Origin of the sequence: Streptomyces sp. R-74717 (genome assembly GCF_047305335.1) — a bacterium.
Classification (GTDB): domain Bacteria; phylum Actinomycetota; class Actinomycetes; order Streptomycetales; family Streptomycetaceae; genus Streptomyces; species Streptomyces atratus.
Genome location: NZ_CP102361.1, coordinates 397146 through 512488, shown reverse-complemented (window position 1 = coordinate 512488; position 115343 = coordinate 397146). Strand labels below are relative to the sequence as shown.

Sequence of the window (115343 nt, the reverse complement as noted above, 5' to 3'; positions counted from 1 at the left end):
CGGGGGAGAGAGAAATGGGCCAGTACACCGAGTGCAGGGGTTCCGGCACAGGCAGGAAAAAACCAACTTGCCGCTCCGCTCAGACGGAGATCGCTCCGTTCTGACGAAGTTCGAGGCATGACATCAGCGCCTCTTGGCGCCGCAGTCCGGCGCGCACTGAGGTACTCCCGCGCGCGAGATCGGGCCGCTGCCGGCCCAGGGCCCCGGGGAGAGTCGGCGGTTTCCAGGGGCCCGTGGCGCCGAGTCGGGCGGCGCCACCCTTGAGCCGGTGGTGGGTACGGATCACGGGCGGGCATCTCCTGTTCGGCGCGCGGTACGACGCCATGGTGTCTTCCGCCGCGGCCGCGCGGACGGGAACGGCCCCTAGTACTCCAGCCGGACCTCTAGATTTGTCCTGGTCGGTGGCCTGGCGGCGAGGAGTGTGGCGGTCGCGGGGTGGTCTTGCCGGGGTTGTCCCGCGAACGTGTGGCCCCGCCGCATGTAATGACAGCGCTGCGAGCAGTCCGTTGTCGTGATCTACGACATGCCGACGGATGCCTGGGACCAAGAACTCGAAGAACTCTTCCTGCTGACCGGAGCCGCTTCGTCCGGGTGGAGGCCCGGCGTCGGATGCGGGACTACGTGCGCGGGCTGCTCGGCCCGGTGGGCCGCAAGAACGGCTGGCAACTCGCTGAGTACGCCGGTCACCGGACGGACTCCAGCACCTGTTGTCCGCCGGTCGCTGGGACGCCGACGAGCTACGCGACGACGTGCAGGCATACATCGCCGAACAACTCGGCGAGGAGAAGGGCGTGTTGATCGTTGATGACACGGGCTTCGTGAAGAAGGGCACCACCTCCGCCGGGGTGCAGCGCCAGTACCCAGGCACCGCACGGGCCTCTAATTGAATAACTGTCAGAACTGATCTTCGGGATGCTCTTCGGGGGACGTCAAGCGTGCTTGTATCCGCTCCAAGGTGCGGGCGGGCGATCCGGGTAACGGGGTGACGACGCTCTGGTGCAGATCCAGGAGTCGGTGACCGTCCTGGAACTGATTGGACAAGTTGGTGCGGCCGACGCCCAGCAATTGGGCCAGGAACGTGCTGATCACTGCCCTGCGGCGACGCAACAGGGCTGCCAGGAGTCGGTGGAAGAGGTCCAGGCTGCTGGTTTGCGGGTGGAGGTAGCTGCGCGGGCGGTGGAAGCGCCGCTGGAAGGCCGCCTCGGCCAGGGCGTCCCAGTACGGTTCCGAGACCGCCACTACTGACTTCGGCTCGTCAGGGTGATCTTTGTCGATGTGCCTGATGGGCCCGGGGTGCGGGCTGTATCTCGTGCTGTGTGAGATATGCGGATGGGGGCTGGCTGACCGCTGCAGGGCGGCAGCGTCGGGAGGCCGTACGGCGGCAGGCGGCCGAGTTGGTCGAGCAGAAGATCAAGCCGCTGGAGGTCGCCCAGCGCCTTCGGGTGAGCCGGAAGTCGGCCTACCGGTGGCACCAGTTGTGGCGGGACGGCGGGATCGAGGCCCTGGTCTCGCGCGGGCCGAGCGGATCACGGTGCCGTCTGTCGCCGCGCTGCCCGGAGAAGCTCGCCGCGTATCTGGAGGAGGGGCCGAATGCGCACGGCTGGGTGGAGGAGAGCGTCAGCGGGCCTCCGGCAGATCCGCGGAGAGGTGTACGGCCCCGGTGCAGGCCAGTCGGTCCGCCATCTCGACGCACGCCTCGGCCCCCTTCGGGCTGGTCGCGGGTAGCATTGGGCTGCTTTTGCCGTGCGTCACCCTGTCCCGCTGCGAGGCGAGCAGCTCGTCCGCTCCGGATCGGATCGAGACCTCTAGGGCGCCATCGCGCGCGTCCGTCTCCACCTCGGACCAGACGGTGGCGCAGGACGGGCTGAACCGGAGCCGTACGGCGTAGGCATCCTCGGTGACGGTGCTCTCAGTGCGGGCATCCCGGTTGCAGCGGGAGGAGCCCGGATACTGCCCCCGGCAGCTTTCCTTGCGGCAGGACGCCGCTTGCCGCTCCGGGCTGCCGCCCGACAGGGCCGGGGCACCCACGGCGCAGGCCACGGCGCCCAGCGTGGCGGAGACAGCCAGCACGACGGCCGTCCGCAGCCGTCGCACCCGGGCAGCCGCCGCGAGCGGCAGCCGCGGCGCAGGGGGCTGGGGCGCCGCGCTCAGCGGTCTGGTCTCGGCCCGGCAGGCGTTCTCCCACAGGGCGACCAGCGGCGCCATCTCCGTGCCCCCGAGTCGCCCCAGCGCCTCGACAGCGGTACGCGGCGGGAGCTTGACGCCGTTGAGATAACGGTGCCATGAGGACTTGCTGTGGGCGGTGCGTGTGGCCAGCGCGGCCAGGCTCAGCCCGGTCTGCTGTTTGAGGTCGCGCAGCCGCTCCACCAGCAGCAGCCCGTCGGGGCCGAGCGAGTCGGGCAGTTGCTGCCAGCGAGCCGTCGCTTGCTCCTTCATGCCGTTCCCAGTCCTTCTATCAGGCATCCGGTTCATTCCGGATCGCGTGATGTGTGCCCTGGGGGCAGGGCGGCCACACGCACGGCCGGAGTCATCGGGCGATCGGCTTGTAGTACAGAGAGAAGGTGCGGTCCGAGGGCGGGCCCTGGGTGAAGCCAAGGCACAGCCAGGGCCCGCCTCGGCGCAGCACAGCCAGGCCCTCCGGCTCGCGCGGGTAGAGCCCCCTCGCAGTGTGGTCCAGCACCTGCTGCACCACGCGGCCGGTACGCACGTCGATACGGAACAGACGGACGTCGCCGGCCGAGCCGGCGGGGTTGTCAGCGCCGTATCCGTGGCCGAGCAACTGGTAGGCGTACGGGCCGTACAGCGCCATGCCCTGGAAGGGGAGACCCAGTTCGGTGCCGGGCTGAGCGAAGCCGGTGACCGGCCGGAAGCTCCCGGCCGCGAACTGTTTGAGCCCGTACACCCCGTAGCGCGGTATGCCGCCCACCTTGTACCGCAGCAGCAGCCGGTTGTGCGCCGGGTCGAGGGCCACCTGGTTATTCGTGGAGCCGCGGAGCGGGCGATGCGTGGCAATCCTGCGGCTGGCGCGGGTCAGCACCCGGCCCGCGGTGAAGGTGAAGCGGCAGATGCCGCGGCCGTAGCCGGAGGCCGGCTGTGCGTCCCACTCCGTCCACAGAGCGCCGGCGCGGCGGGCGGTGTCCTCCACGCCGAGGGCGCTGCCGTGGCCGAAGCCCAGCAGGTACATATCGCCGGTGAGTGCGCCGCCCATGGTGAGCCGGTTCAGGCACATGTCGCCGCGGGCCGCGCGCTCGGCATGGGTGTACGCGCGCGGCTCGCCCGGCAGCCGGACGCCGCCCTCCATGACCTGGAGCGCGTACATGTGGCCGTGCCGCTCGTCGAAGGCGAAGGACTGCAGCACCGTGGAGTGGTGCAGCCGTACACCCTGGATCCACGGCTTGCCCGCCGGCGCCAGGCTGGCCGGCCGAGCCTTCGGCTGGGCTTCTGCCCTGCCGGCGGGGAATGTGGCGGCCAGTGCGACCGCAGCTCCAAAGCCGAGGACGGCTCTGCGGCCCGGACTGGATGGAAGGGAAAGGGACATGGGGGTCTCCTCGCTTGCTCGTGAGCTTCGTGGAACGGGCCCGCCCGCCCCGTGAGCGGGACGGGCGGGCACAGCGGCTCAGCACCAGGGGACGGCGCTCACGACGCGGACGTAGCGGGCGGAGACGTAGCCCTTGCTGTGGGAGAGCTTGTACCAGCGGTGGTTGCCGCGGACGTTGCGCCCGTACTTCTTGCAGGGGATGTGGACCGTGCTGGCGGGACGCAGCGAGCCGATGACCCGGTAGCCCGTGCCCGGGCCGGAGCGGATCCTGAGCGGCATGTGGCGGGTTACCACACGGCCTTGGACGTAGCCGGTGCAGGTAACGGGCCGGGTCGTGGAGTGGCTGGGCGCCCACAGCTGGGGCGGGGCTGCGCGTCGGTGGGGCATCTGCTGGTGAGGCGCCGTGTGCCGCTGCTGCGCGGCGGCGGTGTCGGCGGAAACGACTGCAGCGGGCAACACCGCGATCGCCGCAATCGCGGCCACTAGGCTGCGCTGGATCGTGCGATTCATGGACTCTCCTATGAGGGCGTCTTCAGGATCGGCTGAGTGAGACCCTGTGTCGCTCAGCGTTTCCTAGCCGTCGGACAAAGATTCCGTCCCATGCGTTTCCGGGAGAAAGTGGGACGTCCCACCCGAGGGGACGGTTGAGCCTCAGCCGCCGTCGCCCGGGAGACCAGCCCCCTTCCCGCCAGGCTGCGGATGAGGGCCCCGTCAGGGTGGGCGGTGACCAGCTGTTCGATCTCGTCTTCCAGTGCCTTGAGGCGGGCCTTGCCAGCCGCCGGCTCGTCGGCGAGTTCGCGGATGAGTTCGGCGGTGCGCCGTTCGCCGGGAGGCGCGACGCGGTGGGCCTGTGCGGAGTTCACGGCGGCGTCCGCCAGGGCCTGCGCCACGGACTGCTTGCTGACACCGTGCCTGCCCAGGTAGCCAGCGATGCGGGTGGTTCCGGCGCGCCGGATCTCGCTCGCGGTGACGTAGCGGCCCGGCAGGATGAGTCCGGACTTCGTCGTGGGATCCACGGCGCGTTCCAGGCCGGGGTGGATGCCCGTGAGCAGATCCCTCAGACACGAGGTCCGCGCTGTGGCCCCCTGCGGACGCGGTGGACTGTGCCGCTTGGGATTCGTAAGGAGGTAACGGAGCTGCTGCTGCCTGCAAGCTAGCCGCGGCGGTGTGGGAGCGGGGGCGGCCGGCCGTCAGCGTTGCTCTGGCCGTCGTCGACATCGTCGTCGTGGTGTACGTGATGCGCGGAGCGCTTCCCTCCGGGACGGCTGTTCGCCGCGGATCGAAGAGCCTGAACTGCGGGTAGCGGGGCGAGACCGGCATAGGCGACGAGATGGTCGGCGGTGGGGGAGTGCGCCGGCGTCGGTCCGGGTTACGCGAAGCGTTCGTGGTCGGCCAGGACCGTGTCGATCACATCGAGATGGATGGCGACTCGCCCGTCCCTGGGATCGGAGCACTGGGTCAACGTCAGCAGGGACTTCCACAGCGCCCAGCCCCTGGCCCAGGTGCCGTCATCCTGGCCCACTGTGTGCCGGAATGCCTCGCGGCTTTCCTCGCGGAGCATCGTCCACGCGATCACGAGATCGCAGGCGGGGTCGCCGATGCCCGAGGTGCCGAAGTCGATGACGGCCGACAGCTTGCCGCCGGTGACAAGCAGATTGTTGCCGCCCATGTCGCCGTGGAACCACAACGGCGTTGCACGCCATTGGGCCTCGAGTGCCGCTTGCCAGGTCTCGGTGGCCCTCGCGGTGTCGATCCGGCCGCTCAGGGCGGTGATGCAGCGACGCGTCTCGTCGTCGTAGTGGGCGGGTGACGTGCCGCGATACCCGCTATGCGCCCCGGCGAGAGGACCACCCTTGGAGTCACAGCGCTGAAGGGCGAGGATGAATCCGGCGACACTGGTGGCGAACTGGGTCATGCCGTCGATGCGTTCGGGAGAAGCCGTCTCGCCGGGCAGCCAGCCACGCACGGACCAGGGGTAGGGGTATCCCGCGCCGGGGGCTCCCTTGGCCAGGACGGTGGGGACAGCCACCGGCAGCGCGGGGGCCAGGCGAGGCAGCCAGTCGCATTCCTTGCTGACCGCAGGGGCGTAGCCGACTGCGGTGGGCAGGCGGACCGTCATCTCGTCACCGAGGCGGTAGGTGCGGTTGTCCCAGCCGTCCACCGGCACCGGGACCACGGGCAGACGGCTCCACTGAGGGAACTGGGCGGTGATCAACCGCTTCACCAGGGCGGCGTTGATTCCCGCGCGCCCGTCTGGCACAGCTGTAAGCACCTGCTGATCCTCACCAGTGAGGTGGTACCAGGCAAGTGATCAACGGCGCGAGACACATCTGAATGTCTGGAGAACCATCAAACTTCGGTTATGCGCTGTTGAGCTGTCCGCGGGATACGCCATGTCGATCACGGGATGGCAAGTGAACTTCACTCGCCGGGAGCAGGCGTGGCCACGCGAAGCGACCTCGTTCATACGGGAGTTCAGTGACCTGTTCCCCGGACTCGATCGGTGGCGGACGAGTGGGCTGTGCCAAAGGGCCAGCCGTTTCGGGCCGATCGGATCGTTGAGCTTGTTGGTCCCGCCCCCGGCCAGGTGCCGTGGAGAGACGAGGACCAGGTCGTTCGGGGCGAATTCGTTCACCGGCGCCTCCCGCCCGCGTTGCCGGGCGCGAGCACCTTGCCCGGTGACGCTGCCTGGGTACGGGAAGGCTTCTGGATGTCCAGCATCAGCTTCCCGGCGGCGGTGACCTTGACCTCTTGGCCCGCGACCGCAGAGGTGCGGGTGTCGATGCGGATCAGGCGGTGCTCCTGCAGCGCGCCGAAGGGCTTCGCGTGGATGGGTTTGCCGTCGCCGGCCTGGACGCTCCTGCTTCCGCCGCGGCTCCCACTGTCCTGACCACGCCTCAAGCCGCCTATATCTCGGACCTGTTCGCTCGGATCGACTTCCCAGCGGTCCTTGCCAGCTTGCCGGAGGACGAGACGGAAGCCGCGGGCGCGATCGGGCACGGCGCCCAGGAGATCGTCTGCGGCCCGAGAAGGTACCTGGCCCAGCACTTCGAGGCCTTGCGAGCCTTCTATTCGGAGAGCAGCGGAGTGGCGTGTGCTTGTCGTGCTCTGGTGGGGCTGACGGAGACCATGCTCGGTTGTTCCTCGCCCCTCGGACGCCGATTTGCCGGACCGGCAACAGGAGTGGCGTGGCCAGGAGGTGAAGGGCGAAGGTGGGCCCGTGACCGACAACATCGCAGCAGGATCGCCCGCGTCCGACACCCCCTCGCCCGCCGACGGATACGTCGGAGACCCCGCAGTGCGGGCGGAGTGGGACAACCGGTACGCCGACCGACAACAGCTGTGGAGCGGACAGCCCAACGGTGCGCTCGTGATTGAGGTTGCCGGGCTCACACCCGGGCGGGTGCTCGACGTCGGCTGCGGCGAGGGCGCAGACGCCGTCTGGCTCGCACGCGGCGGCTGGGACGTGACCGCGCTCGAGGTCTCGGGCGTCGCGCTGGAGCGGGCGGTCGGTCACGCGCGGGACGCTGGCGTCGCCGTTCGCTGGGTACACGCCGCGCTGACGGAGGCGGCGCTCCCGTCGGCCTCCTTCGACCTGGTCAACGCGCAGTACCCGGCACTGCTGCGCACCCCCGACGCCGCGGCGGAGCGAGCGCTGCTCGCGGCCGTCGCGCCCGGCGGCGTGCTGCTGCTCGTACACCACGCGGGGATGGACACCCGGCAGGCGCACGACAGCGGCTGCGACCCGGCCGACTACGTCTGGCCCCCGATGGTCGCCGCTTTGCTCAACGACGACTGGGAGGTGGAGGTGGACGAGCAGCGGTCACGCGTGGCACCCGACGGCGGTGCCGGCGCGCACCACACCGACGACCTGGTGCTGCGCGCGCGCCGGCTGCGCTGAGACCCCTCCGCTCCCAGCAAGGACAGGTAGTCCGCTGGGGCCTCGCGACCGCCGCATGCAGGCCCGGACACGATCTTGGACACGCCGTTCGCATTCCCCAACGCACCGTCAGGCGACACCGCTACTCGGACGATGTACAGCTTCTCCCTGGGTCAGCGGACGTGCAGGGCCTTGAGCAGGCCCGGGAACTCCCGCCACCGCTTGCGCTGCCGGATGCGGTAGTACATCTTCCCCGTGCCCAGGTCGAGCGCGGCGAGCATGTGCATCACGCCGTCGTACCGGTTGTAGGTGGCCCTCGGACGGCGGGGTGAACGCCGGGGCCGCCAGGCCTTGCCCTTGCGCGGCATCAGGTTGAGCGGGGCGAACTCGTCGACGCATATCACCCGGCCGTCGGCGGGAGGGGCGTCGTACAGCTCCAGCACCCTCTCGCTATCCGTGACCGGATGCAGATGCCGTCGGAAGCATGGGCCCCTCCAGGGCGGCATGGCCGGAGTTCGATCGCGGAGACGTAGGTCTTGTCGTAGCCGATGAGGGCGCCGGGGCCGCGCGGGGTGGTGACCGCTGTCCTTGAGCTTTGACGGTCCCACCCGGCACAGGTCGTAACGACCGTTCAGGGGCGTCCAGCCGATCCAGGACAGGCGCGTAATGCCAGTTCAGGGCCTCCCAGTCCGGGGGAGTCCGCACAGTTGGTGAGACCTGTGTGAGAGCGCGTGAGACGACGACGCCCTGCCGGATTGCTCCGGCGGGGCTCTGCGGCATTTAACGGAACAACGGACTCATGTGCGCGTCCGCGGCCTTCATCTCTTCCACAGAGGTCCACTTGCTCCTGAAGCGGTCCCGTTGCTCAGCGTGACTTCTACGCAGTACGCCTGGGGGTTGCCGAACTCGCCGTCGCTGTGAGCTTCAAGCTCCCATCGGACACCACCGAACCCAGGAAGCTCCATGTCTGGCTCCATGGGCTCAGTCTCGAGGTGAAGTTCCCCCACGATCACGGACAGCGAATGTTTACGCTGCGTGGGTGAGATCTTGGGCCGCCAGGGCCCTGGTCTCGATCGGGGTGACGTAGCCGTAGATTGGATGCTTGCGCAGACGGGTTCGGTTGTACTCGACCTCGATAAAGCGGAAGACGTCCGCGCGAGCAGCCTCGTGGGACTCCCAGACGGTGGTCCCGATCTCCGCTTTCAGTAAACCGAAAAAGCTTTCGGCTGCGGCGATATCGTAACATGACCCGGTTCGTCCCATGCTCTGGCTCAGCTTCAACTCCCTTATCAGCTTGCGGTATTCACTCGACGTGTACTCCGATCCGCGATCCGAGTGTGCGATGCAGTCCTTCCTCAGGGCGCTGCGGCCGGCGGCCATCTTCAGGGCGTCGACAACAAGTTCGGCGCGATGGTGGTCGGCCATCGCGTACCCGATGACTTCGCGGGTCGCCAGGTCGATGACCGTCGCCAGATGCCACCAACCGGCGAGTGTGGGCAGATATGTGATGTCCGAGACCAGCTTCGTGCCGGGCTCGGCGGCGGTGAAGTCCCTCCCGACCAGGTCCGGCGACGGGGCCGCCTTGGTGTCGGCCTTGGTCAGGCTGCGGCGCTTGCGGCGGGTGATCCCGCGGATGTCGCGCTCCCGCATGATCCGCTCGACCTTCTTCCGATTGATCCGCCTGCCCCCGCGTCGCAGTTTCGCGGTCACCCGCGGGGCCCCGTAAGCCCCACGGGAATCGGCGTGGATCTGCCGGATCTCCCCGGCGAGCTCGTCCTCGGCCGCCTGGCGCACCTCGGCGGCGGGCCGCGCGGCAAGCCAGACGTAATACGCCGATCGCGCCACCTTCAACGCCCGGCACAGCAGACTCACGCCGTAGCCGCCGGGATTGTCCTCGGATGCCTTCTCCGCGTCGATGAACCGGTAGCGCGCGGCTACTTCGTCTTCTGCTGCGCGAAGAAGGCGGTCGCTTTTCCCAGCACCTCGATCGTCTGTTCCTGCTCGCGGACCTTGCGTCGCAGCCGGACCAGTTCCTCCCGCTCAGCGGTGGTCAACACCCCGGCCGGCCCCTCGCCCCGATCGATCCCGGCCTGCCTGACCCAGCCCCGCAGGCCCTCGGAACTCACCCCGAGCTCTCGCGCGACCTCCGTCACCGTCCGCCCGGAGGAACGGACGAGATCGACGGCGTCCTTCTTGAACTCCGCCGTGTACCGCTTGCTCGTGTTGCTCTTCTTACTCACTACCTGGACTGCTTCCTCCGGGACCCATACGTCCCAGTATCAAGCTGTCCTGACATCGGGGGGAACTTCACACGCACGTAGCGCCGAAGGCCACGTTGAGCCGCTGCAGCGCGGTTTCGGCTGTTGCGTCGGCGACGGGCGGGATGAGGAGCACCATTTGTTGGAGTAGCGCATGGGTTTGGTCCCCCGGCTGATGATGCGCAGTTCGCTGTGGCTGATGTCGGCCGACTCGTTGTAACGCACCAGGTGCGGTGCCCCGTGGTCGGTCGGGGTGGCGCTCCGCTGCCCTTCGTTCCGGCATGTTATTTGGGCTACTTGGGAGTCGAGATGAACCAGCGCTGGGAGCTGCCTCCGGTGCACGTCGCGGTGGAGACGAGGTCGTTCACCGTCGCCGTTCGTGCGAGACATTTGTGGCTGACGGCGTTCTTGATCAGGGCACCGGACGGGCTATTGGTGACGTTCCAGAATGCTGCCTGGTCCGCGGCGGCACAGGGCTTCATGGTCAGTTGGCCGTTGCGCAGCGTGAGGCACAGCCCGGTCGCCTTCTGGCGGAGCGCTGTGTACTCATAGTCGTCGTTCCAGTACCACGTCTGGTAGTCACCGTAGTTGCAGCCGAAGGTGTACGGACCGTAGTCGGCGCGGAAGTCCAGGCACTTCACTGGCTGGGCTTGATTCACGAAGACGCTGGATCGCGGGACCGCGCTTGCCGGCGTGTTGCTCAGGCCCACCGCAAGCCCGATGACCGCCCCTGTGGTGGCCAGCCTTCTCAGAAGCATGAGTCCCCCTCTGCCCGGCGCATCCGGCCGGGATGGTCTGGAGATCTGTTCTCAATGGGCCCGGAGACTACCAGCCAGCTGCTGACCAAACCGGGCGAATGGCGACTCGAACTTCCTTGCGGTGGTTGCTACTTGCGGCGAAAGCGTCACCTCTGGGTGAAGTACACCTGCGTCCGGGGGTGCTGGGTCCGGCCGGCACGTGCACCCGCGCTGACAGGCCGGCGCCGACCCCGGCCACTCGACCCTTTGCTTACCCGGGCTCTAGCTTCCGTCATACCCGAGCAGGCCACCCCCGCCCAACTGGCTCAACTCGTGCAGGAGCACTGGTCGATGGAAGCCCTGGACCACGTCCGAGACGTGACCTACGCAGAGGACGCCTCACGCGTGTGCACCGGGACCGCGCCGCAGATCACGCTGCCAGTGCGTAGAGCCGCCGTGAGACACCTGGGCGCTTCGACAGGTTGGCAGACCGCATAACGGCCTGTTCGGCAGCGAGGAACCCACCTGTCAGCAGGACGGCCGGACTGCGGACTCGAGTGCGAGGACCATGGTGGCTGTGACGCCGTCAGCGACGGCGGACCGGGCGGGACCCAGTCCACATGGATCGGGCCGGCCGCGAGGCTGCCAGTGTGGGCTCTCATACCGGCCGGGTGGAGACCTGTTCGGGGAATCAGCGCTGATCGAGCCCACCGGAGACGTGAACTGATGTACGTATCCATGTTGTTGGGACGTAGGTTGTGCGTTGACAGTTCACGCCTCGGTTGAAAGACGGACGGTACCCATGACCGACCACGCCACGTCGCCCGGACCGGCGGTGCATCAGAAGATCGATACGTCGGTGCCGCACTCGGCCCGGATCTGGAACTACTGGCTGGGTGGGAAAGACAACTACCCCGTTGACGAGGAAGCCGGCGACGCATACAGCGCCGTCTTCCCCGGCATCGTCACCATCGCCCGCAGCAGCCGCGCCTTCCTGCGCCGCACCCTCACCTACCTGGTCACCGAGAAGGGCATCCGGCAGTTCCTGGACGTCGGGACCGGCCTGCCGACCGTGAACAACACCCATGAGGTCGCCCAGCGGCTCGCCCCCGAGACCAGGATCGTCTACGTCGACCACGACCCGTTGGTCCTCGCGCACGCCCGCGCCTTGCTCACCTCCACCCCCGAGGGGGCGACCGCCTACGTCGACGCCAACCTGTCCGACCCTGATCGCATCCTGGCGGCCGCCGCCGAGACGCTGGACCTCACCCGCCCCACAGCCCTGATTCTCAGCAACATCCTGGGCCACGTCGCCGACTACGACCACGCGCACGACACTGTCACCCGCCTGATGGACGGACTGCCGTCCGGCAGCTACCTCTCCATCAACGACGGCTCACGGGGCACCGACGCCGACTACGAACACGCCCAGGACGCGTACAACGAAACCGGCGCCGTACCGTACTTCCTGCGCCCCGTCGACGAAATCGCGGCGTTCTTCGACGGCCTGGAACTTTTGGACCCCGGGGTCGTGTCGGTTCCCTTCTGGCGCCCGGACCCCACTTCCCCCACCCCGGAACCCATCGGCGAGCACGGCGGCCTCGCCCGCAAGCCGTGACACCCTGACGGACCGGGGCACGTACGGGGGCGGGCCCGCGCGTCTCCGGTTCGGTGCCGACCGCGAGCCACCGCCAAGCCGTCCGCTCGGTGACGTCCGGGCCCCGCGCGGCCAAGCGGACATGGGCGGCCGACACTCCTGGTCACGGCTGCGAGCGTCCAGGACTCCGTCGTCGGCACCAGCCTGATCGATACGGTGGCTGCCGAACACCCCACGATCCGAAAGGTCTGGGTCGACGGCGGGTACCGCCAGCACCTGGTCGAGCACGCCGCGGCCCTGGGTATCGACATGGAAATCACCCAATGCAAGCCCGGAACCAGGGGCTTCACCCCCATCCCGAAGCGGTGGGCCGTCGAGCGAACCTACGGATGGCTGATGTTTCACCGCCGCCTGGCCCGCGACTACGAAGCCCTGCCCACCCGCTCCGAAGCCGTGATCCACCTCGCCATGACCGACCTCATGACCCGCCGCCTCACCGAGGAAACCACCGTGAGTCAAGGAGTCCCGCAGGGCCCGGTGTAGCCCGAATCGAATGTCCTCCATCACTGCGGCGTTCCTCACCCTGGAGTGGCAACGCTCAAAGGGCTCGATGTCTCTTGCCACAGGGCTGAATGAGGGTGAACCGATGGTTTCACGCGGCTGAACCTTCGCGGCTGAGGCGAAGTTGGGGCGACAACAGCGGAACCCCGTGCGGTGGCCGGACCGATCTTCTTAGCCGAAGCATGTCAGTCACCCCGAGGAGTCACCTCATGTCGAGTATCACGTCCGCCGAGATATGTACCGTCCCGGCGAGCGGCAGATCCGCACCACCCAAAGGCCACGCCCTGCGGCTCGACATCCAGGGGCTGCGCGCGGTGGCCGTTGGGCTGGTGGTGCTCTCCCACGCCGGCGTGTCTCAGGTCAGCGGCGGTTACATCGGTGTCGACGTCTTCTTCGTGATTTCCGGCTTCCTCATCTCGTCGCTGCTGCTGCGCGAACTCGCCACCACCGGACGGGTGTCGGTCCGTTCCTTCTACGCCCGCCGGGCACTGCGGCTGCTTCCCGCGTCGTCCCTGGTCATCACCGTCACGCTGGGCGGGGCGTGGCTGTTCCTGTCGAAGGCGCGGCTCGCCGAGTACGCGGGCGACGCCCTCGCCAGCGCGCTGTACGCGGTCAACTTCCGGCTGGCGGCGGCCGGTACGGACTATCTCGCCCAGAACAGCCCGCCGTCGCCGTTCCAGCACTTCTGGTCGCTCGCCGTGGAGGAGCAGTTCTACCTGGTGTGGCCGCTGCTCCTGCTGCTTACCTGGCGGGTCGCCCGCGGTCGGCGCCGACTGGTCGCGGTGCCGCTCGGGGTACTGTGCCTGGGGTCGTTCGCGGCGGGCGTCCTCGTGACGGACTCCTCGACTCCCTGGGCGTACTTCGGCTCCCTTACCCGGGCCTGGGAACTGGGTGTCGGCGCGCTCCTGGCGCTGGGCACCGGCCGGCTGGAAAGGCTGCCCGCCGCCCTCGCGGCCCCGCTGACCTGGCTCGGCCTGGCCTGCGTCACGCTGGCAGCGGTCTGGTACGACGACGAGACGCCCTTCCCCGGCTACCACGCCCTCCTGCCGGTCGCCGGTACCGCGCTCGTCCTGACCGGCAGCTGCGCGCCCACCCCGCACGGCGCGGGGTGGCTGCTGCGGCGGCGACCGCTGGTGTGGCTCGGCGGACTCTCGTACGGCTGGTACCTGTGGCACTGGCCGCTGCTGGTCATAGCCCCGGCGGCGCTGGGCCGCGCAGACGGCACGGCCGACGTGCCGCTCGCGCTCGGGCTGTCCGCGGCGGCGCTGGGCCTGGCGTGGCTGACCCTGCGCCTCGTCGAGAACCCGGTCCGCTTCCACCGGGCCTTCCGCAGGCGCCCCTGCCGCGCCCTGGTTCTCGGGGCCGCGCTGTCGGCTGGCGCCTCGGCGCTGTCCCTGACGGCGACGGCGGTCCCGCCGACGATCGAGGTGGGCGACCCTGCGCCCGCGCTGGCGCAGGCTCTCTCCGACGCACCGGCCCCGCAGGCGCGTCTCACCGAACTCCTGGCGTCGTCCCCCACCGCCCTGCCGAGCAACCTCGCCCCGCCCCTGCCGAAGGTGAAGTCTTCCCGCTCCGCGGTCTACCGGGACGGCTGCCACGTCGACTACGCCGCCACCGGTACCCGGCCCTGCGTCTACGGCGACCGGACTTCCTCCCGTACGGTCGTCCTTTTCGGCGACTCCCACGCGGCCCAGTGGTTCCCGGCCCTGCAACGGCTCGCAACCACACGCGGCTGGAAGCTGGTCTCGCTGACGAAGGCCTCCTGCAAGGTCGCCGACTTGACCATCGTCAGCGGCCACAAGCCGTACACCGCCTGCGACACCTGGCGCTCCAACGCCATGGCAAGGATCAAGACCCTGCGCCCCGACCTGGTCGTCGTCTCCTCCTCGGACGCCGGAGACCCGGCCCGCCCCGCCGCCGACCCCCTCCACCAGTGGACCACCGGCTTCGAGAGCACCTTCCGCAACCTGGGTACCTCCGGCGTCCGGGTCGCCGCCCTGCTCGACACCCCATGGCCCAAGGGCGACCCGATCGACTGCGCCGCCAGGAACTCCCTGCAACTACGCGCCTGCGCGAACCACTTGCCGGACACGACCCGCAACGCGGCCCGCGGTATCGCCCTCCGCACCGCCGCATCCACAACGGCCACCACAGTCATCGACCCCACCCCCTGGCTCTGCGCCCCCCGCACCGGCATTTGCCCCGTAGTCGTCGCCGACACCGCCGTCTACCGCGACGACAGCCACCTCTCGGAGGCGTACGCCGATGCGCTTGCCCCGGTTCTGGCGCCATCGCTGGACCGCCTCGTGGGTGCGCCCTGAACTGAAGTTTCCCCGTGATCTCGGACACTCGATCTTTATGCCGCCAAGGCGTGTTCATGTAGTTGTCGGGTTTCGGCTGGGGTGAGGTAGCCGTGGACCTCGTGTTTGCGTAGACGACGGCAGTTGTAGAAGGTCTCGATGACCCTGTTGCCCAATTGATTTCATGCTGCAAGGTCGAGGGCGGCCAGTCGGGACGTACGGGTGCGGGCGAGTGGGATTTCGTTCCACCAGGCATCGAGGCGGATCAGGTTGACAGCGGTTGCTGTGAGCACATGCGCGAGGTGAGTCTTGGCCAATCCGACGTAGCGGGTCCGGCGGACTCCGGCAGTCGCGACAGCCTGGTGGATGGTGCCTTCCACCCCTGCTCGGGCCGCGTAGCGTTGCTTCCATTCGTCCGTGGACTGCTCGGCGCGGACGCGTTCGAGCACCGCGTCCCGGTCCTGTGGGCGGACGGTCAACTGCCGTCCGTACTGGGTGGAGCGAGTGCACTGATCGCGGACGGGGCAAGGTGCGCAGGTGGCGGTCGCGAAGCGGATGCGGATCGCGTCCCGGCCGTTGTTGTCCACGCCTTCTGTCCAGTACCTGCTCGTGGCACCTGTCGGGCAGACGGCCTGTTTGGCCTGCCAGTCGATGGCGAAGGCGGTCTTGCCGAAGCCGCCGCCCCGGGCCCTTGCGGATCCGGTCGGACCGTTCCGGGATGGTGTGGCCGATACCCCGCCGCTTGAGCCAAGCCCGGATCGCTCGCGAGCTGTAGCCCGTGTCGCCGATGACGTGGTCGGGCCGGACACGGGGCCGTCCCGGACCGGGGCGGGGTACCCGTATCGCGTCCATCACGGCGGTGAACTGGGTGCAGTCGTTGGTGTTCCCGCCTGTGACAGTGAAGGCGAGCGGGCGCCCCAGGGCATCGCAGGCCAGGTGAATCTTGCTGGTCAGGCCACCTCGGGACCGACCGAGCCCCCGGTTACGGAGCCCCCTTTTCGGGCCCCGGCAGCGTGCTGGTGGGCACGGACCACGGTTGAGTCGATCGACACAAGCCAGTCAATGCCGCCGGTCGAGTCCGCCCTTGCCTGGGCGGCCTGGAGCATCCGCTCGAACGTGCCGTCCAGGGCCCACCGGCGAAACCGGGTGTGCAGCGTGGCCCACGCACCGTACCGCTCAGGGACGTCCCGCCAAGCCGTCCCGGTACGGAACTTCCACACGATCCCGTTGAGCACGGTGCGGTCGTCCAGACGCTTCCTGCCCCGCAACGACTTGGGCAGCAGCGGCCGGACGAACTCTCACTCGGCATGCGACAGTTCATGTCGACGTATCACCCGACCATGATCCACTGCTCGAGATCATTTGAAGGCACCACCTAGCCGGGGCTAGGTTGGACCGATCGGCATGCAATCCCCCTGGAAAGGGACGTGAATCGGTATGACCGTCGCCTCACGAGCCCCGGCCCAAGTCCCGACTCAAGTCCCGGCCCAAGGCCGTGCCGCCCGGTTGGTGGGGCGGACCCCCGCCGGGGTGCGGCCGTATCTGGAGTTGCTGCGGCTGGACCGGCCGGTGGGGGCCTGGCTGCTGGTGGTGCCCGGATGGATCGCCCTGGGAGCGATCGCCGGGCCCCGGGACGGGGGCCTGCTCGGGCTGCTGCTCCTGGTGTACGGGGTGCTGTCGAGAGGGGCCGCCTGCGGGCTCAACGATGTGTTGGACGCGCGGTTCGACGCACAGGTGCCGCGTACGGCGGGGCGGCCCGTTGCCTCCGGGCGGCTGGCGGCCGGGCGGGCACTGGTGCTGTGTGTCGTGGTGGGGGCCGTCGCTCCGCTGGTGATGGGGTTCTGGAGTGTGGAGGCCGTGGTGTGGGCGGCGGTCGGGGCGCCCCTCGCGGCGGTGTATCCGTATATGAAGCGGGTCACCCACTGGCCGCATGTGTGGCTGGGGATCACCATCAACTGGACGGTGCCGCTGGTGTACGGCCTGCTCACCGGAGGGCTCGGGCTCGGGGGCGCGGTGCTGTACGGGGCGCTGATCTGCTGGGCCGTGGGGACGGACGTGATCTACGCCTGCCAGGACCGGGAGGCCGATGTGCGGGCCGGGGTGCGGTCGGCCGCCGTGCTGCTGGGGCGGCGTAGCCGGGTGGTGGTGGGCGTCGTGTACGCGGGGTGTGTGGTGCTGCTCGCCTGGTTCGGGATCGTGGCCGGGCTCGGGCCGCTGTACTGGCCCGGACTGTGCGTGGTCGCGGGGCAGTTGGGATGGCAGGTATGGCGGGCCGACCCTGCGGATGTCGGAGCCTGCGGGCGGGCGTTCGGTACCAATCCTCTGTGCGGACTGCTCATCCTCGTGGCCGTGCTCGCCGGGCGGGTCGGTACCCTCGGCTGAGGAACACGGATCCTGGAGGTGCTGGTGGGACTGCGGGAACGGATCGCGGCGGAACTCACGGCGACCATGCACGGCGGGGATCTCAAGCTGGAGCGGTACGCGGGGCCGCCCGGTGATCCCGGGCTGTTCGGGATCGCGCCGGGGGATCCGGTGTGGCGGGTGCACGGGCAGGCCACCGGGATGCTCACCGGCGGGTTCGCCGCGCTCATGCTCCAGTCGCTGCATCCGCTGGCCATGGCGGGGGTCGACCAGCACTCCGACTTCCGCGCCGATCCGGTCGGGCGGCTGAACGGAACCGTACGGTTCATCACCACGACCACCTTCGGCTCCTCGGCCGCCGCCCGCGAGGTGATCGACCTGGTCCGGCGGATCCACACCCGGGTGCACGGCACCGCCCCCGACGGCCGGCCGTACCGCGCGGACGACCCCGACCTGCTCACCTGGGTGCACACCGCCGAGGTACGCAGCTTCCTCGCCGGCCACCAGACCTACGCACCCCGACCGCTCCGACTGACCCCCGCCGAGTGCGACGCCTACTACCGCCAAGCCGCCCCCGTGGCCGAAGCGTTGGGCGCACGGAACGTACCACGCACGTCCCTCGAAGCCGAGCGGTACCTGGCTCGCCTCCGCCCCCAACTCCACGCCACTCCGGCCGCGTTGGACTCGGTACTGTTCCTCCGCCGCTTCGGACGCACACGACGGGAGCGGCTGGTCGTAAGCCTGCTCACGAACGCCTCGCTCGGACTCCTCCCCGACTGGGCCCGCACCGAACTCGGCATCCACCGCCCGGCCCCCGTCCGCACCGGCTGGGACCGGCCCCTGGCGACGGCCGTCGGACGCACCCTCCAGTGGGGGCTCGGGCCCTCCCGGATCCAGGCCGCCGCACGGGGGCGGCTGGCGGGGGCGCGGCAGGGATGACGTCGAGATCTTCGAGGCGTCCGGCAGCAGCATGCTTCGGCGGAGGGGAACCGGCGGCTCACCGGGTTTCGCTCTGGCAGACCGCCGCCACCGGCTACTCACTGGTGGCGACGACGGCCAGCGCCCAGGCGATCACCGCGGAGTCGGCCACCAATGGCGCCAAGGTCATCTCCCTGGGCATCATGGCCGCGCCCCTCCAGTCCTGGACCTTCACCAAGGTTTAGGACCGATCGGAATGGCGAGCCCTGCCGGTGGCATCTCTTGTCACCACAGGCAGGGACTCCCTCTTTCAGCCCTGGAAACTGTGACGGGTGCGATGGACGTGCGCGGCCGCCCGGCACGGGCCGCGGCGGCTTCACCCCGGCGGACGGCGGCGCAGACGGCGGTGTGCTCCTCGAGCGCCAGCTCGACCGGGCCGCCGCTGTAACCGCCGAACGCGATCGCGACGACCTCGCGCTGCAGGATCATCGCCGAGTCGGCGCCTCGACGTGGCCTCTGTCAGCGGCCGGGCACCGGTCGCCCGACGGGTGCCCGGCAGACGGGCACGCCGGGGGTTCTTTCCCTCGGCGCGTTTGCGCTTGTAGAAGACCCGCGAGTTTGGCTCGCAGAGGACGCTGGTCAGGGCGGACATGTAGAAGACGCACTGGAGGCCGCGGTGGTAGTGGCGGGGGCGGTGGAGGTTGCCGCTCTTCTTCCCTGAGTCGTGCGGTGCCGGCGCGAGTCCAGCGAAGGCGGCGTGCCGGTCCGGGGCCGCGAAGGAGGCGAGGTCGCCTGACCCACTACGCTCTCCGCCGCTGACCCTACGGGATCACGGAGCCGTGGCCAGAATTATGGCGGCGGTAGGGGAACGCCGGTCTCCACTCCGCCTGTCTAACTTGTCCGCATGGCAACCAACCCGATTTCTCAGCGTGCCGTGATCTTCCACGAGGACGGCTACGCCCGCATGGGAGAACTGCTTTCGCCGGCAGAGGTCGATCTGTACCGGGCGATCTACGATCGGTTTCTGAATGGCGAGATCGACTGCGGTGACAAGCGCTCCGACCTCGGCGCCGGCAGCGCCCGCAGCAACGGTGCCGCCGAGAACATCACACAGATCATGTGGCCGTCCGAGCTCTACCCCCGCTTGCTGGGGCTGCCCTTGCACGAACGGGGTCTCGCGTTGGCCCGGGAGTTGATCGGTGACGACGCCGTTCTCGACTTCGACATGTTGATCGACAAGGCACCCCGCACCGCGGTGCCGACTCCGTGGCACCAGGACGCCGCCTACTGGGTCGGTCTCCCTGACACCCGGGCTGTTTCGATCTGGGTCGCGTTGGACGAGTCGACGTTGGACAACGGCTGCATGTGGTACGTCCGAGGCTCGCACGAGACCCCGATCCGGGCGCACCGGTCGGCCGGCGCCGGTGGTGGCGCGATCGAGTGCGAATGCTCGGAGGACGAGCCCGGTGCCATGCCTGTACCGCTGGCTCCCGGCCATGCGGCGGCCCACGCCGGCGGAACACTTCACTACTCCCGCGGCAACACGACCGATGGGCACCGGCGCGCGTACATCCTCAACTACCGCCCGGCGGACATGGTCCGGCTGGAGCGGGAGAAGGGGATGGACCACGGTCTGCAGGACAACGCTCGGACCGTGCGGAACGCGGCCGCGAGGTGATGATGGAGGAGAAGACCAGGCAAGTCCCTTGGGCGCACCACGGAGTCGCGGCCTTCGCCGCGCCGGCCGGCCGGGACGGTGCCTTCCGCTGTCCGCACGCGATGGTTCAGGACAGCGGCCGGGTCATTCTGGCGGATCGGGAGAACGACCGTCTGGTGACCCTGGATCCAGCGGGGCAGCTCGTTGGGACGTTTGCGGACCGTCTGCGCAGGCCGAGCTGCCTGGCCTTCCGTTACGAGACGCTCGTGGTCGGCGAGTTGTCGGCGTCGGTGGCCCTGCTGGACCGACCCGGACGGCCGGTTAATGGGGTGCTACGGGTCCGACGACGCGGCTGTCGAGCGGCCGGGATGGCCCAACGCCCTGAGTCCCGGCGGTGCGACGATCGCCCCGCAGGTGCCGGCGGAGCAGTTCAAAGTCCGCACGCGGTCGCTGTCGACACGGCAGGACGGATCCACGTCGTTGAATAGGTGGTGGGAGGCCGTCATGTCCGCTTCGATCTCGACGAGTCGGGGCCCGCGACGGTGTTGTGGCCAGCCCCGGTGGATGTCTGCACGTCACCGCCGGGACGCCGCGGCGCCTGACAGCTGATGCGAGCTCCAGGCTGTGCAGGCTCGGCCGGTCATGGCACCATCGGCCTTTCCGATCCACAGCCGGAGAGCGAACCATGACGCTGCCCTTCAACGACGAGGTCAACCTCGATCAGAGCGCTGAACGCACCGTCGTGGACCTGGCCGGGCTCGGCCTCGCGCCGCTGCTGGCCCTGGGCCGCTACCGGTACCTGCACGCCCGTGTTCCCCGTCCGCCGGACCGGCATCGCACCCTGTTGGTGGTCGCGCTACCGGTCCGCGGCGCGTTCTCCTTCGACATCGGCGGCACGGTCCACCCGGCACGCCCTGGCCAGGCCATTCGTGTACCGCCGGGCGCGGCCTACAGCACGGGCCTGGCCACTGAACCCCGCGGCTCACTGATCTGGCTCATCGCCCGCGTCACCGAACAACCAGGCCCGGACGCTCTCCACCGGGCGCTGAACCTGCTCGCCACCCCGACCGGGCAACTGACCACCGATGGGACGGACCAGGCCCGCGACAGCCTGGAGCGGGCCCTGACCCTCGCCGACCACGCCGGCGACTGGATCAACGACGCGTTGCTGCAGCACACACTCGCCTCGGCGCTGTTGGAACTGACCCGTGGTTTCACCAGCGCAGGATCGTCACCTGCGGCATGGCCGGACCACCGCATCACCCGGGTACTGACGTGGATCGAAGAACATCTCGCCGACCCGGTCACTCCCGCAGAACTCGCCGCCATGGCCGAGCTGTCCACGAGCCAGTTCTACGAGGCATTCCGTGCCGCCACCGGCACCAGCCCCAAGGATTATCTCCTGCGCCGGAAGACCGAGTACGCGCGCGAGTGGCTGCAGCGAGACCCGGCAGTGTCGGTCACGGCGGTGGCCCACGCGCTGGGGTTCTCCTCCTCACAGCGGTTCGCCACCATCTTCCGCCGCTACCACGGCATCTCGCCCACGGCTGCCAGAACCACACCCCACCGCCATAGCACTGCACCATGAATTTACGGCGGAGGAACGGGAACGCGGAGCCCCGCGCCCGTACCTAGCCTCGGCCCATGACGCAGAGCCCCGTTGACACACCCACCATGGCATTTCGCATGGATGGCGTCGCCCGCATCGGGCCTCTGCTCTCCGAAACCGCGTTCGAGGCTGCCGCTCGCAATGGCCGCACTCTCGAAGCGTAGCGAGCCGTAAACGGTTCGCGTGCGTGGGCGCGCACCTCGCAAACCATCGGCATTCGCCACCACCGCCGGCTCCTCATGCCCGGACCGCAGCCGAAAAGCTCACCGCCGACGAAGCCACCGGACATCAGCACCATGGCCAGTCCCTGCACGCCCCTCTGATAGGAGAAGGCAGTGACCCTGCTCGCCAGCAGACGCCTCGCAGCGATCCTCGCTCCGGCCGTCCTCATCACCGCCCTGCAGACAGCGGCCGTGCTGCCCGCCGGGCCAGCCACCGCGGCGGCCACGGCCGAGGTCGTCGTCCCGGCACCCCGAACCATCACCAGTACCGGCACCCCTGCTTCGATCACGGCGGCCAGCCGGATCGTCTACCCGAGCGGCCTCGGCCTGGAGGACTACGCCACCGCCCTGGCACAGGAAGTCGCTGCGGTCACCGGCACGGAAACGACCATGGCGGCCGCGGGCACACCTGCCCCCGGCGACATCTCCATCACCAAGGCCAGCACCTCGCACGACGGCTCCTACACCTTGACCGTAGACGGCATCGTCACTCTCTCCGCCGCCGATCAGAACGGCCTGGCCAACGCCTCGGCCAGCCTGCTCCAGATGCTCCAGGCCGACCGGACCATCCCCGGTACGGTAATCACCGACGCACCCGACACCGCCTACCGGTCGCTGATGGTCGACACCGCCCGCGGGCACTGGTCGATCCGGGACCTGCGGAACCAGATCGAGCTCTGCCACCTCTACAAGATCAACTACCTGCACCTGCACCTGACCGACGACCAGAACTTCATGTTCCCCTCGACCGCCTACCCGAACCTGTCGGCACACAACGCCAGCGGCCATCCGGCCTACACCTTGGGCGAGTTGAAGGCCCTGGACCGGTTCGCGGCGGCGCGCGGGGTGTCGCTCATCCCCGAACTCGACGTCCCGGGCCATTCGATGAAGATGGTCACGCAGTACCCCGCAGTGTTCGGCGGCACCGGGGCCACCATCGACGTCACGTTGCCCGGGGCCCGGGCCGCCGTGAAGACGATCACCGGCGAGATGCTCGACGTGTTCACACACACGCCCTACTTCCACTTCGGCGCGGACGAGAGCAGCGCCTCGGGCTCGGACTTCGCCTCGTTCATCAACAACCTGGACGGCTACATCAACGGCCGCGGCAAGACCTCCATCGTCTGGGAAGGCTTCAGCCGCGACATCCAGAGCCAGATCAACCACGACGTGGTCATCGAGAACTGGGACAACTCCTTCTACCGCTTCGACCAGCAAGTCGCCGACGGGTTCACCGTCATCAACGCCGGCTGGGTCCCCCTGTACCTGGTCGCGCCGGTCTGGGACAACTACGCGGCCCCGCAGTCCAGCCTCTACGATTTCAGCAAGTACACCTCGAACGGCGTCACCGTCGCCCCCACCAGCCGAGTCGCCGGCGCCTCGATCGCTTCCTGGGGCTACAACGGCGCCAACGGCCAGACCGCCACCCGGACCGCGGTCCCCCCGATCGCGGCCCGGCTGTGGAACCCGACCGCCGAGACCGACTTCGCCGGCTTCACCGCACGGCTCGCCACCGCGGACGCCGCCCTGTCGAAGCTGATGACCACCACGGCGCAATGGGGCGTCCACGAAGTACGCGGCGGGGTTGGAGTCGTTAGGGAATGACCAGGTAGAACGGCTGGTCTGCCGGTGCGCCGTTGGTGCCGGTGGTGACGCGGATCGAGTTGGCCGGGCAGGCGCTGTGGTTGCGCGAGACGCGGACTTCGCTGCCCCAGTCGGCGGAGTTGGAGAGGGTGGCGACGGGGGCGGCCTTGGAGGCGTCGACGGCCGAGGTCAGCTCGACGCAGTACCGGCCGGTGTCGGTCCTGCTCGTCGAGGCGACGGTGTTGGTCCGCTGGACATTGGCGCCGTTCGGGCCGACCGCGGCCGCGGCCTGGGCGTAGGGGGCCTTCGGCCGGAGACCGCGGCCACGGTTCGTCGGCCAGCGCGGACACCGCAGCCACACCTGCCGCACGGTGGCAGGCGGGGGATCGGGCCGGACAGGACCGTGGGCGCGACATCGCGGCGGCTGAGTCCGGCTCCGCCCGGGGTCGGTCCCAGGAGTCGCTGTCCTGTCACGGCAGCTTCCATAGGGCCACGTCGCTGGAGAGTCCGGCGGTGACCATGGTTCCGTCCGGGCTGATCCGCATCGGATGCGCGATGTCATAGTCCGCGCCGTCCTGGTAGGTGCGCTTTTCCTCGATGTCGACGACCTTTCGGGTGGCGACGTCCCACAGCACGATCAGGGGGTCGCCGTTGACCGAACCGATAATGGTCTCGCCGTCGGGACTGAATTGCACGGAATTCACATACTGGGCGATGCGCTCCTTACGGGGGATCGCCTCTCCGGGGGTGGTGACGTAGGGCACCGTGAGGGTCGCGACCTCCTCCTGACTGTCCGCCGACCACAGCTTGACCTGCCCGTCCCTGCTGCTCAAGCTCGCGGTGCCACCGGCCAACAAGGATCCGTCGGGGCTGTAAGCGAGATCGAGTACCGGCAGTTCGAGGCCGTCGATCGTGCTGATGATTTCGCCGGTGGAGACGTCCCAGAAGCGTACGTTGCACGCCTCGTGACTGGTAGCGATCGCACTCCCGTCGCGGCTGAAGGCGACCGACTCGACCGACTTCTGCTGGCTATTCGTGTAGCCGATCGGGTCGATCAGCGTCGCGAGTTTCTCATGGGTGCCGGTGTCCCACAGATTGACCGTCGCGTGCATGTTGGCGCAGGCCAGGACGTCGGCGTGCGGATGGAACGCCAGTGACTGCACCTTGACGGGATCGATCTCGGTGTCGGTGAGCGTCGCGATCTCCTCGCGTGCGGCGACGTTCCATAGAGTCGTGCTCACGCCGTCGCAGCCGGCGAGCAGCGTCCCGTCCCTGCTGAAGGCCAGGTCGTGGACCCCGTCGTACCGTTCGCTGGGCTTTCTGAGCTTGACGGTGGGGGTCAGGGTCCTCGGGTCCCAGAATTCGATCCCTCCGTCGAGCAGTCCGACAGCGAGGATCTTACTGTCCGGGCTGAACGCCAGAGCGTACACGCCTCTGAAGTTCGTTTTTGCGATCAAGGGGCGAGGCAGTCGCTGTTGGCTGCGCGGTCCTGGGGGCCGGGAGGGCGGGGCCGGATCCGACCGCCCGGAGGACGACATGGTCAGCGCGGTGGGTACGGCGACGGCCGCAGCGGCCACGGTCCCGAGCGCGCCCAGGAGGAGGGTGCGTCGGTTCGGCCGTCGCGCCGGACGGCCGATTCGGGGCCGGGATGCACCGGCGTCCGCGCCGGGCTGGTCCACGTCGGGCTGGTCCGCGTCGGGTGTCATGGCCCTTCCTCCGCTGTGTGGCCCTTGCAGGTGTCCGTGGCGGACGGGCATCCCTGATCTGTCGTGTGCCCGCCCTGAGGGGCGGGCAGAACTAACTCATATGACATGACGGCACGATATGTTGGGGGGTGGCAGGCGCGTGTCCGCGAGGAGGACCTTCAGCTTTCCCACACTCGGCACCGGGCAGGCGACGCGGATTCAGTACGCCTTGTGAGCAGGGGCTGGGGACACGGTAGAGGGTACGGAGCAGTACCTGGAAACGGTACGCGCGAATGCCGGACCGGCCGCTACGCTGGATCTCGCCCGGGGCTCGTGGAGCAGGAGTACGCGTACGGGGCGCCGGGCCGGGGCCCGGGAGCGGTGCCGGTCGGCCTGACCGTGGCAACAAGGGATGCGTGAGCCACCGGGGGTGGGGGACGGGTGAGGAATCGGACCACGTTGCGGCTGGGGTCGCGCGGTTCGCGTACGTCACGGCCCGGTACGTCAAGCGGGACACCGGAGACGGCCGCCGAGCCGTGGTGGAGGAAGCACGGGCGGCTGTTCTGGCTCGGGGCCGGCATACCTGTGCTCGGCGCGGTGCTGACCGCCCTCGCCCTCAGCGGCCTGGGCCTGGACGGTGGGCCCGAACCTGCCGCGCCCGCCGCCGCGGGCAGCCCCTCGGCGAGCCTTCCGTCCGCGCCGTTCACCGTGTCCGCCCGACAGGATGGCGACGACGGCGGCTGCACGGCCCTGGAGCACGGGATCTCCTCGCCGCGGGATCGGGCGGAGATCGTGACCGGTGGTGACGTGGCCGGGGTCGTCCGACGCCATCGGGGCGCACGGGCCGGTGAACTTACCACGGACCTCACGGTCGAGGGCGGTACGCAGCCCCTCACCATCACCTCGATCGACATCGAGCCCGAACAGCCGCGTCCCGCACCGCCGTTCGCCGGAACGCTGCTGTGCGAGGCGAGCGCCGGAGGTGAGCCGAAGGTCCAGCTGTTCGCGGACCTGGACAGCGCCTGGCCGGTGTTCTTGACCGGGAAGGGCTCGGCCGATCGGTACTTCGACGAGCACGTCGTCACGCTCGCGCCGGGCGAGCAGGTCAACCTGTCGGCGACCTTCGTGGCCGCGAAGGGGTCCCGCGAGTTCCGGCTGGTTGTCCGCTACGTGCGGAACGGGAAGGAGGGCGCGGTCCCCGTGCCTGCCCCGAGCGGGAGCCGGTATGCGGTGACCGGGTACGCCGCGGAGTACGGGGCCGTGTACTCGGGGTCGCCGAACGGAGGATTCCGGCTCGAGGACGACTCCCGGCCCTGCCGATGGTCGCCCGCGGCACCGTGCTGACCGGCGCGGTGCCGACCGCTCCGGGGAAGTCCGGGGAAGTCCGGCAAGGTTCTGGGAAGTTCTGGGAGACGGGGAGTGGTATGGCACGGCGGAGTTTGCGTACGGACCTGCGTGCGTCGGGAGCGGGCCTGCTGGTCGTCGTCCTGCTGGTGCTGCTGGTCGGCGACGGAAGGACCGCCGGCAAGCCGTCCGGGCCTCCGAACACCCTGGAGGTGGCCTGGTCGTACGTGACCACCGGGCGGGCGCTGGACGCACGCGACGTACCACCAGCCCTCAGCGACGATGCGTTGGCGGTTCCGGTGGGCCGTTCCGTCCGCGTCGTGGACACCCGGAGCGGCCAGCTCCTCTCCATCGTGAACGGCTTCGCGGAGGAGGCCCCCGACCTGGGGCTGTCGGGCGGTGTGCTCTTCCTCGTGGACACGCAGGACCACTTCAAGGACACCTTGCGGGCGTACGATCCCGCGACCGGGCGCGAGCTGTGGCACCGCAGGGCGGTCCCGGGGCCGGACGGGAAGGGGGCCGGTGACTTCGTCGCCGGAGGCGTTCTCCTGGCGGACTGGGGACCGGTGGTCATGGACGGCGACCGGGCGCTGGCCCTCGATCCGCGTACCGGCGCGGTCCGGTGGAACGTCCGGTTGGACACCCACTGCGCCAACCCCCACCCCTACGTGGACGTGCCCTACCGCATGGCGGCGACGTCGACCCGTCTCCTCCTGCTCCGCCACTGCACGGGCGAGACTGCAAAACTCCAGGCGGTGGACGAGCGGGACGGAAGGTCCGTACGGCGGAAGCGGCTGGGGCGTGGGAAGTACATCAGTGTCAGTGCGGCGGACGGGGCCCTCGGCGTACGCATGGACGACGAGTTCCGGTTGCTCACGGAGTCGGGTGAGGAGATCCTGCGGCAGGCGGGGTCCGGATATCCGCTGGGGGAGGAACAGGGGGTCGTGTACGCGGGCGTCGGCCAGAAACTGCGGGCCTTCCGGGCGGACACCGGGAAGCCCGCCTGGAAACGTGCCCGTCCCCTGACCGGCTTCGCCTTCATGAAGGACGGGCTGATCGTGGAGGACACGAGCACGGACGGCTCGTACTCCGGAGACGTGCGCTGGTCCGTCGGGGACGCCGCCGGGCAGGGGCCCGGAGCCAGCACCTTCGTGGATCTTGACGGCCGCCGGACCGCCTCGGTGCCCTGGCCGGTCGCCGGGACGCTGCTGGGGGCGAGCGGGGAACTGCTCGTGGTCCGCAGTGAGGAAGCGAAGGGAACCCGCTACACCGGACTGCGACCGGGGCATCGCGCCAAGGACGCGGCCCGGCCCATCGCACTGGGGGGAACGGAACCGCGGCACTGGCCCGACGCCTGTGGCCTGGTGGACACCGGACTCCTCTCGGAACTCGCCCCGGACTATCTCGCGCTGCCGGAGAAGCAGAGTCGCACCATGCACGGAGTCCGGCTGCCGCAGCCGAGTGTGTGCCGCTTCGCCACGGAGTCCGGTGACGGCAGCGACGTCTTCTCCGTCACCGTGCGCTGGGTCGCGCCCGACGTGACGGCCGCCCGGACGTACGCGGCCAGCGCCATGCCCTGGGGCTGCGCCCCCGCACTCGGTGGGTGCGTGACGGCCGAGATCGAGAAGCCGCGGAGCGGGGCCTGGCTGTACACCTACCGGACGGGCCTGGAGGCGAGACCTGTGGCCCACGCCACCGTGGTGTCCGGCCGATATGTCCTTGGGGTCGCCGCGGGCGAGGACGAACCGGCGCACAGGGCGCTGGTCCGACGGGTCGCCCTGCACCTGTCCGAGCGGGGCGGGCGCCGGGAATGAGACACGAAGCTCTGGGACGCGAGTTCTGCTTGCATAACGTCGGGAGCGAACAGCCACGCCCACGCCTGAGTGACAGTGAGCTCGTGCGGGGCCGGGCCGTGGTGCCAGGGGTAGCGGTAGGCAGGGCGGGCGGTCTGCAGGACGCCAAGGCGGTCGAAAACGGTGGGGGCGAGTGGGAGGCCGTTTTCCAGGAGTACCGTGCCACCAGCGTTGATCCGGGCCCGCAGCGCGGACAGGGCGCGGCGGGCGTCGGTCCGGGAGAGCAAATCGGGCAGCCGTGCAGGCTCGACGAACTCGATCCCGGTAATCTCGCTCGGCGGCAGACGGATTTCGCCGATCCGGTCATCGTCCCAGGTGCCGCCGTCGAAGACGTGCAAAATCTCGCCGGGAAACCGCATAGCGGCGCGCGCGCTGATGCTGTCGGCGGAGACCCAGTCGACGGCGGCGGTGACCCCGAGCTCCTCCACCAGCTCACGGGCTGCTGCGCGAGCGGGTTCGCTGATTTCCGGCTGGGGAGTCGCAGGAACCCACGCGTAAGTGGTTCATCGACGGCTTTCAGTATGGCGGGTTCGGGGCCTGAAGCTGGTGAGCTGATGTGATCAACTGTCACCAGTTCCCCGCGGACAGCCCACGAGTCACTGTCTGTAAGTGATCTTGGCTCGCGGGGACCCGGATGCGGTTAAAGCCAGTCGCCTCCTCACTGGTGCTCCCGTAGGGTTCGCGGGTTATCGCGATGGAGAGGTGGTTCGGAACGTGGCACCCAGGACAATGACGCGGGAGCAGTTGGCGGGAGCGGCGCGCGCCGCGCTGGGTGGCGGGCGGCGGCTGGAGGGGGTCGAGCGAGTTGCAGGCGGCAGCAAGAAAGGTGTGTACCGCCTAGTAATGGACGACGCGACGACTGCGATTGCCTATTTGTGGGACGACACCGAGAACTACTGGCCGGCGGCCGAAGGCGACGACGACCTCACCGACCCGTTCTCGCCCGGCCTCGGGCTCGATCTGTTCCAGGCCGCGCACGCGCGGCTGGACGGGCTCGGCGTCCGCGTTCCGGCGATCCGTCTCCTCGACCGCGACGGGGCTTACTGCCATGCGGACCTTGCGATCGTCGAGGACCTTCCGGGGGAGAGCCTTGAGGAGTTGCTCGCGCGCGACCCTGGCGCGGCGGCTGTGGTCATGGCCCGGCTCGCGAATTCGCTGGAGGCGATGCGAGGTCACCGTGCACCGGCCTACGGCAAGGTGGCAGTGGTCGACGGTGGAGGAACGTCGCGCGGTACGTCGTGCGAGGGTGTGGTTCTTAGCCGTGCGCTGCGGGACCTTGCCGAGGCGGCCTCCCGCGATCCGCGGATTATGGGTGTCCGCGGGCGGCTGGAAGAGCGGCTGCTGGGCCTGGCGGCGGCGGTGCGGCCACGCACGGAATATGCGGTCGTGCACGGCGAGCTGGGGCCCGACCATGTGCTGGTGGATGCGGACGGGAACCCTGTGGCGATCGACATTGAGGGATTGATGTACTTCGATGTCGAGTGGGAGCACGTCTTTCTGCGAATCCGTCTGCACGACGCCTACCAGCCGCTGGAGGTGGACGGCTTGGACGAGGACCGGCTCGCGCTCTACATGCTCGCGCAGCGGCTCTCGCTGACGGCGGGCCCCTTGCGGCTGCTTGACGGGGACTTCCCTGATCGGGCCTTCATGGCGGGCATCGCCGAGTACAACCTGAAGCAGGCACTGAAACTGGCCCACGCCTGAACTTACCCATGGGTCTCAGAGGGCGTTTAGAGTGGGCGACTTGCCTCTTATGCCCTAGTAGGTTCCTCGCCAGGTTGGCGTGGTCTCGTCCGTTATGCGCTTGACGAGGTTGTCGATCGAAGCGAGGTAAATCATGGCTTCGGAGCTGACGGAGAGGGTCTCGTAGTCACGGACAAGGCGTCGGTGCATCATGATCCAACCGATACTCCGCTCCACCACCCAGCGCCTTTTCAGGACGTGAAAGCCGCGAGTTCCGGGGTTCTTGTCGACGACTTCGACATCGATTCCTAGCTTCGCGCCGTGTTCGACGACGGCCTTCTTGAAGCCGGTGTCGACCCAGCTCTTGGCGATGGTTGGGTAGGTGTTTTTCGCCTGGTCGAGGAGGCGTATCCCCAGGGCGTTTTCAGAGAGGCTGGCGGCGGTGACGGTCACGGCGAGGATCAGGCCGATCGTGTCGGTGAGGATGCCTCGCTTCCGGCCCACGATCTTCTTCGCGGCATCGGTTCCCTGGCTGGTCACGGGCACGTTGGTGGAGGTTTTGATGCTCTGGGTGTCGATGACGGAGGCCGTCGGATCGGGCTTGCGGCCTTCCTTCACGCGGGCCAGGGCGGTGAGGTCGTAATTGAGCTGGGCGAAGATTCCCTCGTCGCGCCAGGCGGCGTAGTAGAAGTAGACGGTGCCGTGGCCAGGAAAGTCATGCGGGAGGTATTTCCAGGGGATTCCGGTGCGGTTCAGGTAGAGAATCGCGTCGAACACATGGCGGAGTTCGACCTTCGCCGGCTGACCGGTTGGGCGGCGGTCGAGCCGGGCTTTCCGCCAGGCCGTCAGAGTCGGCTCGATCAAGGCCCACCGGGCGTCGGACAGGTCGCTGGGGTACGGCTTGCGCTGGCTCACGCTGTACCGTCTTCACGGATGGCGCGGAATGGATTGTTCCGCTGACCATCGGGCGGTTCTGTCGCATTTTCAAACCAGACGGACTTCCGGTAGCAGAAGTTCGCGAAACGGACTACGAGGTTCACCCATCAAGGGGAGATGAAGCCCGCATAACGGCTGTAATCATTATGAACTGAGGCAGCGATAGAAGCCGCTTTTCGGAACAGAGGTACTTAAACGCCCTCTCAGTTCTCAGCGGGGGACAGGGCCGCCACGGTGAGGATGGGCCGTGTGGATGTACTTCATGGCAGTGGTGATGGAGATTCCGAAGACACGGACGAGGTGGACGGGATCTTCGGTCTCGCGGGCCTCGTCCAGGATTCGGTCGGCGCGAACTGCGCGCAGAGTCAAACCGGCGGGGTCGAAGCGCCTGTAGACGTAGTCCGCGGAGACAGGATCGGTCGCGTTCGCGGTCTGTTGAGTGACCAGAAGGTGCGAGTTGACGGTGCGTGGCCAACGCTGATGGCGGTAGCGGAGCCAGGCATGTAGTAGGGCAGCTGTGGTGTCGTCGAGGTGGACGACGTGACGGCCGTGGGGGCGGCGGATCAGAAGTTGCTGTCGGGTAAACAGCAGGTCGGTGAGGACGAGGTTGCGCAGGTCAGTGCCGCTGGTTGCGTGGAGGGCGACCAGGGCGAGAACCAGGCGGGTAGCGGGGTTGGAGCTGGTCTCCAAGAGCCCGGCCAGCCGGTTGGGGGCCAGGGTTGTGGGCAACAGTTCCTGACGGGTGATGCGGAGTCCACGGGTGGGGTCGACGAAGACGAGCTTGGCGTGTTTCAGGGCTCGAAAGAGCGACCGGACTGCCACAGCGCGCTCGTGGGCGCGTGGGCCTTTGACCGCAGTGACAGCGGCCGTGACGTCAGCCTCCGTCACCTGACGCAAGGTGGTGTAGCGGGTGGTCCAGTCAGCGAGTGGCCTGGCCAGGTAGATGAGGTAGCGGCGCAGGGTGGCAAAGTAGGGATGGGTGGAAAGTGACGCACAACAGGGTTCAGGCGTACTATCACGTACAGCATGCAGCCGAACCATCGGTAATCCGAACCCCCGAAGATGTCGATGCGCTAATCGACGCTCTTGCTACGGGCGACGAGTTCGAGAACTCGGCTATTCTGCACAGTTCGGAGCGTGAGCTTCTGCCGTCAGGATTTCCAGATCACGAGTTCAGGGTTGGCGCTGACGGGAAACGGCAGGTAGGGGTTCTGAGCTTCATGGACGAGAAAAACTACGTCTCGCTCGGCTCTTCGGCAAGTAATGGAGGGGAGGTTACCTACTTTGTCGCAGAGAATCCGACCGATTTTCCCGACACTGCAGAAATCCCCCTTGCCCTGGTGCGTCAGGCCGCAAAGGAATTCCTTTCTTCCGGAGGGCAGCGTCCAACGTGTGCCCAATGGCAGGAGCCAGAAATCTGGTAATCCCCGTCTTCGTCCTGTATCCGGTGATAGAGATGTCCGTCTGGTTCCGTCAGATGATCGACGCGCTTCTGTAGCACAGACAAAGTGAGAGGGCTCCTCCGAAGGTTCCGGAGGGGCCTCTCGGCTGTTTGACGACAGTAGCTGGCGGCAAGGTCGGCGGAGGAGGGCGGCGCAGGGTGGCGGTTCATCGCCGTCGGAGCGTGCCGTCTTGGCTTCAGGTTTGCGAAGCCGTACTCGACGGCCGCGCGTTCACGGCTGAGCAGGCGGTTGGCCTCCTTCTCGGCGTCGGTGAGCCGGTGGCTATGGGTGGCCTTGCGGCCGGCGATGATCACCGGGTTGTCAGGGTCGTCGTCCAGGCAGACGAAGCCGAAATCGGCCAGGGCCCCGAGTTTGGCCTCGCCGAGATGCTCGGTGATCTTGTTGTGGCGGGCGGTGGTGATCTCGCTGGACCGCCCGAGCTTGGCCGCGGAGATCCAGTCGCGGTGGCGGTGCCGGCCAGGACCGCGCGGGCGGCGTCCTCCGCGTCGATCGGGTCGGACTTGCCGCGCTGACGGCGCACCCGCCGGTCGGGTCGGTTGACCTCGACCAGCTTATGGCCGTGTCTGCGTAGGTGGGAGGCCAGCCCGGCGCCGTATGAGCCGGTGCCTTCGATACCGAAGGCGAGGACCTTCCCGAACTGGCTGGCCCAGGTGTCGAGTTGTTCATAGCCGCCGCGGTCGGCAGACACATTGGTAGTGCCCTGAACCCCGCCGACGACGTCCACGGCGACGGCGGTGTGCACGTACTTGTGCGTGTCGACCCCGACGACGACTTTCCCAATCGGTTCGGCCTGCAGGATGCTGGTCATGGCTGTCGGTTCCCCTCCCGGGAGCGGCGGTCAGCGCGAGACCGTCGGCCGGGCGGGAGAACAGGACTGTGACGAGTGCCTGCAGCAACAGGCTCCTATTCGGTCACTGCCCGCGCGGCCGGCGGACCGCATCACACCCGCCGCCGGAGTGACCGACAGATCAACAGCAAGGACACCCGAGGGGTCAGTCGTAACACCAGTCAGGCCGCCCCGGCGACGGTGACCCCATCCTCACAGTCATAGCTCGAGCCGACCCTACCCATGCTCCTGTGGACGCCGTACCGGTCGCAAACTCGGGCGAACGCGGCCGAGGTGTACTGCCCGGACTCAATCGGTCGTCGCAACACCAGCTTCCTGGATCAAGAGTAGGTGCTCGTTGAGGGCTTCGGCGGGCGTCTTCCAAGCGAGGGTCTTTCGAGGCCTGTTGTTGAGTGCGGCGGCGACGACCTCGATCTCATCGGGGGGCGCTGAGGCGCAGCGAGGCGGCGGGCCTGCGGATGAACGGGCCTTGACCCCTGATCTTGAACACGGGTTATGCGGCTTCGGCCAGCGTAGTTGATGTTGTTCGGAGTGCTCGCTCGTAGGCGATGGGGCTGCGATGTCCGAGGCGGGAGTGGCGTCGGACGGTGTTGTATCGGTGGAGCCAGCGGAAGAGGTCCAGGTGGGCCTCGTGCTCGGTGTCCCAGGCCCGGCGGCCTTGGAGGGTCTCCCGTTTGCAGGTCGCGTTGAACGACTCGGCGAGTGCGTTGTCCGCGCTGGGGCCGACCGCGCTCATGGACTGGGTGACGCCGGCTTCGCGGCAGGCGTCGGCGAAAGCCCGGCTGCAGTACTGGGCCCCGTGATCGCTGTGGAAAATGGCGCCGGTGAGATTGCCGCGGGTCCGTTCGGCCGCATGTAGGGCGTCGATGACGAGGTCGGCCCGCATGTGGTCGGCGATCGCCCACCCCGCCAGGCGCCGCGAGGCGAGGTCGATCACGGTCGCCAGGTAGCGGAACGTCCCGCCGCTCAGCGGCAGATAGGTGATGTCGCCGACGTACTTGGTGTTGATGTCGGTGGCGGTGAAGTCGCGGCCGATCAGGTCCGGGACCTTCGCGGCGGCGAGGTCGGGGACGGTGGTGCGGTGCCGGCGGCGCAGGCGGAGCCCGGCCAGGCCGATGGCCTTCATGACCCGGGCGACGCGTTTGTGGTTCACCACCTCACCCTCGTCGCGAAGCTCGGCGGTGATCCTCGGGACACCGTAGGTGCCGTCCGAGGCTCGGTGGACGGTGCGTATCAGGGTGGCAAGCCGTGCGTCGGCCGCCTGCCGGGCTGCCCGCAGCGACGCCGTCCGGCGCCAGTAGTAGAAGGTCGACCGGGCCAGGCCCAGCACATGGCACAACCGCTTCACGCCGTATCGGCGCTGGTGGTCCTCAACGAACTGGCAGCGGTTCACCAGCACGTCCGCCAGCCGGGCGGAAGGGGTGCCGCAGGCCAGCAGCAACGCGCCCAGTCCGGTCAGGCCCCGGATGAGGTCCCATTCCGCGAGATGCGGCAGCGCTCCGGATTCCTGTCGCCGACGGGCCGCAGCGAGCCGGGTGTCCACCAGGCGGTCGACGGCCTCGCGGACGTCGCGGCTGGCTCCTCCGGCACGGGTGAGGACGAACTCCAGCGCGGGGGCCCCGTGGAAAAGGCTGGCGTTGCCTCCGGTGCTCACGCCGTGGGCGACGGCCTGGGCGAGATGGCGGCGCGCGGTCGGCAGGTCGCCGCGGGCCGCCGCTGTCCGTCACGCTTCTCTCGCTGTGGGAACTGCGCCGACTGCGCACTCATTTCGGTCTGACCGTACGCGGTGCGCTGCGGCAGGACGACCGTGTGCCGGCATAGCTCCGGCGAGGTACGCGGGGCCCTGCGCGCGCAGGGCCCCGCGTCACTTCAGCAGCCCGTACGGTCCTCCGTCAGGGTGCCCTGCTCGGTCCGCAGTGTGCGGTCGTAGCAGCCTTCCGACCCGTCCAGCCGGTAGTGCTCGCTCGACGTGCCGACAGCATGGCGCTGGTCACGGGGGACACCCAGCGTCCAGGCGGCGTCGCCGGTGTAGGTGTCGTCGAGCCGCGACCAGGAGATGCGCTTGCCGGCGCGGACGACCGAGGTATCGGCGCGGTCCCCGAGCGTGAGGACGGTGCGCAGCCGGTTGTCCGTGCCGATCGTGATCTCGCCGTCCATGGTGTAGACGCGGTGGGTGTGCGCGACGCGCGCCGGGCCCCGGCCGTCCACGGTCAACGTCTCGTCGTCGTCCCAGCGGGCCGTGAGCCCGTCGGTGTTCTCGTCCTCCGTCCAGCGGTGGACGGAGGTGTTGGCGAGGGTACGCGAGACGGTGGTCTCGACGCGCCCGTGCGAGGTGTCGACATAGCCGGCGACGGTCAGCCGGTGGCCGCCCTTGGTGTCGAGCCGGTTCAACGAACCGGGCGTGACCGTCGCCGAGTTGGCCAGGTCGCTCTGATCGTGCTTCGTGAGCGCCCCGGTGACGTGCTCGCTGCCCTCGTCCTGCCAGACCAGCACGTTGGCGGGCGTGCTCCAGCCGCTCTGTCCGGCGGGCAGTCCGGCGACGGACACCTCGACGCGGTGCTCGCGCCCGTCGTTGAGGATGCCCGCGAACGGCGTCAGGTCGTACTCGATCGGCTTCACGTCGAAGGCACGCGGCGCCGGAACGACGTACCAGAGGAAGGGGTTGGACCATCCTCCGGTCCATACGTTCGGGAACGGCGCAGCTATTCCGGCAAGTTGGCCGTCGACCTTGATCTGCACCTCACGGTACGGCCCGTTGTCCGCCTTGCAGGAGTACGGAGCGGAGTCCGGCACGGTGAGGTACCAGAACTCCTCGCAGCCGCCGCCCGAGCCGGTGGCGTACACCTCGGCGACGATGCGCTCCGAGTTGCGCGGTGTGGTGAGCCGGGCGCCGTCCAGCGGGATCACCTTGTCGGGCGTCGCCGCCGGCTTCGTACGCCCCTCGGCGGCGTAGAAGGTCAGCGTGACCTTGACGTCGATGACGCCGGTGTACGTCTCATTGACAACGTTGCCGATGAGCATGTCGACGTCCTGCCCGCGGCGAAGCGTGTCGCTGTAGTGCGTGACGTCCTTCTCCACCGACCAGTTGATGCCGTCGACCGAGGGCTCGGGCGTGGACGTACGGAACATCTCCACGCCGCCGATGCGGAGGTAGCCGAGCCGGTCGAACTGGCGCCCCTTGACCTTTCCGTCGAGGCGCAGCACCACCTTGCTCCAGCGGTCGCCGCACTCCTCGGGCGGGGTGTAACTGCCCCTGTACGGCGTGAAGTCGCGGAACTGTGTCTCGGCGACGGTGACTTGGCAGGAGCGGGTCGGGGGCTTCGCGACGGGCGGCGCCGCGGTCAGCGGGTCGTGCCAGTCGGTGCCGAACTCCGTGGGGACCGGCTCGACAGCGACCGCCGGGCTCGCGCCGAGCGCCGAACCGGCGGCCAGCACCAGTCCGGCGAGCATGGACGTGATCTTACTCTTCATGGGGCAGGAGTTAAGCGCGGGACGAACAAGTGCACCAGAGGCGAAAATTCGACCTTGGCGCGTTTTGTTCCCTCATGCGTAAAAATCAATTGCCGCGACTGCCGGCGGAACGCGAACCTTGCACGGTTTGAGCCACTCGCCACCCCCTCAGCGATCCGTTGGACGTCATGCAGATTCGCGATCTTACGTTTTCCGATCCCGGTGATCCCGACGTACGGTCAGGCCGCCGCTTTCTGCTGTGGCTTGCCCGGCAACAGCTCGGCGGCCAGCTGAAGTCACTCGGCTGGGGGCTGCTGCACCAGTGCGGAATCGCCGGCCTGCCGCTCGCCGTGGGCGTCGCCATGCAGGCCGTCGTGGACAGGCTGGCGCCCGTGGGCGGGCTGATCCTGCTGTTCGGCGCCGCGATCGCCGTCGGCGACACTCTGCTGCACCGCGCCACCATCACCAACTGGATCACGGCGGCCGCCCGGGTCCAGCACCTGCTGGCTCGCAAGACCGCCGAACTCATGGGTCCGGTTTGTGGCCCCGTGCCGCATGGACTCGTTGGCCCTCTCCGTATACGGCCATCTGGGGCGTCCGGAGCTAACGTCCACAGCTGACACCGCAGTCGAGCGTACCGGTGGGCCCGGCACACCGTGGAGTCGGCGTTGATGTCCCAGGTGATCAGCTCTTACGCGTCGGCCCGGGCCTGGAGCGCGGTGAAAATTCGATGCCAGGTGCCGTCCCGCCGCCACCGGCGAAACAGGGCGTACACCCGGCCCCACGGCCCGTACTCGGCGGGCAGGTCCTGCCACGCGATGTCCTTCGGCAACAGCGGTGCCGGCACCGCCCATCGCTCGCCCGTCAGGTCTCCACGTGCCACGAACCAAGATCACCCCACGTTCAAGATCCACTTTCGGCACGCGCCCTGGTGCGCTGTCGGAACACATGCAGTGCGCTGAGGAGATATGCGGGCGCTACGGCTCGAATACATTCAGTGATCGTAGTTGTGTTCCTGTCCCCCGACACGGAGGTAGATCATGCAGAACGACATCGAGATCGTTGAGGTCACGGAGGAAGAGCTCGCGATCGAGGACCTCAACGAGCGCACCGAGCGCGCTTTCTGCTCGCCCACCTGGTAGAACTCAACGGCCGACCACGGCCCGGCAAGCGTGGGCCCGCAGCGCAGCTTGTCTGCGGGCCCACCCCGGTTTCCGGCAGAAAGATGCCCGTTGTCATGGATGCCCACATCCTGCGGTTCCCCCGCCACGTACGCATGGCCACGCACGCCGGGGTAGGAGTGCGCCTCGTGTCTGGAGGGCGGCACACCCTTCTGCGCGGCTCGATCGGCGAGCGACTGGCTCCGCTGCTCCGCCAGGGCGCCACCCGTGCGGCTCTGCACGAGACACTGGCCACCGCCTTCTCCGCAGCAGCGGTCGACCGGGCCCTGGACCAACTCCTCACCGCAGGACTGGTGGTGGAGCGCATGGCTGGCCGAGAGGACCACGACAGCGGCCTGTGGGAGCTGGCCGGCCTTGACCCCGAAGCGGTCGCCGACGCCATGCGGAGCCAGGCGGTCCGTCTGATGCAGGTCGGCGACCCCGGGCCCGGGATGGCGGCTCTCGCCCAGGCCGCACGGGAACAAGGTCTCCTCACCAGCACCGATGGCGGGGAGGAGGTACTCCGTGTTGTGGCGGTTGACGACTTCCTCGATCCCCAGCTCACGGCCCTCCACACCGAGGCCCTCAAGGACTCCGTCGCATGGATGGTCACCAGGCTGACAGGAGCGTCGGCGTGGATCTCGCCCGTCATGGAAACGAACCGCACCGGCTGTTGGATCTGCCTGACGCAGCGTCTGAGGAGTCACCGCGAAACCGACTCACTGCTTGCTGCGGGGGCCACGGAACAGTACCCGGTACGGGGAAGCGACGTCGGATCCGCCACAGCGACCGGCCTGGCCGCGCGGCTGGCTGTCCTTCGTGCCGCCCAGTGGATCGCCGGACGGCGCGAGCAGACGCCGACACTGCTCACCTTCGACGCCCTGACGCTGGAGACCGGCAGACACCACGTCACACGCCGCCCGCAGTGCCCCGGTTGCGGCGATCCCGGCATGCTGGCGGCGCAGGCCCACCGACCCCTGGAACTGCGCAGCCGCGCCACGGCGCCGGACACCGACGGCGGATACCGGGCCAGCGGCCCCGACCACCTGCTGCGCACCTATGGGCACCTGGTCAGCCCCGTCACGGGGGTGGTCACACGGCTGAGCAGGATGGAGACGCATTCCGACCTGCTGCACGTCTACGCTGCCGGGCACAACTTCGCGACGAATCGACCGCGGGGTGCCGAGTCCGTACGCCGGGTGCTGCGCACCGAGAGCGCGGGCAAGGGGATGACCGACGTTCAGGCCCGGGCCAGCGCCCTCGGAGAGGCCATCGAGCGCTACTGCGGCGTCTGGCAGGGGGACGAGGCACACGTGACGGCCTCCACCCGGTCCCTGGGGGACGACGCGGTACGCCTTGACACCTTGCAGCACTTCAGCGCGCGGCAGTTCCGGGAACGAGAGCACTGGCGCCGGCAGGGCACCGGCTACACCTGGGTGCCCGAGCCGCTCGACGAGACGCGAAAGCTGTCCTGGACGCCGGTGTGGTCACTGACCGAGAACCGGCACAAGTACGTGCCGAGTTCCTATCTGTACTACCGTTTTCCCGCCGCGCCCGGGCCCGTGCACGCCGTCGCTCACTCCAACGGGAGCGCGGCCGGGGCCAGTCCGGAGGACGCGATCCTACAGGGCTTTCTCGAATTGGTCGAACGCGACAGCGTCGCCCTGTGGTGGTACAACCGGGTCCGCCGGCCGGCAGTCCGCCTCGACATCCCGAGCCAGCCCTACCTGGCGCGTTGGCGGGACACATACGCGGCGCGGAACCGGGAGGTGTGGGTCCTCGACCTGACCTCCGATCTGGGCGTACCTGTCGCCGCCGCTGTGTCGCGCCGCGTCGGAGGTGACAGCGAGGACATCCTCTTCGGCTTCGGCGCGCACTTCGACCCGGCCGTGGCGGTCTCCCGGGCGCTGACGGAGATGAACCAGTTCCTCGCCCAGTTGATCGAGTTCCGCTCCCGTCCCCACCAGGCCCAGGACGGCCCGGACGTGCACTGGTGGCACACCGCGACGTTGGAGAACCAGCCCTACCTCGCGCCGGACGGTCGGTCCGACCTCCTGACGGGCCCGCACCGCCGGCCTGCCCGGCCAGCGCGACCTGTCGCTCGAACTGGAACGGGCCCTTGGCCTCGTCAAGGAACGAGGGATGGAGATGCTGGTGCTGGACCAGACTCGCCCCGACATAGCCCTGCCCGTGGTCAAGGTCATGGTGCCCGGGCTGCGGAGCTTCTGGCCGCAGTTCGCCCCGGGAAGGCTGTATGACGCCCCCGTCTCGCTGGGGTGGGTGACGGCGGAAACCCCGGAGGCCGAACTCAACCCGGTCTCCATGTTCCTGTGACCAGGGTCAGGGTTCTCGCCGCCGCGGAACCGGCCCGCCGGCCTGGCGAGTCCGCCGCGCGTTCCCCCCGCTCCCGTACCGGGTCCCGTGTGGTCCGCTCGGTCCGGCCCGCCCGTGGAGAGAGCTGATGTCCAACGACGAACCAGCCGTGTTCGACGGCGGCGAGGTCTTCCTGCTGCGGGCCCCTGTCCTGCCCCGCGGAACAGCCGGCGACGACGGGGCGAGCGGCCTGGCCGCGGCCGCCCGGCGCGATCCGGTGGTGGCCGAGGCGCTGCTCGTGTCCAGCCCCTCGCTGTACACCGCCCTGGAGGAACTGCGCGCGGGGCGGCGTTTGTCCCCCACGCGAACGCGTCGGCTGTCCCGCTCGATGCTGCGCTACCACCTGCGGATGACACGCAGGGCCACGCCGTTCGGCCTGTTCGCCGGGGTCGCGGTGGGAACCTTCGGCGGAGCGCCACGCGCCCGGCTCACCGGCCGTCGCACCCGCCACATCCAACCCGACCAGGCGTGGCTGGGCGCGCTCCTGGACGCGCGCGACGCCACCGCCCCGCCCGACGGCGCGCACGTCGTCCTCGACAACACCGCGCGGACGCGGGGCGACCAGCTTGTCCTGCCACTGGGGCTACGCTCCGGCCGGCCCGTGCGGCGCGCGATCCGACGGACCCCGCCCGTGGAGACGGTGCTGCGCGCGGCCCGGCGACCGGTGCACCTCGGCGACCTCGCGGAGGCGGTCCTTGAAGACTGCCCCGGCCTCACCCGTGAGAAGGCCGTCGGGCTGCTCACCCGGTTGATCGGCCTGGAATTCCTGCTCACCGACAGCGCGCCACAGCCGGCCGATCCCGCCCCGTTCGGGCACCTCGCGCGCACGGCTCCCGAAATGCCCGTCCTCAGGGAGTACACGACGCGGGCCCGCGTCTACGCGGCACAGCCCGTCGGAGAAGGCACCAGCGCTCTGAGCGCGCTCCACGACGCCGCGGGGTCACCCGAGTGCCTGCACGTGGACATGGCGCTCGACGCCGACGTACGGCTTCCCCCGGAAGTGGCGGCGGAGGCGGCCCAGGCCGCCTCAGTCCTCTGGCGCTGCGCCCCGCCGCAGACGGCCGAACAGCGCGCCCTGGTGGCCTACCACCGGGAGTTCCTGGAGACCTACGGGCAGGGCGAACGGGTACCGGTGACGGCGCTGCTGACTCCGGGCAGCGGCCTCGGCCCGCCCGCCGGCTACGCGCTGCCAGGAGGCAGCCGCCCGCTGCCCGATCCGCCGGCGGACGCCGCCCGGACAGCAGCCCTCAACGCGCTGTACGCCGGGGCTCTCGTATCAGGCAGCACCAGCGTCGACCTCGACGAGGAGACACTGCGCGCGCTGAACACCGGGCGGGGAAGGCCGCCCGCTTCCGCGGACTTCCCGGTCTCGCTGCTCGCTGACTCCCTGGCCGACGTGGCGGCCCACCGCTTCGTGCTGGAAGTGGCGTCCTTCCGTGTCTGCCGTCCGGCCGGAACGCTGTGGGGGCGCTTCTCCCACGTCCTGGGCGCTCAGGAACACCTCGCCGAATTCTCTCGCCGTGCTCGCGCGGCCGAACGCGCCGGCTCCAAGCCCGTCCGCGTCGACTACGCGCCACGAGAGCGCCGCCTGCTCAACGTCATGCGGGTTCCCGATCCGCCGGGGCGGCCCAGTGCCCACCTCTCGGTGGGGACGCACGCCGACCCCGCTGCTCCCGGCGACGTCGACCTGGCCAAGGTCCTCGTTCATGCCGACACCCAGCGCTTCCACCTGCTCGACGCGTCCGACGGGCGCCCGATCAGCCCCTACGTCCCCCACGCGCTCAACAACGCGCTCGCACCCGACATGGCGCGCTTCCTGCTGGAGGTGCCGCTGATGGGGGTCACCCAGGTGACCCCCTGGGACTGGGGACACCTCGCCACCGCCCCCTTCCTGCCGGCCGTCCGTCATGGCCGGTCGGTGCTCTCGCCCGCCACCTGGCGCATCCCTGCTGCCGCTCTGACGAAGGACGATCCCGGGAAAGACCTCGCGCGCAGGCGCGCACGCTGGCGGATACCCAACCTGGTCCACCTGGTGCGCGCGGACCAGCGCCTGGCCTTGGACCTGCGACTGCCCGAGCACCGGGAACTGCTGTACGAGGAAGCCCACGCACAAGGGGAGGCCGTACTGCACGAAGACCTGTCGGAGACGGACTCGGGATGGCTGCGCGGACCCGGCGGGGCACACGACGCGGAAATCGTCGTACCGCTCTTCGCCCGGCCGGCCCTCCATCCGTACCGACCGCACGCCGACGCGGCCTCCTGTCCAGTCGGCCCGGCCGAGTCCGCCGTGGCCGCGGACGCTTCGCGGTCCGCCGCACCGGTCGCGAAGGCCCCGGCCACAGTAGGGGTGACGGCCGGAGAGACCTCCGACACGCGTACGCGCAGACCCACGGCGCACCTGCCCGGCGGCGAGTGGCTCTCGGTCCACATCCCCTCGGCTCCCGAAGACCAGGCCCGAATCCTGACCGCGTATGTGGAGCCCTGGCTGCGCACGGTCTCCGGCGACGTCGACCGCTGGTTCTTCCTCCGCTACCGCGAGCCCGGGACCCACACACCCCATCTCCGTCTGCGCTTGCACGGTGCCCCCTCCGCCCTCGCCCGACAGGTGCTGCCGAGCCTGCACGACTGGATGCGCGACCTCATGGCACAGGGCCTGGCGCAGACCTGGTCCCTGCGGGAGTACCGTCCCGAAACCGACCGGTACGGAGGCTCGGCGGCCATCGACCTGGCGGAACAGTTCTTCCACGAGGACAGCCGGCTGGCCCTGAGCCGCCTCCCGGCGGATTGCGACCCGTTGCCCGTCGCGGCCGACCTGGTTCGCCTCGTCCGCGGGTTTCACGCCGACCACGGTCAGGACTGGGAGCGATGGCTGCTGGACCAGTACGCCAAGGACCCGCGGCGGCACAGGACGTTCAGCGGCAGGCGCCGTGACGCTCTGACCCTCATCCCCGACGGCGGACCGGACACTCCGGCCGGACTCGGCGACTGGTACGCGTCGCTGACCGCCTACAGCACCGTCGTCCATGCCGGCGACGCCGACGTCTCCCGCGTCCTCCGCGCTCTGCTGCACATGCACGCCAACCGGCGGCTGCGTCTCGGTACCGACCTGGAGCAGGACGCCTACGCCCTGGCCCGGGGCGCCGTAGGCGCTCATCACGACCGGCGCCGCGCCCTGTTGAGAGCGACAGCCGACAGCCCGAGCCGGAAGGGATGAGGACGCTCGTCCGGGAGCACCGGCCAATTCGGCGCGGAGGGGCGCGTACGCCGAGTCCGAATGTCGGAGGGCCCCTCGCTAGCTTGACTCTGTCGGTGATCTTGGATGGTCGAGGTTAGGTGCCGAGGGTGCGCCAGGACTTCGATCGGGGAATTCCTTGCTGGTCCAGGAAGGTCTGGAAGGCGGTCGGCGGTCTCGGTGAAGGGGTTTCCTGGGTCACTGACCGAGTGCTGAGTCGTTCGATGTTCACGGCGATGGCTGTGAGTACGTGTTGCAGGTGGGTTTTCGGCTGTCCTCGGTAGCGGCAGTGGCGCATGCCGTGTCCGTGGGCGAACTCGTTGATGGTGCCCTCCACGCCGGAGTGGACTGCGTAGCGGGCCTTCCACTCGGGTGTCTGCTGCTCGGTGCGGACGCGGACTTGCAGGTCGCGGAGTTCTCGTGGAGGGAAGCCCACGTTCCGGGCGCCGTCGCGGGAGCTGGTGCACCGAGGGCGGTCCGGACACGGCTGGCACTGGCTCTTGGTGAACCGCGCCACGATCAGGGGTGCCGCGGTGGGCGAGGAGGTCGGGTAGGGGCCGTGCCATCCCTGGCTGACCTGGCCTCGGGGACAGGTGACCTGCTTGCGGTCGAAGTCGATGTGGAAGTCGTTCCGGTCGAAGCCTTCGTTCCTGCGGTGCTGGCGGGTGGGGTTGCCCGGCAGTGGCCCGCTGACAGTGGTCTGGTGTTCGCGGTCGGCTCGTTCCAGGTGGACCAGAGAGGTGTAGCCGCCGTCGACCAGGTGCTCGGCAGGCAGCAGCCCGCGACGAGCCAGGCGGCTGTGGAAACCGGGCAGGGCCTGGCCGTCGTTCGTAGCGGCCGAGGTGGTGGCCACGTCCGTGATCACGTTGGCGCTGTCAGAGGCACACGTCTCGGTGACATGCGCGGCGAACCCCTTCCAACTGATGATGTGCCCGTGACGGGCATAGCGCGCCGTGGTGTCGTAGGGCGAGACGATTGCCGAGGAGGAGGGCGGCAGGCCGCCGTCGTCGGCGGTGCGCCAGCGCAGGCGGCCTGCCGTGTCGCGGTAGTAGTGCTGCACCACGATCTGCCGTAGGGCCTCGGCTTGTGGGCCGGGCCGGTAGGCGGACCCGTCCCGGTGGAGGCGTTCCAGCAGTCGGCAGGCGTCGTTGCCGGCGGCGAGGATCCTGGTCTTGGGCCGGGTGGGGTTCTTGCCCAGGCGGACCGGGCGGCCATAGCGGCGCCCCCAGTCCTCGTCGACCAGGCCGATCAGCAGATGCCCAGCCGTGCGGGCCACTTCTTCAAGCGCGGCACGGACCGCCTCGGTGACCAGTTCCAGCCGGGTCAGGTCGCGCACCGCGGCCAGGACGTGGGTGGAGTCGGTGCGCTGCGTGGTGCGCTCGCCCACGAGGCCGGCCTCCTTCAGACGGGCGAGCACCAGATCCAAGAGTCGGTCGGCGCGGTCGTCCTGCGCGAGGCGCTCGCGGAAGTCGGCCAGCACGCTGTGGTGGAAGCCGGGATCGTCCAGCTCCATGGCCATGGCGTACTTGAAATCGATGCGGCAGCGGACCGCTTCCGCTGCCTGCCGGTCCGACAGACCAAGCAGGAACTGCAGCACACAGACGGTGGCCAGTTGGGCAGGCGAGAGCCCGGGCCGCCCGTCGCGCGGATACCAGCCGGCGAAGTCCTCGTCGCACCACAACCCGTCCAGCCGGTCTCTGACCCACATCGCCGTCGTACCGGCCGGATTGCTTGCCCGTGCGATCTGCGCGGTCAGAGGCGGGACTTGCTCACCGGAGCGGGGATGGAGCGACAACGGACACCTCGGCAGCTGTATCGGCCTTCGAAACAGCACTGAGCATGCCCGCCGATCATGCTCGCGCACTGGGAAACCCCAAGATCACCGACAGAGTCAAGCTAAGTGGTCGATGCTCGAAGTCCTTCGGGGGTTGACTCCCGCTGTTGTTGTGTGTGAGGTCCGGTCAGATCTCGGGGCGGCCAAGTAGAGGCCGCAGGCGCAGTCTGGGGTGGTTTTTACCGGGGTTCCGCCGAAACTGTGAGAGCTCGGGCATGACTCTCCCGATGAGGCATCAGGAGGTTGCGGTCGGCCCCGGACTGGCCGCGGATGGCTCTGCCTCCGCGCGACCGCGCACGGGGGTCGCTCCGATGTCGTCGGGCTGAAGGAGCCCGGTTAGCACGCGGGTGAGGATGCGGTTGAAGAGCGACTCCGATGAATCCTCGGCCTCGGGCGGCTGCCCGGTCAGGGCGGTGGCGAGGTGCGGGTGGTGGCCCGCCATGGCGACATGGTGATGTCACGCCGACTCGCCCGCGGTTGAACCCGCGAGCGAGTTCAGCGACGCTCTCTCACGGATCCCGCTCTGCGACATTCGGGCCATCGTGTGCAGCCCGACTGCGGGCAGGAGCCCCAGTGCTGTGCTGGCCGCCACCCGACTGGCGAACTGTCCAGTCCACGCCGGCGCCAACGCGGTAATGACGACACACAGCGGATCAGCGCAGTCCGGCGAAGAGATCGTTCTCGGGTACGGCAGCGCCGGTGGCGTCCTTGACACGTACGAAGGTCTCCATACCCATCAACTCGCCAAACCTTTCCTTGCCCATCTTGAGGAAGAAGATGTTCTCGCCCTGACTGGCGTGCGCGGCCAGCGCATCGAACTTCTGACCGCTGAATGCGATGGTGTCCACCCACGTGGTGATCTCATCGTCGGGGAGGCCGATCTCGGCCATCGCGGCGGCCTCGGCAGGATCCGGTTCCGGCATGTCCTCATGAAACTCGCGCACGGTCTCCCCGAACCGCTGCATCATCGAGCGGGGCATCGTCGTCCAGTACACCTTCGGTGTCAGCGCGGTCATCTCCAGCGCCGCCATCGTGATGCGGTGGGCCTGGATGTGGTCGGGGTGGCCGTAGAAGCCGTTCTCGTCGTAGGTGACGACCACATCGGGCCGGTAGTGCCGCATGAGTTCCGCAAGTCGGTCGGCGCCTTCCTCTACGGGGGTCTGCCAGAAGGATCCGGGGGCGTCGTTGCTCGGCCAGCCGATCATCCCGGAGTCGGCATAGTCCAGCATCTCCAGATCGCTGACCTTCAGTACGTCACAACTCGCCTTGAGTTCTTGGCGGCGCATCAAGGCAACGGCCGCGGGATCATGCCCGGGAGCGCCCGGCTTGGCACCCCCCGGTCCGTCACCGCAACCGCCGTCGGTACATGTCACGAGAACGGTGCGGATGCCTTCCGCCGCGTACCGCGCGAGGACCCCTCCGGTTCCGGTGGCCTCGTCGTCGGGGTGAGCGTGCACTGCCATGAGCGTCAACGGCCGGTCAATCATGAAACAGTCCTCCTGCAGAAATACGGGTTGGTCCGAGTGCGCGGCGGGCGTACCGCGATCCTGGGGCCCGGATCCTGGCGGGGCGGACACCCTTGCAGTCTCCGTGTCTCCCCGCCCGTACGGCGCCGGTCCCTCGGTCGATGTAACCGTGCCGATCGGGCCGGCTGTTCCCGGCGCAGCCAATTGGCCTTCCAGGCGTCGGAGTTTCAACGCGAACGCGGTACAGGCGCGACCTGCACGTCGCAGCGCCACGTCGGCCTCCGTGCGCCGCACCAAGCCGCCAGTCAACCCAGTTCATTCCCCCATGAACCGCCCCGGCTCGAATGGAGACTCGATTTCATGAAAGGATCGAGTCATGGCACGACCTTCCCGTTACCTCCTTGAGCTCCGCCGCTGTGCGGTGCGCATGGTCGCCGAGGTGCGCGACGACCATGCGAACGAGACGGCCGCTTTGCAGGCAGTGACCGAGAAGCTCGGCATCGGGTCCCGCGAGACGCTGCGGAACTGGGTGAAGCAGCACGAGATCGACGCGGGAACGCGACCCGGGACGACGACGGAGGAGTCCGCCCAGCTCAAAGCGTTGAGGAAGGAGAACGCCGAACTGAAGCGGGCCAACGAGATCCTGAAGGCCGCGGCGAGTTTCTTCGCGGCCGAGCTCGACCGGCCACACACTCGCTCGTAGCGTTCATCGACGAGCACCGGGACCGCTTCGGCGGCGTCGAGCCGATCTGCAGGACGCTCACCGAGCACGACTGCAAGATCGCCCCTTCAACCTACTACGCCAACAAGAAACGACAGGCCGCTCCGTCAACACGTTCAGTGCGGGACGCGGAGCTCAAGGAGCTGATCAGCCAGGTCCACACCGCCAACTACCGTGTCTACGGGGCCCGGAAGATCTGGCGCGAGCTGAACCGGCAGGGGCATACCGCAATGCCGCGTAGTTAAGCGGTTCCGGGCGCCTGCAAGGGGTGTTGACCTGCGGATTCACCAGACATGAGAACGGGACCTCCGGTAAAGCAGAGAAGCCGTCCAAGGTCTTCCTGCACGAGAGGTCCCGTTGCCCGATCAGTGTGCCACCACCACGCTCACCCATGCCATCACCTGCGCTGCCGGACCCTTCGCACCGGGACACCTCGGCGAGCTGACTCAGCACGTCCCCTTCGAGCTCGCCGACGCCGTATTGGAAGAGACCAGATCAGGGCATCGCCGCCTGCGGCATCTTCCCTCCCGGGTCGGCATCTACTTCCTCCTCGCGCTGGCGCTGTTCCCGTCGCTGGGATACATGCGGGTGTGGGGCAAGCTCACCGCGGGTCTGCACGGACTCACGCTGCACCGTCCCTCCGAGAAGGCCCTGCGCGACCTGCGTCGCCGCCTGGGGCCGGCACCGTTGAAGGCGCTGTTCGAAGCGGTGTCCGGGCCGCTCGCCCGCCCTGGGACCCACGGCACGTGCTACCGCTCGTGGCGGACGGTCGCCTTCGACGGATGCAGCTCGCTCAAGGCCCCTGACCAGCCGCGTATCCGGAACCTGTTCGGCAAGTCGAAGCACCGCTGGGGCATCTCGGGCTATCCCGCCCTGCGGCTGACCGCCCTGGTCGAGACGGGGACGCGTGGCCTGCTCGGCGCGGTCTTCGGCCCCACCAGCACCGGGGAGTCGACCCATGCCGCCCGGCTCATGCACCTGCTGACTCCGACGATGCTCCTGTTGGTCGACCGGGGCTTCGACGGCAACAACTTCTATACAGCCGTGGCCAAGACCGGTGCCCAGCTCCTGGCCCGCCTCGGTTCGAACCGCAAGCCCGCTGTGATCGCCGTCCTGCCTGACGGCTCCTACCTCACCCGCCTCGGCGGGCTCCAGCTCCGGGTCATCGAAGCGGACATCACCGTGACCACCCGCGACGGCCAGCGCATCCACGACCGCTACCGCCTGGCCACCACCCTGCTCGACCCCCATAGCGACCCGGCCGCCGCGCTCGTACGGCTCTACCACGAACGCTGGGAGATCGAGTCGGCCTTCTACGCACTTCGGCACACGCTCCTGCGCGGTCGAGTTCTGCGTTCCTGCGACCCCTTCGGCCTCGAACAGGAACTCTGGGCGATCCTGACTGCCTATCAGGCCCTCCGACGGGCGATGACGGAAGCCGTCGAGTCAGTTCCCGGCATCGACCCCGACCGCGCCAGTTTCACCGTCGCCCTCGAAACCGCCCGTGACCAGGTGACATCGGCGCGAGGCATCCTGCCGGCCCTTGACCGCATCGACGACCCGGGGCTGATCGGGCACGCCGTGCTCTCTGATCTACTGCCGCCTCGGCGCGCACGCGTCAGCGCCCGCAAGGTGAAGTGCCCCATGACGCGCTACCCCGGCAACTCCGCTGACCCCCGCCCCGCCGTCAGCCAGGACATCGTCTCGCTGGACATCGCGGTCCACCAGGCCGTCCTGCCGCCACCCGAGCCCGACCGGCCTCCCGTTAATCCGGGCCGCAAGACCCTCGTCCTGGATCTCCTGCGGACCGCCCCGGACCGCCCGTGGCGATCCCACGAGATCGCTCAAGCAATCAACTGCCCCAACATCAAAAGCCTATGGACGCAGCTCTCGACGTGGGTGAAGGACGGCATGCTCCGCAGAACCGCCAAGGACACGTACGAACTGGTCTCCGCCTGGGCGACATCGCCTCGACCATCCGGCGAGTCCGCAGGTCAACACCCCTTGCAAGCGCCCGGAACCGCTTAACTACGCGGCATTGGGGCATACCGCAGCCCGTTGCACCGTCGAGCGTCTCATGCGCGAACTCGGCATCCAGGGCGCGATCCGCGGCAAACGCGTGATCACCACGCTCCCCGGCGGGCAGGTCGACCGGGCCCCGGACCGCCTCGACCGTGACTTCGTCGCCCAGGCCCCGAACCGGTGCTGGGTGGCGGACTTCACCCACATCAAGACCTGGTCCGGCGTCGTCTATGTCGCGTTCGTCTTGGATACCTTCTCCCGCCGGATCGTCGGCTGGTCGGCCGCCACCGTGAAGGAGACCGTCTTCGTCCTGGACGCCCTGGAGATGGCCATCTGGCAACGTGACCGCGACCAACACCCCATACAGCCAGGTGAGTTGATCCATCACTCGGACGCCGGGTCGCAGTACACGAGTTTCAGGCTCGCCGAGCATCTGGACGCCGCCGACATTGCCGCCTCCATCGGCTCGGTCGGCGATGCCTACGACAATGCCCTGATGGAGAGCGCGATCGGCCTGTACAAAACCGAGTTGATCAAACCCCAGCGGCCCTGGAAGACACTCTCCCAGGTCGAGCTCGCCACCGCCGAGTGGGCCGACTGGTACAACCATCGCCGGCTCCACGGAGAGATAGGGCACATCCCACCCGTCGAGTACGAAACCAACTACTACATGGAACTCACGAAACCCCAGGTCACAACCACAATCTGAGATCTCTACCGAACCCGGGGCGGTTCATCGGGCATTGGCTCGAGTTCGGCCAGCAGATCCAGAGTTGGAGCCAGGAGCGGCGAGTCGTGGCAGTTGGCGCCGACCAGCACACGGCCGAGCGGGATGCCGTAGCCGTCGGTCATGCCCGACCGCTTCATGCCCTGCTTGCCCCGGTCGACTGGCGAGCGTCCCGCCGCTTCACCGCCCCCGGGGGCCTTGGTGATGGCGCCGTCCACGGCGATCCGGTCCAGGACGAGACCGACGACGCGGTCGTAGGCATCCAGCGCGATCTGCTTCAGCCGGGCGAACAACCCCAGGCGTATCCACTCGTCCCGGCGGCCTCGGATCGTGGTGGCCGAGCAAGCAGAGTCCGCGATTGCTTCGTAGGAGCAGCCGAAGCGGAGGACTTGCAGCAGCTTGTCGAAGACGATCCGCTCGCTGATCCGGCGTCTGTGGCAGCCCAACGGGTGGGTCGGATCGAACTTGGGATGATGCGGAAGCAGGACGGCGAATTGGTCCCACAGCGGTTCGGTTAGCCACGATGGCAGCGCAGGCACAGGTCTCCCATGATCACAGAGCGTCGCAGCTCCATGATCACGGAACCTGTGCCGGTCCTGTCTTCCTTGAGCCCCACTGGCCACGTCCCCGCGCGGGTTGTAAAAGCACCACGATCAGCGCCCGGTGGGGCGTTGACTCCGAACAGCACCCCGGTAGTGTCCGTACGCGACAGCATGGCGTGCCGCCGCCCGGCTGTGGCTGCCGCTCTTGGCCCTCGGGCAGTGGATCATCCGTTGCGGCCGGGGCGCGGGTCGGGCCACGCGGCCCGCAGCTGGGCGGTCTCGGACGGGGAGAGCGGGCGATGGCCAAGAGCGACGTCGTCCTGATCGAAAGCCCACTCCCCGTAGAGCAGGACCGCCATGCCGTGCTCGTCGTCGGTACACACTGCCCAGCACCCGATGTTGCTCTGAATCGACCAGCAGTAGTAGAGCAGGCCGCCCGAAGCGACCTGGCTGGACGTCATCCTGGCCCCACCCGGAGGGAGCAAGCCTTCCAATGAGCCGACAGCCGAGGGCGGGAATCTGTCTGCGGCCTCGACCAGCTTCGTGACCTCCTCCACTCGGACTCGCAACCAGGCGTACCCGCCTCCCCGGGCGATCACGGCACGGGGCGTGCAAGCGATCAGCGCACAGTTCCGCATCAACTCCGGATATTCGTCCAGCCCGTTCAGCGCGGCGAGAGCAGGCTCGAAGAGCGCCCAGAACGGGACTCGGCCATCGGCGAGGAAGGGCCCGTGCACCCTGACCACCCGCTCCTCGCCGGGCAGCGGCAGCGACTCCGCTCTGGGGAACAGCTCACGTGAGTCCAGCGGCAGGCTGCAAGGAGTGCCGTCCGCCCACTCCACACGCGCTGTGCCAGCCAGCGCGGCCCAGCGCGGCGCAGGACTCTCCGACCAGGCGGGTCGGGCGCACCCCGAACACGTCGGGCACGGCACGGAGACGGTGATCGACATCTCGACATGATCGCAGATCACCCAACAAGCCGGAACCGTCTCCACACCCCAGCAGGAATCACAGCCAGTAGCGGCCAACCAGCCGCACCACGCCCCGACCGAGGCCCCAAACCCAGCCTATCCGCGCGGGTTCTTAGCTTGACTCTGTCGGTGATCTTGGGGTTTCCCAGTGCGCGAGCATGATCGGCGGGCATGCTCAGTGCTGTTTCGAAGGCCGATACAGCTGCCGAGTTGTCCGTTGTCGCTCCATCCCCGCTCCGGTGAGCAAGTCCCGCCTCTGACCGCCCAGATCGCACGGGCAAGCAATCCGGCCGGTACGACGGCGATGTGGGTCAGAGACCGGCTGGACGGGTTGTGGTGCGACGAGGACTTCGCCGGCTGGTATCCGCGCGACGGGCGGCCCGGGCTCTCGCCTGCCCAACTGGCCACCGTCTGTGTGCTGCAGTTCCTGCTTGGTCTGTCGGACCGGCAGGCAGCGGAAGCGGTCCGCTGCCGCATCGATTTCAAGTACGCCATGGCCATGGAGCTGGACGATCCCGGCTTCCACCACAGCGTGCTGGCCGACTTCCGCGAGCGCCTCGCGCAGGACGACCGCGCCGACCGACTCTTGGATCTGGTGCTCGCCCGTCTGAAGGAGGCCGGCCTCGTGGGCGAGCGCACCACGCAGCGCACCGACTCCACCCACGTCCTGGCCGCGGTGCGCGACCTGACCCGGCTGGAACTGGTCACCGAGGCGGTCCGTGCCGCGCTTGAAGAAGTGGCCCGCACGGCTGGGCATCTGCTGATCGGCCTGGTCGACGAGGACTGGGGGCGCCGCTATGGCCGCCCGGTCCGCCTGGGCAAGAACCCCACCCGGCCCAAGACCAGGATCCTCGCCGCCGGCAACGACGCCTGCCGACTGCTGGAACGCCTCCACCGGGACGGGTCCGCCTACCGGCCCGGCCCACAAGCCGAGGCCCTACGGCAGATCGTGGTGCAGCACTACTACCGCGACACGGCAGGCCGCCTGCGCTGGCGCACCGCCGACGACGGCGGCCTGCCGCCCTCCTCCTCAGCGGTCGTCTCCCCCTACGACACCACGGCGCGTTACGTCCGTCACGGGCACATCATCAGCTGGAAGGGATTCGCCGCGCATGTCACCGAGACGTGTGCCTCCGACAGCGCCAACGTGATCACGGACGTGGCCACCACCTCGGCCGCCACGAACGACGGCCAGGCCCTGCCCGGTTTCCACAGCCGCCTGGCTCGTCGCGGGCTGCTGCCTGCCGAGCACCTGGTCGACGGCGGCTACACCTCTCTGGTCCACCTGGAACGAGCCGACCGCGAACACCAGACCACTGTCAGCGGGCCACTGCCGGGCAACCCCACCCGCCAGCACCGCAGGAACGAAGGCTTCGACCGGAACGACTTCCACATCGACTTCGACCGCAAGCAGGTCACCTGTCCCCGAGGCCAGGTCAGCCAGGGAAGGCACGGCCCCTACCCGACCTCCTCGCCCACCGCGGCACCCCTGATCGTGGCGCGGTTCACCAAGAGACAGTGCCAGCCGTGTCCGGACCGCCCTCGGTGCACCAGCTCCCGCGACGGCGCCCGGAACGTGGGCTTCCCTCCACGAGAACTCCGCGACCTGCAAGTCCGCGTCCGCACCGAGCAGCAGACACCCGAGTGGAAGGCCCGCTACGCAGTCCACTCCGGCGTGGAGGGCACCATCAACGAGTTCGCCCACGGACACGGCATGCGCCACTGCCGCTACCGAGGACAGCCGAAAACCCACCTGCAACACGTACTCACAGCCATCGCCGTGAACATCGAACGACTCAGCACTCGGTCAGTGACCCAGGAAACCCCTTCACCGAGACCGCCGACCGCCTTCCAGACCTTCCTGGACCAGCAAGGAATTCCCCGATCGAAGTCCTGGCGCACCCTCGGCACCTAACCTCGACCATCCAAGATCACCGACAGAGTCAAGCTTAGTTGCAGCGTGGTGGACCAAGCGCAGCGCAGAAAGCGCAACGTCTGCCGCGCTCCTCGCCGGGCGTATCCAGGCCGACACGGCCATCTCGGCGGTACAGACCCAGAGCCTCCTCCAGCGGGATCAGCAACGGCACATTGCACTCGACAGCGCGTGCATGGAGTTCCTGAGCGTCTCCGACACCCTGGTAGGGGTGGTGAAGCGACTCCCGAACCTCGATCACGATGAACGCCAGGGGCTCGTGGCCAAGCACGCTATCCCGGTGGAAACCCGATACGCCTCACTGGAACTCCTCGCCCCTCCTGATGTCCTTACAGCCGCCGAGTTCCTTCTCTCGCAATGCCGCCTCTTGGAACGCTGCGCGCTCGATCGCGCGGTACTGCGCGCGACGATCAGCGCCCTGGAAGCAGGCTGGTGTCCCGGCGACCCAGAAGATTGCACCGTTGATCGTCATAGCTCGGCTTACGTAGCCTGGGAATTTCTCGTCGAGTGGGCGCGCAAGGACGAGGAGGAAAGAAGGCATGACCGAGATCTTCTGGACTACTGCCTCCGCGGCAGCGCCACCCTCACCGAAATGCAAGTAGCTCAGGCTCTCTCCCTAGTGTCTCGTGATCCTGATCGTGTCAGTTTGAGTTGTTATTGACGAGTTTCTTCATGTTGGTCTGGACGAAGCGGACCTTCGCGAGGATCTCCTCGGCGGATGTGGTCCAGGTGAACGGACTCGCGTGCTCATTCCAGGAGTTGATGTAGTCACGGATCTGCTTGACCAGGACGTTGACGCTGGAGAACGTGCCGCGGCGAATGGACTGCCGAGTAAGGATCCCGAACCAGATTTCGATCTGGTTCAACCACGAGGAACCGACGGGAGTGAAATGGAAGTGGATGTGCGGGTTCTCCTCCAGCCACGCCTTCACCTCCGGCGTGGTGTGGGTGGACAGGTTGTCCAGGACAACGTGGATCTCTTTGCCGGCGTGCGGCTTGGTCGCCTTCTTCAAGAAGGCGAGGAAGTTCGCCCCGTTCCGACTCGGCTTGCACTCGCCGGTCACCTCACCGGTATGGACATTGAGGGCGGCGAACAGATTGGTGGTGCCGTGCCGCACGTAGTCGTGGGTGCGCTTCTCGCTCGCGCCGAAGGCGACCGGCAGCACCGGCTGGGTCCGGTCCAGCGCCTGTATCTGCGTCTTCTCGTCGATGGACAGCACCACCGCGCCGCCGGGCGGGGCCAGGTAGAGGCCGACGACATCGGCGACCTTGTCCGCGAACGCGGGGTCCTTCGAAATCTTGAAGGTGCCGTTCCGGTGCGGCTTGAGATTCTCCTCCCGCCAGACACGGGCAACGTAGTGCCAGGACACCGAGATGCCCTCGCGTCGTTTCATGTGATCGGCCAGCGTCCGGGTGGACCAGTGCGACAGCCCCGAATCCGCCGGCGGGGTCATCTTCGTCAGCGCAATTACGCGGCCCCGCGTCTGCGGCGGCACTTGATCACGCCCGCCCCCGCGGCGTCTCTCCTCCAAGCCGGCCAACCCCCGGGCGGCATAACGGGCCTTGCACCGGTCCACCGCCACCGGCGACACCCCGGCCAACTCGGCAATTTCCTTACGCCGCCGTCCCTCGCCGGACCACAGCACGATCCGCGCACGCAGTGCCAGATCAGCCGTCACGTGACGAGAGTTCGCCAACTCCCGCAGATCAGACATCTGTTCAGAGCAGAGATCCATACCGGGCTCAACGAGTAGAACGACCACAGGTTCCACCAACAGGATCACGAGACACTAGCGGTGGTTTGTTAATCCGGGGAGTAGATATTAAGTGGGTGGCCTGCGCCGACGGCGTTGATCAGGGCTTGGAGTTCGGGTGGCGGGGGTGCGTTGCTCCAGGCTCGCCAGCAGCGTTGGATGGTCGTCCAGGGATCGAGCCAGGCCCGGACGGCGCGGATTGCCTGAGGCCAGCTGGCCGGTTGGGGCTGGTGGGTTCTGCTTGGGCCCCCTCTCAGCCGGTCCCACTGGCGTGGCAGCCGGCGGGACCGTGGGGACAACGGCAGGCTCCCGGTCCGGAGGTTGAGTGAACCAGGTGTCCCAGCAGAACGAGAACGCGCAGGTGACCAGGGTCTGGTGGCGGCGGATGGCGGTATCGGAGCGGACCTGGAAGTCGGCCCAGCCCAGTTCGTCCTTGATCTGCTTGTAGCTCTGCTCGATCCAGTGCCTGATGCCGTAGATCCGGACGACTTCATGCAGGTCGGCGGCCGGTTCGGGGCTGTCGGCCTCGCGGGGGCCGCCGGGGCGGGGCAGGTCGGTGGCCAGATACCAGGTGGTCCGCGCGGGCAGGGTGGCCGGGTCGGTGGTGGCCACGACAAGGCGGGTGTGGCCGTCCGGTCCCCACCAGCCCAGGTGGGCGTCGGCGGCCCACCATGTCTCGGTGTGTCCGTCGCGGAAGGTGCGCTCGACGGCGGTCCAGTCCCCGGGATGCTTGGGGTCCCTCCAGTTCAGGGCGCGGGCGGCGTCAACAGGGGTGTAGGCGTCCTTGCCGTAAGCCCAGGTACCGTGGCTCGGTTTGAGGGCCATCACGAACGGCAGTCCCGCCTTGTCGAGTTCCCTGCGGAAGCCGTCCTGGTCGCCGTAGGCGCAGTCGGCGGCCACCGCCCGGAAGGCCACCCCGGCGCCCTTCGCGCTGCGGGCCAGTTCGGCGGCGATCTGGAGCTTCGTGCGGAAGCCGGGGTCGCTCTTGCCCTTGGGGAAGTGATGGGCGGGGCTGTAGGGCACAGAGTGCAGCGGGTAGTAGAGGTTCTCGTCCGCCCAGCAGGTGGTCACTGTCACGATGCCGTTGTCGGTCTTGCCCAGTCGGCCCAGCCACTGCCGTCCGATGTGCGCGGTCGCCTTGCCGTCCTTGCGGTCCCCGGAGTCGTCGATCACCAGCACCCCGCCCGCGTGCGGCGCGGTCGCGGGGTCCGCCAGCAGCAGTTCCACCCGGCGGGCGTTGACCCGCTCGTGATCCCACGTCGACTCGGACAAGAAGAACTGCAGCCGCTGCACCGAGGGGTGCTGGGCCCCGACGACGGGCTCGGTGCCGGCCAGGCAGGTCAGCGTCTTGTTGCGGTCCCGCGGCAGCAGCAGCCCGGTCAGGTACTCGCGGAACCCACGGCGCTGTGCCAGTGTGGAGAACAGGTCATCGAAGCGTGCGGCGTAAGCTTCCAGCGGGCCCGGTGCGGGCGGACACGGCAGACGACGGGTCATCACAGCCCCCAGGCGACGAGGCGACGTACCTCTGCTACCGGCCTACTACGACCCTGACCCCCCGTCAACAAACCACCGCTAGTCGACCGTTGCCCGGCCATGTGGGAGCAAATGATGGGTGGATGGGTCCGGGACCCGCTCATCGAACGCCTCGAATCCCGCCGTAAGGATTTCGCCACTGCCGCCCGCGCAGCCCGCCTCACAGCACCGCCGGGCCCTCTGCCCAGCGACCTTGAACGGTCGAGTTCTCCGTCTCGCCGCAACTGCGCAGCGTGACGGAGTGAAAGTTACGAACTGCATAAGCCGCGAGTAAGCAGCGCTCTGGAACTGGAGAATCCGAAATGCACGGACAGATTAACCACGTGCAGGCACCCAGTACAGCCCTTCGCGCATCCGCGCCACCTGGGGCGGAACAGGCAGCGTGGAGGACACTTCCAGGGCGTTGGGGTTCTCGCGGGCGAAGGGCTACGACCTGGTTCGTCGCGGAGAGTTCCCGTGCCGCATGCTGCGCATCGGCCGCACAACACGTGTCGTCACAGCATCGTTGCTCCGCGTGCTCGAAAGCGGAGGGCCGGGGTACAACGGTGTCCGCGCCGGACGCTGCACGCCGTCGTAGCCCCGCTGCGCCACGAAGCCCCGCCGGATATCCGTCAGGGCTTCGTCGTCGCACGCACTCTGCCAGAAACCGGCACCATGAGGACGACGCTCGGTGTCCAGGATCTCGATGAACTCCGGCACGTCACGCCGGTGCCTCGAAACCCTTCGAGTGTGTGTGCCCCTCCGCCCGCCGGGCGGTGGGTGCAGGTCTCACACGGTTGCGATGCCCGGGTCACTCACGCCGACCTGACCGTTGTCGACGTGCCCGGCCAGGCGCCGCAGGTATCCGGCGTTGCCATCGACGACGACCGTCAGGTCGTACCAGCGTTTGGTGGCGCGCAGGTCCATGCTCTGCACGACGGTGGCGCCGGCGTGGACCGTGTAGGTTTGATGCTCGCCGCCGTACGCGTTGGTCACGGTGAGGTGCGCGTCGGCGGTCGACGGGTTGGTCAGGGTGAGCTTCAGGTTGCCGGCGTCGTGACGTACCGTCACCTCCGGCTCGGCGGTTTTGTTGTTGCCCTTGAAGGTGCGCAGGAAGCCGTTGGGGCCGTGGACCGTGAGGTCGTAGCTACCGCTGGAGTACACCGAGTTCCAACTGTCGGAAACGGGCTTCCCGGCTGCCGCCGTGTACGTCCACGGGCCGTCGGTGCGCTTCTGGGAGCGCACCTGGAAGGCGGCGCCCGCCCGGTCCCCTGCGCTGAACGTCAGCTTGTACTTGCCGGTCGTGAGGTCTGCGGCCCCGTCGGCGTAGGGAGCGTAGGAGAGCGGGCGGCTCGGCCGCGCCCCGGCCTCTTGCCGGGGCAGGGTGCCCTGGGCGGGTGGCTTCGGTACGTAGCTGTTGTGGCGGTCGCGGTCCGGCGGGGTGTAGCCCGCGGTGTCCGGCAGGTCAGCCGGGTCTGTGATCTTGAGGGAGAAGTCGAAGGCGGATGTGAGGTCACCGCAGATGGCGCGCCGCCATGGTGAGATGTTGGGCTCCTTCACTCCGAACCGGTTCTCCATGAAGCGCAGGATCGAGGTGTGGTCGAAGGTCTCGGAGCAGACGTATCCGCCGGTGGACCATGGCGAGACAACGATCATCGGGACGCGCTGTCCGAGGCCGTAGGGGCCTGCGGCGTATCCGGTACTGCCCTTGTAGTGGTCGAGTGCGGTGTCGACGGTGGACAGGCCTTGGCCGGCGGAGGCCGGCGGGTAGGGCGGCACGACGTGGTCGAAGTAGCCGTCGTTCTCGTCGTATGTGATGAACAGGGCGGTCCTGCTCCATACGTCGGGGTTCGAGGTGAGTGCGTCAAGGACGTGCGAGATGTACCAAGCACCATAGTTTGCTGGCCAGTTGGGGTGTTCGGAGAACGCTTCGGGGGCGGCGATCCAGGAGATCTGCGGCAGTCTTGCGGCCTTGACGTCGGCTTTGAGGATGTCGAAGTATCCGTCTCCTGCCTTGGCGTTCGTGCCGGAGCGGGCCTTTTCGTACAGGGGGTCGCCGGGCTTGGCGTTGCGGTAGTTGTTGAAGTACAGCAGGGAGTTGTCGCCGTAGTTGCCGCGGTATGCGTCGTTGATCCAGCCCCAGCCGCCGGCCGCGTCGAGGCCGTCGCCGATGTCCTGGTACACCTTCCAGGAGATGCCTGCCTTCTCGAGGCGCTCGGCGTATGTCGTCCAGCCGTAGCCTGCTTCCTGGTTGCCGAGGACCGGGCCGCCGCCGGTGCCGTCGTTGCCGACGTGTCCGGAGAGCATGTAGTAGCGGTTCGGGTCGGTCGCACCGATGAACGAGCAGTGGTAGTCGTCGCAGATGGTGAATTTGTCGGCGAGGGCGTAGTGGAACGGGATGTCGTCCCGTGTCAGGTACGCCATGGTGCCGGTGCCTTTGGCGGGGATCCAGTTGTCGTACTTGCCGTTGTTGAACGCGCTGTGGCCGCCGGCCCAGTCGTGGTCGAGGCCTGCGATGAACTGCATGCCCAGGTCGTCGGCGTCCGGGTGGTAGGGCAGGGTTTCCTTGCCGCCACTTGTCTGGTGCCATACCGGTCTGCCGCTGGGCAGTGTCACCGGGCGGGGGTCACCGAAGCCCCGGACACCCTTCAGCGACCCGAAGTAATGGTCGAAGGAACGGTTCTCCTGCATGAGGACGACGATGTGCTCGATGTCCAGGACGGTTCCGCTGCGGCGCGCCGCGGGGATGGCTGCGGCGCGGTCAATGGAGCCGGACAGGGCGGCGAACCCCGTGGTGGCTCCGGCGATTTGAAGGAAGCGACGCCGATTGATTTCGGTCATGGCTGTGGGGATCCTCCTGTTGCTTCGGTGATGTCCGTCCACGGAGAGGGGCAGACGGAGTATTCAAGAGGACCCAGACTTGAGGAAAGTGGGCCGAGGTGACGGTCGAGCAAAATGTGGGCGGCTGGTGTGCGGGCCGTCAGCGCGTCGTGGGGGGAGGGATTCCGGAGCCGTTCGGCCGCCGGGGCCAAGGCGCTGATCAAATGTTCGGGACCGTTCATGGGCTGGATGCTGCTCGTCGCTCCGGCGGTCGGCGCTCTGAAGATCGTGCCGCAGCCATGGAACGTGGAGGCCGTCCCGTTCACGTTCGGAGCGCGGGAGGCACCCCAATGTCACCCCCCACCGACATCGGCCGGCACCCGCTTGCGCGAGGTGCCATCGCGTGAGTTCCCCGGCCCCGAAGACAGGCCGTCCCGAGAGGGCTTTCTTCAGCCGGCCGTTGACGGGATATCAAATAGGTCATCTGTCCCGGACTCTTGACTCGTTGTCAGGTCCGCGCCATCCTCGACGGGACCTAAGCGCGAGTAAGTTGGCGCGCGCCCATCCCGGACAACGAAGGTAGCCCGGATGACCCTCCTGCGCAGACGTGGACTGTTTGCCGTTGTCGTCACCCTCCTGCTGGCTCTCGGTGTGGGCTCCCCGCCCGCCGTCGGAGCCGACACCCCCTGGTGGGAGCCCACGGCGCGGCCCGCCGCCGATTCACAGATCAACGTCACCGGCGAACCCTTCCGCGGCACGGACAGTCAGGGCCGGGTCCGTGGCTTCGTCGACGCGCACAATCACGTGATGTCCAACGAGGGCTTCGGCGGCCGCATCATCTGCGGCAAGCCGTTCTCCGAAGCGGGCATCGCCGACGCCCTCGCGGACTGCCCCGAGCACTATCCCGACGGCGCGCTCGCCCTCTTCGAGAACGTCACCGGTGGTTCGGACGGCCACCACGACCCGGTGGGCTGGCCGACGTTCAAGTCCTGGCCCGCCCACAACTCCCTGAGCCATCAGCAGAATTACTACGCGTGGCTGGAGCGCACCTGGCGCGGCGGCCAGCGGATCCTGGTCAACGACCTGGTCACCAACGGCCTGTTGTGCTCGATCTACGTCAGGGACCGCGGCTGCAACGAAATGGACGCCATCCGTCTCGAAGCCCGCAAGACCTACGAGATGCAGGACTACATCGACAAGATCTACGGCGGAACGGGTAAGGGCTTCTTCCGTATCGTCACCGACTCCACCCAGGCCCGCCAGGTCGTCGCGGAGGGCAAGCTCGCCGTGGTGCTCGGCGTCGAGACCTCGGAGCCCTTCGGCTGCAAGCAGATCCTCGACGTCCCCCAGTGCAGCCAGGCCGACATCGACAGCGGTCTGGACGAGCTGTACAAGCTCGGTGTGCGCAGCATGTTCCTGTGCCACAAGTTCGACAACGCCTTGTGCGGGGTGCGGATGGACTCCGGCACCATCGGAACGGCCGTGAACATCGGCCAGTTCCTCTCCACCGGCACCTTCTGGAGTATGGAGAAGTGCAGCGGTCCGCAGCACGACAACCCCGCCGGTAACGTGGCCGCCCCGGCCGAGGTGACCAAGCTGCTGCCCGCCGGCACCAAGGTGCCCGCATACGACAGCAGCGCGCAGTGCAACACCCGTGGGCTGACCCGCCTCGGCGAGTACGCCGTCAAGGGGCTGATGAAGCGCAACATGATGTTCGAGGCCGACCACATGAGCGTCAAGGCGGCCGGCCGCGCCCTGGACCTGCTGGAGTCGGCGAACTACCCCGGCGTGCTCTCCAGCCACAGCTGGATGGACGACGGCTGGCTGGAGCGCGTCTACCGCCTCGGCGGCTTCAAGGCCTCGTACATGTCCAGCGCCGACAGCTTCGCCAAGGAATCCGCCGCCACCAGGGCGCTGCGCCAGAAGTACGGCGTCGGAGTCGGCTACGGCACCGACATGAACGGCGTCGGCGGCTGGCCGGGACCGGTCGGACCCAGCGCCCCCAACGCGGTCAAGTATCCCTTCCGCAGCGCCGACGGCGGCTCCGTCATCGACCGTCAGCAAACCGGCCAGCGCACCTGGGACTTCAACACCGACGGTGCGGCCCATGTCGGGATGGTGCCCGACTGGATCGAGCAGATCCGGCTCAGCGGCGGCAAGGACACCGTGCAGGACCTGCTCGACGGCGCGGAGTCCTACCTCCGCACCTGGAAGGCGACCGAACTCCACAAGCCCGCACCCAACCTCGCCGCCGGCGCCGCGGCGAGCGCTGGTGAAACGGAGTGGAACCCGTTCACCAGCTACGCCGCCGAGAAGGCCGTGGACGGCGACACCGGCACGAGATGGGCGAGCGGCTGGTCGAACGACCAGTGGCTGCGGCTCGATCTGGGCAGCTCCCGTACGGTCGGCAAGGTCTCCCTGGACTGGGAACAGGCCTATGCGCGGACCTACCGGATCGAGGTCTCGGACGACGGGACCACGTGGCGGACCGTGTGGTCCACGGACAGCGGGGACGGAGGCCTGGACAACACGGTGTTCAGCCCGGTGCAGGCGCGGTACGTCCGTATCCAAGGCGTGACGCGGGCTACCAAGTACGGCTACTCGATCAACGAGGCAGCGGTGTACAGCCGCTGAGCTACTCCCGCACCAACGTCAGGATCTGGTCCGCGACGATGTCCAGCACGTCGCCCGCCTTCTCCTCGTCGCCCAGCACGAGGAAGTTGAGGGTGAGCCCGTCGGTCAGCGCGGCCAGATACCTGGCGGCCGCGGGCTCGGGCACCGTCAGCTCCACGCCGAGGACCGAGGGGAGCTGACGGATCACTTTGGTGTGTGCCGTGAGATAGCGCTCGTACTGCCGCCGGGCGAGATGCTCATAGCCGGGCTCCCGCAGGGCGTACTGGGTGAGTTCGTACGTCAGCATGTGCTCGCCGGGATTGGCCAGCACATGATCCCAGTACGCCTGGAGCCCGGCGCGGATCGTCTCGCGCAGGGTGGGCCTGCGGATGAGCGTGGTGAGGACATCCGACTCGGAGTGCTCGGAGATGGTGTCCATCACCGCTTCGAGCAACTCCTGCTTGGAGTCGAAGCAGTAGTGGAAAACGCTCAGCGAGACACCCGCCTCCGCCACGACGGACCGCGTCGTGGTCTTCGCGACGCCGTCGCGGGCCATCACCCGGATCGCGGCCTCGACCAGTTGCCTGCGCCGCTGCGCCGACGGCATCCGCCCCATGGCGCCTCCTCCCCTGACCGGCGCAAGCATACGCCGCGGGGGGCGCGCGGCAGCGGGCTGCGAGGCCATGCGGCCCCACAGGTCATCGAACACCCAACAGATCCTGCCGGTGCATCACGCAACCGCCAGGAATCACAACGAACTTCATTCCGAAGCGATCAGTCAGCAGCGGATCAGGGACCGGGGCCAACAGGCGGTCAGGGACAGAGCTGCTACGGCGCCGAACCGGCCCCGTCCGGCATCATGGTCGTGCGTCTCACCGAGGTGCTTCGGTCGCAGTGCTGGCGAAAGGCAGGGGCAGGCGGATGAGGGTCACCATCGTGGGCGGGGGCATCGCCGGGCTGACCTGCGCCCTGGGCCTGCATGCCGCCGGTTTCGAGCCGCGGGTGATGGAGGCGGCGCGGACCATCGAGGCCGTCGGGGTGGGGATCAACCTGCTGCCGCATGCCGTACGGGAGCTCGCCGAGCTCGGTCTGGCCGATGAACTGGCGGCCGTCGCGCTGCCTCCGCATCGGCTGAGTTACCGCGACCGGGCGGGCGAACCGGTGTGGGAGGAGCCACTCGGACTCGCGGCCGGCTACCACTGGCCGCAGTACTCCGTGCACCGTGGCCGCCTGCACGTGATGCTATTGGCGGCGATGCGTGAGCGCCTGGGGCCGGACGCTGTCCGCACCGGTCTGAAGTTCCAGCGCCTCGATCAGGCGGCGGGCGGCGTCCGGGCACACTTTCTGGACCGGTCGAGCGGCGAGTCGACGGTTGAGGACGCCGACTTGCTGGTCGGCTCCGACGGCATCGACTCCGCGGTCCGTGCCCAGCTCCACCCGCACGAGACTCCTTCCCACTGGAACGGCGTCCACATGTGGCGCGGTGTCGCACGGTACCGGCACATCTTCGACGGCCGTTCGATCGTGGTCGCCGGGGGCACCCCCGGTGCGAAATTTGTCGCCTACCCGATCGAGGACCCGGCGACCGAGGGCGGCGAAGCCCTGATGAACTGGGTGCTGGAGGTACGGCACGGGCCGTCCGGCAGACCGCTGGACCGCTCGAACCGTCGCATCACGACGGCGGAGGCCCGCGCCGGCCTGGCGGACTGGAGCCTGCCGTGGATCGACCTGACGACGCTGGTCGAGCGTTCCCCGGCGATCTTCGAGTACCCGATGCTCGACCGCGACCCACTGCCGCGCTGGAGCTTCGGACGGGTCACCCTGCTCGGTGACGCCGCACACCCGATGTTCCCGATGGGCATGAACGGCGGATCGCAGTCCATCATCGACGCCCGCGTACTGGCCTGGTGCCTGGCCCGGGAGCGTGACCCCGTAGCCGCGCTCCGCCGCTACGACGAGCTGCGCCGGCCGATGGTCAACGCGGTCGTGCTGGGCAATCGGGATCTGGGACCGGAGGAGATCATCGCTCGAGCCGCGGAGCATGGGGGGCCGCTGCCCGTCGGCCGGGCCGAGGAGATCTCGAACCGTTACAAGAAGCTGGCTCAGGCCACAGTGGCGCAGGTCAACACCCACGCGTCGTGGACAGTGTTGCCCCACGCCGCAGATCCGGCACCATGACCGCCGTAGCCCTTCGACACGCGTACGCAGGCAGCCCGCCGGGTCTGTCGTTTGACGTCCGAGCGCCCCGATTCCGAGTCGATCTGCGAATGTGAGCCCTGGAGCGAAACCGCGGACGTCGACGCTCCACCGCCAACCATGCACGAGCTCGTTACTGAGGTTGAACTCGTAGTGTCGTGCCGTTGTTCAGGTGGGTCTGACAGTCAGGCCGGTCTCGGCGAGGCAGCCGTCGATGAGGTCGCTGCGGTACTGGATGTGTCGTAGGCCGCGGCGGATGCGCTGGATGAGGTGTTCGGGGGTGCTGAAGGCGACGTTCGAGAGCCAGCCGCGTCGGGCCGGATCGGGGGACGCGGATCTTCTCCAGCACGGCGATGAACTTGGTGCAGTCCGCCCGCTGACCTGGACTGACAACGAGGGACAGGGGGCGGCAACGGCCATCCGCACTCAGGTGGATCTTGCTGGTGAACCCGCCCCGCGAACGGCCCAGGCCCTCACCTCCAGCACCACCTCCACCAGGCGGGCGACCAGGCTCTGCCACGGCGTCTCGCCCTGGTGTTCCCGCTCTTCGACCCCCTTTGAGGCGGGTGCCGGCGGCAGATCGGTGCGGGCGCCAGCCGCATGCTGATGCGCACGGACGATGGTGAGTCGACCGAGATGTCCCAGTTGATCTCACCAACCGCGTCGGCCTCGGCCTGGACCTGCTGGAGCAGACGTTCCCAAGTTCCGTCGCCCGACCACAGGCGATGGCGCTCGTAGACGGTCTTCCACGGTCCGAACCGCTCGGGCAAGTCACGCCACTGCACCCCAGTCCGTACCCAGTGCAGAATCCCGTTGATCACCTGCCGGTGATCCCGGACCGAGCAACAGCCGTGGGAGGTCGGCGAGGACCTCACGCTGGGTGTCGTCAAGCGGTCCGAGGCGCTCCTGGTGTGAGGGGGCGGCTGGAGGAACGGTGGCTGTGGACGGTGCTGCCAGCGGGATGCTGCTTGCCTCGCCGGGCCCGCGCACGTCCCGGTCGGCCGATCGGCCGAAAGGATGAGGCGGCCGTCGCCTCCCGCGCGGGAACCAGCCATCGGGTGGATGCCCCGTCCACGGTCCGTGGCCGAGGGTGGGGCCATGGACGACGAAACACTGTTGGCTCTCTCGGCCACCGGCTCCGGCACTGTCGGGCGCCCGCGCCACCGGCGCTGCCGCCTTGTGCCCGTGAGCGCGGGTGCACTGGGAACCGCTCTCCTCACGGTCGTGACCGGGACGTTCCCGGCACAACCGGCGCACGCCGCGCCTCCCGGACCGGTGATCCGAGCGGATACGAACCGGGACGGCCTGATCACTCAGGACGACGAAGCCGGTAAGGACACCCGGCACCACCGCCACCGTTGCTGCCGACCCGGCCTCCCGGAAGCATGTCCGGATCTTCGCCGAGCGCCGTGGCCGTATGGTTCCGCTGAGGCCCGACGACCGGCTGACCACCGACGAACTGCGCCACGGCATCCGGCTGGGCGTGGAGGCCAAGGATTTCGTACGCGACCCCCAGAAGTGGGCGGGTTTCACCGACATCGTTCTCAAGGTGGAACGCGGTGGCGCCATGACCGAGGACCGGGTACGACTACGGGTCGCGCCACTCGTGTTCCAGCACGACCTGATGCCGATACAGCACATGATGACGGCCGATCACAGCACTGAGCCGGCCGAGGTGGAGCGCGGCAAGCACTACGATCCCGCCGTGCAGCCACGGCCCGTGCGACCGGGGGAAGCCGCGTTCCGCCGCGATCTGCGACGCGGTCTCGACCGGGCCGGGCTGCCCGCCCCGCTGTACAACTACCCCACCGGCGGCGATGTCTGGATGCAGGACCTGTTCAAGGCCGCCTACGCGTCCATCCCCGCGCCGGGCGGCCGTGAACACCGCGTCACCGTCATCCTGCGGTCCGCGGACGTGATGCCCGGCACGGCCACACCCGCTTTCCCGCTCAGGGACGCCTCGCGGAGCGTGTTCCCGCTGCTCCGCGGTGCCGGCACGGGTGTGATTCAGCAGTACGATCCCCAGCGCGTCGGCAGCGACGACAGCCTGTACTACGGTTCGTTCAGCTCCACCGGGAACTTCGGCACCGTCCCGCCGTACACCTGGCGAGGCCACCGCTACCCGGTGGGCCGGGTCATCTACGGCGGTACGGGAGGCAAAGAATCCCCGGACGCCTCCTTCACCCGGATGCTCGCCGCGCAGGGCTACCAGCGGCCGATATCGGTGGACACCAGCTGGCTGGGGGTCGGTCACATCGACGAGTTCCTGTCCTTCGTCCCGGCCAGGAACGACCGGGGCTGGGTGGCCGTTGTCGCCGACCCCGACTTGGGACGGAAACTGCTGGAAGATCTCGTGGAGCGCGGTCGGGGCGGGGAGTCGCTGGTCCGCGGAATCGCTCCGGAGGACACCGAGGATCCCCGTCTCACGGTCGCCGACGCGTTGCGCAAGCCCGCACTGACCCGGGGCACGGAGATCGCCCGCAAGGGCATCGACTCCGCTCTGCGTACCCTTCGCGAGCAAGCGGGGCTGACGGAACGCCATGTCGTCCGTGTTCCCGCTCTCTTCAACCGGCTCGACGTGCCCGCCGGGTATCCGCGCCGGGACGTGGTTGCCAACTACCTGCCCGGCGCGGCCAACGGCGTGAGCACCGGCACCGGGGTCTACCTGGCGCCACGCCAGCACGCCCCGGAAAGGGACGGCCGGGACGTCTTCGAGCGGGCGGCCGAGAAGGCCCTGAGCGGCACGGGCACCCGGATCTTCTGGGTGGAGGACTGGGCCTACTCGCACCACCTCGGCACCGTCGGCGGGGAAGTGCACTGCGCGACCAACGCTCTGCGAAGCCTGTCCGGGACCCGGCCGTGGTGGACCGAGCGGGACTGTTCCCGGTCCCGGGGCGCCATCCGCGCGAACCACCGCGTCTCATAGGGTCGATGCTCATGAGCGATCGACACCTGCCCGTCCTGCGTGTCCTCGGCGGGCTTCTGTTCCTGGGCCTGTCCACCGCCGCGTGGGCGACCGCGTCCACCGCGGGTGTCGCGATCGTCGCCGTGGGTCTGGTGACGGCCGGTACGGCAGTGGCGACGGCGGCCCGCCTGCCGCTGCCTCCTGCAGCCCGGCGGCCGTGGCTTGCCGCCGCTGCCTCCTTGGTGTTGACGGCCTGCTTCCAGGGGCCGGTTGTCAATGCCACGGGCTGGTGGTGGGCCGTGGAGACGTGCGCGCTGCTCGCTCTTCTGGTGCCGACGGTGCGCCGGATGAACGGGCGGGCCGGGGCGATCGCATGCGCCATGGTGCTCGGCGCGGCGGTCGCGGTGCTGCCGCTGCGGATCGGCCTGCATCTGACGCCGCCTGCGGCAGCGGGGGAGATCGGCGTGCTGTGCCTGTTCTGGTCCCTGCTGGCGGCGGGCGCCGCGGCGCTGGGCGGGTATATGCGCGGCCAGGACTCCAGGAGGCGCCGGGCGCTCGCGGACCAGCGTCGTGAGCAGCTTCTCGAAGTGGCCCGTGATCTGCACGACTTCGCTTCGCACGATGTCATCGGGGTGGTGGTCCTTGTCCAAGCCGCTCGGCTCCTGGCGCGCGAGGACCCCGAGCGGGCCGTGGAATTGCTGCCGCGGATGGAGGAGGCGGGTATGCAGGCGCTGGCCGCGATGGACCGCACGGTCCGGACGCTCAACGCACAGGAGGACCGGGACCGTGAAGGGGATGCTGCCGGTTCGGGCGACGCCGCCGAGCCGTCCGGACGGCCGCCCCGCGCGCAGTGCGCCGCGCGCACCCGCGACCGTCAGCGCGACCTCGGCGAACTGCCCGTCCTGGCAGCCCGGTTCACCCGCACCGGCACCGTTCCGGCCCTGCTCGATGTGCCCGCCGGTGTGCTGGAAGGGTTACCCGTGCAGGTCAGCGCGACCGGATACCGCATCGTGATGGAATCCCTCACCAACGTGCGCCGCCACGCTCCCGCTGCCGTCACCGTCCGCATCGCCGCCCGGCGGGTTCCGTACGGCGGCGGTACGGCCCTTCATCTCACTGTCACCGATGCCGCTGAGGCCGGGGCCCGGGCCGCCGAGCGGACCTCTCCGCTCCCGGAGCGCTCGCGGGGCGGTCTCGGACTGGCGGGCCTCACCGACCGCGCCGAGGCTCTCGGCGGCACGCTGACTGCGGGGCCGCACGGGATCGCAGGCTGGCAGGTCGCGGCCACGCTCCCGCTGCCCGACAGCGCGGCACCGACCAGCGGCCGGCACGAACGTACGGCCGCCGCCCGGCACACGGCACCCGAGGGGACCGTCGTATGAGCGGCAACGGCACCATCCGGATTCTGCTGGCGGACGATCAGAAGACCATCCGCGCCGGTTTCCGCCTCGTCCTGGACGCCCAACCCGACATGACCGTGATCGGCGAGGCGGCAGACGGTGTCACCGCGCTGGGCGCCGCCCTGAGGCTCCGCCCCGACGTGCTCCTCGCGGACATCCGGATGCCAGGTCTCGACGGCCTGGAACTGACTCGGCGGCTCGCCGGACCCGGCGCGGACCCGCCGCTACGGGTCGTCGTGTCACCACCTTCGACCTCGACGCGTACGTACACACCGCGCTCCGCGCCGGAGCCTCGGGTTTCCTGCTGAAACGCTCCGGACCGACGCTGCTGGTCGAAGCGGTACGTGCGGCGATGTCCGGCGACGCCCTCATCAGCCCGCAGATCACCGCGCGCATGCTGCACCAGCTCGTCCCACCGGTGCTCGGGGAGGGGAAGCCGTCCCCCGAGCCGCTGACGCCGCGCGAGGAGGAGGTCGCGGCGCTGGTGGCTGGGGGGCTGTCCAACACCGACATCGGCGAGGAGCTGTTCATCTCGCTCGCCACCGTCAAGTCCCATGTGGCCAGCCTCCAGCGCAAGTTGGACGTCCGTAACCGGGTCGGCATCGCCGCCTGGGCCTGGGAGTCCGGTCTGGCACCCACCGATCAGGTCCGCTAGCGGTGGTTTGTTAGACGGGGGAGTAGAGATCGAGTGGGTGGCCTGCGCCTACGGCGTTGATCAGGGCTTGAAGTTCGGGTGGCAGGGGTGCGTTGCTCCAGGCTCGCCAGCAGTGTTGGAGGGTGGTCCAGGGGTCGAGCCAGGCCCGGACGGCGCGAATCGCCTGCGGCCAGCTTGCCGGTTGGGGCTGGTGGGGTCTGCTGGGGCCCCCTCTCAGCCGGTTCGGCCGGTGTGGCAGCCGGCAGGGCCGCTGGGACGACGACGGGCTCCGGGTCCGGAGGCTGAGTGAACCAGGTGTCCCAGCAGAACGAGAACGCGCAGGTGACCAGGGTCTGGTGGCGGCGGATGGCGGTATCGGAACGGACTTGGAAGTCGGCCCACCCGAGTTCGTCCTTGACCTGTTTGTAGCTTTGCTCGATCCAGTGTCGGATGCCGTAGATCCGGACGGTTTCGTGCAGGTCGGCGGCCGGTTCGGGGTTGTCGGCCTCGCGGGGTCCGCCGGGGCGGGGCAGGTCGGTGGCCAGGTGCCAGGTGGCTTGCGGGGGCAGCGTGGCCGGGTCGGTGGTGGCCACGACCAGGCGGACGTTCCCGTCGGGTCCCCACCAGCCGAGGCGGGCGTCGGCGGCCCACCAGGTCTCGGTGTGCCCGTCACGGAAGGTTCGCTCGACGGCGGTCCAGTCACCCGGGTGCTCGGGGTCCGTCCAGGTCAAGGCGTGGGCGGCATCGACGGGAGTGTAGGCGTCCTGCCGTAGGCCCAGGTGTCGTGGCTCGGTTTGAGAGCCATGACGAACGGCAGTCCTGCCGCGGCGAGTTGTCTGCGGAAGCCGTCCTGGTCGCCGTAGGCGCAGTCGGCGACCACGGCCCGGAAGGCTACCCCGGTAGCCTTCGCGGCGCGGGCCAGCTCTGCGGCGATCTGCAGCTTGGTGCGGAAGCCGGGGTTGCTCTTGCCCTTGGGGAAGTGACGGGCTGGGCTGTAGGGCACGGCGTGCAGCGGGTAGTAGAGGTTCTCATCGGCCCAGCAGGTGGTCACGGTGACGATGCCGTTGTCGGTCTTGCCCAGCCGGCCCAGCCACTGCCGTCCGATGTGCGCGGTCGCCTTCCCGTCCTTACGGTCCCCGGAGTCGTCGATCACCAGCACCCGGCCCGGGTGCGGCGCGGTCGCGGGATCGGCCAGCAGCAGTTCCACCCTGCGGGTGTTGACCCGCTCGTGGTCCCAGGTCGACTCGGACAGGAAGAACTGCAGCCGCTGCACCGAGGGGTGCTGGGCCCCGACGACGGGTTCGGTGCCGGCCAGGCAGGTCAGCGTCTTGTTGCGGTCCCGCGGCAGCAGCAGCCCCGCGAGGTACTCGCGGAACGCACGGCGCTGTGCAAGTGTGGAGAACAGGTCATCGAGGCGTGCGGCGTAGGCTTCCAGCGGGCCCGGTGCGGGCGGGCACGGCAGACGACGGGTCATCACAAGCCCCCCTCGGCCGGGCGAGTACGTGGTGCTGGACACCAACAGCCTGGACGTCTTCGCGATGGAGCCGGTGACCTGCCGGTGGGTGCGCTGCGAACTGACCGTCGCCATGGATCTGTACAGCAGGTGCATCGTGGGGCTTCGGCTGACCCCAGTGTCGACGAAGTCGGTCGATGTCGCGGGCGTGTTGTACGAGACAGTGCGTCCGGGTGAGGCCCGCGCGGACGGCGGGGAGCCGCTGCCGTACTGCGGTGTTCCGTCGGCTGTGGTGGTGGATGCGGAGAAGCTGGTGGACCGGGACGGGCAGCCGCTGCTGCCGACGGTCGCCACGGAAACGATCATCTTCGACCACGGCAAGGTCTACCTCTCGAACCACATCAAGAGCGTCTGTGCCAAGCTCCGGATCTCGCTGCAGCCCGCCCGTCCCAAGACCCCGACCGACAAGCCGGTGGAACGCTGGTTCGGCACCCTCAACAAGGGCATCCTGGCCGCACTGCCCGGATACAAGGGCTCGGATGTGCACAGCCGCGGTGAGAAGGTCGAGGACGAGGCGTACTTCTTCATTGACGAACTCGAAGCGATCATCCGGGAATGGGTCACCACGGTGTACCACCGGCGCCACCACCGAGGGCTGTGCATCCCGGAAGTGCCGGGGCTGAAGCTGAGCCCGCTGGAGATGTTCGAGCACGGGGTGACCCGGGCCGGGCCGCTGCGGATCCCTCTGCGGCCCCATCTGGCCCTGGACTTCCTTGAGGAGTTCCGCGTCCCGATCCACCACTATGGCGTGGAGGTCGACGGCCTGCGCTACAACGGCGACGGGCTCAATGGCCACCGCAACCAGCCCAGCTCTTACAGGGGCGTTGACGCCGGGAAGTGGCCGATCGCCGTCGACTCCGGCGACATCACCAAAGCGTACTTCCAGGACCCGAAGGATCGGACCTGGCACGTGCTGGACTGGGAGCATGCGGCAGCTCTCGATGGCCCGGTGAGCCGGGAGGCAGTGGTCTACGCCCGCAGGCTCGCCAAGAAGACGCATCGGTTCCCGGATACCAAGCGTGCACTGATCGAGCTGCTGGACCGCTGGGGTGCGGGACTGACCCGGGACCGTACCGAACGCCGGATGGCGCTGCGGCTGTCGCAGGATCGGCTGCGCATGGTCGGCGAAGATGAGGTGCCGGACGAGGCGGACGTGGTCGCCTCGCTGCCGTCCCTGCGGCGTGTCGCGGCCACCGGCGGGCCCGGGGCCAGCATGGACGAGCCGGGGCATGCGAACCTGCGGGCCGTCGCAGCCACGGAACAGGTCCCGGGTGGCGACGATGACGAGGACGACGAGCTGGAAGCGGTCTTGCCCGGCGAGGAGGACATCGTCGCGAACGACGACGAGGACTACTACGCTGACGTCTGGGAGAGCCGTTGAGTACGGCCGAAGGCCTCGCGCCGTTCGAAGGCGACGACCGCCAGTACTCGCCCACCCGGCTTCCGGGCTGGCTGCAGGAGGTCAACGGCCCGGACCGCATAACTGATCGTTTCAGAATGAGGAAATTTCATCCTGATTTCGCTGGTCACGGGCCTGGTGTGAGCTTGTAGTGGGGTACTCGTGCTGGCCAGGACATGATCGGCAGAGGGAGATCGTCTGTCACCTCTGCACTTCGCTGTTCGCCAGGACGAGTAGGGCCCGCAGGAGGGTGGTCGCGTGGCGGGTGTTCATACGGACCTTGCTGAGGAATCGCCAGGTCTTCAGGTTTGCGAAGCCGTGCTCGACGGCGGCGCGTTCACGGCTGAGCAGGCGGTTGGCCTCCTTCTCGGCGTCGGTGAGCCGGTGGTTGCGGGTGGCCTTGCGGCCGGTGATGATCACCGGGTTGTCAGGGTCGTCGTCCAGGCCGACGAAGCCGAGGTCGGCCAGGGCCCCGAGTTTGGCCTCGCGGAGATGCTCGGTGAGCTTGCTGTGGCGGGCGGTGGTGATCTCGCTGGACCGCCCGGGCTTGGCCGCGGAGATCCAGATCAGGTTGCCCTTCTCGTCGGTGAGCGCAAGAAACAGCAGGCCATGGGACTTGTGTTTCCCGCTGTAGTTCTTGCGGTTCTCTGTCCCGGTGCGGCGGCGGGTGCGCACGAGAGTGCCGTCCAGCAGGACGACCACCCCGCCATCGTCGGCGATCTTCTTCAGGGCCCGGTCCAGGCGCGGGGCGCGGGCAGAGAGCAGGCCGATCACTTCGATCACCCATCGGCGCACGGTCGAGGCGGAGACGTCGTTGCCGCCGGCCATGTCCAGAAGGCGCTGGTCATGACGGAGAACGGCGAGCACGATGATCGCTTGGGTTCCCGGGGTGACCTTGCGCCAGCGGGTGCCCAGCCTCTTGCGCTGCTTGCGTATCAGGTCGGCGACGAGGTCGATGGTCGACTTCGACACCGGAAGGCGAACCTGGTAGACAGCATCCTGAGAGCCCTCGGCGGGCTGGTTGTTCTTCACAAAACACGCCAACTCCCGCCGGGGGCCCTCGCGTTGTGGCAGGAATCGGCCACTTTGCGGCCGGATGCCGGGCTGGTGTCAGCGCGGTCCGTAGCGGCCTGACGGGGTGCGGTGCAGCCAGCCCCGGTCCGCGAGCCGCCTCAGCTTGCCCCGCATCGCCTCGGTCTGCGCGGGCAGCACGCCCAGCCCCAGCTTCTCGCACACCTCTCGGGTCTTGACCGGCCCGTCGGACGCACCCGCGACCACCTGCACAATCCGCTGATAGTCGGCGGGCAGCACCTCTTCGCTCATCCCCTCGACGCGGTGCGGCACGAGCAGCATCCCGCCGGCTCCCGACGCTTGCGTCGCCGGCGGATCCGGCTCCACCGGATCGGGCTCCACCACCGGATCGTCCCGCCTGCCGCCGTCCGTCGCCTCGGCGTACTGGCCGAACACCACCTCCGCGGCCTCCAGCCGGGCCACCTCGACATCGATCTCGGCGAGCTCCTTACGCAGCCGCTCGGCGCGGTCGGCCAGCAGGACCCGCCGTTCCACCGTCCATGTCAGTACATCCACCATGAACTTCCCCTCCCCGGGCCGGATCTTCCTGCCGGACCCTACGAGGAGACAACCGCCCGTACGGCGACTTCCGCGAACGAGGCCCGTGGCAATCGATCACCTGCTACCGATCATGTTCCAGACCAGCCCGAGTACCCCGCCATCGACTCACGCCAGCCCCGTGACCTGCGAAATCAGGATGGAAATTGATCAATGAGAATTTGATCTCGATGTCCCGGCGGGGGCGGCGCCCGGTGGTGTCACGGAACCGGTTGCTCTGCCTGGACGTTTACTTGACAGGCCTTTGATGGAGGAGAACCTTGTTGAGTTTGAGCTTCCCGCCGGTACGGGCGCTGGGACGCGGGGCGGGCTGGTACCGCGGGGACTGCCATGTCCACTCCGTCCACTCGGACGGAGAACTCGCTCCCGAAGAGTTGGCACTGCGGGCACGGGTTGCTGGGCTCGACTTCATCGCAACGACAGAGCACAACTCTGCCGCGGCACCCGATGTATGGGCGCATCTGGCTGCCGATGACTTCTTGATAGTGCTGGGTGAGGAAGTGACTACGAAGACCGGGCACTGGCTTGCGCTCGGCACCAGCCCCGGTCAGGTCGTCGACTGGAACCACCAGGTCAGGGACGGACTGATCGATCGGTGTCTGGATCAGGTCCATCAAGTGGGAGGCCTGTGCGTGGCCGCGCATCCCCACGCGCCCTATCCGTCGGGCGACTTCATGTTCCCCTTCCGGGGCTTCGACGTGGTGGAGGTGTGGAACGGGCTGTGGACTTCGGACCGGCCCTGGAATGCCGACAACGAGGCCACCCTGGCCGAGTGGGGACGGAGCCTCGCAGCCGATATCCAGACGGGCTCTTGGCGGCCGGCGATGGGCAACAGCGACACACACCTGGAGGGGCAGATCGGCATCCCGCACACCGTGGTTTTCTGCGAGGAGCTGAGTACCCAGGCGATCCTCGCCGGGATCCGCTCAGGCCGCAGCTGGATCGCCGAGTCGACGGAGGTGGAAGTGTCGTTCACCGCCAGCGTTGATGGTCGCATCGCCGGGGTGGGCGAACAGCTCGCAACTCATGGTGGGCGGGTCGAAGTGCAGGCAGCAGTACTTGGTGTGTCGGCGGCGACCGTCAGCTTCCACACCGATAGAGGGAAGGTCCACCGCGTGTCGCTTGCCGGCGACGGAGCAGGTGCGGTGCAGTGGCACACGACGGCGGAGGACTCGGCGTTCGTCCGCATCGAGGTCCGCCATCCCAACGGGCACGTCGCCGCACTCACCAACCCGATCGCCCTGACCTGACTGATCGCCTCAACATGATGTGCGCAGGCGGCGTAGGCAGATGAGGCTGCAGGCTAGTGGCTTGTCACGCAGCCTTCGCCGGGTATTCGGTCCAGGATCTGATCGGTGAGTCGGGTGCGAAGGCCGTCTTCGGCTCGGCGTTGGCGTTGTGCCAGCGGACGTAGGAGGCGATGGCGGCGTTCTGCTCGTCGTGGCTGCGGTGGTCGGTGCCGTTGAGTGCGAAGTAGCGCAGGGCCGCAAACTCGGACTCGATCCAGTTCAGCCAGGACCCGTAGGTCGGCAGGAAGACCAGCTCGACGTCGTTGTCAGCGGCCCAGGTCCGCACCTCGGCGTGCTTGTGCGGGGAGAAGTTGTCCAGCACCACGTACAGCTTCTCCCCAGGCCAGCGGGCTCGCAGGGCCTTGAGGAGGCCGAGGAACTCGCGCCACCGCTTGCGCTTTCGGATGCGGTAGTACAGCTTGCCGGTGGCCAGATCGAGGGCGGCGAGCATGTGCATCACGCCGCCGTAGCGGTTGTAGGTGGCTCGCAGCCTGCGCGGACGCCTCACCGGGCCCCACGCCTTGCCCTTGCGGGGCATCAGGTTCAGCGGTCCGAACTCGTCGACGCATATCACCCGTCCGTCGGCAGGCGGGGTGTCGTACAGCTCCAGGATGCGGTGCATCTTGGCGATGAACTCCGGGTCGGTGGACGCCTTCCACGTGGTGGTGGTCTTCCAGGAAATCTTGCCGGCGCGAAGGATCCGGCGCAGGGTCTCCCTGCTGATGGCCGCTGTCACCTTCTGCTTGATGAGGTGGTCGGCGAGCTTGCTCAGGCTCCAGGTGGAGAACGCGGTGATCTTCCAGTCGGCGGGGGACGTCCGGGCGATCAGGCAGATGTGCTCGCGCACCTTGTCACTGATCGTCCTTGGGCGTCCCCCGCTCCATTTTGGGTCCAGCGCATCCAGCCCCTGCTCGTTGAAGGCGTGGATGACGTCACGTACGTAGTCCTCGCTGACCTGCATCAGCACGGTGATGTCCTTGACCGTCTGGCCCTGGGCGGACATCAGCACCACGATCGCCCGGCGGAGTTTCACCGGGTCCTTCGCGGTCCGGCTGATCCGCTGCAGCTTCCGGCCCTCCTCCATGCTCACCGGCCGGACGAACACACTCGGTCGACGTCCCACAACCACCTCCAAGATCAGTCTTGGAGACAGTCTGCTGGGTCACGAGCAACAGGTCGATTACCCGCCGAAGGCTGCGTGACAAGCCACTAGAACTGGTGCGCGCGATCGAGGCGCAGGCCCTGGCTCTGCGCGATGTGCCCGGCGCGGACCTGGTTGCCGAGATCGATGCGGCTGCGCCGGCCATCGCGCTGCCGATGGAGCGGCCCTTGTATGCGCCGGTGGTCAAGGCGCCGATCGACAGCACCGGGATCCAGCCGGGTGACGAGGAGTTCGCCGCCGATGCTTTGTTCGAGGCGGTGTATGTGGATCCTGCCCGGCTCACGGCCGCGGTGCACCACGTCCTCGGCTCGCGCACACAGGTGTCGTTGGCCGAGACGCTGCGCGAGCACCCCCTGGAGCAGGGACTTGCCGAACTGGTCGCCTACTTCGCGCTGCCGGACGACGAGTTTACCACGGTGTTCGACGACCACCGTCAAGAAGAGATCACGTGGATCGGCGAGGACGACGTCCAGCAGGTCGCCACCGTGCCCGTGGTCACCTTTGCCCGCACCAGCCCCGGCATCGCCTGGGCCACCAGCCAGAAGGAGAAGCGATGACCACGCCTCCCGCCCAGCACCCTGCGCACACCCTTTCCCTGCCGGTGAACCAGTTGCTCAAAGGCCCCGTCTTCCGCGACCAGCACGAGCGGGCCTGGGAGGCTCTGCTGCACCTGAGCGCTCGGGTGAAGGACTACGTCGAGGTCATGGGCCTGCGCGTTGTGGTCGACGAGATGGAGGGCTACGCCTTTCTCCAGTCGAAGCCTGACGACGAAGACGACGTCCGGGATCCGCGCGCGGCGCCGCCTCGACTGATGCCCCGCCGATCGCTGTCCTACCCCGTCAGTCTGCTGGTCGTGCTGCTGCGCAAGCGGCTCGCGGAGTTCGACGCGGGCGCGGACGGTACCCGCCTCATGATCACCCGGGACGAGATCGTCGAGATGATCCGAACCTTCCTCCCGGCCGGCAGCAACGAGGCGCGCATGGTCGACCAGATCGACGGCCACATCAACAAGGTGGTGGACCTGCAGTTCCTGCGCCGTGCCCGCGGCCAGGAGCAGCTGTTCGAGGTCCAGCGCATCATCAAAGCCTTCGTCGACGGGCAGTGGCTCGCCGACTTCGAAACGCACCTGGCCCAGTACGTGGCCTCCCACACCCCTCAGGAGAAGCAGCAGTGATCCCCGCACAGTCCGGCCCCGCCGAGACGGCCACCCCCGCCGATCTGGCTGCAGCCGGTTTCCGGCTGGAGCGCCTGGAGGTCTACAACTGGGGCACGTTCGACAAGCATGTGTGGTCGTTCGGCCTTGCCGGCGCCAACGGCTTGCTGACCGGGGACATCGGTTCCGGCAAGTCCACCCTGGTGGACGCGATCACCACGTTGTTCATGCCCGCCCGAAAAATCGCCTACAACCGGGCTGCCGGCGCGGAGAGCGGCGAGCGCAGCCTGCGCTCCTATGTGCTGGGTCACTATAAGTCCGAACGCAACGAGACCACCGGTGCCACCAAGCCGGTTGCGCTGCGCAAACCTGGCAACTACTCCGTCATCCTGGGCGTGTTCCACAACGCCGCGCTGGGGTTGACCGTCACGCTGGGCCAGGTGTTCTGGCTGGCCGATGCCAATGCCACCAGCCCGGAGCGGCTGTTCCTCGTCGCCGACAGGGCCCTGTCCGTGGCCGGTGACTTCGCCGACTTCGGCACCGAGGTGCGGGCCCTGAAGAAGCGCCTCGAAGCCAGCGAGGTCCGCGTCCACAAGACGTTCCCGCCCTACAGCAAGGATCTGCGGCGCCGTATGGGCATCGAGTCCGAGCAGGCGCTGGAACTCTTCCATCAGACGGTGTCGATGAAGTCGGTGGGCAGCCTGGACGACTTCGTCCGCAGCCACATGCTCGAACCCTTCGACGCGGCCGCCATGACCGACAACATCGTCACCCACTTCGACGCCCTGACCACCACCTACAACTCGGTGAAGCGGGCCCGCGCCCAGATCGAGGCCCTCACCCCGCTGCTCGCCGACTGCGACACCTACGAGAGTCTGACCGCGCGCATCGACGAGACCGACACCCAGCAGGCCGCCCTGCGCTACTTCATCGCCCAGCACACCGCGACCCTGCGCGAGGACCAGCGCCTTGCCCTGGAGCAGACGCTCAGCCGCCTCGCGCACGAGAAGCAGACCGCCCGGGAACAACTCGAGCACCTCCGTGCCGAGCAGAGCCGATGGGAGCTGCAGCGTGAGGGGCTCGGCGGCGGGCGCCTGGGCGAACTGGGGCGCCAGATCCAGGAAACGGAACTGCAGCGCGATGCGCGGCACAAGCGCGCCCGCGAGCACGCCGACCTGCTGGAACAGGCAGACTTGGCGCCGGTCACCGATCAGGCCCAGTTCACCGAACGCCTTGAGCACATCGCCCGGGCCCAGCACGAGGCGGCCGCAGCCGAGCAGAAGACGCGCACGGCCCTGGAGACGCTCGCCGTCGAGACCGCACAGCTGCGGCAGCAGGCGCAGGATCTCAACGACGACCTGGTCAGTCTGCGCTCACGCCGCAGCAACATTTCCCGCAAGCAGCTGGATGTGCGTGCCCGCTTGTGCCAGGAACTCGGCCTTGAGGAGAGCGCACTGCCATTCGCCGGCGAACTCATTCAGGTCCGCGATGAGGAACAGGCGTGGGCCGGTGCCGCCGAGCGGCTGCTGCGCGGCTTCGCGCTGTCCCTTCTCGTCCCCGGCGAGCAGTACGCCCGTGTCTCCGAGTGGATCAACGACCACCACCTGGGGACAAAGCTGGTCTACTTCCGCGTGCCCGACAAAATCCCGCCACGGCGGCACCCGGCGGCCCCGTCCACCGCGCTGTTCACCAAACTCGAAGTTCGCGACGACTCGCCGTTCGCAGCATGGTTGGCCGGTGAGCTCGAACGCCGCGCCTCGCACGCATGCGTGGCCACCATGAACGAGTTTCGGCAGGCTGAACTGGCCATCACCGAACAGGGATTGATTAAGGGGGCTCGAGGCCGCCACGAGAAGGACGACACCACCCGGATCGACGACCGCAGCACCTATGTCCTCGGCTGGACCAACCAGGCGAAGATCGACGCCCTCCTTGACCAGGCGACCCGAGTCCACAGCGCCCAGCGCGAACTGGCCGACAACAAGCGCGGTCTGGAAGCCGCTCATGGGGACAGCATCAGTCTCGACAAGGTGCTCAACCGGCTGGCGTCCCTGCGCGACTACAGTGAGATCGACTGGACGTTCGCCGTCCGGCGCATCACCGAACTGACCGACGAGAAGCAGCGCCTGGAAGCCGCCTCCAAGGACCTGGAGGAACTGTCGCGCCGGCTGTGTGAGATCGCCGAAGAGATCAGCAAGCAGGATGCCGTCTTCGAGGAAGCGAACCAGAACTGGGGCCAGGCACGGGGCGAGCGGGACACGGCCATCCGCGCCCGTGACGAGGCCCGCACCATCCTCGACGAGGCGGCCGCCTCCGACGCCCAGCCCCAGTTTCCCGCCCTCGAACAGTGCCTGAAGGATGCCCGCCTCACGTGCCGCACTCCCAAGGAGTGCACCCGGGCCGAAACCCGGCTGCGCGAGGACCTGACGGCGCAGAAGAACCGCTGGAGCAAGGAGCAGACCCGCCTCGCCCAGGCGATCGCCTCTCAGATGGGTACCTTCCGTAACACCTACCAGGCTGAGACCAACGAGCTCGACGACTCCGTCGCCTCCGCCGGCGGCTACCGCGCCCTGCATCAGCAGCTCGTCGCCGACGACCTGCCGCGCTTCGAGGCCCAGTTCCGCACCTACCTGAAGACCAATGTGATCCGCGAAGTCGCCGGATTCCACGCCCAATTGACCATCTGGGCCGATGAGATCGGCGAACGCATCAACACCATCAACGAGTCGCTGGCCGACATCGACTACAACCCGGGCCGCTACATCATGCTCAAGCCCGAGCCGACCCCCAACACCGAGATCCGCGACTTCACCGCGGAACTGCGCGCCTGCACCGACGATGTTTTGTCAGGCGACGACTCCGACCTGTACTCCGAAGAGAAATTCCATCAGGTCCAGCGCCTGATCGAGCGCTTCAAGGGGCGAGAAGGCCACACCGATGCCGACCGCGCCTGGACCAGGCGTGTCACCGACGTGCGCTACTGGTTCGTCTTCAGCGCCAGCGAACGACGCCGTGAGGACGACTCCGAGTACGAGGTGTACTCCGACTCCGGCGGCAAGTCCGGCGGCCAGAAGGAGAAACTCGCCTACACCATCCTGGCCGCCTCTCTCGCCTACCAGTTCAAACTGGATACGACCGCCAGCAGGAGCCGCACCTTCCGTTTCGTGGTCATCGACGAAGCCTTCGGCCGCGGATCGGAGGAATCCGCCCGCTTCGCCCTGGACCTCTTCAAGCGCCTGGGCCTGCAACTCCTCATCGTCACCCCGCTGCAGAAGATCCACGTCATCGAGCCCTACGTGTCCGCCGTCGGCTTCGTCGACAACCCCACCGGACACCACTCCCGCCTGCGCACCCTGACCATCGCCCAGTACCACCAAGAACGCCTCGCCCACACCCTGGCCGCCCTGCAGCCCGCCGCCGGACAGGGAGACTGAGATGACGTCACATCAGAGCCCCAACTGGACCACGCCGCAGGCAGTCCTCGCACGCCTCCACAAGCGCTGGAACACGGGTGCCTACCTCACCCAACTCGCCGACGAAGCAGACTGGGAACCCATCGAGATCCCCTTGCGGGGCCCGAAAGCAGGCGACATCACCCGTCACTATGACGACGTCCTCGCCTGGGCCGAATCGTGGGCGCCCAGCGCGCATAGACACCTGCGCATCGAATACCGCAGGCTCGGCGGACGCCTGGCTGGCGTGAACGACGTCCCCGACCGCGTCTGGATCGATGACCGCGAAGACCTCTGGCGTCTGCTGGGCGTCACCCCCACGGTCGCCCGCTACCAAACCCTGCTGACCTCCACCCGGGAAAGCCTGCCGGCACTCATCCCGTGGATGATCGCCCACCCCATGCAGGTCCTCCAACGGGAAACCGACTGGCCCCGCTTGCAGGCCACGATCCGCTGGATCACCGACTACCGCGGGGCGGCCGTCTACCTGCGCGAGCTCGACGTACCCGGCGTGGATACCAAGTTCATCGAACGCCACCGCGCCATCCTGACCACCCTGCTGGAGCACTGTCTTGCCGAGGACCGCATTGATGCTGAGGCTGTGCGTACCGACTTCGCCGCCCGCTTCCGCTTCCTGCGCAAACCCGCATACCTGCGGTTCCGGCTGCTCGGCGGCGAGCCACTGGCGGGCTTCAGTGAACTCACGGTGCGCGCGGATGAGTTCACCGCGCCGCCGCCCGGCATCACGACCGTGTACGTCATCGAGAACGAAACCACCTACCTCGCCTTCCCCGACCAGCCTCACAGCATCGTGATCCAGGGTGGCGGCTACGCAGTCACCCAACTGTCCGCCCTGCCCTGGCTGCACGACGTACGCCTGGTCTACTGGGGTGACCTGGACACCCACGGCTTCGCCATCCTCGACCGACTGCGCCGGGCCTTCCCGCACACACAGTCCATCCTGATGAACCGGAGCACTCTCCTGGAACACCGCGGCCAGTGGGTGAAGGAAGACACACCTACCCACCAACCGCTCAGCACGCTCACGCCGGACGAAGCCGATGCCTACGACAGCCTCGTGGACGGCGAGTTCGGCCACAACGTGCGACTCGAACAAGAACGCGTGCGGTTCCACCTGCTCGAGGACGCCCTCAACGAGCTCCGCTAAGTGGTCGATGCTCGAAGTCCTTCGGGGGTTGACTCCCGCTGTTGTTGTGTGTGAGGTCCGGTCAGATCTCGGGGCGGCCAAGTAGAGGCCGCAGGCGCAGTCTGGGGTGGTTTTTACCGGGGTTCCGCCGAAACTGTGAGAGCTCGGGCATGACTCTCCCGATGAGGCATCAGGAGGTTGCGGTCGGCCCCGGACTGGCCGCGGATGGCTCTGCCTCCGCGCGACCGCGCACGGGGGTCGCTCCGATGTCGTCGGGCTGAAGGAGCCCGGTTAGCACGCGGGTGAGGATGCGGTTGAAGAGCGACTCCGATGAATCCTCGGCCTCGGGCGGCTGCCCGGTCAGGGCGGTGGCGAGGTGCGGGTGGTGGCCCGCCATGGCGACCTGGGTGAGATATTCCGCCTGGTCCTGCTGCCACTGCGGGATGGTCTGCCCGGCGAGACGCTGGGTCACCTTGGCCCGGGTCAGTGTGGAGACGACGGCATTGAGGATCGCGATGGCCTCCAGCTTGGTCCGGGGACTGACATCGAGGTCGGCCAGCGCGGCCAGGGCGTGTTCCAGGTAGGTGACCGCGTGCGGCCCCAGCGGGGTCCTCGTCGCGGTCGCGTCGAGCAGCCATGGGTGCGCGAGGTAGACGCCCCTGCTCTGCCGGGCCAGGGCGAGCAGGTCGTCGAGCCAGTGCCCGGAGCCGAGTGTGGCGTAGGAGATCTCGCCATTGACCTGGTCAATCATCAGTTCCAGCAGTTCGTCGCGGGTGGCCACATAGCGGTAGAGGGATGCCGGTCCGGCCCCGAGGGCGACCGCCACGGCCCGCATGGTGACGGCGGGCAGGCCGTCCGCGTCGGCTAGGGCGATCCCGGCGGCGGCGATGCGGTCGCGGTCGAACGTGGGCGTCGGGCCGCGTCCGGAGCGTTCGGGGCGCAGCCAGATGTTGTGGGCGGACGGCTCGGTCATGGCCCCTCCTGTTCTGCGAACGGCGTATGCAGTACCTTAGGCCATATGAACTGCGAACATGGATCGCAGTAAATGAAAGAGAGTCGACATGCCCCAGATGCAGCCGCAGCAGGAGTGGACGCCGACCCGATACGCGCACAACGGCGACGTTCAGGTGGCCTTCGACCAACTGAAGGGCTCCGAGGGCGAACCGCTGCTGCTCATCATGGGGTTGGCCACCGCCCGGTTCTGGTGGCCGGCCGGACTGTGCCGGGCATTCGCCGACGCCGGGTTCGCCGTGGCCCGCTACGACCAGCGCGACGCCGGCCAGTCGACCCGGATGCCGGACACCGCCACCGCCAACCCCTTCAAGGCCCTGTTCGCCAAGCGTGGGGACTCCTACACCTCCGAGGACATGACCGACGACGCCATCGCCGTGATGGACGAACTCGGCTGGGAGCGGGCCCATGTCTTCGGCCACTCCCTGGGCGGCGCGATCGCCCAGCGGGTCGCGCTGCGACACCCCGACCGGGTGCTCAGCGTCACCTCCTCGGCGGCCCTGCCCAGCGACGTCTCCGGCCTGGGGGTCCTGCGCTACCTGCGGTTCGGCCTGCTCGCCAAGCTCGCCCGGACCAAGTTCCCCGAGGGCCGCGAAGGCGACATCGAGGCCGCCCTCACCGTATGGCGCGGCATCGCCTCACCTGGCTACCCCTTCGACGAAGCCGCGGCCCGCGCCTGGGTCGAGGCCGACGTGGACAGCGGCCCGCGCGACAACAAGGCACAGAGCCGCCAGATCGGCGCCCAGTGGCACGGACCCAGGCTCAAAGAGCTGCGCCGACCCACCCTGGTCCTGCACGGCGAGCAGGACCCCATCCTGCGCGTCAGCGCGGGCCGCGCCACCGCCCAAGCCATCGACGGCGCCCGCCTGGTGACCTACCCGGGCGTCGGCCACGACCTCCCCGCCGCCCTGTGGCCCGACATCGCCCACCAGATCAGCGACCTGGCGGTCCGTCAGTTGCGATCGGGCGGTGCGGGCGTGTTCGGACAGCCGCTGGGGGAGTGACAGCCGGGTGCACTCCGGCGGCGTGGGCACGGTGGCCATCTTGCCGGATCGTTGAGGCGCCGGACGCGGCAGTATGCCCGTCGTGATCCACTTCTCCCGATCGGCCCGTCTGCCATGCCCGTTACCCCGGCCCGCCCGATCGTTGCGACAACGGCCGAGCGCGAGCGGTTGAAGAAGATGGCCTACGGCCACAAGACCCCGTACCGGTTACGGCGGCGGGCCGAGATCGTCCTGCACGCAGCTCGGGGGCGCTCCAACGCGCGAATCGCCCGCGAGACAGGCCTGCATCTGGACACGGTCCGCGCCTGGCGCGACCGGTTCGCCCACGGCGGGCTGCCGGCCCTGGCCGACCGCAAGCGCACCGGGCGTCCCGCCCGCTTCAACCCCGTTCAGGTCGCCGAGGCCAAGGCCCTGGCCTGCCAACTCCCGGCCGAGACAGGGGTGCCGCTGTCGCGCTGGTCGTGCCCGGAACTTGCCGCCGAGCTGACCGCGCGCGGAATCACCGACAGCATCTCCGCGTCCACGGTGCGCCGTTGGTTACGCCAGGACGCGATCAAGCCCTGGCAGTACCGGTCCTGGATCTTCATCCGAGACCCGAACTTCCGCGCCAGGGCACAGCGGGTCCTGGACCTTTACGCCCGCACCTTCGAAGGCGCCCCGCTCGGCGAGGACGAGTACGTCCTGTCCAGCGACGAGAAGACCTCGATCCAGGCCCGCTTCCGCTGCCACCCCACTCTGGCCCCGGGGCAGGCCAGGGCGATGCGCGTCAACCACGAGTACGGACGCGGCGGCGCCCTGGCCTACCTGGCCGCCTACGACGTTCACCAGGCGAAAGCCTTCGGTCGCTGCGAGGCCACCACCGGCATCGTGCCGTTCATGGCCCTGGTCGAACAGGTCATGACGCAGGAGCCCTACGCCAGCGCGAAACGCGTCTTCTGGATCGTCGACAACGGCTCCTCGCACCGCGGCATGCGGGCCATCGACCGCATGGCCGCCCGATTTCCGAACGCCGTCCTGGTCCACACCCCGGTCCACGCCTCCTGGGTGAACCAGATCGAGATCTTCTTCCCCATCGTGCAGCGAAAGGTCGTGACACCCAACGACTTCACGGACCTCGACCAGGTCCGGGACCGGCTCCGAGGGTTCGAAGACCGCTACAACGCCACGGCACAGCCGTTCCAGTGGAGGTTCACCACCACCGACCTGGACGATCTGCTGGCCCGACTCGACCAGCACACACCCGCCGACCGACAAGAAAAATCCTCCATCAGACTGACAGCCTGATCAACCCCCGAAGGACTTCGGAAGCCGACCACTAAGCCTGAATCCACCGGCTGTCCCGGGTCCTGGTAGATAGAGAAATGAAGAGAGGTGCCTGCTGACCTGCGAAGATGGGAGTTACCACACCACCATCACGCACTATCAGCAAGGCACCTCGTAGATGAAAGTTTCCCACACCCCGGCGGCGGTCTCTGCTGCGTTCGATGACCGGAATCTGATCGCGTATGCGGGGCTGGTCCCGGTGATGCGGCTGGCCGAGCGGTGCGGTCTTTCGCGCCTGACGGCGCAGAAGGTGAAGCTGACCGGGGCGGGCAACGGCGCGGGTGCGGCGGCGGACGCCAAGGTCACCAGCATCGTGGGCGGTATGGCCGCAGGCGCGGACAGCATCGACGACCTTCACCTGCTGCGGCACGGTGCGATGCCGGCCGTGTTCGACGGTATCCGTGCCCCGTCCACGCTGGGCACGTTCCTGCGCGCGTTCACCCACGGCCATGCGCTCCAACTCCACGCCGTGCACCGCAGGTTCCTCGGCGCGCTGGCCGCACACACGCCGCTGCTGCCGGGCGCCGGTGTGACGGCGTTCATCGATGTCGACTCCACCCACAAGCGCGTCTACGGCCGCACCAAGCAGGGCGCGGAGTACGGCCGGTTCAAAGGGATACGCACCCTGCACCCGCTGCTCGCCACGATCTGCACCCCGCACTCCCGGCCGGTGACCGCCGCGGTCCGGATGCGCCGCGGCAAGGCAGCAGACGCCCGCGGCGCCCCGAAACTCGTGAGCGAGGCCCTGGCCACCGCCGTCGAGGCGGGCTGCACCGGCATGCGGATCCTGCGGGCGGACTCCCAGTTCTACAACGCCGGTGTGATCGCAGCCTGCCGCCGGGCCGGAGCCCGCTTCTCCATCACCACTGGCATGAACCCGTCCATCAAACGGGCCGTCCTCAGCATCCCCAACGATGCCTGGCAGAAGATCAGTTACCCGAACGCGGTGGAAGATCCAGACACCGGTGATCTCATCTCGGACGCCGAGGTCGCCGAGATCCCCGCATACACCGCGTTCGCCAGCCGCAAGAAGAGTGAGCGCGTCACGGCCCGGCTGATCGTGCGCCGGGTTGTCGGCGTACACGTGAACGTGCATAGCCGCGTACGGATGAATGTGCAGAGTTCTTGATGTGCTGAGAGACGGTCCCCGGCACGCTGCTGCCTGTTGTCCAAGGTTGCAGAGAAGGGGTGGGCCATGGTCTTGGACCCGCAGCGCTGGCTTGAACTCCGGCGTTTCCGCGGTCTGGTGGAGTCCGGGGCGATGAGCCTGTCGGAGGTCGCCAAGGAGACCGGCCTGAACTGGCGGACGGTCAGCAAGTACCTGTCCGCCGACGGGTCGTCTGCGCCACCGCGCCGGACGGCGAACGGGCCCGTACGCAAGCGGGTGGTCGACGAGGTCGCACCACTGATCGACGCGATGCTGCGGGCCGAGGTCTTGATGAAGGCCGCAGTGATTCACGAGCGGCTGGCCAGGGAGTACGGGTTTACGGGGAACTATCAGCGGGTCAAGCTCTACGTTCAGGAAGCCCGCCCGAGGATCGCGGAAGAACTGGGCATCACACCGCGGGAGCTGGCGGGTATGCACCGCCGGTTCGAGGTGATCCCGGGCGCCCAGGCTCAAGCGGACTGGGGTGATGAGGGCGGGGTCCTTGCTCACCTGGGGATCCCGAAGGTCTACTCGTTCCACATGGTGCTGTCGTACTCGCGTGACCCGTTCTGCTGTTTCACCACCAGCCTGGACCTGCAGACGTTCTTCGACTGTCACCGGCGGGCGTTCGCGCACTTCAATGGGGTGCCGATGACGATCGTCTACGACCGGACCAAGACCGTTGTCCGCCGCCATGTCGCCCCCGGCGAAGCGGTCCCGCTGCATCCGGAAGCCGTCGGCTTCGCCGGCCACTACGACTTCGACATCGACGTGCTGGCCGCCTACCGGCCGCAGGGCAAGGGCCGGGTCGAGCGGCAGGTCCTGATTGTCCGCGACCACGTCCTGTCCGGACGGGCCTTTTCCTCCATCGAGGAGATGGACGCGGCGTTCGCCGCCTGGGTGCCGCAGCGACGGGCCCAGATCCACAAGACGCACCGCGAGGTGATCGGGCATCGGGCCGCCCGGGACCACGCGGCCCTCAAGCCGCTGCCGCCGACCCCGTATCTGGTGGCCGAGCGGCATCTGCGGCCAGTCGGCAAGGACTGCCTGGTCGCCTTCGGCGGCAACCTCTACTCGGTGCCGGCCCGCAAGGTCCGCCCGCGCCAACTGGTCGAGATCAGAGCCACGAAGTCCCAGGTCGTGCTCCATTCCACCACCCCCGACGCCGACGGGGAGACGTTGCTGGCCATGCACCAGCGGGCGGTCGGTCGCGGCGTCCGCGTGGTGGAGGAGAAGCACTGGGACGGCCTGCCCACCGGCCAAGGACGCCGGGTCACCACCGGTGACGTCCCGGCCCGGCCCCGTCACGAGCGTCCTCCGGGCGAGGAAACCGGCCCCTTGCAAGCCCTGCTGAACCGGGCTGCAGCCACCCGGGTCGAGGTCGGCCGCCGACCGCTTTCGGTCTATGACGAGCTCACCGGCACCCGCCCCTTCACCACCCACCCGAGCACGAGGGAAACGTCTTGAGCGAGCTGGTCTCCACCCGCATCCGCGCCACCGCCGGCAAGCTCGGCCTGCCCCACCTGGCCGAAGCCATCAGCGAGTACACCCGGCGTGCCGACGAGGGAAAGATGGGCTACCTCGACTTCCTCGACCTGGTGCTGTCCGAGGAACTGGCCGTGCGCGATGACCGCCGCTTCCGCCAGGGACTGCGGCTCTCCAGGCTCCCGCACCACAAGACACTGGACGAGTACGACTTTTCATTCCAGCCCGAACTCGACCCGCGCAAGGTCAAGGACCTCGCCACCCTCTCCTTCGTGGAAGCCAAGGCGAACGTGGCACTCCTCGGGCCGCCCGGAGTCGGCAAGACCCACATCGCCATCGCCCTGGCCGTCGCGGCCTGCCGGGCTGGCTACTCGATCTACTTCACCAGCCTCGACGACATGGTCCGCAACCTCAAAACCGCCGAAGCAGCCGGACGACTGAGCAACAAACTCGGCACCTACCTGCGGCCGAGCGTTCTGGTGGTCGACGAAGTCGGCTACCAGCCCCTCGAACGCGCCGAAGCGAACCTGGTCTTCCAGGTCATCTCCAAGCGTTACGAGAAGGGCTCGATCATCCTCACCTCGAACAAGACCTTCAGTGAATGGGGCCAGGTCTTCGGCGACGAAGTCCTCGCCACGGCCATTCTCGACCGCCTCCTCCACCACTGCGACGTCGTCCCCATCAACGGCCCCAGCTACCGGCTGAAGAACCGCCTCAAGGCCATCGAGCGCGAGACTGAAGTCGCCTGACACCTCTGCACGTTCAAACGTACGCAGCTGTGCACTTCAGCTCGTACGCCGACACGGGTCCGTGACCTGGCCAAACCCGCCGTCGTGGGAGAACAGGGCGAGCTGTTTCCCGTCTGGCGCTACCACCCCTTCTTCACCGACAACCCCGCCGGGACACTCCAGGCCGAACGGGAACACCGCCACCACGCGGTGGTGGAACAGGTCATCGCGGACAGCAAAGCCGGCGCGCTGGTCCACCTGCCCTCCGGGCACTTCCACGCCAACTCGGCCTGGCTCACGCTGTGGGCGATGGCCTACAACCTGCTGCGGGCCGTCGGAGCACACGCCTCGGCCTTCCACGCGAAGGCAACCACCGCCACACTCCGGGCCCACCTGGTCCACGTCCCGGCCCGGATCGCCCGCTCCGCACGGCGCATCACCCTGCACCTGCCCCACAACTGGCCCTGGCAGCAAGCCTGGACGCATATGTTCGCCATCACGCACGGCCCACCGGGACTGATCTGACACCCCTGTCCACCCCGCCCTCAAGGCCCGACCGGAACCGAACCCGTGGAAAAGCTGGGCAGACCAGCAGATACCACCTGCCCCAAACCGAGCACCGACCCGGCACCAGCTCAGAAAACCGTTAGAAGATCCTTTTCAATCCAAGGCGGTGGATTCAGGCTAAGCATCGCGTGCGACCTACTGGGACGACGAGAAGGCCGTGCGCCTGCTGGTCGAGTACTTCACCCGACGACGCTCAAGCGGTGACCTGTTCTATTCCGGCGCGCACTTCGAGCGCCTGGGCGGGGGCGGGGACGCCGAGCACGTCGCGGACTGCTTCGACAGCAATGACCTGGTGGCAATCACCACGCTCAGTGTCTCCCTCGAGCCGCACGGGGCGATGAACTTGCTGACCGACCCCGACGGGCACTGAGCGCGCCTGCTGTCGCTCATCCCTCCTGACGCGCGCTTGGAGAATCCTGGAAGCGATGCGCTCATGGAGGAGGGCGGACCCGCGTGGGAGTTATGGGAACGCCTGGCCGGCAGCAAGCAGTACCCCAGCAAGCCCGACGGCAGCGGTCCGGTTGTCGCAGTCAAATTGCTGGCCCGCAAGCGTCCCCACCTCATCCCCATCTACGACATCCGCATCAAGCAGCTGTTCGAGCGACCGAAGGCGGACCACTCCTTCTGGGCCGCGCTGGCTGCGGCCCTGCGGGCGGACAACGGCGCCTTCCACGATCAGTTGGTCTGTCTCCGCGACAAGGCGGGTATCGGTGAGGACAGCGGCGTCCTGCGTGTGTTCGACGTCATCGCCTGGATGCATCAAGGTCGGCAGGGTCAGGTCGCGACGAGCTGAGCTGTGAGGTGGAGTGTGGCGGGTCGGCCCATGGGAGGCCATCGAGGCTGACAATCCGAACCCTGTCCTCAAATTTGACGTGTTTCCGATGACGCATCATGTGGAGTGCGTGGCGATCCTCGAACCGGCCGTGAAAGGCTCCTGACCTGCGGTTTTGTGCGTGCGCATTATGTGCGGTGTGGGCGTTACGGGCGATATCTTGACGCTCATTTGACGCTCGTTCTGATGGGGTGTCAGGTGCTCTGTTCTGCTGGTCAGACGCTCTGCTGACTACGTGAGCATGGTGGCGTGTGGAGGGCTCGTGGCGCTGAGCGGCGCAGCGCTGCAGCCGCTCCATGGAGGCTATCTGTGGTGGCCCCGGGATGGTGAGCTCGGCAGGCGTCCGCTTGCGCGGCTAGAAAGGGCGTCTCCGTTGCTCGGAGTGAGCCAGGCGCTGCTCCGCAGGGCACGTGCCCTGCGGTCTGCCGCTGCCGCGATGTCGGCGTTGCCCGTAGCTCGCGCTTGCTGCCCCAGGGCGGTCAGCCAAAGTTGGGGCTTTCCTGTTTCCCCGACTGCATGCAAGATCGGGTCGAGCAGCAGGTCCGGGTGGCCGATCACTCCGTGCCGCAGGGAGTTCGCGAGCAGCGGTTCGCTGTCCCCGGCCCGCAGCAGCTTCCGGACACCGCTCAGCCGTTGTTGGTCGGAGGCCCCGGTGAGAACGCGGTGAAGGAATCCCGGCGCTTCGCGGTCCACGATGGCCAAGAGGCGCGCAGTCACCGCGTGCGGATGCATGCTGCCCCAACGCGCCAGATCGCTGGGGGGATAGAAGTCCGCCAGCACCTGTTCCAGGCGCGGGCACTCGTCGCCGTCGCGCACGGGGAAGGGGTAGCACAGTAGGCGCGCGAGCGTGGATACGGCCTCGGTTCCGGTCGTCGGCGAGAGCAGTGCCTGCACAGCTACTGCCTGCCGCATCCGTGCAGGCGAGATGTGCAGCCCGGCCTCTTCCAGGGCTGCCTTCCAGTACTTCCATTCGTGCCAGAGGACCACGTCCTCGGGCGTCTCGCCAACCGGCACCGTGTTCCCGCGCAAGTCGAGCGACCGGAGCAGCGCCCCAAGTACGTTCACATGCAGTTCCAGATAGGTGCGGCATGGACGCGGCCGGGCTGCCAGCGCCGCCAGGGCTTCAACCTTCAGGGTCGGCGGTGTGTAGGGGCGGGACGGCCCTGCCGGAAGGGATACCAGGTGTTCGGCCAGGGGGCCGGCGATGCGCTCGTACCGCTCCTCGAGCCCATGAGAATCCGATCCCAGTGGCTCGGTGAGCTCCAAGGGGCGTCGCGCGCAGATCCCGACGCGGGACAGATCGATGTCCGAACGCAGTTGCTCCCACCATACACCGGCCGATCGGGCAAGGAGCAGGATACGTACCTGCGGGTCGCCGTGGTGTGCGAGGAAGGAGCGCAGCAGACGGTGCACCTGTTCCTGGCGGGCCTCCGCGTAGTCGACGACGATCAGGGTGGGGAACGCCCCGGTGAAGAATTTCCGGTGCTCTTCGGGGTCTTGCGGGCCATGCTCGGCGAGGAACCCGGTAATCCACCCTGGCTGGGACCACGGGCCTTCCCCGGTGCGCATGCTGCCCAGCACGCGGATCAGCTCGACTGCCAGCCGGGTCTTCCCCCATCCCCCGGGGGCAGTGACCAGCTGTACCGGCTGCGCCGGAGAGTTCGAGTCCAGACATCACGCAAGCAGCTCCGACAGTTCCGCGTCCCGACCGTGGAACGGCGTGACCGCCTGCCTCGCGTCCAGGAGATAGGAAGGTGGCCTGGGAGGGTGTGGTGGGCGCTCGTAGAGCGACTGCAGCTCCACGGACTCCGGCGTCGCCACTGGCCGGCCCGCCGCATCGGCCAAGAGGTCCCGGAAACCGGGGACTTCGAGGAGTCGCCAGACTGGCAGGGCCTGCAGCCTGGTGCTGCTCCATCGACGCGGCGCCCGGGTCACCAGCCCGGCGACCACATCTGCGCAAAAGACAGCTGCGCCGGACAGTCCGCGCCATCGCCCGAGACCGCGACCGCCCACCTGCGGCGGAATACGGTCGAGTTCGATCTCGTAATGTCCATCGAATACCCCCGTATTGGGATTGATCCGGCCTGCCAGCCCTTGCGTGTCTCGCGCCGAGTCGCCATTCTCGTCGTCCGCCCGGACAAAGCCCACCACCGAACAGTGCGCTGGCACGGCGGAGTCCTGGCCGGTGAGCCTGCCCCATCGTGCATGCCGTAAGTCCGCTGGCAGGGCGCCGTCGAAACGCAGCAAGGCTGCGTCCAACTCCGTGGAGACCCATACGGGTTCGGCCGGCGCCCCTGGAGAATTCGCCGGGGCCATCGGACGGATCGTGCACCCGGCAGCGCCCCCGATCACGTGTGCTGCGGTCAGCACCAGACCGGGCGCCACGATGTAGCCCGATCCGCTTCGCCCACCGGCAGACGGCCATCCCGCGGCGCCAACCTCCACCACGCGGGCCCTGGCGAACACGCCCTCGCCCCTCTAGCCGTCCTGACCCGTGCTGCCCGGGGACGGCCGGGGTGGCAAGACGGCACCGCCGTCATCCGAGATGAGTCCCCCGTCGGCGACATTCAGTACCACCTTGACACGGTTGGACTCCGTGTGCGCCCGGTCGTGCGCAGCGTTCGCGGAGACGACCATCGCCTTTACTCCGCCGTCGCCCCGCGTTGAGCGGCGCAGTTCGACGCTGAACTCCAACTCCACCTGCTCAACGGTGAACCGCAGACCGCTCGACGCGTTGCCTGCACGTTGCGCGTCGGCCAGACCCGCGCGCACGGCCTCGATCGCCTGGGACAACTCTGTTCCGGACCCGTCCACCATTTCCCCCACGAGAGTCACCACACTCAACTGTGGAATCTATTGCACGCCGATGAGCTGCTTCCGGCTTCACCCCGTCGAATGGAACATCGGCGAGGTCGCCGGCCACCTGGCCGCCCACTGCCTGCGTCGGGGCACCGAACCGCACCACGTCAGGGAGAACGAGACGCTCCTCGACCAGTTCTCCGCCGAACTGGACTCCATCGGCGTCGAACGCCACTGGCCCGCGCCTGCCGGGTATTGACCGGCCTTTCTTCGCCGAATCCGGATGGGCACCAAGGGCCGGGACGTGTGCTCACTTTTCAGAAGAATTTACCTGGGTCCAGGTCCGAGCCATCGACTGGGCGACAGCCGGACCGAGGGTACGGGTGGCGGCATGGTCGATTTCATCGAAGTCTTCCGTGTACCGCTTCGTGAAGCGCCCGAAAAGCCTCCGCAGGGCGAGACCTGCGATTCCCAGAGGAACCATTGCCGCTGAGATGACCAGCAAAAGTAAATCGAGGGTGTTCCTGGTGAGGGTATTCCAGTAGCCAAGGTCCGAGGGAAGGGCGACCGTGCCGGTATCCTTCGGGTCGTACACGACTACCATGGTGTAGCCGTCCCTCACCTGATGTGTCTTGAATTTCAGCGGCGATTCAACAGAACGCCCGCCGGACGGGGTAAAGCGTACCCAGCAGGTGACGGACAGCTCGCCACCGTTTTCGTCGTGGAGGGCTTGCCGGCATCTCGTGACAGCCGCGTGGGTCTGGACCCCGCGACTCTTCAGGGCGGATATCACCTTGGTGTGGTTCGGTATGGTGAATACCATGATCGTGACGAAACCGCACAGCCCCACAACAATCATGGTGATGGACGTGATCGTGAGATATCTGAGCAGATTGCATGGACGCGCGGGCTTCGTACTCATCGGCTCCCTGACGTAATTGAATCAGTCGATACTGGTCTACCCCGTCGATCCGAGGCGCGATCGTTTCGTGGCAGGCCAATTGACCACAACTCAGGTGCGGACCGTCATCCTTCACCGGCTACCGGCCCGGGCACACTCGGATAATCTCAAGGCATGGCTGCGAAGTACTACCGAGACGAGCGCGCGGCCGCCCGCCACCCCGCACTGATCTCCAGGTCGTCCCAAGGTGTCGAAGAGGGCTATCGACTCGTAGGCCCAGGCGGACCACTCACTCCGATCATCAGCCACGTGCAATGGCTGGACAACCATCCGGACGGCCCCGACACGCACGTGATGATCTCCTTCGAGGACGGTACGAACGTCGAGTTCCCCTTCGATGTCCAACTGTCTGCCATCTGGTACGACGAGCAACGAGCCGTCAACGAGACGGACTTGCTGGAGGCGGCTCCCGGTGTGTGGGGTGCCCCCGCTGAACCCTGGCGTTAGGCGTGCCGCCGAGGGTTATGACGCCGCCGGTCGAGGTCGACAGCGACGCCGGGAGGCCTCCGACTCCCGCGGCAGCACACCATCCCACTCAAGTTACTCTCCCGGCGTCCAAGGCGGTTACGTAGCAGGGCTGTTGCAAAGTCTCTTGATCTTGTGTGAGTGCAGATCAGGCGAGTCCGATGAGGTCCAGGGGACGGCGGAAGCTGTCGTAGGACATCGCGCGGAGGCCGGCTGCAATGTTCGTGTGGCCGTCGGCTCGCAGGGTGTTGATGGCGAAGCTGCGGAGGGTGGCCATGTTGTCCGGGCCGTGTCCGGTGCGGATCTTGGAGGCGTCCTCGGCGAAGGTCGTGTCCCGGACGAAGTGGAGCCGGTTCTCGATGGTCCACTGCGAGCGAATGATCTTCGCGATGCGCTCGGGGGATGCCTGGCGGCTGGTCAGGTCAGTGATGACGTAGAGGGTCTCGCGGCTGCGTTTGCCGGTCGTGCGCTGAATGCGGTGCGGACGATCTACGCGACCTGGACCGCGTGGGGGAAGTCGACGCCGAGGTCGGCGATGGTCAGGACCTGAACCACCCGGGTCTCCAGACGACCGTGTGCACGGGTGCGGTCGTAGAACTTCGCGCTAGCCTTCTGCCAGGGCAGGGCGGCGAGTTGTCCGTGCAGGCTCTTCTGGTTGCGCTTCACGGTGAAGACGTAGTGCGCCGTCTTCTCCTCGACGAGGAACCGGGCGTGATCGCGCTGGCGGTGCAGGGCATCTGCGGTGACGGTGACGCCGGTCAGGTCATAGGGCGCCAGCAGGTCGGCGAAGCAGGTGATCTCGTTCGTCTTGTCCGGCACGCGCAGCTGGGTGACGGTCAGGCCGTCGCCGGTGATCGCGGCCAGCAGGTGGGCGGCTGGCGTGTCGCCGTGGCGCGAACCGCAGGCGCTCTTGCCGTCCACCGCCAGGGTGTCGGCCTCGGCGGGATCGTGGCCGAGCAGATCGGCCAGGCCGCCGGGACAGGCGGTGTTCAATACCCGGCGGATCGTTGCCGTACTCGGTGTGACCCGGACACCGAAGACCGTCGCGGTCCGGGCCCCGAGCCGGGCCAGCGCGTCCTGTGGCGCGTTCCGCGCCCACTGGCCGATGGCGGCGAAGGACCGGGCTCCGGTCAGTACCGCCGAGCAGGCCACCAACAGCACACTCACGAACGGGTGACGCTTCCCCCGCCGATGGCGCGGATCAGCCAAGGTCCGCAGCCGCAGGGAAAGTTGTCCGATCGCCCGGTGCCGACGGGTCGGCGACTTGATCAGGCAGACGGTGGCAGACTGGCGGCACATCGAAGCTCCGGCCCATGCAGGCGACTTGATCGGTTACCGGCATCAACCGGAGCTTCGTTGTGTACGAACCGGGCACACCACGCATCGTCATACCGCCGTGACCAGCACCGTCACCAGCTCACCCGGACTGAAATCACCCTGGCCAGCGACGATGTCGGCATCAAGACACATCGACGGACGGCGGAACGCTGCCCTCGCCATCCTGCCTGATCGCATCGCGCACGGCCTTCCAGCCTGCAAGGCAAGCATCGAAGTCCACTGCGACTTCCCGGACCTCCTTGGTCGCGTAGTCGCACCATAGCAGGCGGGCGCCGGCTTCGCCCGAGCGCACGAGATAGGCCTCCTCGGCATCGAAGAGCTCGGTAGCCTCGGGCAACGCGAAGTAGCTGCGCGGATGGGCGTCGGCTGCGGCGAACGCCGGCCGCAGGCCTTCGCTGTGCCATGCGTGCAAGCCGGCGAACAGCGTTGCGGCGCCCATGCCGGCCGCGGCGTGCAGCACCGGCTGCGGCGCCAGCTTCTTCAGCATGCCGTCGATCGTGCCCTGAACCAGCCCGACGACCGACCAGGCGTCCGGATCGCCGATCTCGCCGGGCGGCGCGGTCACACGAATCCGGCAGAAGCGATGCGCGCTGTCGCTCGACGTCTCGGCGGTCCAGCGCCACGCGAGGGAAATGACTTGCTCCGTCATGACCCGCAGGGTATCTGCACCTACTTGATCGGTCACCGGCATCAACCGGAGCTTCGTTGTGTACGAACCGGGCACACCACGCATCGTCATACCGCCGTGACCAGCACCTTCACCAGTTCACCCGGACTTTGAAATCACCCTGGGTTACGTAGGTTCCCGGTTAGTACTCCAGCAGGATTTTGCAGTCTGACCTGCGGGTTTCGGTGGGTGGCTGGAGTGTAGCGGGGTGTGGAGTGGTCAGGGGCGGTTTCACGGTGGCCGCCCCTCGATCGTGCGACAACGCCGCAGGTATTAACGGCGGGTGGGAAAGCTCCCTACGTGATCACCGAGCATGTTGCCGAGCAGTGGGACCTTGAACTGGACGACCTCTTCGTGACCATCGGTCACCGCTTCAGCCGTGTGGAACTTCGCCGCCGCATGCGTGACTACGTGCGCGGGCTGCTCGCCCCGGTGGCCCGGAAGAACAGCTGGCAGCTGGCCGAGCAGGCAGGCCACGCCACCCCCGACGGTCTGCAGCATCTGCTTGCCGGCGCGAAGTGGGAGCCCGACGACATCCGTGATGAACTGCAGGAATACGTCGCCCATAAGCTTGGCGAGGACGACGGAGTCCTCATCATCGACGACACCGGGTTCATCAAGAAGGGCACCACCTCCGCCGGGGTCCAACGCCAATACTCCGGGACCGCCGGTCGCACCGAGAACTGCCAGATCGGTGTCTTCGCCGCCTACGCCACCGCCCACGGCCGGGCCTTGATCGACCGCGAGCTGTATCTCCCCAAGTCCTGGACCGAGGACCGCGAACGCTGCCGCGCGGCCAAGGTCCCCGACGATCGGGACTTCGCCACCAAGGGCGAACTGGCCCGGCACATGGTGCTGCGTGGCCTCGCCTCGCCGCTGCCCATCACCTGGGTCACCGCGGATTCCGCCTACGGACAGGAGAGCCGCTTCCGCCGGCTGCTGGAGCAGTCGGGCGTCGGCTATGTGCTGGCCGTGCCCAAGTCCCAGTTCACCGTGGGTTGTCCCCGCATCGAGGGCCTGTTCGCACAGGCCCCGGCCGAGGCGTGGGAGAAGATCTCATGCGGCAACGGGGCGAAGGGACCGCGCGTCTACCACTGGGCGGCGGTGCGACTGCCGGCTGTCGCCGAGTTCGACTACCAGGGCGAGGTCCCTCACCGGATGCGGTGGGCGCTGGCCCGTCGCAGCATCCGCAAGCCCGACGAGATCGCCTACTACCTCGCCTACGCCCCTTTGGAGACCACCGTCCAGGAACTGGTACGGATCGCCGGGACGCGCTGGGCGATCGAGGAGTGTTTCCAGGCCGCGAAGAACGAGTGTGGCCTGGACCAGTACGAAGTCCGCCGTTACCCGGGTTGGTACCGGCACATCACCCTGGCGATGCTCGCGCACGCCTTCCTGGCAGCCACGGCACACCGGGCCCGGGAAAAGGGGGCAAAACCGGTGAGGCAGCCGGGACCATCGAGCTCACAGTGGCGGAGGTTCGGCGACTCCTGGCAGCTTGTCGACCCCAACCCCCGCACCTGCGCGGACGTCAAGGCCGACACCACGCGGTGAGCTGGTCGAACTGGCGCCGACGACGCCAGGCAGTCGCCCGCCGCTGTCATTACCTGCGGCGTTGTCGCACGATCGAGGGGCGGCCACCGTGAAACCGACCCTGACCACTCCACACCCCGCTACACTCCAGCCACCCACCGAAACCCGCAGGTCAGACTGCAAAATCCTGCTGGAGTACTAATGGGAAGCGAAGGTCGGCGGGAGCTGATCTTCAGGGCGCGAGCCGAGCCTTTGAGTATGCCCGGACCTCAGAGTCCTGTTGACAAGACGAGGCTGGCTCGCGCCCAGCAGCCTGGACCTCAAGTGGGCAAGAACAGGTACAGATCCGTCTCCGACGGCATTCACGTGGTCCCGTTGGTGCAGGCAAGCCCGTATCTGACTGCTCCGCGGTTTGCTGTCCGTAGTCCGAGCCGGTTGTGCGGATCACCTCTCACCTCTGCCTGAGCCTGCAGCTCTGACACAGATCGAGGACCGTATGACTCGCTGGGGTTGCGAACGGCTGGTGGGATGACGTGCCATGAGCACTTCCATTAGGGAGCACGCGCACCCTGCACAGGCTCTGGCCTGGGAAAAGAGCCGCGACGAAGGAGGGCCGGATGGAGATCGTCGGGTTACCGACGCCAGTGTTCTGTGGGGTGGACTGGGCCGAAGACCACCACGACATAGCCCTGGTTGACGCCGGGGGAAAGCAACTCGCCAAAGTGCGGATCAGTGACGACGCGGCGGGGTTCGCCCAGCTCACGGCCCTGCTGAATGAACATGGCGATAGCGAGGACGCCCCGATCCCTGTGGCGATCGAGACATCGCGCGGGCTCCTCGTCGCCTGCCTGCGGGCCACCGGCCGACCGGTCTTCGCGATCAACCCGCTGGCAGTCGCCCGCTATCGGGACCGTCACTCCGTCGCCCGCAAGAAGTCAGACGCCGTCGACGCCGCGGCCCTGGCCAACATCCTGCGAACCGACATGGCCGCCCACCGGCCGCTGCCCGCGGACTCCGAGCTCGTGCAGGCCATCGCCGTGCTCGCGCGGGCCCAACAGGACGCCGTCTGGGCCCGCGGCCAGGCCCAGAACAAGCTCCGTTCTCCACTCAGGGAGTTCTACCCGGCGATCCTCGACGCCTACGCCCAGCACAAACACGGCCTGTGCTCGAGAGAAGCCCGCAGCATCCTGGCTGCAGCCCCGACCCCGACCACGGCAGCGAAGCTGACACGTCGGCGCCTGCAGTCCCTGCTCAAGCAGGCCGGCCGGGTCCGCGGCATCCAGACCGAAGCCGAAAGGCTCCACGAAGTCTTCAAGCGCGAGTATCTCCACCAGCTCCCGCAGGTCGAAACAGCCCTCGGGCATCAGACATCCGCCCTGCTCAGGCAGCTGAACACCGCCTGCGACAACGCTGAACAGCTCGAAGAAGCCGTCACGCAAGCCTTCGCAGAGCATCCCGATGCCCCGATCATCCGCAGCTTTCCCGGACTTGCCTCACTGACCGGCGCCCGGATCCTGGCAGAGATCGGCGATGACCGGACCCGCTTTGCCAACGCCGGGTCGCTCAAGGCCTACGCAGGAAGCGCCCCGGTCACCAGGTCCAGCGGCAAGAGCTGCATGGTCATGAGTCGGAAGATCAAGAATCAGAGATTGGCTGCCGTCGGCTATGTCTGGGCATTCGTCTCCCTTACCCGCTCACCAGGCGCCAGAGCCCACTACGACCGCCGCCGACAGGCCGGCGACCGCCACGTCGCCGCACAGAGGAACCTCTTCAACCGCTTCATGGGAATGCTGTTCTACTGCCTCCAGAACGGTCACATCTACGACGAAGCAATCGCCTTCCCGCAGCCGTCACCCGAACTTGCTGCAGCCGCGGCTTGACGCTTATCGGCGTGGGATGTCTTGTCGCCGGCCGCTGCGTCCGGCCGGATCCTGGGGCGGCCGACGGGACCGCGCACCTTGATCTTCTCCAGAACGGGGATGAAGCGCGGACAGCCCGCGCTTCATCCCCGTTCTGGAGAAGATCAAGGTGACACTTACCGGCCAAGTGAGTTGCTCCGCGCATCACGGCCCGGGGCAGCGGCGGCCGCAGCCCCGGTGCGGACGCTCGCCCCGGGGACGAGGTCGACCCGGCAGGCGACGGGCGTGACCCGTGCGACGCGGAGACGACGTTGATCAGCCAACAGTCTCGATCAGCCTGATGCGGGCAACACCCTTCCTGACATGCTGGGCGGCATGGTGACTCTCGATGGCAAGCCAGTATCCGCCGACGACCTGTTCCCGCTGGCCCTGACCAACCTGGGCCACTTCACCTCGATGCGTGTGGAAGCCGACGGCACCATCCGCGGACTGTCTCTCCACATGGAACGCCTCGTACGGGACTGCGAGGCCGTCTTCGGTACCGGCCTGGACACCGGGCGCGTTCGCGACTTCGTCCGCCAGGGCCTGGGTGGGCAGGACCTGCCCTGCGTCGTTCGCGTCACGGTCTACGACCCGAGCATGGATCTGGGACACCTGGCGGATGCCGTCGAGCCGCACGTGCTGGTGTCCGTGCGTGCGGCGGGCACGAGGTCCCCTGCGCCACTGCGTGCCATGAGCGTCACGTATGAACGAGATCTGCCCCGCGTCAAGCACGTCGGGCTCCTCGGCTCCCTGCATGCCCGCCGCACGGCGCAGCTCGCCGGATACGGTGACGCACTGTTCGTCGGCCGCGACGGTTGCGTTTCCGAGGGCAGCACCTGGAACGTGGGCTTCGTCGAGCGGGACGGCACCGTGGTGTGGCCGCAGGCCGACGTGCTTCCGGGCGTCACCACTGCGCTTCTTCAGGAGCGTGCCGAGCACCGGATCGCCCCCGTCACCCTGGAGCAGGCCAAGAGCATGGACGCTGCGTTCGCGACGAACACAAGCGTGGGCGTCCGACCCCTGGCAGCGATCAACCGCGCCGAACCCGCCACGGAGCACCTGGTGTTGAGCCGCCTCAATGAGACGTACCTGTCGATTGCCGGCGAGACGCTGTAGCCGTCGGACCGTCAGGGGCGGACGGCCGCAGCACCACGATGCGACCGGCATCGGCTCGCCGGGCCTTCGTCGAGGCCCGCAGAGCCGGTGCCGGAGCTGCACCCGAACCCGAACCCGAACCGGAACCCGCACCCGAGCCCGCACCCGAACCCTCTTTGACCGCGGCCGCCGCTCGAAGTTCCGCCCGCACAGCGGAACGTGAGCATGCGCGGCAGCCCCCACCAGGCTTCACTTCCGCGACGGTGCCATCGGCAGCCGGCACGGCTGCCCCGGCACCGAAGGTCCGCGCAGCCGCCGGGAGGCGGTCCAGTGCGCTCCGTCGGGGTACGGGCGGCGGCGTGCCGAGGGCCGTGCAGCACTCTTGACAAGTCGAATAGATGCAGGTCACGCGGGCTTGTGGCCTGCAGTCAATGCCAAAGCTTTACGTTTTATCACAGGCGATATAGAGTGCGATCAACTCGCCGAACCGCGACGGCTCGAAGGAGAATCTATTGATGGGTGCATAGGTATGTGCGCAGGTGCTGAAGTTTTGATCCGGAGTATCGCCGCGAAAGTGGCGAAGGGGGTACGTGGTGACGCAGCATGTCCCGCCGAAGAGCGAAATCAGAATGTACCGACCACAAGTAGAGACGTCCTCGTTGGACCGTCTCCGAGAGGTTCTTGAATCCGGCTGGATCGGACTCGGACCCGTTACGAAGAGGTTTGAAGAAGAGTTAGCAAGCGCGAATGTGCTTGGCAAGCATCCGGTCGCCGTAAATTCCGGCACCGCAGCTCTCCATCTTGCGCTTGTTGTGGCAGAAGTGCCCAAGGGGAGCGCCATCATAGTTCCCGCCAACACATTCGTCTCGACAGCATCAGTGGCACTTCAGCATCAGTGCCGGGTGATTCTCGCCGACATTGAACGCGCAACGGGAAACATCGATCTGGAGTCGGTGCGGGAAATCCTGGAGACCGAGCCGGACGTCAGCGCCGTCATCGCCGTCCACTACTCGGGGATCCCCTGCGACATAGCAGGATTGAACGAGCTGTCCAAAAAACACGGAGTGACGGTCGTCGAAGACTGTGCCCACGCCATCGGCTCGATGTGGCGGGGACGTCCGATGAGCGAGTCACCGCATATTCAAGCCTATTCTTTCCACGCGACGAAACCCCTCGCCGTCGGTGAAGGCGGATGCGTCACCTTCCCCGATGCCGCCTCCGCGGAGCGGGCGAAACGACTGCGCAGACTCGGGATCGACATGGGCGCCCGGTCCTGGGGGAACCCGTACGACATCCCCGAGCTGGGGTTCAAGTACAACATGGGCGACATCGCGGCGGCGGTCGGTCTCGCGCAGCTCGAAGGCCTGCAGGGCAAGCTGCAGAAGCGCACGTCGATCGTGCGTCGCTACCGGGAGCGGCTGGCCGGCCTGCCGGTGGAACTCGTGCGGGAAGCCGATGACTCCGATCGGTCCGGGGGCTTCGCCGTGCCCGTTTTGGTCAAGGACCGGGAACGCGTACGGAAGGAACTCGATTCTGCTGGAATCGAATCCGAAATCTACTTCAGGCCACTCGGTGAATTTCCGCTCGGCTCTAGCCGCCCCACACCCGTGGCGGAGCGCTTTTCCCGAGACGTTATCTGTCTCCCCATCCATCCGCTGATCAGCCTCGACGAGATCGACTACGTCTGCGACCGGCTAAGCGAATGCGTGACATGAACGCGTACACGACGAGGAGTATACGTGGCATTCATAAAACCAGCGCTCAGGGTGATCGGTACAGTACGGAATCTGCGCTCGGAGTGCTTACGGCGGCGTAATTTGCTGACCGCCCGTGCTTTTCCCGTTCCGTTGACCGAATTACGGTCGTGGTCCATCGGGGAAGATGGGGCATTGGCGCACGAGACAGGCCGATTCTTCCGGATCATTGGCGCAAGACACCTGTCGGATACGAATCATCCAGTCGAACAGCCGCTCATCGAGCAGAGCGAAGTCGGAATGCTGTGCCTCTTCGTCGCACAGTTCGAAGGTCAGTTCCACGGCCTGATCACCTTCAAATTCGAGCCGGGCACTCCGGACGGCATCGAAGTCGCACCCACCGTGCAGGCCACGCGCAGCAACTACGAAGCCGCGCATGGCGGAAATCGGGTTCCGGCCGTTGAAATCGCGCTGTCGGAGGAAGTGCGCACGCTTGCCGATTCTGTGCAACGCGAACAGGAATCGTGGTTCCTCGGAAAGGTAAACCGAAATCGCATAGTCCTGCTCGACGCGCAGGAAGCCGCCGATATCGCTCGGACCGTCCCGGAAAGTAGTTGGGTGCCGATACCGGTTCTGCTGGAGGCGGCGTTGGAAAGCCGCCTTCTCAATATGGATCTGCGGTCGGTCCTGTCCATGTGGCCGCTGGAGGCCACGACGTCTCTGAACGACCCCGTCCCGGTGACGAGCAGACCGCTACCGGACGGACAAGATCCCACATCGCCGGGCTCGAACCCCGAACTCGTGCCACTGGACAGCCTGTCGCACTGGCAAATAGCGGAAAGCATCGAGCACCGGCAGCGTCGATTCTTCTCCATCGTGGGCTGCCGCGTCGAAGGACAAGGCCGTGAGGTCGCGTCCTGGGACCAGCCGCTGCTGGCACCGGTCGGCATGGGCCAGTGCACGCTGCTGATCCGGCCCGGTCCCGACGGCCCGGAATTACTTGTCTCGGAACGAGTCCGGATCGGGTCCCTCCGCGGACCCAGTCTCGAGGCGCGGTTCCAGCGAGGCGATATCGCAGACCACACCACGGAGTTGCGGCGCCGATCGATGATCGCGGAATCGTCGGGTCTGGTCCGCTGCCGCGAAATCCATTCCGCGGTCCACGCCGAGGAGGGCGGCCGGTTCCACGGTGCCATCGCCACCTACCAGTTGGGGCTGCTTCCCGACGCCGTTGAGGAGCAGCCGACCGGCCCGTGGACCACCCTGAAAGAGCTGGAGGCGCTCGGCCAACACGGTGACCGGCTCAGCGTCGAGCTGCGCACCTGTCTGACGATGATCAAGGGTCTCATCGCGAGCGGAACCCTGAAACCATGATCGCGGCGCTGGGAAATTCCGAGTACCTGAGCCGGAGGACCGCTCCACTGCTCCGGGAACTCAACGGCACGCACGGTCCTCTCCTCGTGGGGACCGATCATCCACGAAGCACTCGCTCGGCCGTACCGATCGACGGGATCGAGGTCATGGACCGCGAGGCGGTGCTGGCCCGTCCGAACGTCGACGCCGTCTATGTCTCCAGTGCGACCGGCCGTCATTTCGACGACTGCCGGGCGGCCCTGGCCGCCGGGAAACACGTGCTGGTGGAGAAGCCGGTCTCGTTGGCGGCTGCGGAGGCCCGCGAGCTGGACTCGATGGCTCGTGCCTGCGACCGCACGGTCTTCGAGTGCCTTTCCTACCCGTACCATCCCGGCTGGACCGATTTCCTCGCCCGGGTGCACGTCGAGGACTGGGCGGACTCTGTGTCCGTATCCGCGGTGTTCCGCATACCGGGACGAGAACCGACGGACTTTCGTCGGCATCCTCGGCACGGAGGTGCCGCCGCGGACCTGGGGACCTATTGCGTCGACGCGCTGGTGCGGCTCGGTGCTGTCGCCGAAGACCTCGACATCGGAGCGCTGCTGTTCGGGGACTCGGAGACCGACGGCGGCGCGGCGATCACGAGGCGACCGATCGGCGGGCGGACCTTCACCTACACCGGCTCGTGGGCCATCGGTGACTCCTACGCCAACAGCGTTGTCGTCGCGGACCCTTACCGGCGTCTGGAACTGCTCCGTGCGTTCTCGCCGCGGGTGGACACTCCGGGCCTGGTCGTCGCGAGAAGGGCGGACGGAGAAGAGCCGACCGTCGTCGCGACCTCCGAGCCCACCAACGCGACGCGGGCGTGCCTGACCGCAGGCATGAGGCACCTTCGGGGCTCGAAGGCGGCGGGGCTGGTCGACTGTCCGGCCATTCTGCGCCGCATCGCCGCGCTGGGAGAAGCAACCGCAACCACTCTCGCGTAACCCACACCTCTCGACCGTCGATCAACCACGGCCCCGAAGAAGGCGGTAGGCAATGGGGGAAACGAACCCTGTCAAAGAACGAGTTGCCGGAATCGTGCTGGTAGGAGGCACAGGATCCCGGCTGTTTCCGGCGACACGCGTAGTCAACAAACATCTCCTTCCGGTTTACGACAGGCCGGCGATCGCATTTTCCATGGATGTGATGACAGAATGCGGTGTCGATACTCTGGTCCTCGTCTGCAACGCGGCGGACGAAGAGATTTACCAAAGCATTCCGGCCTGGCTCGGATACGCTGATATCGAAATCCGGACGGTGGTCCAAAAAGAGCCGAATGGAATCGCCGGCGCCATCACCTGTGCCCGGGAGTATCTGGAACCCGAAGGGTACGAACGTATCGTCGTTGCGCTCGGGGACACCCTGTACGTGCACAGTTCGACCTGGGCAGGGGAGATCCTCACGCAGGCCGACGACACCGGATGCGGCGCTGCGGTCGCGGTCATCGAACACCCCAATCCAAAGGATTTCGGGGTTGTCGAGAGCATTGCGAACGGAACGGTCGTCAGTGTTCAGGAAAAGGCCGACGTGCATCACAGTAGTCAGGTGTGCACGGGTCTTTATTCTTTCGACAGCTCGATATGGAAGAGGCTGGAGTCCATCGTCCCATCGCTTCGGGGTGAATTGGAAGTGACGTCTCTGCTCGAGTCCTACATCGACGACGGAGGCCTTACCGCAGTCGCAGTTCCCGAGGAAGCCGGGTGGTTCGACGTAGGCACCCCCGACCGCCTGGTCAATGCCGCGATCGCCCGTCGGAAACTACTCGGCTAATTTCCGCCATACATCAGGGAGATTAAATTGACTGTTCAGCAGGACATCAACGACACCTCGTCCGAAGAGCTCGACAAGATCGTCATCAGGGACGCCACGGAAGCGGACCGAGCGGTCATCCAGGGCCTCCTGCATGGTTCCCTCAGGCGGAACTACGACGGTGATCACGTCGCTCAGGCCGATCGCATCATCGACGCACACCTCGGCGGTGGTGCGGATCCCGTGGGCCACTTCTCGAAGACTCAGCACGTCTACGTCGCCGAAGCCGCTGGCGAGGTGGTTGGCGTCATGAACATTGCCGAAAAGCGCCAGGGCACGATGAAGATCAGTCCGCTCATCGTCAACCCCGACTTCCGCGGCTCCAACGGCGCCGGATCTGCGCTGCTCGCGAAGTCCGTCGAGGTGGCGAAGGAGCGCGGCATCCGGCAGCTCTACGGCACCGTCGCCGAGCCGAGTTCCTGGATCGAGACGTTCTACCTGAACCGCGGCTGGACGTGCGGTTCGCAGTCGAACAGCCAGTACCGTCCCGGCGTCGTGGAACACGCGATCTACTACGACATCGACGGTGACGAGGCCGGCACCGTACGGGAGCCGCTGAAGTTCGAGGAGTACTCCCCGTCCAAGTACGAGGAGCTCGAAGGGTTCCTGACCTCCCGCATGGATGCCTTCGTCGAGGGCATAGACGAGGACTTCGTCCGCGCCCTGGTGGCAGGGCACGAGCGGCGGAATTCGCGCGAGGTGGAGTCCAAGTACAAGGAGATATTCCTCGGTTACGCATCCGACGTCCTCAGTTCCGTCGTCGCGTTCGGACCGAAGAAGGGCGGCGCGGTCAAGCTGATGCCGCTGAGCGCAACGTCGCAGAGCGCGCTCCAGGAAACCCTCAGGTTCGCGCAGTCCTGGGCCGAGGGACGTACGCACAAGCTGTACACGCACCAGCACGTGGATCCGGCGGTGGTGACTGCCTTCCAGAGTGAGATGTGGACGCTAGAGGGGCTGCTCCCGGAAGCGTATTCCGCGGGAAAGGTAGCCGCGCAGTGGGGTTGGCTCGCCGGTGAGACCACTCATCTGGGTCGCAACTCCGACCGTTTGAAGGCCTACACCGAGCGCTTCCTGACGTTCGTTCAGAACCGGGGCTGGGGCGAGCTCGAAGAGGCGCGCAGCCTCGCGATGGCGGTCGGCGGCGAGGCCGGCGAGCTGCTGGCTGAACTCCAGTGGCTCAGCGAGGCCGACGTCGTCGAACTGCTTCGCACGGACAGGGAGTTCAAGAACAAGCTGTCCTTCGAGGCTGCGGACATCCTCAACTACCTGATTCGCTTCGCGCGCTACTGCGACTTCGACCTGATCGAGGCGGCGGACAAGAAGCTGGCTGTCAACATCGACCGATTCCCGGTGGAGGAGGTCCACGGCTTGAAGGGGAAGCGATACAAGGCCAACCGCTGAGCTCGGCAAGGCCGGTCGGTAGGACGAGGAGTCGAAGCCAGTGAACATTCTATTCGTGTGCAGCGTGTACTACCCGGTGACCGGTGGCGCACAGGACCCCATCGACCAACTCGGGGCGGAGCTGGTCGCACGTGGACACCACGTGGACGTGCTGACGCGGCACGTGCCCGACACCACACGGAAGGAAGAGGTGCGCAATGGCGTGCGCATACACCGGGTCCCCAATCCGGTGTTGCCCTCCGACTTCCAAGCACTGACGGCCGAGCTGCAGGAATTCATCCGAAGCGTCCGGAAGCCGGATGTCATCCACGTCGTCGGCCTGCGTCGGCCGCTTCCGATGATGGCTGAGCTCCTGGCCTGTCTGTGGCACGTGCCGGTCATCCAGACCGTCGGCGGCTACGACATTCCCGACGTGGTCGATCCCGATCCGCGGCTCGTCTGGTTGACCGGGCGGGACTTCGTTCTCCCGGCCATGCGGCGGGCGGACCTGCTGAACGCGGCGTCGGACGACCTCGCACGGCAGACCGAGCTGATGGTCGGTGAAAGGGCCCCGGTACCGACGCTCTACGTGGGTATCGACCACGAACTGTTCAGCACCGCGGCACCCCACCAGAGTGCGGGCGCCCAGGGGCCCTACGTGCTGTCGCTGCGACGTCTTGAGCCCGCCAAGTCCGTGGACAGGACGATCGAGGCGATCAGCCTCCTGAAGGACGAGATCCCGGAGCTCCAACTCGTCGTGGCCGGGGACGGCAGTGAGCGGGCCGCACTGGAGGAGTACGCCGACCGGCTCGGTCTGAGCTCCCGCGTCCACTTCATCGGGGAGGTGCCGATCGAGGAAGCCGCTTCCCTGCTGAAGGGCGCGTTCGCTACCGTCGTCGCCTCGAAGTCGGAGGGCGGCGGCCTGGTCAACGTAGAGGCCCAGGCCGCCGGTTGTCCGGTGATCGCCACCCGGGCAGGTGGCATCAGCGAGTACCTGGGGGGCGAGTCGGGCGCGCTGTACGTGGACGCGCCGGACGGCGGATTGATCGCGCAGGCGCTGCGGAGCCTGTGGTTCGACCCCGATGCCCGGGAGCGCCTCGTCGCGGCCGCGCGTCCCCTGTCCGAGCGTCTGTCCAATCGTTCGCTGGCATCGGAGTACACGGCGCTCTACGCGGAACTGGCGGCGACCGGTCAGGCACGGGAATTCGTGCCTTGGGACATGATCACCGCCGCTCTGTGGGAGGAGATCTCCGTCCTCGCGGGGCGGAACCCCACCCTGGACGACGCCTGGCGAGTGCCGCGGGCGATCGAGGACCTCGTGCTGTCGACGGCGGATGCGGACTTCCGCGCGCTTGGGCACGGAGCACAGGCCTTCTACTACCTGGCCTGGTCCAGTGGCGTGCCGGTCGAGGAGCTGCGAAAGGTGTGCGAGTTCGTGCTGCGGGCGACCGAGGACCTGCCGAAGGCCACCGTCGCCGCCGGACTGGAGCATGCCGCGGACTGGGGGCGCTTCGACATCGAGAGTTGCCTTGGATACATCCGGAATTAGGAGACGAATGTCGCAGGGTTCTACACCTCGGACCACCTCAGTGACGTCGAAGCGGTTCTACGACGCCTATTCACGCGGCTACGCAACGTACTTGGAGCGCCATACCGGCTATTTCCGCGCGGTCGAGAAGGAGGTAGCCGCAGCAGCCGGGAACCGGAGGGGTCTCGCACTGCTGGACGTGGGAACCGGTACCGGTGAACGTCTACAACGCGTGGTCTCGGAGATCCGCCCCGATCACGTCGCCGCCATCGACGAGAGCCCCGAGATGGCCGTTCTCGCCCAGAGCAACTGCCCCGGTGCCCAGGTGCTGGCGATGCCTCTCGGGGCGCCCGAGCTGCCGGGAGCATTTTCGGAGCGCTTCGATCTGGTGACCTGTCTGTCGAATGTCCTGGGACACATTCCGAAGACACAACTGGTACCGGGACTGAAGAAGATCAGAAGCCTTATGAAGCCCGGCGGTGCGTTCGTCTTCGATGTCAACAACCGTTACAACGCCGTCACTTACGGTCCGCTCAGCGTGATCCGCAACATGGCGAGGGACCGTGTGCTGCCCGGCGGTGGGGATTTCACGGCGGCGTACCGAAACGGCGACGAGGTTTTGCACACCCCGGTTCATCTGTTCAGCCCGTCCGAAGTGGCCTGGATGCTCAGGGAGTCCGGGCTCAAGATTGCGAGCATCGGCTTCCGGGACTACGTGACGGGTCAGGAACGCGGCCGATTCGGCGGAAGCATCGTAGTGAAGGCGGTCAGCGCATGAGCGGTTCCCTTGTCCACAGCCCGAAGGTGTTCCTTGCGGCGCCTTTCGGAAACTATGTACGCGAGGATGTGTTCCTGCCGGAGCGGAAGGCTGAAATTCTCAGTTACCACACACGGCTCTCCGAGTTGGGTGCCTCGGTCTTCAGCTCCCACATGAACGAGGAGTGGGGCGCCGCAGGGCTGCCGCCCGAGGACTGCATGCGGGACGATCTTCGTGCCCTGCACGCGTCCGACAGCCTGTGTGCACTCGTCGGTGACGAACCTTCGGCCGGAGTAGCCTTCGAGCTAGGGTACGCGGCCTCGATCCGCCGGCCCACGGTCCTGGTCACCACGTCCTTCGGCTCGCTCTCCTCCATGCTGAGGGGCATGGGCACCCTGCTCGAACTGGAAGTGGTCGAAGGAGACCTGGGCAGCCCGGCGGTCGTGGAGAAGGCGTGTTCCCTGGCATTCGACCTCGGCGCGAAGTACCGGCAGTCGGACCGTTTCTGGGAGAGCGCGGAGGTTGAACGTGCACTGAAGTTCCGCTCGCTGGGAGGAGTGCAGTGAACGCGTCGAGCACGACCCCCGGCGGTGTCCGGATCGGCATCCTGGGCGTGAATTTCGGCTGGGGGCCGCATGCCGCGCTGGAGACCGTCATCAGCGAGATCCGGCGGACGGTGCCCGGGGACTGCCAAGTCGTCGCTTTCGGGAGCGAGTACGGACGGTCCCTCATGCGGAACGTCGTCGACGAGTGGTGCGAGTTCGACGGCTCGGACTACGAGGCGTTGACGCGGGCGGCAGCCGCGAAGGATCTCGACGTGGCGCTCGTGACGCTGGACGGGTTCGCCGCCCGCGCTTTCGAAGCAGCGGGTGTGCGCACCGTCTTCGTCGACCTCATGCCCTTCTTGTGGCACGGCGCGGACCTTGCCGTGCCGCCGCTGGAGGTGAGCCGTTACCTCGCCCTGAGGCTCCCCGGCCTGTCCCAGCAGACCCTCGACTGGATGCGGGGCATCCGCAACCTGCAGTGGATCGGCGCGGTGGTTCCGTGGCAGCCGCCAGCCACGACGCGGCACACCTACGGATACGCGGAGGGAAACCGGAGAGCCATCGTCACGCTCGGCGGAATGCTCGGGTTGACCATGCGGGACACCACGACCTACCCGTCCCTGGTACTTCCGGGAGCCATCGAGGCGCTGATCGGAACCGGCTTCGAGAGCATCCTCATAGCCGCCAACACCCCGCAAGCGGATCTGGACGCCCTCGTCGCCCCGTACGTGGGGCGCGCGGAATTCAGCTTCGGTCCGCTGGCCCGTACCGAGTACCGCACGCGCATCGCGGAGTGCGCGCTCTGCCTCAGCCAGCCGGGGCTGATGAGCCTGCTGGAGGCAAGCTCCTGCGGGACGCCGCTGATCCGTCTGCCACCGCAGAACGTCTCCGGGTTCCAGCAGGCAGAGATCCACAGGATGGCGACCGGGGCCCACACCGGTGTGAAGTGGCCCACCGACGTCGTCGACGAAGCGGTGGTCGGGCAGAAGGCGGCGGAAACCGAGGCGGCCGGCAATGACTACGTCTACGAGGCGATCGCGGACGGTCTTCGCCAACGCTCGGACACCACGCGTCTCTCCATCCGGGCGCAACTGGAGAAATCGATCCCGGAGTGCCTGGCGCTTCCTGCCGACATCTGGACGGGCCTTGTGGAGAAAGTGGGGGCGGACGGCGCGAAGACGGCCGCGGAGGTCGTACTCGACACGGCCCGCGCGGCGCGGCGAAGTGACGGGGCAGCATGGCCAGGACCGTAGTCGTCTTCGGTGCCCTGGGGTTCATCGGAAGGTGTGTGACCGCGGCGTTGGGCGCGGACGGGTGGCACTGCATAGGGGTGGACCGGTACGGGCGTGCGACGGACGGCCCCGGAGATGTCGGCGGCCCCTACTACTCCGGAGACGACTGGTCGTCTCTCGCGCTGTCCCGATTCCTGCGGCACTGCGGCCCCGCCGTGATCGTCAATGCCGTGGGTGCCTCCTGGTCCACCGACCCCTCGGTGGTGCGCCGGGACAACGTCGTGTGGCCGTGCCGCCTCGCGGAAGCATGCGAACGGTCGGGGACGACGGAGTCGATCCTGCACCTCGGGTCGTCGCACGAATACGGTGACACCGCCCCGGGCGTACGGGTGAGTGAATCGAGCGCTCTGGCTCCCTTGACGACGTACGGGAAGTCCAAGACCGCGGGAGCCTCCCACCTGGTCCGCGCGGCCTACCGGATGAACAGGCCGGTGACGCTGATCCGTGCCTTCAACGTGATTGGCACAGGTCATGGCACGAACGGGATCTGGGCCTCCGCAGTCGGGCTGTACCGAGCCGCGGAGGAAGTGGGCTCGGACCAGGTGGTGGCAAACGTTCCGCTCCCGGAGACGGCGCGGGACCTGATCGATGTCAGGGACGTGGCGGGTCTGGTGAGCCTGGCCGCAGGACGTCCGGGGCCGGCGGTGGCCGCCTACAACGCGGCGTCCGGGTCCGCGACGAGCATCAGGCAGCTCTTCGACGCCTTCGCGGCGCGGACCGGGATCCCCTATCGGTTCGGGCAGGATCCCGGCGGTCTGCGCACCGGGTCGCAGTGGCAGTGCGCCGACATCGCACGTGCGGAATCACACCTCGGCTGGACGAGGCGCTTCACCCTGACCGATTCCATAGACACGGCCCTCGCTCGCGAAAGAACGGCGGCGGCTGCGCTCGGCTGATTCAGTCCGTACCAAGGCATATCCAGGGAAGCGGGGAGAGCTGTGTTCAGCAATACATCCATTCTGGCCGCGCGGCTGGCTGAGGAGGGCGGCTGGGCGGATACGGCCGCTGTCATAGACGAACAAACGGGTGAAATCCATCGGCACAGAGAAATCCACGCTCGCGCCCGCCAACTCGCCGACGAATTTCTGGACCATGGGATCGGTCCAGGTGATCATGTCGGGTTCCTGGTGGGCGACCGGCCCGAATGGATGCCCGCCTTCCTTGCCGTGCATGCCATCGGCGCAGTTCCGCTGGTGGTGAATCCGGACCTGGCGGCGCACGTGCAGTCAAGGATGCTGGGAATTCTGCCCACCAGGTTCGTGATCTCGTATCGCGACGACGCACTGCACATCGAGGGCCGCAACTCCCGGATTCCGGCCGCCCCTCACGGCCACCGGGACGGGCCGACGGCCTCGCGGTACTACCTGTACAGCTCGGGCACGACCGGAATTCCGAAGACCGTGGCACATACGAGTGCCGACCTGAGCTTCTTCCACGAAGCAGTGGGCGGCAAGAACGGCCTGGATATACGAGCGACCGACACCATCGTCTCGCTCTCGCAATACTATTTCACTTACGGATTCAACAACCAGTTCGTCTACCCGCTCTTCAGCGGTGCCTCGGTCGTGCTGAACAGGCAACGCAGGAACGAAGAGACGTTCGTCGACTCCCTGCACCGGTACGGAGCCACCCTGGCATTCTCCGTTCCGTCGGCGCTGGCCAAGCTCGCCGACCACATCGAGAGTTCGGCCGTCGAACGCCCGGCGGCGCTGCGAGCCATCGTGTCCGCGGGGGAACCGCTCCCTGACGCCGTCGCGGATCGGCTGGAGGACCGCTGGCAGGTCCCGGTGCTGAACCAGATCGGCTCCACGGAAGTGGGCAACGCCTTCTGCGCGAACGGAGTGACGCGCCGGGCCGCGGGGACCGCCGGTTTCGTCTGTCCCGGCTATGCGGTGCAGTTGCGGAGCGACTCCGGTCATCCCCTCCCGACGGCTGGATCGGAACAGAAGGTCGGCGCGGTGTGGGTCACCGGGCCGACCATTCCGAGCCATGCGGTCACCGTGAACGGGACGAAAGAGCTACTGGTCAACGGCTGGCTGGAGACGAAGGACTTCGGGTACTGGGCCGACAACGGCGGCCTGGTGGTCGTCGGACGCACGGACGACTTTGTGCATGCCGGTGGAATCTCCATGTCGGCGGTGGAGATCGAATCGGCCATCAGGAGCTGTGCGGGCGTCGAGGACTGCGCCGTACTCGCACCCCTGGTCGACGGTGTTTCCACACTGTCCGCGCTCGTGGTGATGAATCCGTCGACTGGGGAGCCGGAAGAATCCTTCGCTGCGCTGAGGGCGCAACTTCGCCGGCACCTGGACCCTTTTCGAGTCCCCAAACAGTGGACGCCGGTTTCGGAGATTCCACGCACCGGCAGTGGCAAGATCATGAGGCACAAGCTGAGTTCTGTGCTCGACAACGGAAAACATGGAATGGTTCGATGACCCGTATTCTTCTCGTCGACAACTACGATTCCTTCACCTACAACATCTGGATGTACCTGAGCGAGCTCCCGGATGTCGAATGCCTGGTCGTCAAGAACGACGACCCACTGGCATCCATATCATTGGAAGATTTCGACGGCATAGTGATATCGCCGGGACCCGGAAGTCCCGATGTACCTGCCGACGTGGGAATATCACGAACCATCGTGACGTCCGTGGACCTGCCGATTCTCGGTGTCTGCCTCGGGCATCAGCTCATCGGCAGCGTCTACGGGGCGAAGGTCGGGCCGGCACCCAGGATCATGCACGGGAGGTCGTCCCGGATCCGCCACGGCGAAGACCGTCTGTTCCGCGGAATGGACGAGGAGTTCACCGCGGTCCGGTACCACTCCCTGGCCCTCTCGGGCGTGGAAGAGCCGCTGGAGGTCATTGCCGAGGACGAGGACGGTGTCCCCATGGCGATCCGTCACGGCGACAGGCCGGTGTGGGGCGTTCAGTTCCACCCGGAGTCGGTTCTCAGCGACGACGGACGGCTTCTCCTGCGCAACTTTGCCGAGATCGTCACGGAGAGCAGGAACACATCGGCCGATCGTACGGACGGCAACGGCGCGATCGACTGCACATGGGTGTGCGTAGAGGGAAAGGCCGACGGACGGGCGTTGTTCGAAGCGTTCTGCGGGTCGTCGACGGAGAGCTTCTGGCTCGACAGTTCCGATACCGACCAGGCGCGGTTCTCCATCATCGGCGGGCTGCCTGACGCCCGCTCGACAACGGCAAGTTACCGCGTGGCCGAGGGGCGCGTCGAGGTGACGGAGTCCGACGGTTCGGTGCGGTATGTCGATGCCGACGTGTTCACCTTCCTGAAGGATCAGCAGCGCTTCCTCAGCGTGGACAGGGAGAAACTGCTGCCGTTCGCGTTCCGACCGGGCTTCGTCGGCTACTTCGGATACGAACTGAGGGCGGACACCGAGAAGATGGCCGTTTCCCGGCACTCTCGGCTTCCCGATGCCCGCTTCCTGCTCACCGATCGTTATGTGGTCGTCGACCACCTGGAGGACAGGGTCTACCTGCTGTTCGCGTCCGGCCGGGGGCTAGGGGAACGCGCCGATGCGCAGGCGTGGTTCGAGAGCGCGTCGCGCACGGTGCGGAAGGTGATCTCTGCGCCTCCCGGTGGCATGGAGCCGAGATCACCCACAGAGCCGGAGGAGGTTGTCTTCCGGGACAGCAAGGAGACGTACCTGGCAAAGATCCTGAAGTGCCAGGACTACCTGGCCAGCGGAGACTCCTACGAACTCTGCCTGACGAACGCCGCTTCCATAGCGGGTGAGTTCGACGCTGCCGAGACCTACGCGCGTCTGCGCACAGCCAGTCCGGTTCCCTACGGCGCGTTCCTTCGGACTTCGGAATTCTCCGTGCTGTCCGCGTCGCCGGAGAGGTTCATGACCATCGGAGGTGACCGGTCCGTGCGCGTGAGCCCCATCAAGGGAACGCGCCAGCGCGGTGCCACGGCGGACGAGGACGCGGCGCTGAAACGGGAGCTCGCGACCGACGAGAAAGAGGTGGCCGAGAATCTCATGATCGTCGATCTGATGCGGAACGATCTCAGCCGCG

General features: G+C 67.7%; 92 protein-coding genes and 17 pseudogenes (1 of these 109 only partly in view). 61 read left to right on the top strand and 48 right to left on the bottom strand.

Annotated features, from left to right (window positions below; translation table 11 throughout):
* Positions 1-523: 523 nt before the first annotated feature.
* Positions 524-872: pseudogene (locus NRF20_RS02500) on the top strand (transposase); the annotation flags it as partial.
* Positions 873-894: 22 nt separating this feature from the next.
* Here the strand turns inward: NRF20_RS02500 and NRF20_RS02495 are convergent.
* Positions 895-1239: a hypothetical protein gene (locus NRF20_RS02495; protein ID WP_398634713.1), complete on the bottom strand. Its 345-nt coding sequence runs from the start codon at positions 1237-1239 to the stop codon at positions 895-897.
* Between the two features lie 77 nt (positions 1240-1316).
* Here NRF20_RS02495 and NRF20_RS02490 point away from each other — a divergent pair.
* Positions 1317-1535: pseudogene (locus tag NRF20_RS02490) on the top strand (helix-turn-helix domain-containing protein); the annotation flags it as partial.
* Positions 1536-1617: 82 nt separating this feature from the next.
* On the opposite strand, the gene NRF20_RS02485 reads toward NRF20_RS02490, so the two are convergent.
* The 6 genes from NRF20_RS02485 to NRF20_RS02460 all read right to left on the bottom strand — a co-directional run bounded on the left by NRF20_RS02485 (position 1618) and on the right by NRF20_RS02460 (position 6538).
* Positions 1618-2436, bottom strand: coding sequence for a DUF2690 domain-containing protein (locus NRF20_RS02485; protein WP_398634714.1), 819 nt, complete (start codon positions 2434-2436; stop codon positions 1618-1620).
* A 91-nt stretch (positions 2437-2527) separates the two neighbouring features.
* On the bottom strand, positions 2528-3538 hold the full coding sequence (locus tag NRF20_RS02480) for a teichoic acid biosynthesis protein C (RefSeq protein WP_413751910.1): 1011 nt from the start codon (positions 3536-3538) through the stop codon (positions 2528-2530).
* 78 nt (positions 3539-3616) lie between these two features.
* Positions 3617-4048, bottom strand: coding sequence for an SH3 domain-containing protein (locus NRF20_RS02475; RefSeq protein WP_398634717.1), 432 nt, complete (start codon positions 4046-4048; stop codon positions 3617-3619).
* 53 nt (positions 4049-4101) lie between these two features.
* The gene (locus tag NRF20_RS02470) at positions 4102-4554 is read right to left on the bottom strand and encodes a hypothetical protein (RefSeq protein WP_398634718.1); all 453 of its coding nucleotides are present in this window, start codon (positions 4552-4554) and stop codon (positions 4102-4104) included.
* A gap of 353 nt (positions 4555-4907) precedes the next feature.
* Positions 4908-5798 (bottom strand): aminoglycoside phosphotransferase family protein, encoded by an 891-nt coding sequence (locus tag NRF20_RS02465; protein WP_413751909.1) that lies wholly within the window; start codon positions 5796-5798, stop codon positions 4908-4910.
* A 371-nt stretch (positions 5799-6169) separates the two neighbouring features.
* Positions 6170-6538, bottom strand: coding sequence for a hypothetical protein (locus NRF20_RS02460; protein ID WP_413751908.1), 369 nt, complete (start codon positions 6536-6538; stop codon positions 6170-6172).
* A 220-nt stretch (positions 6539-6758) separates the two neighbouring features.
* Here NRF20_RS02460 and NRF20_RS02455 point away from each other — a divergent pair, with 220 nt between their 5' ends.
* Positions 6759-7439, top strand: coding sequence for a class I SAM-dependent methyltransferase (locus NRF20_RS02455; RefSeq protein WP_398634721.1), 681 nt, complete (start codon positions 6759-6761; stop codon positions 7437-7439).
* A gap of 152 nt (positions 7440-7591) precedes the next feature.
* Here NRF20_RS02455 and NRF20_RS02450 read toward each other — a convergent pair whose 3' ends face one another.
* The 4 genes from NRF20_RS02450 to NRF20_RS02435 all read right to left on the bottom strand — a co-directional run bounded on the left by NRF20_RS02450 (position 7592) and on the right by NRF20_RS02435 (position 10434).
* On the bottom strand, positions 7592-7861 hold the full coding sequence (locus NRF20_RS02450) for a hypothetical protein (protein ID WP_398634722.1): 270 nt from the start codon (positions 7859-7861) through the stop codon (positions 7592-7594).
* Positions 7862-8444: 583 nt separating this feature from the next.
* Positions 8445-9335, bottom strand: a complete 891-nt coding sequence (locus NRF20_RS02445; RefSeq protein ID WP_413754513.1) for an IS3 family transposase — start codon at positions 9333-9335, stop codon at positions 8445-8447.
* A 17-nt stretch (positions 9336-9352) separates the two neighbouring features.
* Positions 9353-9658 (bottom strand): transposase, encoded by a 306-nt coding sequence (locus NRF20_RS02440; RefSeq protein WP_331737113.1) that lies wholly within the window; start codon positions 9656-9658, stop codon positions 9353-9355.
* A gap of 311 nt (positions 9659-9969) precedes the next feature.
* Complete coding sequence (locus tag NRF20_RS02435; protein ID WP_398634724.1) at positions 9970-10434, bottom strand: RICIN domain-containing protein; 465 nt, start codon at positions 10432-10434, stop codon at positions 9970-9972.
* 781 nt (positions 10435-11215) lie between these two features.
* On the opposite strand from NRF20_RS02435, the gene NRF20_RS02430 reads away from it, so the two are divergent.
* The 3 genes and pseudogenes from NRF20_RS02430 to NRF20_RS02420 all read left to right on the top strand — a co-directional run bounded on the left by NRF20_RS02430 (position 11216) and on the right by NRF20_RS02420 (position 14892).
* The gene (locus NRF20_RS02430; protein ID WP_398634725.1) at positions 11216-12031 is read left to right on the top strand and encodes an SAM-dependent methyltransferase; all 816 of its coding nucleotides are present in this window, start codon (positions 11216-11218) and stop codon (positions 12029-12031) included.
* 135 nt (positions 12032-12166) lie between these two features.
* Positions 12167-12553: pseudogene (locus tag NRF20_RS02425) on the top strand (transposase); the annotation flags it as partial.
* Positions 12554-12780: 227 nt separating this feature from the next.
* The gene (locus NRF20_RS02420; RefSeq protein ID WP_413751906.1) at positions 12781-14892 is read left to right on the top strand and encodes an acyltransferase family protein; all 2112 of its coding nucleotides are present in this window, start codon (positions 12781-12783) and stop codon (positions 14890-14892) included.
* Between the two features lie 161 nt (positions 14893-15053).
* Here the strand turns inward: NRF20_RS02420 and NRF20_RS02415 are convergent, their stop codons facing one another.
* Together NRF20_RS02415 and NRF20_RS02410 are read right to left on the bottom strand one after the other, a co-directional pair.
* Positions 15054-15524, bottom strand: a complete 471-nt coding sequence (locus tag NRF20_RS02415) for a transposase (RefSeq protein ID WP_398634731.1) — start codon at positions 15522-15524, stop codon at positions 15054-15056.
* A gap of 34 nt (positions 15525-15558) precedes the next feature.
* Positions 15559-16154: pseudogene (locus NRF20_RS02410) on the bottom strand (IS5 family transposase); the annotation flags it as partial.
* A 154-nt stretch (positions 16155-16308) separates the two neighbouring features.
* On the opposite strand from NRF20_RS02410, the gene NRF20_RS02405 reads away from it, so the two are divergent.
* Genes NRF20_RS02405 through NRF20_RS02395 form a run of 3 tightly spaced genes read left to right on the top strand, consistent with a single transcriptional unit; the run spans position 16309 to position 18395 of the window.
* Positions 16309-17253, top strand: a complete 945-nt coding sequence (locus NRF20_RS02405) for a 4-hydroxybenzoate octaprenyltransferase (protein ID WP_413751905.1) — start codon at positions 16309-16311, stop codon at positions 17251-17253.
* 24 nt (positions 17254-17277) lie between these two features.
* Complete coding sequence (locus tag NRF20_RS02400; protein ID WP_413751904.1) at positions 17278-18171, top strand: oxygenase MpaB family protein; 894 nt, start codon at positions 17278-17280, stop codon at positions 18169-18171.
* Positions 18168-18395, top strand: a complete 228-nt coding sequence (locus tag NRF20_RS02395; RefSeq protein WP_398634729.1) for a hypothetical protein — start codon at positions 18168-18170, stop codon at positions 18393-18395. Before NRF20_RS02400 ends, NRF20_RS02395 begins: the two co-directional genes overlap by 4 nt.
* Before the next feature lie 40 nt (positions 18396-18435).
* Here the strand turns inward: NRF20_RS02395 and NRF20_RS02390 are convergent, their stop codons facing one another.
* The gene (locus NRF20_RS02390; protein WP_398634730.1) at positions 18436-18639 is read right to left on the bottom strand and encodes a hypothetical protein; all 204 of its coding nucleotides are present in this window, start codon (positions 18637-18639) and stop codon (positions 18436-18438) included.
* 121 nt (positions 18640-18760) lie between these two features.
* Positions 18761-18931: pseudogene (locus NRF20_RS02385) on the bottom strand (transposase); the annotation flags it as partial.
* Positions 18932-19054: 123 nt separating this feature from the next.
* On the opposite strand from NRF20_RS02385, the gene NRF20_RS02380 reads away from it, so the two are divergent.
* From NRF20_RS02380 to NRF20_RS02370, 3 genes are all read left to right on the top strand, one after another.
* Positions 19055-19828: a phytanoyl-CoA dioxygenase family protein gene (locus NRF20_RS02380; RefSeq protein WP_413751903.1), complete on the top strand. Its 774-nt coding sequence runs from the start codon at positions 19055-19057 to the stop codon at positions 19826-19828.
* Between the two features lie 664 nt (positions 19829-20492).
* Positions 20493-21395 carry a helix-turn-helix domain-containing protein gene (locus NRF20_RS02375; RefSeq protein WP_398635144.1) on the top strand — a complete coding sequence of 301 codons (903 nt, stop codon included), beginning with the start codon at positions 20493-20495 and terminating at the stop codon, positions 21393-21395.
* A gap of 356 nt (positions 21396-21751) precedes the next feature.
* Positions 21752-23242, top strand: coding sequence for a family 20 glycosylhydrolase (locus NRF20_RS02370; protein WP_413751902.1), 1491 nt, complete (start codon positions 21752-21754; stop codon positions 23240-23242).
* On the opposite strand, the gene NRF20_RS02365 is transcribed toward NRF20_RS02370, so the two are convergent.
* Both NRF20_RS02365 and NRF20_RS02360 read right to left on the bottom strand, forming a co-directional pair.
* Positions 23232-23582: a hypothetical protein gene (locus tag NRF20_RS02365; protein ID WP_413751901.1), complete on the bottom strand. Its 351-nt coding sequence runs from the start codon at positions 23580-23582 to the stop codon at positions 23232-23234. The two genes, NRF20_RS02370 and NRF20_RS02365, sit on opposite strands and share 11 nt — an antisense overlap.
* A gap of 109 nt (positions 23583-23691) precedes the next feature.
* Positions 23692-24927, bottom strand: coding sequence for a WD40 repeat domain-containing protein (locus NRF20_RS02360; protein WP_398635147.1), 1236 nt, complete (start codon positions 24925-24927; stop codon positions 23692-23694).
* A gap of 420 nt (positions 24928-25347) precedes the next feature.
* Here NRF20_RS02360 and NRF20_RS02355 point away from each other — a divergent pair, with 420 nt between their 5' ends.
* Positions 25348-26250 carry a hypothetical protein gene (locus NRF20_RS02355; protein ID WP_413751900.1) on the top strand — a complete coding sequence of 301 codons (903 nt, stop codon included), beginning with the start codon at positions 25348-25350 and terminating at the stop codon, positions 26248-26250.
* 80 nt (positions 26251-26330) lie between these two features.
* Positions 26331-28064, top strand: coding sequence for a PQQ-binding-like beta-propeller repeat protein (locus NRF20_RS02350; protein ID WP_413751899.1), 1734 nt, complete (start codon positions 26331-26333; stop codon positions 28062-28064).
* Positions 28065-28372: 308 nt separating this feature from the next.
* On the opposite strand, the pseudogene NRF20_RS02345 reads toward NRF20_RS02350, so the two are convergent.
* Positions 28373-28531 (bottom strand): annotated as a pseudogene (locus tag NRF20_RS02345) (NUDIX hydrolase); the annotation flags it as partial.
* Positions 28532-28832: 301 nt separating this feature from the next.
* On the opposite strand from NRF20_RS02345, the gene NRF20_RS02340 reads away from it, so the two are divergent.
* Complete coding sequence (locus NRF20_RS02340) at positions 28833-29807, top strand: phosphotransferase family protein (protein ID WP_398635150.1); 975 nt, start codon at positions 28833-28835, stop codon at positions 29805-29807.
* 54 nt (positions 29808-29861) lie between these two features.
* Here NRF20_RS02340 and NRF20_RS02335 read toward each other — a convergent pair whose 3' ends face one another.
* Positions 29862-30701 carry an IS5 family transposase gene (locus tag NRF20_RS02335; RefSeq protein ID WP_413751898.1) on the bottom strand — a complete coding sequence of 280 codons (840 nt, stop codon included), beginning with the start codon at positions 30699-30701 and terminating at the stop codon, positions 29862-29864.
* 231 nt (positions 30702-30932) lie between these two features.
* A complete protein-coding gene (locus NRF20_RS02330) occupies positions 30933-31610 on the bottom strand; it encodes a hypothetical protein (protein WP_413751897.1) in 678 nt (225 codons plus the stop codon).
* A 98-nt stretch (positions 31611-31708) separates the two neighbouring features.
* Between NRF20_RS02330 and NRF20_RS02325 the strand changes: the two genes are divergently transcribed.
* Positions 31709-32146, top strand: coding sequence for an Imm1 family immunity protein (locus tag NRF20_RS02325; protein ID WP_413751896.1), 438 nt, complete (start codon positions 31709-31711; stop codon positions 32144-32146).
* Between the two features lie 328 nt (positions 32147-32474).
* On the opposite strand, the gene NRF20_RS02320 is transcribed toward NRF20_RS02325, so the two are convergent.
* The 3 genes from NRF20_RS02320 to NRF20_RS02310 form a co-directional block, all read right to left on the bottom strand.
* Positions 32475-32993, bottom strand: a complete 519-nt coding sequence (locus NRF20_RS02320; RefSeq protein ID WP_398635054.1) for an IS110 family transposase — start codon at positions 32991-32993, stop codon at positions 32475-32477.
* Positions 32994-33525: 532 nt separating this feature from the next.
* Positions 33526-34686: an IS3 family transposase gene (locus NRF20_RS02315; protein ID WP_413751895.1), complete on the bottom strand. Its 1161-nt coding sequence runs from the start codon at positions 34684-34686 to the stop codon at positions 33526-33528.
* 215 nt (positions 34687-34901) lie between these two features.
* Positions 34902-36503 carry a peptide-N4-asparagine amidase gene (locus tag NRF20_RS02310; protein ID WP_413751894.1) on the bottom strand — a complete coding sequence of 534 codons (1602 nt, stop codon included), beginning with the start codon at positions 36501-36503 and terminating at the stop codon, positions 34902-34904.
* 167 nt (positions 36504-36670) lie between these two features.
* Between NRF20_RS02310 and NRF20_RS02305 the strand changes: the two are divergent.
* Positions 36671-37009: pseudogene (locus NRF20_RS02305) on the top strand (ABC transporter ATP-binding protein); the annotation flags it as partial.
* Positions 37010-37173: 164 nt separating this feature from the next.
* Here the strand turns inward: NRF20_RS02305 and NRF20_RS02300 are convergent.
* The gene (locus NRF20_RS02300) at positions 37174-37365 is read right to left on the bottom strand and encodes a transposase (RefSeq protein ID WP_398635052.1); all 192 of its coding nucleotides are present in this window, start codon (positions 37363-37365) and stop codon (positions 37174-37176) included.
* A gap of 342 nt (positions 37366-37707) precedes the next feature.
* Here NRF20_RS02300 and NRF20_RS02295 point away from each other — a divergent pair.
* From NRF20_RS02295 to NRF20_RS02285, 3 genes and pseudogenes are all read left to right on the top strand, one after another.
* Positions 37708-39678, top strand: a pseudogene (locus tag NRF20_RS02295) (TOMM precursor leader peptide-binding protein); the annotation flags it as partial.
* 106 nt (positions 39679-39784) lie between these two features.
* Positions 39785-39976 carry a YcaO-like family protein gene (locus NRF20_RS02290; RefSeq protein WP_413751893.1) on the top strand — a complete coding sequence of 64 codons (192 nt, stop codon included), beginning with the start codon at positions 39785-39787 and terminating at the stop codon, positions 39974-39976.
* A 127-nt stretch (positions 39977-40103) separates the two neighbouring features.
* Entirely contained in the window at positions 40104-43229 is a 3126-nt protein-coding gene (locus tag NRF20_RS02285) for a lantibiotic dehydratase (protein WP_413751892.1), read from the top strand.
* A gap of 115 nt (positions 43230-43344) precedes the next feature.
* On the opposite strand, the gene NRF20_RS02280 is transcribed toward NRF20_RS02285, so the two are convergent.
* From NRF20_RS02280 to NRF20_RS02270, 3 genes are all read right to left on the bottom strand, one after another.
* On the bottom strand, positions 43345-45042 hold the full coding sequence (locus NRF20_RS02280; protein ID WP_413751891.1) for an IS1182 family transposase: 1698 nt from the start codon (positions 45040-45042) through the stop codon (positions 43345-43347).
* Between the two features lie 274 nt (positions 45043-45316).
* The gene (locus NRF20_RS02275; protein ID WP_398635363.1) at positions 45317-45523 is read right to left on the bottom strand and encodes a hypothetical protein; all 207 of its coding nucleotides are present in this window, start codon (positions 45521-45523) and stop codon (positions 45317-45319) included.
* Between the two features lie 211 nt (positions 45524-45734).
* Complete coding sequence (locus NRF20_RS02270; protein ID WP_398635364.1) at positions 45735-46568, bottom strand: PIG-L family deacetylase; 834 nt, start codon at positions 46566-46568, stop codon at positions 45735-45737.
* Positions 46569-46923: 355 nt separating this feature from the next.
* Here NRF20_RS02270 and NRF20_RS02265 point away from each other — a divergent pair.
* From NRF20_RS02265 to NRF20_RS02255, 3 genes and pseudogenes are all read left to right on the top strand, one after another.
* Positions 46924-47489 (top strand): annotated as a pseudogene (locus tag NRF20_RS02265) (IS3 family transposase); the annotation flags it as partial.
* A 136-nt stretch (positions 47490-47625) separates the two neighbouring features.
* Positions 47626-49285, top strand: a pseudogene (locus NRF20_RS02260) (IS4 family transposase); the annotation flags it as partial.
* Positions 49286-49306: 21 nt separating this feature from the next.
* Positions 49307-49999, top strand: a complete 693-nt coding sequence (locus NRF20_RS02255) for an IS3 family transposase (protein WP_413754512.1) — start codon at positions 49307-49309, stop codon at positions 49997-49999.
* Positions 50000-50022: 23 nt separating this feature from the next.
* Here the strand turns inward: NRF20_RS02255 and NRF20_RS02250 are convergent.
* Together NRF20_RS02250 and NRF20_RS02245 are read right to left on the bottom strand one after the other, a co-directional pair.
* A pseudogene (locus tag NRF20_RS02250) lies at positions 50023-50556 on the bottom strand (transposase); the annotation flags it as partial.
* A 227-nt stretch (positions 50557-50783) separates the two neighbouring features.
* Positions 50784-51509: a hypothetical protein gene (locus tag NRF20_RS02245; RefSeq protein ID WP_413751890.1), complete on the bottom strand. Its 726-nt coding sequence runs from the start codon at positions 51507-51509 to the stop codon at positions 50784-50786.
* A gap of 325 nt (positions 51510-51834) precedes the next feature.
* Between NRF20_RS02245 and NRF20_RS02240 the strand changes: the two genes are divergently transcribed.
* Together NRF20_RS02240 and NRF20_RS02235 are read left to right on the top strand one after the other, a co-directional pair.
* Positions 51835-53445, top strand: a complete 1611-nt coding sequence (locus NRF20_RS02240; RefSeq protein WP_413751889.1) for an IS1182 family transposase — start codon at positions 51835-51837, stop codon at positions 53443-53445.
* A gap of 193 nt (positions 53446-53638) precedes the next feature.
* Positions 53639-54124 carry a hypothetical protein gene (locus tag NRF20_RS02235; RefSeq protein ID WP_413751888.1) on the top strand — a complete coding sequence of 162 codons (486 nt, stop codon included), beginning with the start codon at positions 53639-53641 and terminating at the stop codon, positions 54122-54124.
* Here NRF20_RS02235 and NRF20_RS02230 read toward each other — a convergent pair.
* Together NRF20_RS02230 and NRF20_RS02225 are read right to left on the bottom strand one after the other, a co-directional pair.
* Positions 54105-55142 (bottom strand): IS630 family transposase, encoded by a 1038-nt coding sequence (locus tag NRF20_RS02230; protein WP_413751887.1) that lies wholly within the window; start codon positions 55140-55142, stop codon positions 54105-54107. The genes NRF20_RS02235 and NRF20_RS02230 overlap by 20 nt on opposite strands.
* Before the next feature lie 144 nt (positions 55143-55286).
* The gene (locus NRF20_RS02225) at positions 55287-56711 is read right to left on the bottom strand and encodes an IS701 family transposase (RefSeq protein WP_398634940.1); all 1425 of its coding nucleotides are present in this window, start codon (positions 56709-56711) and stop codon (positions 55287-55289) included.
* Between the two features lie 421 nt (positions 56712-57132).
* Between NRF20_RS02225 and NRF20_RS02220 the strand changes: the two genes are divergently transcribed.
* The gene (locus tag NRF20_RS02220) at positions 57133-57327 is read left to right on the top strand and encodes a hypothetical protein (RefSeq protein WP_398634941.1); all 195 of its coding nucleotides are present in this window, start codon (positions 57133-57135) and stop codon (positions 57325-57327) included.
* Between the two features lie 191 nt (positions 57328-57518).
* Here NRF20_RS02220 and NRF20_RS02215 read toward each other — a convergent pair whose 3' ends face one another.
* Positions 57519-59570, bottom strand: a complete 2052-nt coding sequence (locus NRF20_RS02215; RefSeq protein ID WP_413751886.1) for a phosphocholine-specific phospholipase C — start codon at positions 59568-59570, stop codon at positions 57519-57521.
* A gap of 567 nt (positions 59571-60137) precedes the next feature.
* Between NRF20_RS02215 and NRF20_RS02210 the strand changes: the two genes are divergently transcribed.
* Positions 60138-62183: a discoidin domain-containing protein gene (locus NRF20_RS02210; protein ID WP_413751885.1), complete on the top strand. Its 2046-nt coding sequence runs from the start codon at positions 60138-60140 to the stop codon at positions 62181-62183.
* A 1-nt stretch (position 62184) separates the two neighbouring features.
* Here NRF20_RS02210 and NRF20_RS02205 read toward each other — a convergent pair whose 3' ends face one another.
* Positions 62185-62778, bottom strand: coding sequence for a TetR/AcrR family transcriptional regulator (locus NRF20_RS02205; protein ID WP_376294315.1), 594 nt, complete (start codon positions 62776-62778; stop codon positions 62185-62187).
* Between the two features lie 305 nt (positions 62779-63083).
* On the opposite strand from NRF20_RS02205, the gene NRF20_RS02200 reads away from it, so the two are divergent.
* Positions 63084-64340 carry an FAD-dependent monooxygenase gene (locus NRF20_RS02200; RefSeq protein ID WP_398634944.1) on the top strand — a complete coding sequence of 419 codons (1257 nt, stop codon included), beginning with the start codon at positions 63084-63086 and terminating at the stop codon, positions 64338-64340.
* 186 nt (positions 64341-64526) lie between these two features.
* Here NRF20_RS02200 and NRF20_RS02195 read toward each other — a convergent pair.
* A pseudogene (locus tag NRF20_RS02195) lies at positions 64527-64673 on the bottom strand (IS630 family transposase); the annotation flags it as partial.
* Positions 64666-65197: pseudogene (locus tag NRF20_RS02190) on the bottom strand (IS5 family transposase); the annotation flags it as partial. The pseudogenes NRF20_RS02190 and NRF20_RS02195, both read right to left, overlap by 8 nt.
* Before the next feature lie 578 nt (positions 65198-65775).
* Between NRF20_RS02190 and NRF20_RS02185 the strand changes: the two are divergent.
* From NRF20_RS02185 to NRF20_RS02175, 3 genes and pseudogenes are all read left to right on the top strand, one after another.
* Complete coding sequence (locus tag NRF20_RS02185; RefSeq protein ID WP_413751884.1) at positions 65776-67284, top strand: protein-arginine deiminase family protein; 1509 nt, start codon at positions 65776-65778, stop codon at positions 67282-67284.
* Between the two features lie 11 nt (positions 67285-67295).
* The gene (locus tag NRF20_RS02180) at positions 67296-68645 is read left to right on the top strand and encodes a sensor histidine kinase (RefSeq protein ID WP_413751883.1); all 1350 of its coding nucleotides are present in this window, start codon (positions 67296-67298) and stop codon (positions 68643-68645) included.
* A pseudogene (locus tag NRF20_RS02175) lies at positions 68642-69318 on the top strand (response regulator). The gene NRF20_RS02180 and the pseudogene NRF20_RS02175 overlap by 4 nt, the downstream one beginning before the upstream one ends.
* Here NRF20_RS02175 and NRF20_RS02170 read toward each other — a convergent pair.
* Positions 69315-70771: pseudogene (locus tag NRF20_RS02170) on the bottom strand (IS701 family transposase). The pseudogenes NRF20_RS02175 and NRF20_RS02170 sit on opposite strands and share 4 nt — an antisense overlap.
* Before the next feature lie 28 nt (positions 70772-70799).
* On the opposite strand from NRF20_RS02170, the gene NRF20_RS02165 reads away from it, so the two are divergent.
* Positions 70800-72191, top strand: a complete 1392-nt coding sequence (locus tag NRF20_RS02165) for a hypothetical protein (protein WP_413751882.1) — start codon at positions 70800-70802, stop codon at positions 72189-72191.
* Between the two features lie 219 nt (positions 72192-72410).
* On the opposite strand, the gene NRF20_RS02160 is transcribed toward NRF20_RS02165, so the two are convergent.
* Both NRF20_RS02160 and NRF20_RS02155 read right to left on the bottom strand, forming a co-directional pair.
* A complete protein-coding gene (locus NRF20_RS02160) occupies positions 72411-73241 on the bottom strand; it encodes a transposase family protein (protein ID WP_413751748.1) in 831 nt (276 codons plus the stop codon).
* Between the two features lie 78 nt (positions 73242-73319).
* Entirely contained in the window at positions 73320-73799 is a 480-nt protein-coding gene (locus NRF20_RS02155; RefSeq protein WP_413751749.1) for a hypothetical protein, read from the bottom strand.
* A 302-nt stretch (positions 73800-74101) separates the two neighbouring features.
* Between NRF20_RS02155 and NRF20_RS02150 the strand changes: the two genes are divergently transcribed.
* On the top strand, positions 74102-75088 hold the full coding sequence (locus NRF20_RS02150) for a CehA/McbA family metallohydrolase (protein WP_413751881.1): 987 nt from the start codon (positions 74102-74104) through the stop codon (positions 75086-75088).
* Between the two features lie 64 nt (positions 75089-75152).
* Here the strand turns inward: NRF20_RS02150 and NRF20_RS02145 are convergent, their stop codons facing one another.
* The gene (locus NRF20_RS02145; RefSeq protein WP_413754502.1) at positions 75153-76211 is read right to left on the bottom strand and encodes an IS630 family transposase; all 1059 of its coding nucleotides are present in this window, start codon (positions 76209-76211) and stop codon (positions 75153-75155) included.
* 134 nt (positions 76212-76345) lie between these two features.
* Here NRF20_RS02145 and NRF20_RS02140 point away from each other — a divergent pair, with 134 nt between their 5' ends.
* From NRF20_RS02140 to NRF20_RS02125, 4 genes are read left to right on the top strand one after another with little or no spacing between them, the layout of a single operon-like run.
* Positions 76346-76846 (top strand): DUF3375 family protein, encoded by a 501-nt coding sequence (locus NRF20_RS02140; RefSeq protein WP_413751880.1) that lies wholly within the window; start codon positions 76346-76348, stop codon positions 76844-76846.
* Entirely contained in the window at positions 76843-77463 is a 621-nt protein-coding gene (locus tag NRF20_RS02135) for a DUF4194 domain-containing protein (RefSeq protein WP_413751879.1), read from the top strand. Before NRF20_RS02140 ends, NRF20_RS02135 begins: the two co-directional genes overlap by 4 nt.
* Positions 77460-80876 carry an ATP-binding protein gene (locus NRF20_RS02130; RefSeq protein WP_413751878.1) on the top strand — a complete coding sequence of 1139 codons (3417 nt, stop codon included), beginning with the start codon at positions 77460-77462 and terminating at the stop codon, positions 80874-80876. The genes NRF20_RS02135 and NRF20_RS02130 overlap by 4 nt, the downstream gene beginning before the upstream one ends.
* Before the next feature lies 1 nt (position 80877).
* Complete coding sequence (locus NRF20_RS02125; protein WP_413751877.1) at positions 80878-82062, top strand: Wadjet anti-phage system protein JetD domain-containing protein; 1185 nt, start codon at positions 80878-80880, stop codon at positions 82060-82062.
* Positions 82063-82231: 169 nt separating this feature from the next.
* Here the strand turns inward: NRF20_RS02125 and NRF20_RS02120 are convergent, their stop codons facing one another.
* On the bottom strand, positions 82232-83014 hold the full coding sequence (locus NRF20_RS02120) for a TetR/AcrR family transcriptional regulator (RefSeq protein ID WP_413751876.1): 783 nt from the start codon (positions 83012-83014) through the stop codon (positions 82232-82234).
* 88 nt (positions 83015-83102) lie between these two features.
* On the opposite strand from NRF20_RS02120, the gene NRF20_RS02115 reads away from it, so the two are divergent.
* The 7 genes and pseudogenes from NRF20_RS02115 to NRF20_RS02085 all read left to right on the top strand — a co-directional run bounded on the left by NRF20_RS02115 (position 83103) and on the right by NRF20_RS02085 (position 90099).
* Positions 83103-84056, top strand: coding sequence for an alpha/beta fold hydrolase (locus NRF20_RS02115; protein ID WP_413751875.1), 954 nt, complete (start codon positions 83103-83105; stop codon positions 84054-84056).
* A gap of 114 nt (positions 84057-84170) precedes the next feature.
* Entirely contained in the window at positions 84171-85340 is a 1170-nt protein-coding gene (locus tag NRF20_RS02110) for an IS630 family transposase (protein WP_413751874.1), read from the top strand.
* 157 nt (positions 85341-85497) lie between these two features.
* Positions 85498-86508 (top strand): IS1380 family transposase, encoded by a 1011-nt coding sequence (locus NRF20_RS02105; RefSeq protein WP_413751873.1) that lies wholly within the window; start codon positions 85498-85500, stop codon positions 86506-86508.
* A gap of 66 nt (positions 86509-86574) precedes the next feature.
* Positions 86575-87993: an IS21 family transposase gene (gene istA / locus NRF20_RS02100; RefSeq protein WP_413751872.1), complete on the top strand. Its 1419-nt coding sequence runs from the start codon at positions 86575-86577 to the stop codon at positions 87991-87993.
* Positions 87990-88760, top strand: a complete 771-nt coding sequence (gene istB / locus NRF20_RS02095) for an IS21-like element helper ATPase IstB (protein ID WP_413751871.1) — start codon at positions 87990-87992, stop codon at positions 88758-88760. Before istA ends, istB begins: the two co-directional genes overlap by 4 nt.
* Positions 88761-88844: 84 nt before the next feature.
* A complete protein-coding gene (locus NRF20_RS02090; RefSeq protein ID WP_413751870.1) occupies positions 88845-89264 on the top strand; it encodes a transposase in 420 nt (139 codons plus the stop codon).
* Between the two features lie 199 nt (positions 89265-89463).
* Positions 89464-90099: pseudogene (locus NRF20_RS02085) on the top strand (DUF6308 family protein).
* Positions 90100-90441: 342 nt separating this feature from the next.
* Here the strand turns inward: NRF20_RS02085 and NRF20_RS02080 are convergent.
* From NRF20_RS02080 to NRF20_RS02070, 3 genes are all read right to left on the bottom strand, one after another.
* Positions 90442-91707 carry a hypothetical protein gene (locus tag NRF20_RS02080; RefSeq protein ID WP_413751869.1) on the bottom strand — a complete coding sequence of 422 codons (1266 nt, stop codon included), beginning with the start codon at positions 91705-91707 and terminating at the stop codon, positions 90442-90444.
* Positions 91708-91812: 105 nt separating this feature from the next.
* Entirely contained in the window at positions 91813-92583 is a 771-nt protein-coding gene (locus NRF20_RS02075; protein ID WP_413754511.1) for a trypsin-like peptidase domain-containing protein, read from the bottom strand.
* 33 nt (positions 92584-92616) lie between these two features.
* Positions 92617-92976: a trypco2 family protein gene (locus NRF20_RS02070; protein ID WP_413754510.1), complete on the bottom strand. Its 360-nt coding sequence runs from the start codon at positions 92974-92976 to the stop codon at positions 92617-92619.
* A gap of 28 nt (positions 92977-93004) precedes the next feature.
* Here NRF20_RS02070 and NRF20_RS02065 point away from each other — a divergent pair, with 28 nt between their 5' ends.
* Complete coding sequence (locus NRF20_RS02065) at positions 93005-93196, top strand: FAD-dependent oxidoreductase (protein WP_413751868.1); 192 nt, start codon at positions 93005-93007, stop codon at positions 93194-93196.
* 51 nt (positions 93197-93247) lie between these two features.
* Here the strand turns inward: NRF20_RS02065 and NRF20_RS02060 are convergent, their stop codons facing one another.
* Positions 93248-93859 carry a DUF3592 domain-containing protein gene (locus NRF20_RS02060; protein ID WP_413751867.1) on the bottom strand — a complete coding sequence of 204 codons (612 nt, stop codon included), beginning with the start codon at positions 93857-93859 and terminating at the stop codon, positions 93248-93250.
* Between the two features lie 153 nt (positions 93860-94012).
* Here NRF20_RS02060 and NRF20_RS02055 point away from each other — a divergent pair, with 153 nt between their 5' ends.
* Positions 94013-94345 carry a hypothetical protein gene (locus tag NRF20_RS02055; protein ID WP_413751866.1) on the top strand — a complete coding sequence of 111 codons (333 nt, stop codon included), beginning with the start codon at positions 94013-94015 and terminating at the stop codon, positions 94343-94345.
* Between the two features lie 166 nt (positions 94346-94511).
* On the opposite strand, the gene NRF20_RS02050 is transcribed toward NRF20_RS02055, so the two are convergent.
* The 4 genes and pseudogenes from NRF20_RS02050 to NRF20_RS02035 all read right to left on the bottom strand — a co-directional run bounded on the left by NRF20_RS02050 (position 94512) and on the right by NRF20_RS02035 (position 96350).
* Positions 94512-94640: a hypothetical protein gene (locus NRF20_RS02050; protein ID WP_413751865.1), complete on the bottom strand. Its 129-nt coding sequence runs from the start codon at positions 94638-94640 to the stop codon at positions 94512-94514.
* A gap of 30 nt (positions 94641-94670) precedes the next feature.
* A pseudogene (locus tag NRF20_RS02045) lies at positions 94671-94838 on the bottom strand (ISAs1 family transposase); the annotation flags it as partial.
* 14 nt (positions 94839-94852) lie between these two features.
* Positions 94853-95530 (bottom strand): ISAs1 family transposase, encoded by a 678-nt coding sequence (locus NRF20_RS02040; RefSeq protein WP_413751864.1) that lies wholly within the window; start codon positions 95528-95530, stop codon positions 94853-94855.
* 292 nt (positions 95531-95822) lie between these two features.
* A complete protein-coding gene (locus tag NRF20_RS02035; protein WP_413751863.1) occupies positions 95823-96350 on the bottom strand; it encodes a hypothetical protein in 528 nt (175 codons plus the stop codon).
* A gap of 318 nt (positions 96351-96668) precedes the next feature.
* Here NRF20_RS02035 and NRF20_RS02030 point away from each other — a divergent pair, with 318 nt between their 5' ends.
* The 15 genes from NRF20_RS02030 to pabB form a co-directional block, all read left to right on the top strand.
* Positions 96669-97922 carry an IS701 family transposase gene (locus tag NRF20_RS02030; protein ID WP_413751862.1) on the top strand — a complete coding sequence of 418 codons (1254 nt, stop codon included), beginning with the start codon at positions 96669-96671 and terminating at the stop codon, positions 97920-97922.
* 596 nt (positions 97923-98518) lie between these two features.
* Positions 98519-99781, top strand: coding sequence for an IS110 family transposase (locus NRF20_RS02025; RefSeq protein WP_413751861.1), 1263 nt, complete (start codon positions 98519-98521; stop codon positions 99779-99781).
* 354 nt (positions 99782-100135) lie between these two features.
* Positions 100136-100918, top strand: coding sequence for an aminotransferase class IV family protein (locus NRF20_RS02020; RefSeq protein WP_413751860.1), 783 nt, complete (start codon positions 100136-100138; stop codon positions 100916-100918).
* A gap of 572 nt (positions 100919-101490) precedes the next feature.
* A complete protein-coding gene (locus NRF20_RS02015) occupies positions 101491-102612 on the top strand; it encodes a DegT/DnrJ/EryC1/StrS family aminotransferase (RefSeq protein WP_413751859.1) in 1122 nt (373 codons plus the stop codon).
* Between the two features lie 24 nt (positions 102613-102636).
* On the top strand, positions 102637-103965 hold the full coding sequence (locus tag NRF20_RS02010) for an NDP-hexose 2,3-dehydratase family protein (RefSeq protein ID WP_413751858.1): 1329 nt from the start codon (positions 102637-102639) through the stop codon (positions 103963-103965).
* Positions 103962-104930 carry a Gfo/Idh/MocA family protein gene (locus NRF20_RS02005; RefSeq protein ID WP_413751857.1) on the top strand — a complete coding sequence of 323 codons (969 nt, stop codon included), beginning with the start codon at positions 103962-103964 and terminating at the stop codon, positions 104928-104930. Before NRF20_RS02010 ends, NRF20_RS02005 begins: the two co-directional genes overlap by 4 nt.
* Before the next feature lie 52 nt (positions 104931-104982).
* Positions 104983-105756 carry a sugar phosphate nucleotidyltransferase gene (locus NRF20_RS02000; protein ID WP_413751856.1) on the top strand — a complete coding sequence of 258 codons (774 nt, stop codon included), beginning with the start codon at positions 104983-104985 and terminating at the stop codon, positions 105754-105756.
* A gap of 27 nt (positions 105757-105783) precedes the next feature.
* Complete coding sequence (locus NRF20_RS01995; protein ID WP_413751855.1) at positions 105784-107196, top strand: GNAT family N-acetyltransferase; 1413 nt, start codon at positions 105784-105786, stop codon at positions 107194-107196.
* Positions 107197-107236: 40 nt separating this feature from the next.
* The gene (locus NRF20_RS01990) at positions 107237-108724 is read left to right on the top strand and encodes a glycosyltransferase family 4 protein (protein ID WP_413751854.1); all 1488 of its coding nucleotides are present in this window, start codon (positions 107237-107239) and stop codon (positions 108722-108724) included.
* Positions 108725-108764: 40 nt separating this feature from the next.
* A complete protein-coding gene (locus NRF20_RS01985) occupies positions 108765-109481 on the top strand; it encodes a class I SAM-dependent methyltransferase (RefSeq protein WP_413751853.1) in 717 nt (238 codons plus the stop codon).
* Positions 109478-110026: a nucleoside 2-deoxyribosyltransferase gene (locus NRF20_RS01980; protein ID WP_413751852.1), complete on the top strand. Its 549-nt coding sequence runs from the start codon at positions 109478-109480 to the stop codon at positions 110024-110026. Before NRF20_RS01985 ends, NRF20_RS01980 begins: the two co-directional genes overlap by 4 nt.
* On the top strand, positions 110023-111258 hold the full coding sequence (locus tag NRF20_RS01975) for a hypothetical protein (protein WP_413751851.1): 1236 nt from the start codon (positions 110023-110025) through the stop codon (positions 111256-111258). Before NRF20_RS01980 ends, NRF20_RS01975 begins: the two co-directional genes overlap by 4 nt.
* The gene (locus tag NRF20_RS01970) at positions 111243-112193 is read left to right on the top strand and encodes an NAD-dependent epimerase/dehydratase family protein (protein WP_413751850.1); all 951 of its coding nucleotides are present in this window, start codon (positions 111243-111245) and stop codon (positions 112191-112193) included. The genes NRF20_RS01975 and NRF20_RS01970 overlap by 16 nt, the downstream gene beginning before the upstream one ends.
* Positions 112194-112235: 42 nt before the next feature.
* A complete protein-coding gene (locus NRF20_RS01965; protein WP_413751849.1) occupies positions 112236-113732 on the top strand; it encodes a class I adenylate-forming enzyme family protein in 1497 nt (498 codons plus the stop codon).
* On the top strand, positions 113729-115343 hold the 5' portion of the coding sequence (pabB, locus tag NRF20_RS01960) for an aminodeoxychorismate synthase component I (RefSeq protein WP_413751848.1). The gene runs 419 nt beyond the window's last position; only the first 1615 of its 2034 coding nucleotides appear in the window; its start codon is at positions 113729-113731; the stop codon falls past the right edge of the window. Before NRF20_RS01965 ends, pabB begins: the two co-directional genes overlap by 4 nt.

Excerpts from the sequence above, each read along its gene's own strand:
- NRF20_RS02340 (WP_398635150.1), top strand. The coding sequence starts at position 28,833 with ATGACGCGGGAGCAGTTGGCGGGAGCGGCGCGCGCCGCGCTGGGTGGC.
- NRF20_RS02290 (WP_413751893.1), top strand. The coding sequence starts at position 39,785 with ATGGAGATGCTGGTGCTGGACCAGACTCGCCCCGACATAGCCCTGCCC.
- NRF20_RS02275 (WP_398635363.1), bottom strand. The coding sequence starts at position 45,523 with ATGGCGGGCCACCACCCGCACCTCGCCACCGCCCTGACCGGGCAGCCG.
- NRF20_RS02430 (WP_398634725.1), top strand. The coding sequence starts at position 11,216 with ATGACCGACCACGCCACGTCGCCCGGACCGGCGGTGCATCAGAAGATC.
- NRF20_RS02240 (WP_413751889.1), top strand. The coding sequence starts at position 51,835 with ATGTGGGTCAGAGACCGGCTGGACGGGTTGTGGTGCGACGAGGACTTC.
- NRF20_RS02205 (WP_376294315.1), bottom strand. The coding sequence starts at position 62,778 with ATGGGGCGGATGCCGTCGGCGCAGCGGCGCAGGCAACTGGTCGAGGCC.
- NRF20_RS02435 (WP_398634724.1), bottom strand. The coding sequence starts at position 10,434 with ATGCTTCTGAGAAGGCTGGCCACCACAGGGGCGGTCATCGGGCTTGCG.
- NRF20_RS02375 (WP_398635144.1), top strand. The coding sequence starts at position 20,493 with ATGACGCTGCCCTTCAACGACGAGGTCAACCTCGATCAGAGCGCTGAA.
- NRF20_RS02320 (WP_398635054.1), bottom strand. The coding sequence starts at position 32,993 with ATGACCAGCATCCTGCAGGCCGAACCGATTGGGAAAGTCGTCGTCGGG.
- NRF20_RS01980 (WP_413751852.1), top strand. The coding sequence starts at position 109,478 with ATGAGCGGTTCCCTTGTCCACAGCCCGAAGGTGTTCCTTGCGGCGCCT.
- NRF20_RS02475 (WP_398634717.1), bottom strand. The coding sequence starts at position 4,048 with ATGAATCGCACGATCCAGCGCAGCCTAGTGGCCGCGATTGCGGCGATC.
- NRF20_RS02135 (WP_413751879.1), top strand. The coding sequence starts at position 76,843 with ATGACCACGCCTCCCGCCCAGCACCCTGCGCACACCCTTTCCCTGCCG.
- NRF20_RS02060 (WP_413751867.1), bottom strand. The coding sequence starts at position 93,859 with ATGAGTACGAAGCCCGCGCGTCCATGCAATCTGCTCAGATATCTCACG.
- NRF20_RS02270 (WP_398635364.1), bottom strand. The coding sequence starts at position 46,568 with ATGATTGACCGGCCGTTGACGCTCATGGCAGTGCACGCTCACCCCGAC.
- NRF20_RS02185 (WP_413751884.1), top strand. The coding sequence starts at position 65,776 with ATGGTTCCGCTGAGGCCCGACGACCGGCTGACCACCGACGAACTGCGC.
- NRF20_RS02285 (WP_413751892.1), top strand. The coding sequence starts at position 40,104 with ATGTCCAACGACGAACCAGCCGTGTTCGACGGCGGCGAGGTCTTCCTG.
- NRF20_RS02405 (WP_413751905.1), top strand. The coding sequence starts at position 16,309 with ATGACCGTCGCCTCACGAGCCCCGGCCCAAGTCCCGACTCAAGTCCCG.
- NRF20_RS02245 (WP_413751890.1), bottom strand. The coding sequence starts at position 51,509 with ATGTCGATCACCGTCTCCGTGCCGTGCCCGACGTGTTCGGGGTGCGCC.
- NRF20_RS02155 (WP_413751749.1), bottom strand. The coding sequence starts at position 73,799 with ATGGTGGATGTACTGACATGGACGGTGGAACGGCGGGTCCTGCTGGCC.
- istA (WP_413751872.1), top strand. The coding sequence starts at position 86,575 with ATGGTCTTGGACCCGCAGCGCTGGCTTGAACTCCGGCGTTTCCGCGGT.
- NRF20_RS02025 (WP_413751861.1), top strand. The coding sequence starts at position 98,519 with ATGGAGATCGTCGGGTTACCGACGCCAGTGTTCTGTGGGGTGGACTGG.
- NRF20_RS02020 (WP_413751860.1), top strand. The coding sequence starts at position 100,136 with ATGGTGACTCTCGATGGCAAGCCAGTATCCGCCGACGACCTGTTCCCG.
- NRF20_RS02225 (WP_398634940.1), bottom strand. The coding sequence starts at position 56,711 with ATGACCCGTCGTCTGCCGTGTCCGCCCGCACCGGGCCCGCTGGAAGCT.
- NRF20_RS02215 (WP_413751886.1), bottom strand. The coding sequence starts at position 59,570 with ATGACCGAAATCAATCGGCGTCGCTTCCTTCAAATCGCCGGAGCCACC.
- NRF20_RS02310 (WP_413751894.1), bottom strand. The coding sequence starts at position 36,503 with ATGAAGAGTAAGATCACGTCCATGCTCGCCGGACTGGTGCTGGCCGCC.
- NRF20_RS02145 (WP_413754502.1), bottom strand. The coding sequence starts at position 76,211 with ATGGAGGAGGGCCGGAAGCTGCAGCGGATCAGCCGGACCGCGAAGGAC.
- NRF20_RS02110 (WP_413751874.1), top strand. The coding sequence starts at position 84,171 with ATGCCCGTTACCCCGGCCCGCCCGATCGTTGCGACAACGGCCGAGCGC.
- NRF20_RS02210 (WP_413751885.1), top strand. The coding sequence starts at position 60,138 with ATGACCCTCCTGCGCAGACGTGGACTGTTTGCCGTTGTCGTCACCCTC.
- NRF20_RS02105 (WP_413751873.1), top strand. The coding sequence starts at position 85,498 with ATGAAAGTTTCCCACACCCCGGCGGCGGTCTCTGCTGCGTTCGATGAC.
- NRF20_RS01970 (WP_413751850.1), top strand. The coding sequence starts at position 111,243 with ATGGCCAGGACCGTAGTCGTCTTCGGTGCCCTGGGGTTCATCGGAAGG.
- NRF20_RS02120 (WP_413751876.1), bottom strand. The coding sequence starts at position 83,014 with ATGACCGAGCCGTCCGCCCACAACATCTGGCTGCGCCCCGAACGCTCC.
- NRF20_RS02125 (WP_413751877.1), top strand. The coding sequence starts at position 80,878 with ATGACGTCACATCAGAGCCCCAACTGGACCACGCCGCAGGCAGTCCTC.
- NRF20_RS02000 (WP_413751856.1), top strand. The coding sequence starts at position 104,983 with ATGGGGGAAACGAACCCTGTCAAAGAACGAGTTGCCGGAATCGTGCTG.
- NRF20_RS02480 (WP_413751910.1), bottom strand. The coding sequence starts at position 3,538 with ATGTCCCTTTCCCTTCCATCCAGTCCGGGCCGCAGAGCCGTCCTCGGC.
- NRF20_RS02350 (WP_413751899.1), top strand. The coding sequence starts at position 26,331 with ATGGCACGGCGGAGTTTGCGTACGGACCTGCGTGCGTCGGGAGCGGGC.
- NRF20_RS02380 (WP_413751903.1), top strand. The coding sequence starts at position 19,055 with ATGGCAACCAACCCGATTTCTCAGCGTGCCGTGATCTTCCACGAGGAC.
- NRF20_RS02180 (WP_413751883.1), top strand. The coding sequence starts at position 67,296 with ATGAGCGATCGACACCTGCCCGTCCTGCGTGTCCTCGGCGGGCTTCTG.
- NRF20_RS02005 (WP_413751857.1), top strand. The coding sequence starts at position 103,962 with ATGATCGCGGCGCTGGGAAATTCCGAGTACCTGAGCCGGAGGACCGCT.
- NRF20_RS02035 (WP_413751863.1), bottom strand. The coding sequence starts at position 96,350 with ATGACGGAGCAAGTCATTTCCCTCGCGTGGCGCTGGACCGCCGAGACG.
- NRF20_RS02050 (WP_413751865.1), bottom strand. The coding sequence starts at position 94,640 with ATGGCCACCCTCCGCAGCTTCGCCATCAACACCCTGCGAGCCGACGGC.
- NRF20_RS02055 (WP_413751866.1), top strand. The coding sequence starts at position 94,013 with ATGGCTGCGAAGTACTACCGAGACGAGCGCGCGGCCGCCCGCCACCCC.
- NRF20_RS02200 (WP_398634944.1), top strand. The coding sequence starts at position 63,084 with ATGAGGGTCACCATCGTGGGCGGGGGCATCGCCGGGCTGACCTGCGCC.
- NRF20_RS02065 (WP_413751868.1), top strand. The coding sequence starts at position 93,005 with ATGAGCTGCTTCCGGCTTCACCCCGTCGAATGGAACATCGGCGAGGTC.
- NRF20_RS02420 (WP_413751906.1), top strand. The coding sequence starts at position 12,781 with ATGTCGAGTATCACGTCCGCCGAGATATGTACCGTCCCGGCGAGCGGC.
- NRF20_RS02235 (WP_413751888.1), top strand. The coding sequence starts at position 53,639 with ATGGAGTTCCTGAGCGTCTCCGACACCCTGGTAGGGGTGGTGAAGCGA.
- NRF20_RS02080 (WP_413751869.1), bottom strand. The coding sequence starts at position 91,707 with ATGCGCACCGGGGAAGGCCCGTGGTCCCAGCCAGGGTGGATTACCGGG.
- NRF20_RS02390 (WP_398634730.1), bottom strand. The coding sequence starts at position 18,639 with ATGATCCTGCAGCGCGAGGTCGTCGCGATCGCGTTCGGCGGTTACAGC.
- NRF20_RS02360 (WP_398635147.1), bottom strand. The coding sequence starts at position 24,927 with ATGACACCCGACGCGGACCAGCCCGACGTGGACCAGCCCGGCGCGGAC.
- NRF20_RS02485 (WP_398634714.1), bottom strand. The coding sequence starts at position 2,436 with ATGAAGGAGCAAGCGACGGCTCGCTGGCAGCAACTGCCCGACTCGCTC.
- NRF20_RS02395 (WP_398634729.1), top strand. The coding sequence starts at position 18,168 with ATGACGTCGAGATCTTCGAGGCGTCCGGCAGCAGCATGCTTCGGCGGA.
- NRF20_RS02115 (WP_413751875.1), top strand. The coding sequence starts at position 83,103 with ATGCCCCAGATGCAGCCGCAGCAGGAGTGGACGCCGACCCGATACGCG.